The sequence below is a fragment of the Rhodococcus sp. WY5 genome (genome assembly GCF_018588185.1).
Taxonomy (GTDB): domain Bacteria; phylum Actinomycetota; class Actinomycetes; order Mycobacteriales; family Mycobacteriaceae; genus Rhodococcus_F; species Rhodococcus_F qingshengii.
In genome coordinates, this window is the sequence record NZ_JAAMPR010000001.1 from 966,201 (window position 1) to 1,081,543 (window position 115,343).

Sequence of the window (115,343 nt, forward strand, 5' to 3'; positions counted from 1 at the left end):
CCTGGAAGCATGACCGTCGATGACTTCTCCACAGCCCGAGCCAACTCTGACGTTCACCCCGAGACGGGTCACGCAGCTCGCGTTCGTGTTGATCGGATGTCAGCTCGTCATTCGCGTCTGGGTTGCCGCGAGCAATTACTTCTACTGGGACGACCTCATCCTGATGGGCCGCGGAGGACGCTTCCCACTCTTCTCGAGCGAACTCCTGCTCTACGACCACGACGGTCACTTCATGCCCGCGGCCTTCTTCTTCACCGGGTTGATCGCCCGTATCGCGCCGTACAACTGGGCGCTGTCGGCGGCACTGCTCGTCATCGGTCAGGCCGCCGCGTCGTTGGCGCTTCTGCGCACTCTTCGGTTGGTCCTCGGCCGGCGACCGGCACTGTTGATTCCGCTGATCCTGTATCTGTTCGTCCCGCTGACACTTCCGGCGTTCTCGTGGTGGGCAGCCGCGCTCAATGCATTGCCGCTCCAGATCGCGCTGGCCTGGGCATGCGGCGACGCGATCAAGCTGTACCGCACCGGGCAGGTGCGCTACGTGTTCTCGGGCACCGCGGTTTTTGTCATCTCCTTGCTGTTCTTCGAGAAAGCAGTGCTCGTTCCGTTCGTGGCACTCGCTTTTCTGGTGCTGTACTTGCGCACACAAGGTGAAGGAACGCCGATACGAAGTGCGGTCACGAAGTGCCGACGCCTGTGGACGGCCTGCGCCGCCGTGCTCGCGATCTGGATTCCGGTGTATCTGACAACTGTCGAATCTCCGATCACCGGATACGGCCGTTCGATGTCCACCGAACTGCTGCATCACGGAACGTCTTTGGGGATGCTTCCCACTCTTCTCGGCGGCCCCTGGCGCTGGGAGCGGTGGATCCCCAGCCCCGCCTGGGCCGATCCGCCGACGCTTTTGGTGGTCGCAGCCTGGGTCGCGCTGCTGACGACGGCCGTGATGACAGTGCGTGCCCGACGCGGCGCTGCCTGGATCTGGGCTGCCGCGGCGCTGTACTTCCTGGCCTCCGTGGTGGCGATGACCGCTACCCGATCCGACGCCGACACCACTTACGAGTTGGCGCAGACCTTGCGTTACTTCACGGATTCGGCGACGGTGTTCGCCCTCGCCGCCGCTCTTATTCTCGCTGCGCCTCGGCGACGTCCGGCCCGTTTGCCCGTCGCAGTCGCCGCCGGCCTGTCAGTGCTCTTCGTGATCAGTTCGCTCGTCTCGACCGTCACGTTCGTCGACATCTGGCGCGAGAACCCGACCCGCGACTACCTCGCGAACGCGCGAATGTCGTTGTCACAGAATCAGGATGCTCCACTGCTCGAGCAACCCGTCGCGATCGAAGTGCTCCTTCCCGTCGCCTTTCCGAACAATTTGGCAAGCAACGTTCTCGCGCCGCTGCCTGATCGCCCCGAATTCTCTTCCAGCACTCCGATTCTGCGCACCATCGACGACGGCGGTCAGATCGTCGATGCCGAAGTGACCTGGACGAGAAGGATTCCCGAAGGAACGGCGCCGAACTGCGGCACCCGTGCCGAAGGCCCGACCGAGCTCCCCCTCGACGGCCCCCTGGCCGGCTGGGAATGGACGGTTCAGCTCAATTACCTCGCCAGCGCCGACGGAACGATCGATGTTGCGTTGGAGTCCGGCGACGCAGTATCCGTACCCGTCACCCAAGGTTTGCACTCGGTGTTCGTGCGCCTGGTCGGCCACGGAAACAGCGTGAAGATCACGCCGACAACACCGGGACCGACCCTGTGTTTCGGCGCCGGACAAGTCGGTGCCGTCGTCCCGACCAAGTGAAATAGTGGCAGAGTGGAAGTCATGGAGCTGCGTATATTCACCGAACCCCAGCAGGGCGCTACCTACGAACAACTACTGACTGTTGCCCAGACCGCCGAAAAACTCGGCTACGGCGCATTTTTCCGCTCGGACCACTATCTCGCCATGAATTCCGACGGTCTTCCCGGACCCACCGACGCATGGATCACGCTCGCCGGAATCGCCCGCGAAACGTCCACCATCCGCCTCGGCACTCTGGTGACGTCGGCTACGTTCCGTCACGCCGGACCGCTGGCCATCTCGGTCGCACAGGTCGATCAGATGAGTGGTGGCCGCGTAGACCTCGGCATCGGTGCCGGCTGGTACGAGGAAGAGCACCAGGCGTACGGCATCCCGTTCCCGGCGCTCAAGGATCGCTTCGAACTGCTCGAGGAAACTCTCGACGTCGTGACCGGTCTGTGGCGTACGACGGTCGGCGACACGTTCGACTACGACGGTAAGCACGTGCAGATCAAGAACTCTCCCGCGCTTCCCAAACCGCACCAGGTCGACGGTCCGCCGATCCTGATCGGTGGCACGGGCAAGAAGAAGACTCCAGCGCTCGCCGCTCGGTTCGCAAACGAGTTCAACATCCCGTTCAAGTCCCTCGAGGAAACGAAGGACATCTTTGCGCGGGTTCGTCAGGCTTGCGTCGAGCACGAGCGCGATCCGAACGAATTGGTGTACTCCAACGCTCTCGTCCTGTGCTGCGGCCGCGACGAGGCGGAGATCAAGAAGCGCGCCGAGGCTATCGGACGCGACGTCGACGAGCTACGTGAGAACGGTCTGGCCGGAACACCTTCGGAGCTGGTCGACAAGATCGGCACTTTCGCCGACGCCGGTTCACAGCGCGTGTATCTGCAGACTCTCGATCTCGCCGATCTGGATCATCTCGAACTCGTCGCAAGCGAGGTCATGCCCCAACTGCAGTAAAGAATGGGCCGGGATCTACAGCGCGTTCGCGTCGAGGAACGTGCGTAGGTCTCGGTCCCACTGGGCCGAGCGGGAACGGTCGAGAAAGACGCGCACCAGCATGAAAGCGATGACCAGCAGCGACATCACGCTGAACCAGGTGAAAACCCCGGTCACCACGGCTGCGACGTCGGCAGCACTCTGAGTGATCGGAGCTACGGTCTTGTCGCCCTGATCATTGACGTAGATGGGGACCTCGGTGCCGGCGGGCGTCGCCGAGTCGACAGTGACATCACCCGTATGAACCTGGCCGTTCCAGTTCCACTGCGCGCTGGCCATTTCGGTGGTCGGCGCAATGTAATCGGCTGTCGAGGCGGTGGTCTGCGTCGAATCTGCTGTCGTCGTCGCCGAAATACTGTGTAATTCGGCGGATTGTTTGGCGATCAGTGCGTTCTGGCTCGAAGCAGTCGCAGCCCCTGCCCATACCGCGAGAGGCAGCAGAAGAATCGCGAAAATGATCAGACCGAAGGACATGAACCCTTCGATCCGATCACTGCGGCGAACCATCGGATCGTGGCCTACATGAATTGTGCGTCGGAGCAGCGACGCAGTTCCTCGCGTACTACCTGACATTGTGAGCTCAGTTCTCTCGACGACACACTCTTACATCGAGATTCCCTTTGTTTCCATCTAGTTGCAAGTGTTAACGAGCTGAATCACATGTGTCCTCCAACACCTGTCCAGTTATTCGCTCGGCGGAAGGATGTCCGTCTGCGCCGGAACCTGATCCTGACGGAGCAATCCGACCGGGCAACTGACGCCCGTGGCATGCACCGGGCAGTAACCGCCGGGATTCTTCGCCAGATACTGCTGGTGGTAATCCTCCGCGTAGAAGAAGTCGCGCAGCGGACCGATTTCGGTGGTGATCGCTCCATATCCGGCTTCGGCAAGCCGTTCACCGAAAGCGACGGCCGACGCATGAGCGATTTCTTCCTGCTCCGCGGACGTCGTGAAGATCGCCGAACGGTACTGCGAGCCCTGGTCGTTACCCTGACGCATCCCCTGCGTCGGATCGTGGTTCTCCCAGAAGTGCGCCAGGATCTGCTCGTAGGAGATCACTGCGGGATCGAAGACCACCAGCACGACTTCGGTGTGACCCGTACGTCCGGAGCACGTCTCTTCGTACGTCGGGTTGGGCGTGAAGCCGCCCGCATAACCCGCAGCGGTCGTGTACACGCCGGGAAGCTGCCAGAACTCCTTCTCGGCGCCCCAGAAACAACCCATTCCTACGACGACGGTCTGCAGTTCGGCCGGAAACGGCGGCGTCAACGGATGCCCGTTGACGTAGTGCGCGGTCGGAACCGGCATTTTCTGCTCTCGGCCCGGGAGTGCGTCCTCAGGCGCGATCAGCGTGGATTTTGCGGACGCTCGTCCCAGAATGTCGTCGTACCAGCTCATGCTTCGATGCTACGCGCGAGCGACTGTTTCGCCACGCCGTGATCGCCCGGGCGCCGGGCAACTCCACCCACCGGTAGCCGATTTCTGCTACCGCGGCCGTGGCCAGAAGGAAGAGCGCAAACGCCAGCGTCGGTCCGACGTACAAAACAGTGTTCTCGACGACGCGGTACAGGATCAGGGTGTGCACGAGATAGATGACGTAACTACGCGTCGAGAGCCACTTCACGACCGGCCAGCGCGTCGGGACGCCGTCGTAGCGGCCGATGAGAACTACCGCTGCGGCGACTACCGAAATGGTCCACAGATAGTGCTCACCGGCCCAGTAGACGCGGAACTGGGTCGCCACGATGATGACGTGCATCTGGACGAGGACGGCCGCGATCAGCCAGCGGCCGGGAGCGAGCTTCGCCCACGCGAGGTACATGATCTGGCCGAGGAAGACGGCCGGCAGCGTCGCGGCGATCTTGGACAGCATCGGCACGGTGTACGGCAGCGGCGCGTAGACGTTGTAGAGCAGCACCAGCGAGCACAGCGCACCACCGGCGAGCGGCATGACGATCGGTCGCAGCCGCAGTATCGGGCGAGCCGCTACACATGCGAGATAAAAGAGGAATTGAACGGTGAGTGTCCAGGTCACTCCCAGAACTGCTACCTCGGGCTTGAGAAAGAATCCGCCGAGAAAAAAGCTCATCAACGCTTCGGTATCGGAAATACCTTCCTGACCGCTGAACATTCCGTTGATTCCGAGGCGGACCAGAAGAATGGCAATCGCGGTCGCCACCCAGAATGCGGGCAGCAGTCGACTGAATCGGTTGGTCAAGAACTTTCCGGGGCCGTCGCGAATCGCGGATCGCGTCACCAGAGCACCGGTAAGCATCATGAATACTGCGACGCCGACAAAAGAGAGGTGCTGGTTGAGTTCGGCAGGCTCGATCAAAACGCCGTAGACGACGTCGATCACCCACCAACCCGAGCCGAGATCGTCGATGACGTAGAAAGAGATGTGGGAGTAGATCACGGCGGCAACCGCCAGGGCTCGCAGCAGGTCAGCGCCCGGAAGATTCACCCGAGGCGCGGCCGCCTCTGGTGATTCCGGGAGGAAAACTGGTGCGGGCATCGCGCAAGTTTAAGGTTCCGTTCACCTTTACGACGAATTTGCGCATATTAGCTTACCCTTAGATCGGGGCAAGTTCGGTTTCCCAAACTTTATTCTTTGGTGATTACTACCTGAGCCGGACTGTTGCGGACGGTGTACGAATGTTATTGGGTGGAAACCCGAAGAATGATTTGCACATACGCGAGTGACGTCACGCCGTGACCGGTGATCGACGCACTCTAAAGCACCAGGGCTCACCAGCCCGCAAAGAAGGGACCCTCGTGTCTGTTTACACGCTGCCGGAACTCCCCTACGACTACGCAGCCCTCGAGCCGCACATCTCGGGCAAGATCATGGAGCTGCATCACGACAAGCACCACGCGGCTTACGTTGCCGGTGCCAACGCTGCACTCGAGAAGCTGGCCGAGGCTCGTGAGAACGACACCATCGCAGCGCAGGCCAACCTGCTCGAGAAGAACCTGGCGTTCCACCTCGGTGGCCACACCAACCACACCGTTTTCTGGAACAACCTCAGCGCTGACGGTGGCGACAAGCCCGAAGGTGAACTCGCCGCAGCGATCGACGACAACTTCGGTTCGTTCGATCTCTTCCGCGCTCACTTCTCCGCGAACGCCAACGCCATCCAGGGCTCCGGCTGGTCCATCCTCGCGTGGGACTCGATCGGACAGCGTCTGATCATCGTCCAGCTCTACGATCAGCAGGGCAACATCTCCATCGGCCTCACGCCGCTGCTGCTCCTCGACATGTGGGAGCACGCTTTCTACCTCGACTACCAGAACGTCAAGGGCGACTACGTCAAGGCATTCTGGAACATCGTCAACTGGAACGACGTTTCGGCTCGCTTCGACCGTGCACGTACCCAGACCGCAGGTCTGATCGTCTAGTCACGCTCTTCTTGCGAACGGCGGCGCCTCACCAGGGGCGCCGCCGTTCGTGTCAGCAGAACACCACCGAGCAGGACCGTCGTGGCTCCGAAGACCAATGCCAGTGTGCGAGTTCCGGAGTCACCGCTGCTCGCGGTGGTCTGATTCACGGCCACCGGATCCGACAGCACCGAGGTCAGCTGAACCTGCTGCGGGGTGGTCATCGCGGGAATACCGGATTTTGCGCCGTCGAGGCCCGTGACCAGTGACTTGGCGATTCCTTGCAGCGTCGTGAATCCCTGGGTGATCTGATCGGTCACGTCACCGAGCATCTGCGGCGCCTGATCAGCGATGGGAATGAGGCCGTCGTTCAATTGTCCGGCAGCACTGCTCAGTTGATCGCTCGCGCCTTGCAGCTGCCCGACAGCGGTGCGGACTAGATCACCGAGCTCCGTATCGGGCCCGACCGAGCCACCCAACAGCGCCGGAACGGTGCCCAATTGCGCATTCAGCGCACCGAGATCCGAACTCACACCGGCCAGTTGCGCTGTCACGTCAGGCGGGATAGGAAGGCCGTTCAGCGCAGTCTGCAGCGCGTCGATTCGTGTCTTCAGTTCCGCGGTCGAGGACGACGCCTCCCCAAGCGTCAGGCCCAGTGAGTCCGCGCGCGTGGCCAGCTCTTCCGCCGACCCCGACGCCTGATCGACAACACCGGACACCTGATCCGCGACGCTCATCAGCTCCAACGCCCCGGACCGTGCGGTCTCGAGGTACGGCAGCAGAGTGCCTGCGCCTGCTTTCACCTGATCGATGGACTTTCCGGCCTCGTTGGTTCCGGCGACCAGAATCTGTGCGGTGGTGAGGTTTTGATCGATCGAGCGTCTGGCGGCCGACGTCTGAGCCAGCAGGCCCTTGATGCCGTCCGCGCCGACCTGCGCCGACACGGCCCGAGTCAACTCGGCCGACTTCTCCGAATCCGAGCCCTTCACCTCGAGGTCGACGCTCGCCTGCCGTGGATCCATGCCGAACATCGACGCGACGGTTTCGCTGAAGTCCTCCGGCACGGTCAACGTCGCGAAGTAGTTCCCGCCGGGGTTGTCGACCACCTGGAAGTCGAAGTCTTCGTTCTTGCCCAACGTGTCCACCAGCGTGTCGCCGGCCCGAAGTTCCTTGCCGTCGAGCGTGGTTCCCGCGTCGGCGTTCACGATCGCGACGGTGTTCGAGGTGTCGGCACCGCCCGCAAAGATCACGAACCCGATCCCCGCCACCGCAGCCGCGACGATCGCGGCCACACCACCGACTGCCAGCCGTCGCCCGAGTCGTGACGGCCGGCGATGGGAGTTTTCTGTGGTGTTCTCGGCGCTCATGGGCGAGACGATAAAGCAACAACTTGTAGAAACACTGAGAGCCCTAGTCTGCGGGCGTGGCCGGCTTCTCAGACTCCTCGGGTTCCTCCTTCGGCATGTCCCGAGGCCCACTAATCAGGATGTCGGCCCAGCGCGTGGCTGGGTCGATGTCGAGCAGGACGGCCTTCACCAACAACGAGAGCGGGATCGCCAGCAGCGCTCCGAGCGCCCCGAGAACCCACGACCAGAAGACAAGTGAGAGGAACGTCATCGTCACCGACAGTCCGACGGCGTCGCCGACGAACTTGGGTTGGATGATGGACTGGATCACGAAGTTGATGACGGAGTAGACGACGATCACCCACAGCATCAGCCACGGCCCGCCCTGCAACAGTCCCAGGAGCGCCGGTGGAATCACGCCGATGACGAACCCGATGTTGGGGATGTAGTTGGTGATGAAGGACAGCAACGCCCACAGGACGGGCAGCTGAATGCCCATGAGCCACAGCGCGCCACCGTCGAGTACCGCCACGATGAGACCGAAGACCGTCGAGACCACCAGGTATTTGCGAGTTCCGGCGGCAAAGGTGGAGAGCGCGTAGGAGATTTCTGGACGTTGCTCGGACAGCACATGCAACCGCGAGCGGATGCTCATGCCGTCGAAGGCCATGAACAACAACAACGCGAGAATGAACACCAGATCCGACAGGATGCCGAGCAGGCCCTCCAGCCCGCTTTCGAGGACACCCACAACCTTCGTGAGATCGACACTGCTGAGCGTGCTTTGGATCTGTTCGGTGCTCACGCCGAAGTCGGCCAACTTGTCGCGGCCCTCGTTGAGGAGGTTGGTCATCTCCTCGGAGTACTGCGGCAGGATCGTCGCCAACTGAGCCGTCGACACGATCAACGACGCCGCCAACCCGAGCAGGATCAAGTACACGGTGACCAGTGAGCCGAGCATCCCGACCCACTTGGGCCACCCTCGGCGCTGTGACCAATCCTGAATGGGCTGAACGGCAATCGTCAACACCAGGGCCAGGAATACCGGTCCGAGGATGCCGCCGAACACCTTCATTCCGCCGACGGCGACCACGGTGGCGGCAATACCGAGCAGGACGATCAAACCGCGCGGGATCGACCAGTTCTCACTACCGGACAGCGTGGGGATCGGAGTGGGAGCCTCGACGGCCGGCTTTCCCTTCTTAGAGAACACCGGCTTCCTTTGCCCGGCTCCTGATCTGGAATGCTCCCACGATCATGAAGAGGCCGAACAGGATTGCGTACCAACCCAACAACCAGATGAGGCTGATGATGCCTTCGCCGGGCGCGATGAGAAGAATGATGCCGAAGATGACAGCAAGCACCGATGCGGCGAGCAACCATCCCCAACTGGATCCGGGCAGCGCCTTCATCTTGAAGGCGCCGACAATTCCGAAGATTCCGAACATGATGGCGTAGAAGGCAATTATGTACAGCAGCACCAGCGCAGTGATGCCCGGCCAGACCAGCGCGACGATGCCGGCTCCGACCGAGACGACGCCCGTGAACACCCACCAACCCCACGAGCTCAGATGCTCGCGGTCCCGGATGGCGCGAACTATCGTGATCAAACCGTCGGCGATGGAGTAGATACCGAACAGGAAAACCAAGGCCACCACGGTAATTCCCGGCCACACGAGCGCGATTATTCCGAAGATCACGCCGAAGATTCCGCGGATCAGGATCATCCACCAGATCTCTTTGCCGTACTGCACGAACGGATTCTGCGTGACCATCAGTAGCCTCCGAAACAAGCGGGTGTCTCTGACCGATTCAACAGCTCTTCAAACAGGGCAGTACCGACAGATCGTATGACTCTTGTGACCTTTCCGCCCATCGAAACGCGCGGCTGATACCGAGTTGTGCTCTTCGGGTACGAAGCGAGGGGACTTTCAGCCTGCTTCTCGAATACTTGCTTCTCGAATACCGGGCGCAGTCCACGATCCCGACAGCACTGCAGCCTTCGGCCAGTACAGGCGCAGAAAGACGTTGAAGTCGCCGGACGGAGCCGGCAGCCAGTTCCGCTCCTTCTCACCACCAGGGGATTCGTGCTGAAGATAGATGTCGAGGGAACCGTCGTCGGCAAACACCAGATCGCTGCGATCGCCAATCGCGTATCGGTCGATCGGGTTGTCCACGAAGAACTGCCGCTCGTTCATCATCGTGAGCGACCAGAAGCCCTCGACCGGTGGCAGCTCGTCCTTCTCGAAGTGCAGGACGTACTTCTTCGCCCCGGTCAGCGGCTTCCCGTCGACGTCCGTCGTGGCATGCGGGTACACGGCATCAGCGTCGAGATTGGCCCCGAAACCGAGCCAGACGATCAGAGCCCGCTGAGCGTAATGGGTTCCGTAGTGTCCCAAGCCGCGGTGCATCGTCCAGCCGTTCTTCGGACTGCCCTCGGCCTCTTCGGCGATCTCGCTCAGCACGTCCATACCGGTTCGCGCAGCTCTATCGAGGGCATCACGTACCTCCTGCGGACGCGACCTCCAGGGCAAGGAGGAGCCGATTCCTATGTCGGACAGTTGTTTCATCATCTCGGTGTCCTCCGGACGCGGAGGATTGTCGTCGAGAAGTGCGTCGAGTCTGGTGAAGAATGCCTCGCCGTCCATGGCGGCCACCTGGTCCACCGGCGGCGTCCGCGTGTCGACGGCAGGGTTCACCGGCATTTCACCAGGCGTGTAGTCCTGCGGGTCACCCGTCCACTCCGACAGAGGAGTGAGTCGCGTCCGGTCCTGCAGGCTGTGCACTTCTGCCAGGTCTGTTCCCCCCGACGTCGCGTAGCGGGCGACTATCCAGTTCATCGCCGTCGGAGACCGCAGCAGCGTCAAACCCTTGGGCACGTTGCCTTTCCAATTCGGCCCGGCCACCAGGTACGGTCCCCCGGTGCGCCCAACTGTCCGAGATCCCGGAACCGTGAACACGTCGCTCCACGCGTCGAGGATGGGGACCAGCCAGTACCGCGTGCCGAAGTCCGGCAGTGAGAGCACCTGCGGTTCCGTCGAGACGTCCAGCCACCCCGACGAGTAGAGAGTGTCCGCGTTGGGTGAGACGACATCGGTGAAGGTCGCATCCGGCGTCGTACGCGCGTATGCGAACTGGTTGAGCGGGGCTTTCATCGCCACCGGCGAAGGCACCGCCGTCATGACATCCCGCGATACCGCAGCAATCAACAGGGGATATCCGAAGATCCACGCCTGCGTTGCCAGGTCTTCCAGCCGAGAACGGTTCTTCGACAGAGTCATGTCTGCGCATACCACCGCCCTCACCAGCGCAAACCTGGCTGGCACTCTCCCTCTCTTGTGTGCCAGTACCGAATGGGTGCATATTTCGATTACCCAACGAGGTGTGCCGGACCGACGCATGCGCGTCTGCCCGAGATTTGCCCCAGCACCGAGGGAGGAACAGAAATGAACAGAAACGAAGCAATAGGCATTTCTCCGTTCCAAGCCGCTGGGTCTCTGCAGGGGTTCGTCATTTCCGGTCGTTGGCCGGACACCACCCAGGAGTGGGCGCAGCTTCTCGCATTGGCTGTCCGCGTGGCCTCGATGCCAGGTTTGTTGCCGACCACGACGGTCTTCGGGGTCCGTGAAGACGTTCCCGAAGATCCGCAGCCGGGCACCGTCGGCCTGGTGGTTGCCGAAGGTCCGGTACTCGGCGATTTCGCCTTGACACCCGGCCGTTTCTCCGACCATCAGCCACCGGCGCTGATTATGCTGCACCCACCGTCGGAAACCACGCCCAGCCTGCCGGAATGCGAGGGCAGCGCGTCGGGGTGTGTACTGCTGCCAGGCCTTCCCTATCTGGGTTTGGAGCATCGTGCGGCGTGGGTCGAGGCTGAGCCGGACGGCACAGTCGTCTCCATGATCAGTCGTGTCGGCATCGATCCGATCAGCGATCCCGACACCGCTGTTTTGGCCATGCTCCTCGCCTCGTGACGGCCCCGGTAAGCGATAAGTTCGGACTCCCAAACTTGCTGTGCGCTTTGCCAATTCGTTTCAGGCGCGCTAACGTGGGCAGCAACGAAGGGGAGTAGCCCCCAATCGCCCGTGTCGACATACTGGTTCGACGCGCTCCGCCTGGTGCGGATCGCGAAGCACCCGGCCTGGCGAACCGAAGGTCCTGTGGCCTCGGTGGGCGAGACCTTCGGCCGGACAAGCGCACCCACTGCGCCTGCCCAGGCCGGAGGCTCGCATTTTTCCTCCGACCTACACCGACCGGAGGAGTAAATCTTGCTTGCCGCAATACTTTTGAGTTTCGGCGTCATTTTTGTCGCAGAACTCGGTGACAAGTCCCAACTGATGGCAATGACGTTTGCCTTGCGCTATCGCTGGTGGGTCGTCCTCGGCGGAATCACCGTCGCCACCACCCTTGTTCACCTCGTCTCGGTCGCCGTCGGCCACTACCTGGGCGTCGCCCTCCCCACCGCGGCGATTTCCATCGTCGGCGGTATCGCTTTCCTGATCTTCGGCCTCTGGACCTTGCGCGGTGACGATCTCACCGACGACGAGCAGAACAAGGCCGGTCGCGTCACGCGATCCGCCTTCATCGCCGTCGCCTCGGCCTTCTTCCTGGCAGAACTCGGCGACAAGACCATGCTCGCCACCATCACCCTTGCGACTGACAACGACTGGATCGGCGTCTGGATCGGGTCGACGGTAGGCATGGTGGCGGCCGACGCTCTCGCCATCATCGTCGGCTCCGTGCTGGGCAAGCACCTTCCGGACGGATTCATCAAGATCGGCGCCGCGGTGCTGTTCTTCGTCTTCGGTGTCTGGCTGCTGCTCGAGGGCATCTTCCCCGACTCGTCGGCCGGCATCATCGGCGGTGGCGTTGTCCTGGCAGTGTCCGTACTGGGTGCGCTGGCACGGATGATCTGGAAGCGCTCCCGTGCGACCGACTCCGATACACACCTCGTCGACGACAATCGGACGCCGATCGACTGACGCTCAACGAATAACGTCGCCGGCGCCCCAAATTGCGACCGGGACATGACCTTCCGCCACTCCGCTCGGTCCGAGTAGCTGCCCGAACCGCTTCATCGGGTACAGCGAGACACGTCGATCGAGGATCCGCACACTACCGATTCGGCGGAGTCGATCCTCGACGACAAGACTCTGCGCGAGGCTGCTCAGCCACACGCTGATCAACATGTTCGCTGTTCCGGTAGTCGCCACCAACAATCTGATCTCCGGCCAACTCGACACAAGATTGCCGAGTTCGTCGGTGGAACCGTCCACAGCGACATCGAAGATCACTTCGAACGGTGAACCGACAGCCTGTTGCGAGACATCGCAGCGGAAAATCAACTGTCGCGATGCAGTCAGCTGGGCCAAGTGCCGTCGAATCGCAGTCTCGTTCGTTCCACAAATCGCGGCGAGACGCGCATAGCTGGCACGTCCGTCACGGCCGAGCGCCTCCAACAGGGCACCGTCGGACTCGCGGAACTCTGTCGGATCTGCCGGCACCGCAGCGCCCTTTGTCGATGCCGTTGCCAGCTGAGCCCGACCCGCTTGCCCCAGAGCGCCCGGCTCCCAGCTGAACCCGTCCCGGTACACCTTCACCCCGACCCGGCTTCTGATCGACAGAATTCCAGGATCGGCGGCAAGGTGCTCACACACCAAGGCGTCCAAACTCTTGTGGTCGGCGGCCACGACTCCGACGAAGTACTCGTACTCGCCTTCCGTCCTGGCCAACAGATAGGCACAGGAGAGTTGACGTAACAGCTCCCCCACGTCGGCAACGGAATCCTGTGTGGTCCTGATCAGGAGATAGCCGAATATGTGGGTTCGACCGATTGCGACCGCGTTGACCCACGAATGACCGTTCGAGACGAGGCGACGCCACCGGCGGGCGATCGTCGTCGAATCCATGTCGAGCACTGACGACAACTGCGTCCACGACGCGCGGGGGTTGAGCTGAAGTGCATTGATGATCTCCAGATCAGATTCCGCGATGACAAATGCGTCGGATTCCGGCTTCATCGGCCCAATATTGCCGGATTACTGCATTCTGGTCGGTGATCCCTGCCTGTTTGCCAAAGATATGTGAATCACTTCACAGGTTCACCACTTGGAGGCCCAGTGCTTCGCTCCACCAAAGTCACGGTCGCGTTGCTGTTCGTCGCGTACGCGATCGACTACATAGATCGGCTGGCGATCAACCTCGCTCTCCCCTTGCTCGGTGAGGAGTTCGATCTCGACTACTCCCAGCGCGGATTGATCATCTCCACGTTCTTCATTGCATACACGCTGGCCCAACTGCCTGGTGGACTGCTCGCCGATCGATACGGCGCAGTCCGGATGGCTCTGATCGGATTGGTGGCGTGGAGTGTCTTCACCGGCCTGACTGCCCTTGCCTGGTCGTTCGGGACGCTTCTGGTTGTTCGCTTTCTCTTCGGTCTCGCGCAGGGCGTGTTTCCGGCAGCTGCAGTAAAGCTCGTTGCCGAGCGGAGCATCCCGGAGCAACGTGCCACTGCCACAGGATGGATGAACAGTTCCAACGCCGTCGGTACGCTTCTTGCCATCGTTGTTGCGGCAGCACTTCTCCCGTTGATCGGCTGGCGTGGAATGTTTCTGGCCGTCGCGGCGCTCGGCGTACTCTCGCTCGTCAGCATCAAGTTGTGGCTCCCGCCGGCACTTCCGGCGGAGAACGACCACGGTCCGGATTCCTCCTGGGACAACATGCGCACCGTACTTCGCTCCCGCGCGATGTGGCTCTTCGCCTTGATGTTCTTCGGATACGACTTCGTGATCTGGGGGATGTCGTCGTGGGTTCCGTCGTACCTCCATGACGAACGTGGAATCGCCCTCTCGAGCGCAAGCCTCCTTCTGATTCCGGCTACCGTGGTGGCCGCCGTGACCACCGTCATCGGCGGGCGAATCTCCGATCGACTGGCAGGCAACAGTCGTGTCGTCGTGGTGCCGTCCATGCTCGCGTGCATCGTGATGCTCGTTTCGATTCCTTTCGCCTCCAACACGGCCTTGTTCGTCGTTCTCGTCACCCTCGGATCTGCCGCTGCCTCTTTCGCTTTCATGCCGTGTTTTGCACTGCCCCTGCGGGCTCTGCCTTCTTCGGTGGTCGGGGCCGCGTCGTCGATGATCATTTTCGGCGGCATGGTCGCCGGAATAGTCGCACCGCTTGTATTCGGATTCATCGTGGACCATCTCTCCTGGTCAGCGGCGTTCGTATCGCTCGCACTCGGGCCCGTCGTGGCGATCGTCGCGGTCATGGCAGCACCACAAACCCGAGAAAAGATGCTGAACCTGGTGCAACTGAAAACCGCCAACTGAAAGAAGATCAACCATGAATCAACTGCTTTCGAATCTCGAGTTCGGAGACCCGTCGCGGTTGCGAACCGTCGAGCCGCACTGGTTCGAGCTCTACCGGGACCTACACGCACACCCCGAGTTGTCCGGCGACGAAACTCGCACCGCCGCAATTGTTGCCGAGGAACTTCGGCGAATCGGCGGCTGGGACGTCACGGTCGGGGTCGGCGGTACGGGTGTCGTCGGTGTTCTCGAAGGGAGCAGCGGTCCGGTGATCCTGCTACGCGCCGACATGGACGCGTTGCCGGTGGCAGAAGACACCGGGCTGTCCTACGCCTCCAGAACTGATGGAGTCATGCATGCGTGTGGCCACGATGTCCACGTAACCGCGCTACTTGCCACGTGCGCCGCACTTTCCGCGGATCCGACATCGATCACCGGGACTGTTGTCGCGGTCTTCCAGCCTGCCGAGGAGACCGGCTCCGGCGCTCGTGCGATGGTCGACGACGGAATCTTCGACCGCTTCCCGCGACCGGACCTCTGTCTGGGACAGCACGTGGGCCCGACTCCGGCGGGGATGTTGGTCAGCAAACCCGACATCTTGATGGCAGCATCCGACACGATACGAGTGGTCTTTCACGGCCGTGGTGGACACGCGTCCTCACCGTACGCATGCATCGACCCTTTGTTGATGGCAGCGTCTTTCGCGCTGCGCATTCAAAGTCTGGTGGCTCATGAAGCGGCAACCCCGACAGCACCTGTGCTCACGGTGGGAGCCTTGCACGCCGGCACAGCTGCGAACATCATTGCCGACGACGCCGAACTGCTACTCAGCCTGCGAACTTTCAGTGCGTCGTCGCGAGATCACATGCTCGAATCGGTGGGCAGGATCGCTCGCGCAGAAGCTGACGGGGCAGGCGCCGTCGAACAGCCGGACGTTCATGCGTACAACGGCTTTCCGGCCACGGTCAACACTCCGGACGCCACGTCCACGGTGATGTCCGACCTGCGACAGGCCGGCTTGGGAATGCATACTCTGTCACAACCACTTTCGGGTAGCGAGGACTTCGGCATCTTCGGCACCGCCGCCCAATGCCCCTCCGTATTCTGGCATTTCGGCGGAACGGCACTTCAAAGTTTCGACGGAACCGCCCTTGCCGCGCTCACCGAGGGACGGATACCACCCGGCACGCCGTCGAATCATTCACCGCGCTTCGCCCCAGATCCCGCCGCGGCCCTACCCGAAGGTGTTACAGCCATGACCGCGGCCGCGCTGGGAGCCCTTGCGCGGAGCGCGTGATTCCCACACATACTGTCCCAGGGAGATAACGCCATGTCAGACGAACTGCACTACCTCAGCGCCACCGAAGCCATTGCTCACTTTCGCGCGCGGGAATTGTCTCCGGTCGAACTGCTACAGGCAATCATCGACCGAACCCAGAAGCTCGAACCTCACATCAATGCCTTCACCGAAGAGATGTTCGACGAGGCACTCGCAGGCGCCCGGGATGCCGAGAGCCGGTATCGCGGCCAAGGACCCGACCCGCGGCCGCTGGAGGGAATTCCGGTAGCTGCCAAGGAAAAACACTCCATTGCCGGAAAGTCGCTGACCGAAGGCTCTCTGGCGGGGCGCGGCAACATCGCCCGCGAGAACGCACCCGTGATCGACCGAGTTCTGGCAGCAGGCGGCCTGATTCACGCACGCACGACGACACCGGAATTCTGCGTCGCGGCGTTCACACACTCTCCTTTGTGGGGCGTGACCCGCAATCCCTGGAACCTCGATTACAGTCCCGGCGGCTCCTCCGGCGGAGCCGGCGCCGCACTGTCCGCCGGAACTACTACTCTGGCAACAGCATCCGACATCGGCGGGTCGACAAGAGGCCCGGCAGGCTTTACCGGCACCGTCGGCCTCAAGGCCTCGTACGGGCGTATCGCCGGAGTCGCCCCGCTGTCCATGGATTCCTACCGTGGCGACGGTCCGATGGCCCGAACTGTTGACGACGCAATTCTTTTGGCCAACGTTCTGATCGGGCCGGACCCGCGTGACCATTCTTCGCTGAAGCCGGCGATCACGCTGCCACACGAGTACCCGTCGGTCGAGGGAATGCGAATTGCCCTGTGCCTGCGGCTCGGTGACTTCCCCATCGAACCTGACATCGAGGCGAACACACGGGCTCTCGCACAGTCGTTGGTCGATGCCGGCGCGATCGTCGAGGAGATCGAGTTGCCGTGGACTCGTGATTCGATGGCAGCAGCGGTGAAAGTCCATTTCGGAACGATCATGGGTGCATCCGTCGCGGAAGTTGCTCGCGTCCACGGTGATCTTCTTGCCGATTACACGCTCGACAACGTCGCGATCACGTCGAAGGGCGCTGCGGAAATGTCATTTCTGGACGGCCTTCGCAAAGAAACCCAAATGCAACGAGAGCTCGCCGAGGCGATGGCTCCATTCGATGCGCTGATCTGCCCGACTTCGGGCACCATCGCCTTCCCGGCAGGCGAGTCTTTGCTCGACGGCCTCACTGTGGCGGGTCAGCACGTGAACACCACCGCCGAAGCACTTCTCACATTGCCGTTCAACGTCGCCAATCGGTGCCCCGTATTGGCGGTGCCGAGTGGACACGCACACAACGGTGTTCCCACGGGCGTCCAGATCGTCGGCCATACGTACGACGAACCGACCGTGTTCCGGATCGGCAAAGCACTGGAGAAGATCCGCCCGTGGGCATACACCGACCAGCATCAACCGAAGCTGAATGTGGTGACGCCGGCGTCCTCTTGATTGCTGAGGAGATCAGAGCTTGGCTCTGATCTCCTCAGCGATCGGCTGGAACTGCTCGAGGAATGTCAGGGCCCAACCGAAGGACGCGACGCCCTCGTAGTCGAACGAGTACACCTGATCATTCTTGACGGCGCGCAGACGCTGGAAGATGGTGTCGTTCGCCAACTTCTCGTTGATGGGGCCCTTGCCACTGTTGGTGATGATGACGTCGGCCTCGTCGAGTAGCTCCAACTGCTCCCTCGGGAACCACTCGTTGCTGCCGGCGGGAATTGCGAGCGAACGGTCGTTGAACTGGAACCCGGCCTCGCTGATGACCGTCGTCTGATACTTGGTCGGCGAGTACAGCGAGAAACCACTCTCCTCGAAGTACGTGGTGTAGACGACCTTCACCTTGCTCAGCACATCAGCGTTGTCGCTGCGGAACTTGGCGATCCGCGCCTCGTACCGATCTGCCAACTCTTGAACCTTCGCGCTCTGGTTCAGCGCGTCCGCGACTCCGAAGGCGCGCTCCTTCCATGCGTACTGCCCGTCCTCGGCAAAAACCGCGGTCGGTGCGATCGACCGGATCTGCTCGTAAAGATCCGGGTTGTTCTCCGACAGCAGGTTGGTCATCACGATCAGGTCGGGAGACAAAGCCGCTATCGCCTCGGCGTTGGGCTCGTACCAGCGTCCCACCTTCGGGAGAGACCGCAGAGCGGACGCATAGGGTTCCGGGACGCCGTCGGCGTTCTCGTAGTCGACCGGCAATCCGACCGGTGTGAACCCGGCGTCGAACATCGCGGGGCCCGTGTAGTAATCGGCGCTGACCACCCGTTGCGGGTTGGTGGGCACTTCCACCTGCCCCAGAGCCGTGTTGATGGTGCGCATCGAACCCTCGGCCGATTCACCGGAGCTGGTTCCGCAGGCCGTGAGCAATCCGATCCCCGCCAAGGCACCGGCTCCGAGGAAACCGCGTCGGGTAAGTACTGCGGTGATGCGAGCGAATTCGGCATCGGTGTCAGCGCTGGGCAATAGAAGTGATGTCATGAAAGTGCCTCCAAAGCGCCGGTTTCGAGTTCGTTGAGCCAATTGATTGCAGTGCCGTAGTCGGTGACCTGAGTGCTGATTCCGAATACCCGGCCCGAAGCTGCTGCCGGAATGCGGCTCCACAGCGGGCTGGCGAAGACGGATTTCATTCCTGCAGAATCAGTTCCGTTCGGCTGCTTCGGGTAGATGACGACGGTGACGTCCCGCAGCATTTCGAGTTGTTCGAGCGGGAAGGCTTCGAAGCCGGTGGCTGGGCGCAGGTCCGGGATGAATTCGCCGCGGGTCACGTTCAGGTCGGCGAGCATCGCGCCGGTCACTCCGGTTGGATACAAGATGGAGAAGTGCCCTTCCGAACCACCGATAGCAACCTGGGCCCACCGATTCTCGCCAAGCTGCGCGGCGTATTCGGTGCGGATTCGCTCTTGCATCGCCTGATACTTCTCGCGATTCGACGTCAATGCCGAACCCTTGTTGACCGCGTCTGCGACACCCTCGGCGACAGCGCGCCAATCCGATCGGTTCGTGCCCGAATACACCGCTGTCGGAGCAATTTTCGAGAGCTCGCGGAACATGTCCTCGTCGATCTCGTACGCATCGCCGACAATGAGATCAGGCGCGGCAGCCACGACGGCTTCGCGGTTGACCTCGAGGAAAACCCCCACCGTGGACAAGCCGTCGATGAACTTCTGCTGTGTCGGGGTGAACTGGTCGATGTAAGCGCTGTAGTCGAGCGTCGCCACGGGTCGGGCGCCGACGGCTTGCAACTGCCACGGGGTGTTGTATGAGACGGCGACGATGCGCTGCGGATCGACGGGAACATCCACGGATCCGTAGTGCGTCTGCACAGTACGAGTTGCGTCGTCCGCACCGTCCCCGCCCTCCCCACTACTGCATCCGACGAGAGCAAGTCTGGACAGCGCGGCGGCACTTCCGCCGAGAAAGCCGCGTCGAGTCAGGGCAGCGGTGATGCGAGCGAACTCTGCATCGGTATCTGGAGTCGGTAACAGGAGCGATGTCATGGGTTTCCTGACGGTTATCCGAATTAGGGCTACCTAAAATTACTCTCACCTGCGCCGTTACGGTGAAGCCTCTTGGCCAAGACATATCTCTTTCGCGCCAAGCCTCCAATCGTTGAACTGGTATTACCACTTGACCTCTTACCGAGAAGCGGATTACGGTCGGTACATGTTCCAACCCGTTGCACGTACCTCGGCCTCCGGCGCAGTCTTCGATCAGATATCGGTGAAAGTGCTGGCCGGAGAGCTGGCTGCGGGTGAGGCACTACCCAGCGAGCGCAAGCTCGCCGAGGCATTCGGCGTCTCGCGGCCCGCAGTCCGCGAGGCAATTCAGAAGCTCGCCCAGGCCGGACTCGTCGAGGTCCGCCAGGGCGAGTCCACGTCGGTGCGCGATTTTCGACGCCAGGCCGGACCCGAACTTCTCCCCCAGCTGCTGGTGCGCGACGGCGTCCCCGACCTGAGCGTGGTGCGCAGCGTGCTGGAAACTCGCGAGTTGATGGGACCGCAGATCGCTGTGCTGGCCGCCCGTCGCATCTCCGCGGAATCCGCCCGAGAACTCGACACGGCCGTTGATCAACTAGGCGCCACCGAAGATCCAGTGGAGTTGCAAGACCGCGCTCTGGCGTTCTGGGACGTCGTCGTCGACAGCGCAGATTCCATTGCCTTCCGTTTGATCTTCAACAGCCTTCGGGCTGCATACGAGCCGGCTATGACTGCACTTGCATCCGTCATGGTCGCCGAAGTCGGCCAGACCGACCTGTATCGAAAACTGGCCTCCGCCATCACTTCAAACGACGAGCCAACTGCCGAGGCGTCAGCCGCACAGCTCCTTCACACCGGCACGACGGCAATCGGCGACGCTCTCACCTTCCTGGAAGGACTGAAACCATGAGCAAGCCTCTTACTCTCGCCGATGCGGCACGGACGTTCCGCAAGTCACCGACGCCGTGGATGATCGGCACCATGCTGCTGGCCGCCGCGGCGGCGCGCATCGCAGTGGGCAACTGGCAGATCACCGACGCCCTCGTTCCGCTCGTGATGCTTGCCGCATTCCCCTTCGTGGAGTGGATCATTCACGTCTTCGTTCTTCATTGGAAGCCACGAACCATTGCCGGCGTCACACTCGATTCACGGCTGGCGCGCAGCCATCGGGAACACCACTTTGCGCCGCGAACCGTCTCACTCATCTTCATCCCGTGGCAGACGCTCCTGATCGTGATTCCCGTTCTGACAGCCGTCGCCCTCCTGGCATTTCCCCGCGTCGAACTCGGTCTGACGTTCCTGACCTTCATTTCCGTGCTCGGCCTCGGTTACGAGTGGACACATTTCCTCATCCACAGTGACTACAAGCCGAAAACTGCTCTCTACCGGTCGGTTTGGCGCAATCACCGCAACCACCACTTCAAGAACGAACACTACTGGTTCACCGTCACCACCGCGGGAACGGCCGATCGCGTACTGGGCACGTATCCCGACCCCAAATCCGTCGAGACCTCCCCGACAGCCAAGAACCTGCACGGCGCAGCGTCCAAGCTGTGAAGGAAGACCGATTCCTGGCCCCCAGCTGGCAATGAACTTGAACTTGCCTGTGTATCAGCAATTTTCGTTGAAACTCGTCAGAACCGTGCTTAGTGTCGATGGAGTCAGAAGTTCGAAAACGCTGTAACCGAAGGACACAACACATGTTCAACGATGTATTCAACAACGTCATCCACCCGATGGTCACGAACTTCCAGCAGTTGGGCCCCCAGCAGTTCATTCCGCAGCAGTTCATCCCACAGGGAGTGTTCCAGCAGGCGCCGCAGGCAGCAGAGCAGGCAGTGACGATCTTCGGTAGCTGATACCGCAATCCACAGATAGCGCCACTCAGGGGTCGTCCGTCCAATATGCTGGACGGACGACCTGAGTGCCTCCGCCTGACAAGGATCCCCATGACCGCGAACACCCCCATCCACGCTTTCACCGACGACGCCCTGGGCGACCTCGACGCCACCGGCGTCGCCGCCCGGATCGAATCAGGCGAGGTGACCGCACGGGAAGTCATGGAGGCATCGATCGCCCGCGCCGAGGCAGTGCAGGGGCAATTGAACGGTCTGGCCTGCACTGATTTCGATCGTGCCCTCGCCAGGAGCAACCGGCCCGCCAAGGGCGTCTTTGCCGGTGTCCCCACCGCGATCAAGGACAACACCGACAGCGCCGGCCTTCCCACCCAGCAGGGCAGTACCGCCTTCACCGCGATCCCCGCCAAAGCCGACAGCGATTTCGCGAAGCAGTTCCTCTCCACCGGGGCCATTTCGATCGGCAAGACCCGACTGCCCGAGTTCGGATTCAGTGCGTCCACCGAATACATGACGGAAGAACCCGTGCACAACCCGTGGAATCCGGCGTACTCGTCGGGCGCTTCCTCGGGAGGCGCAGCCGCGCTTGTTGCTGCCGGCGTACTCCCGATGGCGCACGCCAACGACGGCGGTGGATCGATTCGCATTCCCGCCGCTGCCTGCGGACTCGTCGGACTCAAACCCACTCGCGGACGCACCATCGCCGATCCGGCCGACAAGTCGATGCCGATCCGGTTGATCGCCCAGGGCGCCGTTACTCGCACTGTTCGCGACACTGCACGATGGATGTCTGCGGCTGAGAACTACTACCGCAATCCGCGACTCGCACCGGTTCGCTTGATCGAAGGACCCAGCTCAACCCGCCTGCGCGTCGGCGTGATCGCCGATTCCGTCACCGTCACCAAGACGGACGACGAGACGCGCAAGTCCGTCGAAGCTACGGCCGAACTCCTTGCAAGCCTTGGCCATCATGTCGAGGACGCAGCACTGCCCGTCGGCCCCGAATTCATCGACGACTTCAGCATTTACTGGGGCTTTCTGTCGTTTGCCATCTCCACCGGTGGCAAACAAATGCTCGGACCCGACTTCGACAAGTCCGGCACCGACAATCTCACCAAGGGCCTCTACACGCTGTACCGGAAGAACCTGGTGAAGACGCCGCGCGTGCTCTACCGTCTGCGACGGCTCCAGCAGCAGTACAGCGCCATGTTCTTGAAGTACGACGTCGTGCTCTCGCCGGCTCTGGGGCACACCACCCCCGAGCTCGGATACCTCTCTCCCGCTCAGCCTTTCGAGGAGCTTTTCGACAAGTTGATCGCGTACACGTCGTTCACACCGCTCAACAACATTTCCGGTGGTCCCGCGATTTCGCTACCGATGCATCAGACCAGCAACGGTTTGCCGTTGGCTTCGCATTTCTCCGCCGATCTCGGCGACGAGCGCACACTCCTCGAATTGGCCTTCGAACTGGAAGAGGCTCAGCCCTGGAGAAGAATCCAGGACTGAGCCTCGCCGGTAAATACCCTCAGTCTCGCGGCAATCCGAGCATGCGCTCACCGATCACGTTGAGCTGCACCTCGGTTGTGCCGCCGTAAATGGTGGTGGCGCGGCCCGAAATGAGTTGCTCCATCGCCTTGTCGCTTGGCTGCCCTGGGATGCTGACCGCTCCGGCAGCACCCAGTTCGGCGACGACGAACTCGGCAATCGACTGGCTGATCTTCATCGCCAACAGCTTGCCGACGCTCGACGTCGTACTCACGTCGATTCCCGAAAGTTGCTTGAGCACAACGCGGGAACCGATGAGATCGATCGCCTGACTCTCCGCAACCAGCTCGCCGACACGGTAGCGTCCGATCGGGCTCAGGTCTGCCGACTTCGCGAACTTCAGCAGATCGGAGTCCGAGGCGTACGCCTCCATCTTCTGGCTGAGCGCGACGCGCTCGCCGGCCAGCGTCGTCCGGGCGACGTTCCACCCGTCGTTGACCTCACCGACCACGTTCTCGTCGGGGATGAACACGTCGTCGAGGAACACCTCGTTGAACAACGCCGAGCCCGTCATCTCACGCAGCGGGCGGACGGTGATGCCCGGTGTCGACATATCGAGCACGAAGTAGGTGATGCCCTGATGCTTCGGCCTGGTGGCGTCCGTGCGGGCGATCAGCATTGCCCAGTCGGAGAACTGCGCAACCGTGGTCCAGATCTTCTGACCGGTGATCTTCCAACCGCCGTCGACCTTTTCGGCCTTCGTGGACAATGACGCAAGGTCGGAACCAGCACCGGGCTCGCTGAAGAGCTGGCACCACACCAGCTCACCCTGCAGGGTAGGCACGGCCAGCTCTTGCTTCTGCTTGTCCGAACCATGTGCCACGACGGCCTGCACTGCCCACGTTCCCATCAGAAGCTGCGGCATCGAGATACCGGCAGCCTTGATTTCCTGGGAGATGACGATCTGCTCGAGCGGAGCGGCGCCGCGCCCGTACGGCTTCGGCAGGTGAGGCTGAACCCAGCCGCCGTCGCCGAGCGCGATCAGCTGGTCGTCCTCGTCGAGCTCGACCAACTTGGCAAGCTCGGCCGCGATGCCGCCGCGGATCTCCTCTGCCTCCGGCGGCAGTTCGAGAACCGAAGCCCGGCTGACACCGTCAAGTGCCTGCTGCGCAACACGGTTGGCACGATCCTCGCGGGTACCGAGAATGCCGCGGATCGAGAGCGCGCGCCGGTAGTACAGGTGGGCGTCGTGCTCCCACGTGAAGCCGATGCCGCCGTGGACCTGCACGCAGTCCTGCGCTACCTGCACTGCGGCGTCCGGCACGATGACTGCGGCGATGTCGGCGGCAAAATCTGCCGTGTCGTCGCCCTTGTCCAATGCGCTTGCCGCATCCCACACAACGGCGCGTGCCTGCTCGAGCGCAATGCCCATCTGCGCACACTTGTGCTTGACGCCCTGGAACTGACCGATGGGTCGCCCGAACTGCACACGCGTCTTGGCATACTCCGATGCAGTGGAGACGCACCAGGACATGACACCGACGTCTTCGGCGCCGAGAACGACTGCGGCAATGGACCGTACCCGCGCCTCGGTGAGACCGTCGAGTATCCGTTCGGCGCTGATCTGAACATTGTCAGCTTCGATCCGCGCACTACCGCGCAGCACGTCGATGCTGTCCTGAACGGTGATCGCGACTGCGCTGCTCTCGAGCACCGCGTAGCGAACGCCCTCGGGCAACTGGATCGGAACCAGCAGTACGTCGGCGTGCTCACCACCGAGCACACCGTCGAGTGCGCCCGTGATCTTGTACCCACCGTCCGACGACTCGGCCGCCAACGGTGCACCCAAGGCGACTGCTGCCGTACGACTTCCGTCGATCAGACCGGGCAGGAACTCGGGTCCCGCCTTGGAATCGGCGACACCGAGAACGGCACTTGCCAATACCGTCGGAACGAACGGGCCGGGAGAGACTGTGCGGCCCAATGCTTCCAGTGCCACCGCCAAGGTCAGCAGGCCGGCGCCGTGACCACCTTGCTCTTCCGGAACCGCGAGCCCGAGAAGGTCCTGCCCGACGAGTGCCGTCCAGAACTGGGGGAACTTGTCCTCGGTCCGCGACTCCACGGCCGCGCGTACCTGCTCGGTGGTGATGGTGCGCTCGGCGAAGGAGCGCACCGAATCTGCAAGCGCGGTGTGCTCCTCACTCAGCCCGAGGCCGAGTTCGTATGCGTTGCGTGCCATGCGCTTACAGTCGTTCTGCGAGGTCAGCGGTGGTCCAGGGACCCTCGCTCTCGATGGTGTTCACACCGTGCCAGCCGGCGAGTTCCGTGATGGCCCCACCCTGAACGGCATACACCTTGCCGGTGAGCTTGCAGTCCGCCGCCGCGAGATAGGCCACGAGCGGCGAGATGTTGGACGGCGCAAACGCGTCGAACTCACCCTCGGGGACCTCGGCCGCGAAGAGCGCACCCATACCGGGTGTCGCCAGCGTCAGTCGAGTACGCGCGATCGGCGCAATTGCGTTGACGCGCACGCCGTATCGATCGAGCTCGTCAGCGGCCACCAACGTCAGGGCTGCGATGCCCGCCTTGGCTGCACCGTAGTTGCCCTGGCCCGCATTGGGCATGAAGGTACCCGAAGCCGAAGCAGTGTTGATGACCGAAGCGTTGACGGTCTCGCCTGCCTTGCTCTGGTCCTTCCAGTATGCGGCAGCGTGGTGCAGTGTCGCTGCGTGCCCTTTGAGGTGCACGGCAATGACTGCGTCCCACTGGCTCTCGTCCATACCCGCGATGAAGGCGTCACGAAGAATGCCAGCGTTGTTGACCAGGACGTCGAGTCGGCCGAACTCACTGACGGCCTGCTTGACGAGGCCCTCGGCACCGTCCCAGGTGGCGATGTTGTCGGTGTTGGCAACGGCCTTGCCGCCTGCGGCAACGATCTCGTCGACTACCTGCTGCGCGGGGCCGGCATCTGCACCGGAACCGTCGTTTGCGCCGCCGAGGTCGTTGACCACGACGCTCGCACCCTCACGAGCGAAGAGCAGCGCATGCTCACGGCCGATGCCGCGTCCTGCTCCGGTGATGATCGCTACGCGACCGTCGAGACTTCCCATCAGTTCAAATTCCCATCAGTTCAGTTGTCGGACATGAAGACTCATTTGTCGGCGATGACCGCGAGGCCGTCCTTGATGACCAGGTCACCGACCGCGCTGGTTTCGTACGAGTACGACGTGGCTCCGTCTGCCGAACCCGACTTGTAGAACACCGTCTCGATGTCCTGGGTCGGGAGTACGGGTTTCGCGAATCGCACTGCGAGACGGCGCAACCGCTCGGTCTCGCCGCCTGCCAGTTCGGTCAGGGCTCCCCACGACGTGAACGCCATCGTGCACAGTCCATGGTTGATGATTCCGGGGAGACCGGACATCCGAGCGATCTCCTCGTCGAGGTGAATCGGCATCGGATCGCCGGAAGCCGGTGAGTACCGGAATGTCTGGTCCTCGTCGATGTGCTGGTTCACCACCGCTGCGGGTCTACCAGCGCGAAGAGCGTCGTCGAATCGGTGTTCGGGAGCCTTCTCGCCAAGTCCGGGGCCCGCGTCGACCTTGCGGAAGAAGGCCGTCATCCACTGCTCGTTGACCAATTCACCCTTGTCGGTTTTGGTTTCGACGTAGATGACGACGGTGGATCCGTTGTCCCGGCCCTCGAATCCGATGGGCTTGGCACGAGCGACAAGGTGGTCACCGGGGTAGATCGGACGGTGGAACAGGAAGTCCTGCTCACCGTGAACGAGCTTCATCAGCAGTTCGACCGGCGCCACCGACAGCGCAGCGGGTGCCATCGACATGAAGACGGGTACCACCGCGAAGACCGGCGGAGCGATCTCGCCTTTCAGGTGTCGCTCGATGGGGTCGTTTGTGGCAGCGGCATATTCGGCGATGCGCTCGGCTGTCACCTCGAAGTGCTCCGGATCGGTCCATACGTCCAGCCCGGACGTATCGAATTCGACCGCGTTGGTCTTCGGTGTCGTCATCGAGCCGTTACCCGACCAGCTCGGCGAACTTGGCCAGCGAGGCCTCGAGATCAGCCTTGGCGTTCTTGGCAACTGCCTTGCCGATCGGCCCGACGATCATGGTGCCCTTGAAGCTGGCGTCGACGGTTGCCTTCGAACCCGCACCGTCGGCCTCGACCGAGAGGATGAATTCGACGGTGACGCCGGCCATTCCGGTACCGGCAATCTTGACCATCTTCGGAACCTCGACCTCTTCGACGGTCCACTCGATCTTGTTGGCCATACCCATCACGGAGACGACCTCGGTGAACTTGGCGCCCAACGCGACCTCGGTGGGGAGTTCACTCTTCCAGCCCTGGTGAATGGTGAGCCACTCTTCCCAGCGAGACAGATCGGATAGCGCATCCCAGGTCTTCTCGGGGGATGCGGGCAGTACGGCGGAGACGGAAACGGAAGCCATGATGAAACTCCTAGTGGGTAGCTGGCGGGTTGAGGGTGTGATTCAGCGTGCGTAGGGCTTGTATGCGGTCACGACAACTGCACCGCCGAGTCCGATGTTGTGCTGGAGGGCGACCTTCGCGCCGTCGACCTGACGCTTGTCCGCGGTTCCGCGGAGCTGCCAGGTGAGTTCGGCGCACTGCGCGAGGCCTGTTGCTCCGAGGGGGTGGCCCTTCGAGATGAGGCCGCCGGACGGGTTGACCACCCAGCGTCCGCCGTAGGTGGTGTCGTCGGCGTCGACGAGCTTGCCGCCGTCACCTTCGGCGCACAGTCCAAGTGCCTCGTAGGTCAGCAACTCGTTGGTGGAGAAGCAGTCGTGGAGTTCGATGACGTCGACGTCGTCGGCGGTGATCCCGGCCTGGGCGTATACCTTCTCGGCGGCCTTGCGGGTCATGTCTGCGCCGACGAGGCTGATGGCGCTCTTGTCCTCGAAAGTGCTGTTCATGTCGGTGACCATGGCCTGTCCGACGATCTCGATCGCCTGAGCAGCGAGCCCGTGCTTTTCGACGAATGCTTCGCTGGCGATGATCGCCGCGCCGGATCCGTCCGAGGTGGGCGAGCACTGGAGCTTGGTGAGCGGCCCGTGAATCTGGCGTGCTTCGAGGATCTGCTCGAGGGTGTACTCGTCCTGGAACTGCGCGTACGGGTTGTTCAGTGAGTGCTTGTGGTTCTTGACGGCGATCTTCGCGAACTGCTCGGCAGTGGTTCCGAAGCGTTCCATGTGCTCGACGCCCGCGGCGCCGAACATGTACGGAGCCGGCGGCATCGCGAACTCCTGCAACTCGGCGAGAGCGAGGAGGTGCCGCATGAGGGGCTGTTCACGGTCGTCGTAGGTGGATCCGAGGGACCCGGACTGCATCTTCTCGAAGCCCAGCGCGAGTGCGCAGTCGGCCTGACCACTCTTGACCGCCTGCGTGGCGAGGTAGAGCGCGGTCGATCCCGTCGAACAGTTGTTGTTCACGTTGACGATGGGGATACCTGTCAGACCGAGCTCGTAGACAGCGCGCTGACCTGCGGTGGACTCGCCGTAGACGTAGCCGACGTATGCCTGCTCGACCTCGGTGTAGTCGATACCCGCATCTTCGAGCGCCTTGGTACCCGACTCGCGTGCCATATCCGGGTAGTCCCACTCGCGGGCTCCCGGCTTCTCGAACTTCGTCATGCCGACGCCGACGACAAAAACCCTGTTACTCATTGCCACTCCTGAAGAGAACGGTATCTGTGTGTGACACGCTGTCCCACCAAAGTATGTGAGACATCTTGTCCAGTCAATGGCGGGGTGAGTATCGTTCGATTTATGACAAAAACAGCCGAGTCGGCGCAGCCCGACGGGCGCAGCACTCGCTGGAACGATCACAAGGAGCAGCGCAAAGCGCGGATCCTCGACGCAGCACTCGATGCAGTCAACGAAGGTGGCGCCGACGTCGGCGTCCAGCAGATCGCCGAGCGCGCCGACGTCCCCCGCTCTGTTGTCTACCGGATCTTCAAGGATCGAGCCGACCTCGACGAGCAGCTGCGAGTCCGCATCCTCGAGATGATGATGACCGACCTGACCCCCACCCTCACGCCACAAGGCACCGTCGGCGAGGCCATCTCACGGGCCGTCGAGACCTACCTCCAGTGGATTGTGAAATATCCACGACTGCACCACTTTTTAGGCAAGGGCTCGCCGAGTACGCGGGCCACCGGTTCGAAAGTGGTGACCGGAACCAAGACGGCCATCGCCGTCCAATTGGGAAATTTGTTGGGCACGATCCTCACCAGCCGTGGCAAACCGTCGAAGATGGCTGAGCCCTTGGCTTTCGGCGTCATCGGATTGGTCGACGTCAGCGTCAACCGTTGGCTCAGCCAGCCGGGTTCCGATGTGACCAGTGCGGAATTGGCCGAATTCCTCGAACGCTCCATCTGGCAAGTCCTCGACGGCAATCTCCGGAGCATCGGTGTCGACATAACGCTGTCGACCCCCATCGCCGACCTGTGACAGTCACCGAACTACCCTGGACACTCGACGGACGGGGACTTCAACTGGTCCAGGTTCCATCACTCGCCCTGCACGCACTGGGTGAAGACAACGCCACTCTTGCAATGGAACTCGCACCCGACCTCCTGACCCCGTATCTCCTCGGCGAAGAATGCCAGGGCTTGTGGCGCTACCGGAGCAAGCAGATAGCAGAGAATCCCCTCGACAGCGCGTGGATCACCCGCATCGCCGTCGATGCCCGCACCTCGACGCCGGTGGGGATGGCCGGATTCCATGGTCGTCCCGATGCGCGCGGGATGGTGGAGGTCGGATATCGCATCGACCCGGCGTTCCGGCGCCAGGGCTACGCACGGTCCGCCCTCGAGATACTTCTCGACGTCGCGAGTCGCGAATCCGAAGTACACACCGTTCGAGCGACCATCAGTCCGGACAACATCGCATCACGAAATCTGATCAGCCAGTACAATTTTTGCGAAGTCGGTGAGCAGTGGGACGAAGAAGACGGTCTGGAAACCATCTTCGAAGTCAGTGCCTCTCGATCGGCTTCGGCCGCCAACGGTTGATCACACCGAATACCGACAAGGCAAGGATGTCGGGAGTCAACCGCACAACGACGTCACGCACCGCCGCTAACGATCGATTGTCCGGCATCACGACGGTCGACATCTGTCGCGAAATCCATTGAACAGTTCGAACTCTATGACGTCGAGCCTTTGTGTAGCCGGCGAGATCGTCCGCATAGGCAGCAAGAGTAACGGCGTCCTCGATCGCCAAAGCCGCACCTAGCCCGAGGTGAGGGCGCATGGCATGAGCGGCGTCGCCAATCAACGCAACTTTGCCGCGTGTCAACAACTTCGGGGTCCGAATCTCGAGCAGTTCGTTCTCGATGATGCGGGCCGGGTCAGCGTTCGCGACGAGCTGCGACACAGGTTCGGGCCAGTCCGCAAAATGCGCAAAACTCTCGCCGCGTTGCGCACCCGCGAAAGCGTAGGTGCGGTTGCCCGCCAACGGGAGAATCCCGAACTCCCCTCGAATCCCCCATACCTGTCCGACAAAATCCGGCGGTGGACCATCGACGATCCAGCGCCAAGCTGACACTCCGGTATGTACCACGGTTCCCTCGCCGGGCCAGATCTGCTGTCGCACAACACTGTGCACACCGTCCGCGGCAACGACTAGGTCGTATCGAGCGGTATCACCGTCGGTGACTATCTCGGCGCGGCCGTGATCTCCGCAGCCCACACCCGTCACCCTGGTTCCGGTGCGTAGACACTCGGCGGAGATTGCGCGAACCAACACGTCGATCAGATCGGCGCGGTGGATTGTCACCAGATCGCGACCGCCGGCGAGGTCACCAATTTTGCGCGTCACCAGATTTTGCCCGCGCAGATTCCTGATCGCGCCCGAGCTGTACGGAAGGGAATTCGCCCTGACCTGTTCGCCTACACCGATTTCGTCCAACGCTGCCAGAGCGTTGGGAAACAACACGACGGCGGCGCCCACCTCCGTGAACTCGGACGAACGCTCGTACACGGTGACATCCCAGCCTGCTTTGCGGAGCGCGATGGCAGCCGTCAGCCCGCCAATTCCCCCGCCGACGATTCCCGCGCACTGTCCTTCCGGCACAGGTCAGATCCTCTCCGGAACCGTGACAGCCGTCAACCCGCTGGTTTTATCGGTCCAGTGAATGGCACGGTCCTCCAGCATCACCGGCGTCCACAACCTGTATGTCTTCACCTGATGGTGATGACGACACAGGCATTGGAGGTTGCTCGCAATGGTCCACCCACCACGTCTCGGATCGGAAGGATCGAACTCGGTGATGTGGTCGAGTTGGCACCTGTTCGCGGGCACCGAACAACCAGGGAACCGGCAGTGACCGTCGACGGCCCGCACCAATGCGGCCAGAGCCGCTCCCGGAGCATAGGTCAGCGCGCCGGGAGGTGGATCGTGCTGGGCGCCGTGCCCATCCGATCTTCGAACGATGTCCGGGGATCGCGCGACCAACCGTTGCATTGCCCGAATCCGATCCCCGCAGCCGTTCGGTTCGCGACTTGGGCGATCACGTCGGGTGACAAGCGGCAGGACAGTGGGAGCATGCTGCCGACGCGGTCGATTCCCCGCGACCTGGGCGCGGAAATCGACGAACAAGGCCTGCCAGGTGGAATCAGCGGAGAGCTCGCGAGCAAAATCAGGATCGATCGGCCCGTATCCGTCGATGCTCGCGGGATCTGACGTCAATCCGAGGAGCGTCGCCAGATCACACACGATGTGCAACAACGGCTTCCGACGTGAGGATGCAGTCGATCGAGCTGCTGGGGATACTGCCTCGCACGTTTCGCTGCCACACTGGCAAGTCAGCCCCTGTTCGCCGTGCAGGAGAGCTACCAGTGCGTCGGCCCTACGGGTCGAGACATTTCGTGGATCGTGGTTGCAGACGCTTCCGGCGGCCTCGTTGATCAGGCCAAGCGCTTCGACGGCCTCGGTCGCACTGAGTGTTGCCTGCAACTGGGCGAGTCCGTGACGGTCTGCACGCGTGCGAACATCGCGGTGTTCCAGCATCTTCCGGCGACGTTCGGCGGCAGCGTCCGGATCGTAGGCAAAGAGCTGGCGCTCGATGTCGCGCTCCAGTTGCCCGGGCGGAAGACGGTGCGCCGAGGCAAGTACCCGGCGCTCGAGTGCTGCGATCGCCTCCGGATCGGCCCCGGTGAGTCCGTCGACAATCTTGCGCACACGCGCATAGTCCAACTCGCCGGCAGCGAAGGCGGCCTTGGTGAGCGGAAGGAACTCCCGTAGGGCATCACCGATCTCGATGTGGACTTCGGCAGTACGACGCGAGCACGTGAGCATGACCGCGATCTCGTTGCATGCGATCCGCCACGCCTTGTCGACATCACCGGACACGTCGAGTTCGGCGTTGAATCGCGACTCCGACAACATGGATGCACCGAGCACCTTTTGCGCGGCTAGCATGTTCTCGCTCTGCGCCGTCGCAAAGAGCATGTCCGGCAACACGAGTGGGTCGACGACAGGACGGCCGTCATCGACGGATGTCCCCACACCGCTCGTCAATCCCTTATCGAACATACATTCGACAATAAACCCACCCACCGACAAGAAAGCTAGAGTGCCGGTTTGTATCCCTTACCCTGCATCCACGCCAGCACGTCCAACACCCTGATGACCGGAACGGATTCGTCGAGACCTGCTCGTGCACGTAGATCGAGGAGTCGACTCTGCAACTCGTCTTCCCGCATGGCTACGCGAACAGGTTCCAGGTGGGCCGACTTCGTTCCCAACTCCCGCCCGATGACGTCGTCGTAGATCGGGAAGAGTCGCGGACGCTTGCGCGCGATCAGTTTGGACGCCATGGTTCGCCCGACGCCGTGAATCTCTCGAAGCGCCGTCTCCAACCGCCACACCGGAGATTCCGGAGTGAAGGGATCGGGTTCGTTCGATAGATCGCGATCCGGGCCCACGTCCGCCAGGAGTCGGTTCAGTTCGGCATTGTTCTCCCCGAGCAGGAAGAAGGCTCCTTGCGCCGGAACCTGAACCGACAGAAGCGTCACCGCAACAAGATCTTCCGCGGTGAAGATGTTCGCATCACGATCGCGATTGCCACTGGGATCCCAGGAATCCCACAACGCACCGGTTCGGAGATAACCGGTCTTTCGGAGCGGCCTCGTGAAATATTCCTGCAGCACGTCGACCGCGCCGTCATCGTCCCCGTCTCGCAGCACACGCGGGAGTCGGATGGGCAACTGATCAAGCATGGTCGAGCGACCTTTCCAGTACATATTTGGCGAACCCGGCGTTGTGATACTGCCGAAATGGGCCCTTGCCCTTGGCAACAAGATGCTCCGCGAGCGGACGAACCGTCGTCATGTCGACGGGCAGTTGAGCAAACTGTTCCAACGCATCCGAGTCCTCGAGACTGCAGTCGATCACGGTCCCGTCGCCGTCGGCGGACGCCAACTCGGTGCGTCTGATGGCGACCAGATCGTGCTTGGCGTCGAGTTCTTCGATGCTGCATCCGGTTCGCGATTCCAGTGCCGAACTGGATACGTACACGGACATGACGTGCTCGATCGCCTTACCGCCGACCAGATGGCACTCGACGCTCAGAATCTCCATCGGACCGATATTGAGCGTGAACAAGCGATGGCGCTCCGCCGATCGGTTGGTCGACGGCAGGCAACTGATCGTCCACTGTTCGATCTCGACGGCGGCCGGAGCGTCGAACGCGTAGGAGAGAACCTCGGCAATCAGTTCGGCAAGATCTTCGAAGAGAGGGTCGCGCTGCAACCGCTCGAAATTCTCGACAGAAGCGGCGGGACGCACAGGCGCCTTGCTCACGCAGGTCCCCTCTCGTCCGGTGCTTTGCTCTCAGACCTCGCGTCCAAGGTACCCAGCCCTACGCGGGTCTCGCGCGTTCGCCCTCACATACACCCTCGCGTTATGGTTCTCGACACGTACCACCGCCTTACCGATCGCTAACTCGAGGAGCACACGAAGTGGAAATCAAGGGAACCGCAGCACTGGTCACCGGAGCGGCATCAGGCCTCGGCGCCGCAACAGCCAAGCGCCTCGCCGACGCCGGCGCTACCGTCTTCGGCCTGGATCTGCCCGCGTCGATCGAGCGCGCAGGCGACAACGTCCCCGCCGGCGTCACCCTCATCCCCACCGACGTGACCAGCGGCGAAGAGGTCGAAGCAGCGATCAACCAGATCGTCGAGTCGGGCTCCCCGCTGCGCATCGTCGTCAACTGTGCCGGTGTCGGCTGGGCCGGACGCATCCTGTCCAAGAAGGGTCCGCACGACCTCGAGCTGTTCCGCACGGTCATCACCGTCAACCTGCTCGGCACCTTCAACGTCATGCGCCTGGCCGCCGACGCCATCGCCAAGACCGAGGCCGTCGACGAGTCGGGCCAGCGCGGCGTTGTCATCAACACCGCTTCCGTTGCTGCCTTCGAAGGCCAGATCGGCCAGATCGCGTACTCCGCCTCCAAGGGCGGCGTGCACGGCATGACGGTTCCGGCTGCCCGTGACCTTGCGCAGTTCGGCATCCGCGTCAACACGATCGCTCCCGGCATCATCGACACCCCGATGCTCGCAGGCGTCACCGACGAGTACCGCAAGGGCCTCGAGGCCGGCGTTCCGTTCCCGTCGCGCCTGGGCCAGCCGTCCGAGTACGCGCAGCTCGCGCAGATGATCGTCGAGCACGACTACCTCAACGGCGAGACCATCCGCATGGACGGCGCACTGCGCATGGCGCCGCGCTAACCTCCCTGCTGTGCGCCTTTATTAACCGCCCGCGGTTAATAAAGGCGCACAGTTGTCAGAACGAATGAAAATACCCACCGTTGGAGTGGGCAGTTGCGCTGAGGTACTCGGCCACTTCCTTCGCCGGCATCGGTCGGCTGACGTAGTAACCCTGAACCAATTCACAACCGGCGGTAAGCAAGAGCCTCAGCTGGTCGGCCGTCTCCACGCCTTCCGCCAATGACTGCATACCGAGCGCCTTCGTCACCTCGACCACCGAAGTGACAACTGCCGAATCACCCTCGTTCAATTCGGTGATGAACGACCGGTCGATCTTGAGGATGTCCAACGGCAGTTTCTTCAAACTCTCGAAAGACGAATAGCCGGTTCCGAAGTCGTCCAGGGCAATCGCAATTCCGGTGGCACGCAGGCGATCCAACTCGGCGACGGCAAGCTCCTCCACTGCTCCCGTCTCTGTGATTTCCAGCTGAAGCCGTTTGCCGGACAGACCGCTTGCCTCCAGCGCATCGTTCACGGCTGATCCGAAGCCGGACGACATCAGTTGCACCGGAGAGACGTTCACCGTCACGTACGTGTCGTCGGGCCACGTCGCGGCTTCGGCGCACGCCATGTGCAGTACCTGGAGTCCCAGAGGGACTATCAAGCCGGTCTCCTCCGCGACATCGATGAAAATGTGCGGTGCAAGCACGCCCCGCACCGGGTGATTCCAGCGAAGCAGTGCCTCGAAACCCTCGACGCGGCCGGTGTCCGCACGAACCTGCGGTTGGTAGTACAGCTCGAACTGCCGAGACTCGATCGCAAGCCCAAGTTCTTGCAGGGCCGATGCTCGCTCCCTGGCCCGCGCCCGCAGCACCGGTGAGTATCTTCCTACCCGGTTCTTGCCGGCGGATTTTGCCGCATACAGCGCCAGGTCGGCGGACATGACAAGCGTGTCCGCGTCTTCGGAATCTGCGGGTGCGCCGGCATAGCCGATCGATGCACGAACCTCGATGCGATTCCCCCGCACGTAAAACGGCTCACGCAATGCATCCAGATAGCGAGCGAACACCTCTCCGCCGTCCCCTGTTCCCCGCAAGACGACGCCGAATTCGTCACCACCGATTCGCGCACACATGGCGCCGTCGACCACCCGATTGAGCCGTGCAGCAACGGAAATCAACAATTTGTCACCGACAGGGTGCCCTAACGTGTCGTTCACCGACTTGAAATTGTCCAGGTCGAGGATTCCGACAAGGACTTCCTCGCCGGTTCGGACGGTGCCGAGCGCGTCGGACAGCTCCGAGCCGAACGTCCGGCGATTCGGGAGCCCGGTCAGTCCGTCGGTTGCAGCAAGCCACAGAATTCGCCGCTCGTAGTTGTACTTCTCGGTGATGTCCGAGCCCACGCCTCGCCAACCCACGAACTCCGTGGCCTCGGATAGCCGGGGATGACCCGACAGAGACCACCATCGGTCGACGCCGTCGACACGAACGGGAATGACGACCTCTCGAAACGGCATGAGGCGGTCGAGGTGATCTCCGATGACCTGGACCGCGGCTCGGCCACTCTTCGTCGAACCCACGTCGAGCCGATCCAACAATCCGCGCAGCGACAGGGTTCGCAAGTCGGAGACGGGAACTCCCGAGATCTGCGACAGCCGAGCGGAGGTGTGCGACAACGTCCCGGTGGTGTCGACTTCCCACAGCCAGTCGCGTGACCCACCCTCGAAATCGTCGAGAAGCAAACTGACCGTCTGGCGCTCGGCAGCAGCCTCGAACTCGGCAAGACAACGACTTCGGAACGACGCCCAGAGGTACACGACGCCGATAATCAGTGTCACCGAGTACACGACCAACTGGAACGAGAGGACAGCGTATTCCGTGGTTCCCTTGGGCAGGATAACGACGAGCAATCCGATGCTGTGCACCAGAATCCACGCTACCGCTATGGACCGAACCGTCGACAATGCTACGGCGCCGGCGCCCATGACTCCGGCGAATGTCGCTAGAAGCACAAGCTTTCGCGAGTTGTCCGTCACGGGAAGCATCGCGGCGGCGAGAACGACAAGCAGAAGCCCGAGCAGGATCACCTCGAGCATGAGCGCCCAGTAGTCGTACTTCGTCGTATGTTTGGGCGTGTACCGGCCCTTCAGGACGACTCGCGGTATCCAGACGCGCACCGAATTGAGGACGACCAAGAAGGCCGCAGAACCCCAGATCACCCGAAACTCGTTGTGACCGGGGGGTACGACATACACAAGCAAAGCGCACACGCTGAGTACATTGACCATGTTGGCCAGTGGCGCGACCGTCGTCACCTGCAGTATCTGGCGTGCGAAGAGGTCGCGCCGCTCGACGTCAGACAGTTCGGCGTCGCTCGCACTCGAAGTCAGCCTGCTCAGCATGCAACACCCTCCATCGTGGAGCCGACCAGATGAAGGTAGCGCGGATGCGGGTTCCGGACACACGATGACGAGAAACTACGAGTTGAAACATACTGTTAAATAGGATGTTTCAGACAATCGCGACAGAACGGATCAGCGCTACAGCTCGGAAGCCAGCGGAATTTCCTTCTCCGCGCGGTCCGTCATCCACTCACGGAGGACCTTGGTGGCAATGACGTCGTCCTCGTTGTACTGCAGGATGCGTGTCCGCTGCGTCTCGTCCGGCTCACCGTCGTAGCCGACCGCCTCGCGGTACCACGCCATCGACGCTTCACCCCCGGCCTCGGCGTCACGCCAGTTGAAGCCGGCGACGGGCGCAATCTTCTTGAGCCCCTTTCCGTTCGGGCAGATGAACTGATCACTCACTGCTTGATAGATGTCGACCCACTGCGGACTGTCGATGAACTCGCGGATCTCGTCCTTACTCGGAATCCCGGGTTCACCGGCAAACCTGCGCGCCGAGTCCAACAACCACTTGTCCTCGGCTGAACGCGAATAACAGTATGCGGCAAAGGTTTTACCCGAAGCAGCGGCCGCGGCACGCTCCGCCATCAGCCAGCCCCAGAACTCTGCGAACGACCGCGCCTCGTCACGCGTCGGCAGCGGATCCCACGTCGCAAATCCTCGATACATCGAGAAGCCGCCGACATTGAGCAACGTCCCCCACAGGTACGCGCCGTGCTCCTGATAGCTCTCCATGTCGACGTCGATCTCGATGTCCGCCCGAGTCACCGAGATCTTCTCGAACCGCCGCACCAACGGAGCATCTGCCAACCACGCCTTGGCGATCACGACTGCGTCGTCGAAATTTCCGTGCGGCCAATCTTCGAGCGGCTCGCCGTCCCAGGCGGCCAACTGATCGATCGTGTTGCAGCCGACGTCGCGCAGAAGCTCGGCCCGCGATCCGACAGCCACCAGGCTGACGTCGCGGTTGCGAACCAATTCCTGCTTGCATTCGGTCCACCACGGGCACGACTTGCACTCGCTCACCTGTGACGGAGACGTCAGCACCTCACCGCGGGCCACAGCGATACGGTCGGCGAAACGCTCGTCGTAATCGTCGAGAATCGCGCTGAGGTCGTGGACGAGGATGCAGTCTCCGTTGTATCCGATCGCGCCTGCCGTCAGCGACGGGCTCGCCAGCCCACGACGCTCGAGCATCCGATAGACCTGCGCGACGCGCATCTGATCGCGGACCTGACTGCGGACCTTGCGTTTGGGATCGGCCGCGGGCTCCCATTCGAAGAGCCCCGAGGTGATCGCGCCCTGGCCGGGATCGGTCACCTTGTGATTGACGACAATGACGGGGATGTACCCGCCACCCTCGTCGTCACGGATGAGCATTTCGCAGCGGCCCTTGCGTCCGGTGTCGCGCTCGACCGGCAAGACCGCGCCCCAGATCCGGTCTGCGCCGGCCTCACAGGCAGTGAGAGTGTCACGAGCCTGAGCCGACGCCGATTGGTCGGGGTTGATCTTCACCCAACGCTCGGGAGCAGCACCGATCACGAGTTCGGCGATCTCCGCGCGCTTCGCGATCGCGGCATCCTGGCGCTGCTTGATGCCGGTGTCGACGGGTTCCGAAGCCGATTTCCCGGGAAACAACCCGTCCAGACGCACCCGATGACGGCATCGGGTCAACGCCCCCGAATCGATGATCGGGAGCTGGGGCGCGGGGTTGTTAACGGAACACACGATGACGAAGATTATGTGCTCCCCTAGGCTGAAGCCGAAGCGCAGGTACCTGGCAACACACAAACACCTGGAAACGGGGTCCTTTTCGATGGGGTTGTTCAAGAAGCGAAAGTCTCGTGCCACCCGCAAGGCGGAGGCAAAGGCTCTCAAGCACAAGGCTGAGGTCGAGGCGAAGCTCAACGCCAAGAGCCAGCGTAAGCGCGACAAGGTCGAGACCAAGTCGCTCAAGAAGCTGGAGAAAGCCGAGATCGAGTCACAGCACAAGATCGAAAAGGCGCAGATCGCGACCCTGAAGGCGCAGGAGAAGGCCGCTGCGAATCAGGGCCTGACCGTCGCCAAGGTGCGTAAGTACCTGGGAGTGGCACGTCTGCTTGCCCCCGTTCTCCTGCCGATCGCTTACCGCGCAGCCACGGCGGTGCGCGCCCAGCTCGACACCACGCGTGCACAGAAGATGGGCATCGCCGTCGACCAGCTCGGTGACTACACCGGTCACGGCGCGAAGTTGAGCGCTCGTATCGCCGGCGCCGAGAGCTCGGTCACCGAGATCCTCAGCCGCAAGCCCGACGACGCGGAGACGCAGCGTTTCGCCGCCGCCATCCGTGAGCGCCTCGGCGACCTCAGCACGGCAGTTCGCGCTGCCGAGCAGATGCCGCAGGCTCGCCGTAAAGCAGCTCACCAGGCGATTTCTTCCGAACTCGACGGCGTCGAAGCAGATCTGCTCGCACGTCTCGGCGTGCGCTAGACCTGAGAACGCCAGTGAGAGCAGCCGAGCAGACCGCGACCCTCCGGGGGACAGCTGTCGGTTCCGCTTCGGCTGCTCTCGCTGTCGCCGCGCACGGGATCGGCGGAGGCGAGCTGCCACAGTCGTCGTCGCTGACCCTGTTGCTCGCCGTCTGCGCAACCGTCGGTGCCGTGACGGCCACCCTTCCCGCCCTCTCACGGGGGCCCGCTGCCCTGATCGTTGCTCTGGGTCTGGGTCAGCTCGCCGCGCACACCACCATGACGCTCTCCGAGCACGCTCATTCGCCCGCTCCGGGATTGGTGATGCTCGGTGCTCACGCCGGTGCCACCGTCGCTTGTGCGGTGGCGGTCCTGGCCGCCGAGCGCCTCTACCGCGTTGTCACCCACGCTCTCCACGTCGTCCTGGCGTCTCTGGCTCCCGCCGCTGTCACTTCCCGCGGCCACACCGTCTCGACCGGAATCCATCACGGACCTGTCGACGCTCTACTTCGCGCCAGCATCTCGCGGCGCGGTCCTCCTGCCCTGGTCTGAAGATTCGTAGAATGCCCCCCTTCACCAGACCAAGAGGACACTTCCCGACATGAAGAACACCCTGATTTCGCGCGCGGTTGTCACGACCGTCGCTACCGGCAGCGCCGTGCTGCTGGCCGCCGGAATTGCTTCAGCACACGTCAGCGTCGTCGCACCAGGAGCTGCGCAGGGCGGATACTCCGTTCTCACGTTCCGCGTGCCCACCGAATCCGACACCGCTTCGACCACCAAACTGACGGTGGCGCTCCCCGACCTCAAGTCGGCACGCACCGAACCGATGCCCGGCTGGACCGCCGTCGTGGAGAAGGACCCCACCTCGTTGGTCGCCAAGTCCGTGACGTGGACCGCCGACCCCGGCGTCGGAATCGCCCCCGGCCAGTTCCAGCAGTTCGTCCTTTCTGCCGGCCCGCTGCCGGAGCAGGACGAGGTCGAGTTCAAGGCCGTGCAGACGTACAGCGACGGCAACGTCGTCAACTGGGATCAGGAAGAGCTTGCCGACGGCAGCGAGCCGGACAAGCCCGCCCCGACGCTGACTCTCGCCGCGTCCACCGGCGATGCCCACGGAGCCCCCTCTGCCGATAACACTGCCGAGACGTCCGCTGCTTCCGAATCTTCTTCGTCAGACAACACCGCGCGCTGGCTCGGCGGCGTCGGCCTGGTGCTCGGCGCGTTGGGCGCTGCACTCGGCCTCGGCGCACTGGTCAGGAGCAAGCGCTGATGAGTACCCGGATCAAGGTCATCGCCGTCGGCATGCTCGCGATGCTGGCCACGATGCTCGGAATGGGCACGGCCAGTGCACACTCCGCGGTGGTCGGCTCCAACCCGGAAAACGGTGCGTCCATTCAGGTTGCGCCTGACACGGTTTCGGTCACGTTCAACGAGGCTCTGCAGGCACAGTTCGCGGCGCTGACCGTCACCGGTCCCGACGGCAACCTCTGGACCAAGAGCGATCCGTCCGTCGAAGGACCCACTGTCAGTGCAGACCTCGGCGATCTCGGGCCGACCGGCATCTACACCATCGCGTACCGCGTCACCTCCGCTGACGGTCACCCCGTCAACGGAACCCTGACGTTCACCCTCACCGAGGCGGGGTCGGGCACTCCCGGCGCTGCCGCCGCGTCGAGTACGGGTGAGTCGGAGTCCGGCAGCATGCCGGTGTGGATCTTCATCGTCGCCGGCGTCGTCGTGTTCGGCGGTGCGCTGTTCTTCGTGCTCCGTAAGCCGAAGTCGAGCTGATCGCGTGACGGGTACGGCAAACAGGTGGTGGTTGCTGTTTGCCGTACCCACAGCTCTGCTGGGAGTCCTGATCGCCTGGGGCCTCGCCAGCCCGTCGGGACCCGAATCGTCGAGCACGGTCCGCGTTCTCGCGATCGGATGTGGTTCGTTGACGCTCGGCATCGCGACTCTCGCCTGGATGGGCCGCAGTGAACGCCGCCCGGCAACAACCCCCGCCGTCATGTGGACTCAGCTCACCGCGGTGGCAGCAGTGTGGCTCGTCGCCGAGATCACGCTCCTCGTGCTCAATGCCGCAGCGGCCGACGGCGCCCCGGTCACCTCGCTGACCATCGGGCACTTCGGCGCATTCGTCTCCGAGGTCAACGTCGGCCGCGTCGGCGTCGCGATCATCGCGTGCGCGTTTGCCGTCGTCTGTTACGGCATCTACGGATTCACCAATCCCGAGACGGTGCCCGTCGCACCGGCATTGGTCGTCTCCGCGTTGGCGCTCGCTGCCCGCCCGATCACCGGGCACATGGCGCAGCAGAGCTTCGGATCGATCCTCGACGCCGTTCACGTCCTCGCTGCGGCCTTGTGGTTCGGCGTGCTCGCCGCACTCGCGCTTGCCGTACCGTCGCGCGGTGCCTGGGCGATCTGGTTGCCCAAGTACTCCGCTCTCGCCTGGCGATGCGTCCTCGCGCTGGTCGTCACCGGTATCGTCAACGCCGTCGTGCGACTCGACTCACTCTCCGCCTTCTACGACACCGCATACGGCCGGGTGATCCTCGCCAAGATCGTGGCGATCGGACTGCTCGTCGCCTTGGGATGGTGGTGGCGCCGGACATGGGTGGTCGCGAGCGCTGCACACCGCATGAGTTCGGACGGATCCTTGCGTCGCGCCATCGGTGAAGTTGTCTTCATGGCCATCGCATTCGGGCTTGCTGCGGCCCTTGCGACAACTGCGTAAGACGTGCCTCAGCGCGACATTTCGTGACCCGCACATTTAACGTTTCACGTCGAGATTTAACCTCTACGTGAGTTTATTTTCCCAGCTTGCGGCGGTTTCCGGCCCCCCTTAGCGTTGCTCGCATGACGGAGGCCCAACGCTCGTTTCTCGTCTGCGCTTCGCAGCGCAGCGGCAGTACTTTGCTGGTCGAATCCCTGCGAGCAACCGGGGTCGCGGGTGAGCCGGAAGAGTTCTTCCAGTACCTCCCCGAGACCTCGCGATCGCCGCAACCGAGGCAGTGGTTCGAAGACGTCACGGACGAGTCCGTCCTGGGTCTGCTCGCCCCGTTCCACCCGGGCACGCCGGACACTCGCACCTCCGAACAGTGGCGCACACAACTTCTCGAACTCGGCCGAACCCCCAACGGAGTCTGGGGTGGCAAGCTGATGTGGAACCAGACGCCGCTCCTACTCGATCGCGCGGCCGGATTGCCCTGGCGCAGTGGGACGGACCTACGTTCCGCACTCCACGACACCCTCGATCACGACCTGCAGTTCATCCACGTCTATCGAGAAGATGTCGTCGCTCAAGCTGTGTCGATGTGGCGCGCCGTGCAGACACAGGTTTGGCGCGACGACGCGACTCCACCGAATCTCTCGGACGGTGCGCAGTACAACGCAGTCGGAATCGCGCACCTGGTGACGATTCTCGGTGAGCAGGAACGCCAATGGAAGCGCTGGTTCGAGGAAGAGGACATCTCTCCCATCGAAGTCGGGTTCCGCGATCTCACCGAAGACCCGCAGTCCGTGGTCGCAAAAACCCTCATCTCCCTCGGCCTCGACGGACAACTGGCCCCGCCACCGCCGCTGCGTCGTCAGAGCGACGGACGATCCCGCGAATGGGTGCAGCGTTATCGCATCGACGCCGAACAGAACGGATATCCCGTCACATGAGCACCGTCACCGATGTCGTCGACGAACTCCGAGTTCTCGAATCCGAAGCGGTTCACATCATTCGAGAAGTGGTGGCAGAACTCGAGAGACCGGTACTGCTCTTCTCGGCCGGCAAGGACTCGATAGTCCTGCTTCGTCTGGCCGAGAAGGCGTTCCGGCCCTCCCCACTCCCTTTCCCGGTCCTGCACGTCGACACCGGTCACAATTTCGAGGAGGTCATCGAATTTCGCGACCGTCGAATCAAGGAGGGCGGGCACACACTTCTGGTTGCTTCCGTTCAGGATTCGATCGACCAGGGCAGAGTGCAGGAGTCGACCGAGACCGGCGGATCGCGAAACCGCCTGCAGACCAGAACCCTGCTCGACGCTCTCGAAGCTGGAAGGTTCGACGCCGCGTTCGGTGGCGCCCGCCGGGACGAGGAACGTGCGCGCGCCAAGGAAAGAGTCCTCAGCTTCCGTGACGAGTTCGGCCAGTGGGACCCGCGAGCGCAACGGGCCGAACCGTGGTCGCTCTACAACGGTCGGATCAGACGCGGCGAGTCCGTTCGTGTCTTCCCGCTGAGCAACTGGACCGAGCTCGACATCTGGCGCTACATAGCCCAGGAGGAACTGGAACTGCCGTCCATCTATTTCGCGCACCAGCGGAGGGTATTCGAGCGCGACGGAATGCTCCTCGCTGCTTCCGAATTCAGCACCGACGCCGAGAACGCCGCGGCAACGACCGAGTGGGTGCGATATCGAACCGTCGGCGATCTGACCATCACCGGCGCCGTTCGATCGCACGCCACCACTATCGACGACGTCGTCACCGAAATCTCGGCCGCGACGGTTTCCGAACGAGGCGAGACTCGCGCAGACGACCGAACGTCGGTCGCCGCGATGGAAGACCGAAAGCGTGAGGGCTACTTCTGATGACGACCACCATCACTCGCCAACTCCTGCGACTGGCCACGGCGGGTAGCGTCGACGACGGCAAGAGCACGCTGATCGGCCGACTGTTGCACGACACCGACAGTCTGCCAACCGATCACCTCGATTCCGTGACCGACGAGCACGGTGTCGCCGACCTGGCTGCACTCTCCGACGGACTACGTGCCGAGCGTGAACAGGGCATCACGATCGACGTCGCGTACCGATTCTTCTCCACTCCGACCAGAAGTTACGTACTCGCCGACACCCCGGGGCACGAACGCTACACGCGCAACATGTTCACCGGAGCATCCAATGCTCACGTAGCGGTCCTGCTGGTCGACGCGAGGACCGGCGTGCTGCGTCAGACCCGTCGGCACGCCAGAATCGCCGCACTGCTCGGTGTTCCGAACCTTGTAGCCGTGGTGAACAAGATCGATCTGGTGGACTTCGACGAAGCGAGATTCGCTCAGGTGCAGGAAGAATTGCGGGCCTTGGCACGGCAAGTCGGACGCGAGGACGTACTCGCCATACCGGTCTCCGCGAAAGCCGGCGACAATGTCGTGACGCGGTCCGAGAACACCGCGTGGTACGAGGGGCCGACGCTCCTCGAGTACCTCGAAGGCGTCGAACTCCATGCGCCCGCGACGCACATCGAGGAGCTTCGGCTTCCCGTGCAATGGGTTTCGCGCCCCGATCCGCAGAATCGTCGCCGGTACACCGGCCGGATTTCGGCAGGCACACTGAGCGTCGGAGACGAGGTAGTGGTCCTGCCGTCCGGATCGAAGAGCACCGTGATCAGTCTGGACACTCTCGACGACAACCGCAGTACTGCCGTTGCACCACTGTCGGTTTCGGTGGAACTGGCCGACGACATCGACGTCGGACGTGGCGACGTTCTGGTCAGCGGCGGTGCGCAGGCTCATTTGCCGGTTCTGGCCCGAGAACTCGAAGCCACCATCTGCTGGTTGTCCAACACACCGTTGCGCGCGGGCGATCGGATAGCGCTCAAACACACGTCCCGGACCGTGCGAGCGACCGTCCAAGAACTGCACACCCGTCTCGATCCTGAAACGCTCGACGAGCAGGACAGCCCAGTCGAATTGGGACTCAACGACATCGGAACGGTCACGCTCCGAACCAGTTCCGTGGTGGTCGCCGACACCTACGACCACAATCGGGACTCTGGCGCCTTCATCCTGATCGACGAGCAGAGCAACGACACCGTCGGCGCCGGCACCATTCTCGAACCACGCGTCGTCGTTCCCGGCGAGCAGACCCGCAACGACATCAAGTGGCATCCGTCCTCACTCGAACGTCAACGGCGATGGGCGTCTACCACCCAGAGGGGCGCGACGATCTGGTTGACCGGCCTACCTGCATCCGGAAAATCTACCGTCGCAGTCGCTGTCGAACGTGCGCTCGTCGACGCGGGACGCACCGCGTATCTGCTGGACGGTGACAACGTCCGCCACGGTATCTCCGACGATCTCGGGTTCTCGCCGGGAGACCGAGCCGAGAACATCCGACGCGTCGGGCATCTCACTCGACTGTTCGCCGACGCCGGCGTGGTGGCGATCGCGTCGATGGTCTCGCCACTGCGTTCGGATCGAGCAATTGCGCGCGCGCTCAACGAAGCTGCCGGGCTCACCTTCCTCGAAATTGCCGTCACCACCCCCGTCGAAGAATGCGAACGCCGTGATCCCAAGGGCCTGTACGCACGTGCGCGGGCGGGTGAACTGAAGGGGCTCACCGGAATCGACGCGCCTTACGAGACGCCGGAGGACCCGGACCTGGCATTCGACACAACCGGCGCTGACATCAACGAGCTGGTCGAGCGGGTCATCGCATTGTTGGAAGAGCGCGAAGCCGCAAGGCCCTAGGGATTTTCGGTGTCCGACTCGAGGTAACCGCGGTCCGCACTGTAGGCGGACCGCACGTTGGGTCGGACACCGATCTTCTCGAGGTACGCCGCCATGCGGTGCACCGCCATCGCGCTTCCCAATGCCTCGTCCGGGAGACGATCGTCGGTTTCGGCGCGCCACGTGTGAAGCTGCGAGGACAATTCCGCCTGTATTGCCGAGACTTCCGGTCGATCGATCAGATTGATCTTCTCGTCCGGGTCGGCACGGAGGTCGTACAGCTCCCGGGGTGCGCGTACCGCAAGATGCTCGGTGCCGAGCGCTTTTCCGGAAAGACTGTCCTCGATGTCGAGCGGTAGATCCAGAGCCGGGCGGACGGCGTAGTTCTCGATGTAGCTGTAGTCCTTGGTGCGCACCGCACGAATGGGATCGAAGCTGTCGTGAAAGGTCTTCTCCGTGAACAGGGAAGTACGAACGGGTTCGGACGGTTCGGTTCCGCGGTCGACGAGGGCATCGGCGTGCGAGCGCCCTTCCACCTCGGTGGGGACGTCGATTCCGAGCAGATCGAGAATGGTCGGAACAAGATCCACACCACTGAACAGTGTCTCGTATTCCTTTCCGCCACTGCGATACCGCGCGGGAGGCCGAGCGATCAAGGCAATACCGGTACCCGGGGCGTAGAGCGTCGACTTGGCACGCGGGAACGCCGCGCCGTGATCAGTGAGGAAGAAGACCCAGGTGTTCTCGTCGAGCCCCTCTTCCTCGAGGGTCGCGAGCAGTTCCCCCACCGCGGCGTCGGCCACCTCTACGCTGCCGTGGAATTCGGCCAGATCCTCGCGCACCTGTGGCACGTCCGGAAGGTATCCGGGGACCTCCAGGGCTGCGGTGTCCGCCGGGGTATAGCGATCGGCGGGGTACGGGCGATGCGTTTCGAAGAATCCCGTGGTGAGCAGGAACGGCTCGGGCGGGAAGCGTCGTAGCCAGTTCTGGGCACGCGGAACCACGTAGTCGCAGAACGAGTTGGTGACGTCGTACTCGTGGTAGCCCAGTCGCTTCGGATACGCAGTCTCGTGCTGCATGCCGAAGAGCGAGGTGTACCAACCGTTGTCGGAGAGGATCTGCGGGAGCGTCTGCACCTCAGCGTGGTACTCCCAGCCGTGGTGCGCCAACCCGATCAGACCGTTGTTGTGCGGATACCTGCCCGAGAAGAGCGATCCGCGCGAAGGCGAGCACAGCGGCGCCGTCGCGTGTGCGTCGGTGAACCGGATGCCTTCTGCCGCCAGCCGGTCGAGATGGGGGCTGTTGACCCCGGCGACACCGTAACTCGCGAGGTGCCGCCCCAGGTCGTGCCAATGAATGATCAGGACGTTATCTCGCGCAGCCGACACGTGGGCAAGGCTAGTTGCCCCGCCCACGTGCGGCAACAGCTCGAATCAGCAGGATCTCAACTGTTTCTGCAGAGTTGTCTGATCCATCCGCGGGTACCGGCCGGATCGATGACGTCGTCCAGTTCGAACGTGGTCGCCGCCATCAGCGCCTTGCCCTGTGCGTAGGCCAGTTCCACGAACTGACCGAACAGCGTTTCCCGAGCCACCGGATCTTCGACGGACTCGAGTTCCTTGCGGAAACCGAGACGCACAGCACCTTCCAGACCCATCGGCCCGATCTCGCCCGTCGGCCACGCGACCGTGAACTCGGGGGCGTGGAAGGAACCACCGGCCATTGCCATTGCGCCCAACCCGTAACCCTTGCGCAGGATGATCGTTCCGAACGGCACGGTGAGGCGAGCACCGGCAACGAAGAACCTGCCGAACCTTCGAACCGTCGCCTCCTCCTCCGAATCCGGGCCCACCATGAATCCCGGTGTGTCGCACAGCGTCACCAGAGGGATGCGGTGCGCTTCGAGCAGTTCCAGGAAATCCGAAGCCTTGTCCGAGGCTTCCGCGTCGATCGCGCCGCCGAGATGCTCGCTGCTGTTCGCCAGCACACCGTACGGAACTCCTTCGACACGAACGAGTGCGGTTACTACACCGCGTCCGTAGTCTCGACGCAGTTCCAGGACGCTGTCGACGTCCGCGATTGCGTCGATCGCTCCACGAACGTCGTACGAGCGCAGGCGATTCTCCGGCACCACATGCCGCGAGAGCCGCGGATCCGGAGCGGTCCACTCTCCGCTCGCACCCTGGAAGTAGCCGAGGTACTGCTTGGCCAGCGCCACCGCATGAGCGTCGTCGTCAGCGACCAGGTGTACGACGCCGTTGCGGCGCTGCACGTCGATGGGGCCGATGTCCTCGGGGCGAAAGTTTCCGAGCCCGCCGCCCTCGACCATGGCAGGACCACCCATCCCGATGTTGGCGTCCGGTGTCGCGATCAGGACGTCGCACGCGCCGGCCAGGGCCGCGTTGCCTGCGAAACAGCGCCCGGACACGACGGCGACCATGGGCACCCGCCCGCTCAGCGCCGCCATGGCGCGGAAGGTTCCCAGCTCGAGGCCCGCCCCGGCGCCGGCGTCGGTGTCACCGGGGCGACCGCCGCCACCTTCCGCGAACAGCACCACCGGAACTCGCTTGCGATCGGCGATCTCGAGCAGGCGGTCGGTCTTGGCGTGATTGCGCATGCCCTGGGTACCGGCGAGCACCGAGTAGTCGTACGAGATCACGACGCTCTCGCCGCCGCTGATGGTCGCCACTCCGCCGATCAACCCGTCGGCAGGAGTGTTGGCGATCAGGTCTTCCTCGCTTCGCCGACTCCGCTGCGCCGCCAGCGCGAGAGCGCCGTACTCGACCAGGCTGTCGTCGTCGACCAGGTCGTAGACGTTCTCGCGAGCAGTCCGGCGTCCCAGCTTGTGACGCTTCGCCACGGCTGCGGGCCGGGCCGGGTCCAGGGTCACCTCGTGGCGAGCGATGATCTCCGCGAGATCGGGACGCACGTCGTCGAGGTCCACCTCGTCGACCTCGGCGAGCTTCGATCCCGCGCTTGCACTACGGACGACGAGCAACGGTTCGCCCGCACCCACCGACCTCCCCGGTGACGACAGGACCCGGACCACTTCGAGATCACCGGGCGCCGAGAGAACATGCTGCATCTTCATCGCCTCGAGGACGGCAACCTGGCCACCCGCATGGACGCCGTCACCGACTGCCGCGAGTTCGACGACGATGCCCGCCATCTGTGCACGGACCACATCCTCGTCCGGTGCCACGTCCACAGACGAGGAGGGCGTTTGTGGGCCAACGTCGGGGACGAGGTCCGCCAATCGAGAACCCAACCAGTCGACGTCGACCAGGCCGTCGCGGAAGTCCTTGTCCGACAGTATTGCCTGCAGGAACTCGATGTTGGTCGCTACGCCGCCGATGGCGAACTCACTCAAAGCGGCAATCGACTTGCGCACCGCGGCAGGGAAATCCGATCGACGCGTGTGGGTGATCACCTTTGCCAAGAGCGAATCGTAACGCGCACTCGGCGAGAGTCCGACCGTACCGAAGGTGTCCACTCGCACGCCGGGCCCGCCCGGAGGAGTGAAGTTGTCGAGCGTGCCCGACGAGGGCAACGCATTGCCGTCCGGCGTCATGGTTTCCATGTTGACGCGGGTCTGGATCGCGATTCCCGAAGCGTTTGCCACGGATCCGACTGTCTCCGAGCCCTTCTCGACAGCGATGATCCCTGTTGGCAAGTCCAAGTTCTCGAACGGAACTCCGTCCGCGATCGCGAGCTGCACGGAGACGAGGTCGACTCCGGTGACCTCCTCGGTCACCGTGTGCTCCACCTGAATTCGGGGATTGACCTCGAGGAAGACGAAGCCGCGTTCCTCGACGAGGAACTCGACCGTCGCGATGCCGCGGTAGCCGACCTCGGCGCACAGCCTCGCCGCCGCAGCGTGAAGACGATCGCGCAGGGCCCCCGACAGCCCCTGCGCGGGCGCAACCTCGATCAACTTCTGATGGCGACGTTGGACGCTGCAATCGCGGTCCCCCAGAGCGAGCGCGTGGGTTCCACCTTGCCCCGGTGCCGCCACGATCTGCACTTCGATGTGCCGAGCGTGCTCACTGAGTACCTCGGCGAACAGTGCCGAACTGCCGAATCCCGACTGGGCTTCGGCCGCACACACACGGTACGCGTCGTCGAGTGCTTTCGGGTCACGCACCGCGCGCATGCCGCGGCCACCGCCGCCGCTGAGCGCCTTGATCATGATCCCGCGGGAATTGCGCTCGAAGAATTCACGCACCTCGTCGAGGTCGGCGTTCGCCGATGTCGACGGCAGGACCGGCACTCCTGAGTCGACAGCCGCGGTGCGGGCACTGGCCTTGTCGCCGAAAGTCCGGAGAACCTGGGCGTCCGGGCCGACGAAGACGATGCCCGCCTCGGTACACGCCTGCGCGAATTCGGCGTTCTCACTGAGGAACCCGTAACCTGGGTGCACGTGCGTGGCGCCTGTTTCGGCCGCGATCTTCAGCAAAGCCCCCTGATCGAGATACGCGGATGCGCCCGACGCTCCGAGCGGCACCGACTCCGTGGCCGCCGCGACGTGCGGACTGGACGCGTCGTCCTCGGCGTACACCGACACCGTCTCGATCCCGAGTTCACGGGCAGTTCGAATGATCCGCAGCGCAATTTCGCCGCGGTTCGCAATCAGCAGTCTCACTTGTCCCCCTGAGTGCGCTCGAACAGATCGCCCTTGCGCACCTTTCCTGTCGCTGTCATCGGAAGCGCCTCGAGCACTTCCACTTCGGGCACCTTGTACGTGGCCATGTTCTCCTTCGCCCACGAGACGATCTCGTCGGCCACAGTGTCGGAACCCTCGACCAGTTGGACAAACGCAAAAGCCACCTGCCCCTTGTCCGGGTCCGGTTTCGGCACCACCGCAGCCTTTTCGATCGCCGGGTGCAGCATGAGCAGCGCTTCCACCTCGGAGGGAAAGACACTCATGCCGTTGGTCTTGATCATTTCCTTGTTCCGCGCCAAATAGTGCAAACCGCCACGCTCACTGAACTTTCCGACGTCACCGGTCTGCAGCCAGCCGTCACGGATGGCGTCGGCGGTGGCCCCCTCGTTGCGGTAGTACGCGGAAAGGATGGATGGGCTGCGCACGATGATCTGCCCGTGCTCGCCGACGGGAACCGGCCTGCCGTCGTGATCGACGATCAGAACGTCGGTGCCGGGCACCGGAATTCCGCAGAACACCGGCTCGCTTTTCAGGTCGTAGTCGCCGTCCTGGAAGCCGAGGGTGATCGTGTCCGCGGTGTGGGTTTCGGTCATGCCGTAGCTCGCTTCGCGCAGAACGCCGCCGGTAGCCTCGCGCCACCGCTGGCGCGTGGCCGGATCGAGTTTGAGAACGAACGAAACTGCCATGACGTTCTGGAGTGTCGAGAGATTTCGCTCCGCGAATCCTGGCGTGTCCATCAGTTCGACGTAATTGTCGACAGTTCCGACCAGCGAGGTCACGCCGTAAGCCTCGACAGCGTCGAGCGTGGTCTCCGCATCCCAACGATTCAGCAGGACCACGGTTCCGCCGTTGACGAGCGGAACCAGGATGCCGAAGTCCTCACCTGCGATCCAGAAGATCGGCAGAAACACCAGGGACACCGGCGGATTGGCACCCACCTGGTCACCGCCCGCAAGCGTCGCGGTGGCCGCGGTGTAAACCATGTGGCGCTGAGTGTGCTCACAGCCCTTGGGCATTCCCGTCGTTCCGCCCGTGTAGTTCAGGGCGGCGAGGGAATCGAGTTCGGTGGCGACAGGAGTCGCCCGCTCACTGGTGATGATCGACTGCCAGTCGCTCAGGCGCGGATCGTCGACCTCGAAGGGCAGTTCGACGGTCGGGATCGCCGTCAGCATGTCCGACACTGCAGTCTTCGCGACGTGTTCGAGTGGAGTCTGTGTGCGAACCTTCTTCACCAACTTCGAGAAGGTGTTCTGCGTCAGTAGGACCTTGACGCCGGCATCGTTGAGTTCGTGAATCAATTCATGTTCACGGAAGAGTGGATTGATCGGCACGTGAACCGCACCGACCTTGAGAATGCCGAGCATCGCGATATGGAACTGAGGGCAATTGACCAGGTGAACGCCGACGCGATCGCCGCGTTCGACTCCGAGTGACAGCAGCCATCCGGCAAAACGATCCGAAAGCTCGTCGTATTCGGAATACGTGATGACCCGGCCGTAGAAGACGATGGCAGGAGTATCCGGCCGCTCGATCGCCCAATGCCGCAAGTAATCGACAAGTCCCCCACCTTCGAGCGGATACTCGACGGCGCGGGGAATGCCGGCGGGCCAATGCGCTTGTTGCAGCGCAGAGATCTCCGCCAGAGCCGCTTCGAGCACGTCTTGTTCTGCCACCGATCACTCCATTCGTAAAAGAAATCTATTTCGACTCTTCGAACCCGATCAACCGCTCGGACATCGTCGTCATATCTGCAATGAACTGGTTCTGCTCTTCGACACTCGCCTTACTCAGTCGTGCTCCACCGGCCATCTGTGCGTCCGAGATCATCTGAACGAGCACCGGGGGCGAAACACAGGGATCTACGTCGTGAACCCGTCGAATCCGTTCGACAAACCGGACGTAGCGGCTCACGAGCTTTTCGCGAACCGCCGACCAACTGCGCTCGACCTCGGAATCCACCCGCGCCCGATGCTCGATCACCGCGAGCAGGTCACCGTAGGTGTACACGGCCGTGATGAACGCCGACGTGGTCGTTCGGAGAACTTCGCGTAGATCCTCGGCCGCCGGGCCCTCCATGTGCTGAGCGTCGAGGAAGCGTCGGCACATCATTTCGGCGACGGCGCGGAAGACCTCGTCCTTCGACGAGAAGTACGCGTAGAAGGTCGCCCGGGACACATCAGCCCTGGTCGTGATCGTCTCGACCGTCACGGCGTCGTATCCGAGTTCGCCGAAGCAGAGGGCAGCGGTGTCGAGCAGTCCGGCACGGCGTGGACCGTCGCCGAGTTTGCGGGCTGTCCGCGCTCGCTCCTGCGTTTCACTGGTGGTCACCGTCACAGTGTGTGTTGACGTTGACGTCAATGTCAAGAATCGCGAGCCCGGCGCCCCACTTCGGCTTTTTGTTCGGGTCACCCTTTCACACCCCGCATATCGGGTGTAAGACTCTGCCTCTAATGTTTTTCGCCTTTCCCAGAAGGAGTCAAATCCGTGCCGGAAGAATCCGCCTCGCCCTCCTATTCCACAATCAAGGAAACAGTTGCAGCTTTGATGCCGGCACTGGAGTCGGAACTCGTCGAACTTGTTCGTATTCCGTCGATAGCAACAGAAGGTTTCCCCAGCGAGCCCCTGTTCGAGGCTCACGACCTGATCGTTTCTCTATTGGAGAAGTCCGGAGTCACGAAGATAGAGAAACTCGAAATAACAGGTAAAACTGCGCCGGTCATCATTGCAACAGTTCCCGGTCCAGAGGGAGCCCCGACCGTATTGATGTATTCGCATTACGACGTCGTTCCCGCCGACGACGTCGAACTCTGGGATTCACCGCCTTTCGAACCGAGCAAGCGTGACGGCGCGATTTACGGCCGCGGTACGGCAGATTCGAAGGCAAACGTCATCGGCATGATCGGCGCGCTTCGCGTCTTCGACGGAAAGCCGCCGGTGACGGTCAAGCTCGTCATCGAAGGCCAGGAAGAATTCGGCAGCCCCTTCGACAACTATCCGCCGGAAGCCCCCGAATTGTTTGCGGCCGACGCAATGGTCATCGCCGACGTCGGGAGCGTTCGACCCGGATCACCGACCCTGACCGTCGCACTGCGCGGATCGGCCCAGGTGATCGTCGAACTCACCACTCTCGGAGCCGACAAGCACAACGGCCTCTACGGCGGCGCCGCACCGGACGCCCGCCTCGCGCTCATCCGCGCACTGGCGTCGCTGCACGACGACAACGGTGACGTGGCGGTCGACGGCCTCATGCGCGAACCGTGGACCGGCAGTTCATACACCGAGGACGAGTTCCGCACCCTCGCCGAGATCCGTGACGGGCTTCCGCTGCTCGGAACCGGCGGCATCGGCGAACGCATCTGGTCGGGCCCGGCCATCACCGTGACGGGAATCGACGCTCCCCCTGTGGACGGTGCGGTCAACGCCGTCGCAAGCACGGCCCGCGCCGTGATCAATCTGCGCGTACACCCGCGCCAACCTGCCACCGAGGCGCAGGCTGCTCTGGTCCGGCACCTGGAAGCCCTGCGCCCCTTCGGTTTGCAACTGACCGTCACCGCGGGAGAAACCGGCGACGGGTTTGCGGCAGCCGAAGGTGGACCGGCCTTCGACGCGGCATTGTCTGCACTATCGCAGTCGTGGGGTGAGCCGGCCGGGCTGATGGCAGGCGGCGGCTCGATCCCCCTCGTGATGGCCTTGGATACAGCAGTGCCCACCGCCGAGAAGCTGTTGTTCGGCGCCACCGACGGTTACGCGAACATCCACGGCCCCAACGAACGCGTCCTGCTCGACGAGCTCGAGAAGGCCGTCGTCGCCAAAGCACTGTTCTTCCAGGAGTACGCCGACACCTTCGAGGGGAAGAAATGAGCACCGAAACCGACACGGGGTCCGCACCTACTCCGGCCAAGAAGAAATTCGAGTTCCCCGGCGCGGTCACGATGCTCGCGATCGTCACCGTCCTGGTATGGATTGCGGCACTGTTCATTCCGGCCGGACGCTTCGGCGTCGACGTGGACGGCTCACCCGTTCCCGGCAGCTTCGAGACCGTCACGTCTCCGCTCTCGTTCTGGGAACGAATCCAGCAACTGATCCTCTCCCCCGTGAACGGCCTCTACGGCGTCCAGGATTCGATCACCGGGTTCGTCGACACCGACAACATCGGACGGCTCTTCGGTTCGGTCGGCGTAGTCCTCTTCATCATGGCGCTCGGTGCGTTCATCTCGGTCAGCTTTGCCACCCGCAGCCTGGAAACCGCTGTCTCCCAACTCGCTACCAAGCTCAGCGACAAGGGCTGGTTGCTCATCACCGTCATCATGGTGCTGTTCTCGCTGCTCGGTTCGACAATGGGCTTCTCGGTCGAGACGTTCGGCTTCTACGCCCTGCTCATACCGCTGATGACGGCACTGGGCTACGACCGCATGGTCGCGGCCACCATGATCATCCTCGGCGCTCTGGTCGGAAACATGGCGTCGACCGTCAATCCGTTCTCGATCGGCGTCGCCTCCGGTGAGGCAGGCGTCTCCATCGGTGACGGCATCGTGCTGCGCGTGATCCTGTGGATCGTATTGACCGCTGTGGCAGTGGTATTCGTTCTCCGCTACGCCGCAAAGGTGAAGAAGGATCCGTCCAAGTCGCTTGTCGGTTTCGACATCGCGGACGACGAAGACGAAGAGCCGGCCGAGCCGGTGGACATCGACGGCAAGCTCACCGGAACTCAGAAGCTGGTACTGCTCATCACCGGACTCACCTTCGGACTGATGATCTTCTCCGTCATCCCGTGGTCGAGCATCTTCGGCGCCACTACCGGTCCGGCCGAGTACGACGCGTACCACGTCACGGCAACCGAGCCCTACTGGTTCGAGTTGAACTGGTGGTTCCCGCAATTGGCGATGCTGTTCATCCTCGCCGCCGTTCTCGTCGGCATAGTCGCGAAGATGGGTGAGAAGAAGATCGTCTCCCTGATCACGCGTGGAGCCGGCGACATGGTCGGACCGGCGATCGTCATCCTGCTCGCTCGCGGCGTCTCGGTGATCATGACCAACACCGAAACCCTCGACACCATCCTCAACGCGATGGAGCAATTGGTCAGCGGCGCTTCGGCGGGGGTCTTCGCGATCCTGGTGATGCTCGTCAACATCCCGCTGGCGTTCCTGATCCCGTCCAGTTCCGGTCACGCCACCCTGGCGATGCCGCTGCTCGCGCCGCTGGGCGACTTTGCCGGAGTCAGCCGAGCACTCGTCATCACCGCCTTCCAGATGGGCCACGGCCTGATGCTGATGGTTGCCCCGACCAACGTCGTCGTTGTCGGCGGGTTGGCCATGGCGAAGGTCGGCTACGACAAGTTCCTGCGCTTCGTCTGGCCACTGCTACTGATCAACTTCGTGATCGTTGTCGTGGTGATCGGCGCGGCAGCGGTATTCGAGTAGTTCAAGCGTGGTGGGCCTCGCGTGCCGCCGTCTCCAGACGGTCGGTGTACTCGGCCCACCACGCCTCATCGCCGGGAGCCAGATTGTTGTCGCCCGCTTTCATCCCCGCGGCGCCGTCGATCAGCTCCCGCACGATGTCCGCGTGGCCGGCGTGCCGATGGATCTCGGTGACAACGTGAACGAGTATCCGGTGCAGTGTGACGTCGCGACGATCCTCCGGCCAGTGCTTCACGAAGCCGGGGGCGTCCAGATCGTGCTCCTCGATCGTGGCGTCGGCGAAAGCCCAGGTGCGGCGATAGGTTTCGACGATGTCGGCAGTGGACTCGTCGGCGCGGGCCCACATGTCGACGTTGAGTTCCTCCGAACGCAACCACGCGGGGAGATCGGGAACCCGACGGCCGAACGTAGGACCGAAATACCCGAGCTCGACGCCGATCATGTGTTTGACCAGTCCCAACAAGTTGGTCCCTGTCCGGGTCATCGGACGCCGAATGTCATACTCCGACAGCCCGTCGAGCTTCCAGACGAGCGCATCACGTGCTGCCTGCAGGTACCGCTGGAGATCTTCCTTTTCCGAGTTGGTGGTCATGAAACCAACCTAAACCGAGTGGAGCAGACATTGACAGCGGTCGAGGATCTGACCGAGGTTGCCTCCCGGGCCGTCGCCGCCGAGCGTGACGCCCGGTCGGTGCGCTGGCACAACCCGGCAGCCGTCCGCAAGGCTGCCGCGTCCGTCCGTGATTCGCTCGACGACGAACGATCAGCGCTGAGCCGACCGTCGTACAGCGGGTTGTCACCGTCGCCGCACATGGCGCGCCAACTCGAACTGATCACGACGTTGCAGCCGCCACTGCCCGCCGACGCCGGCATCGGCACCGCCGCGCAGGCCGAGGCCGACGCCGTCGCCGCGGTGACCACCGCACGGATAGCCTTGCGCGCCGCCCACCTTGCGGTTCTCGAAGCACGCGTCGCCGCGCTCGATGCCGGTGACACCGATACCGTCGCCGCCGCGATCCGTGGTTACGTCCCGCTGAACTCGGGCAACCCCGTCGTCCGGCATGTGCAGGATCTCGGCTCCCGGATCCGTGAGGAAGCACGGCACGTGGTGAGTGGAAAGCCTCGGTCGATCGCTTTTCGGCTGGGGCTGAGCCTCGGAATGGGCTTGGCGTACCTGGCATTCATTCGCCTCTTCCAGTGGGACACCAAGGAAGATCGACTGCCTTACCTTGCGCTGTATGCACTCTCGGGTGTGGTCGGAAGCGTCGTGTGCACCAATGCGCTCAGCTTCGACGCCGGCCGCGTGCGCGCTGCGTTGTCCGGTGGAACGAGGCTCTGGCACGTGCTCGTCGCGAAAAACGCGGTGATGCTGCTCCTCGTCGGCAGCGCCGGGTTCCTGCTCAGCGCCGTCCTCGCGTGGCGCTCCGGAAGCAGTGCTGACCTGGTGAAGGCGTGCGGCCAGGTGCTGACCATGATCCTGCTCTGGTTGGGGGTCGCGAACGTGATGTCGGTGAGCTTGCCGCTGCGGGCGGAACCGATGACGGCGCGGCGCCACGACGGCACGTGGAAGCAGTTCCTGCTGTCCTTCGTCATCTCGTACGGTGTCGGACTGATCGTCAATCTGATGCTCTACTGGCGCGTCTGGGCAAAGACGACGCTGCTCGAGCAGATGGGCGGTCCGTGGATTCCGGTCCTGCTGCTCCTCGCGAGCGCGGCCGCGACGTGGCTGTTGCTGACCGTGCTGGCCGTACTCCTGGCCGAGCAACCGCGCTTCCGTCGCGCCTTGCACCGGGAGATGGTGGTCTACCGCGAAGAAACCAACCACTTGCAGGCGACCATTCAGCACAATTCCGGCTAATGTAGCCGTGCGTGGCTGATCCGGGCACGTCGCGAGTACACGCAGTGTCGAGGAAGGCGTGACCCATCATGTCCGTAAAGCCTGGCGCGGCCGCCACAACGGCCGCCGTGAGCACCGCCTCCTGGCTACCACTCATCGTGGTGGTCCTCACCCAGATTCAGGCGTCGTTCGCCGTCAACGCCCTGACCGTCTCGATGGCCGGCATCACCACCGATCTCGACACGCCCGCAACAAGTGTCGGCACCGCGATCACCGCGGGCACCTTCGCCATGGCTGCCTTCATTCTGTTGGGGGCCAAGATCGGCGCCCGTTACGGAACGCGTCTGGTCTTCCAGATTGCCGTCGCGATTCACGGCCTCGCAATGGCCGCGGTCGCCCTGAGTCAGAGCCCGGCAATGCTGTTCGTGGCCCAAGCTGCATCCGGCGCCGTGATCGCCCTCATCGCTCCTGCGTTGACGGTCTTCATCGCCACGAACTTCAGTGGCGATCAGCAGGCAAAGGCCATCGGTTACCTGGCAGCAGCAATCCCGGCGGCCGGTGTGCTGGCGCTGCTCATCGCCGGTTCCTTCGCGACGACGATCGGGTGGCGATACTCGTTCGCCCTCGTCGTGGCTCTCGCGGTGGTCAACCTGATCCTGAGCTTCCGGGTCAAACCTGTTCCCCCGCAGAAGGACATCACCATCGACTGGGCCGGCGCCGCCATTGCTGCCGTTGCCGTCATCCTGCTCAGCTTCGGTTTCAGCGGCCTGAACTCGTGGGGCGTCATCCTGGCCACCGACGCTGCGCCGTTCTCGGTCATCGGTGTTTCACCCGCGGCCATCCTGATCGTCCTCGGCACCATCTGCGCGCAGGGATTCTTCCAGTGGACGCGAAGCCGCAAGGCGCAGAACAAGCCTCAGCTCTTCAACCTCGACGTCCTCAAGACCGGCGCCGAGCGCGCCACCACGATTTGCATGGCGACGATGATGTTCGTGGGAACCGCGGCCAACTTCCTCATTCCGCTGTACATGCAGATCATCCAGGGCCGCAGCAGCTTGCAGACGTCGTTCTCGATCATCCCGTACACACTTTCGATCTTCATCGCGAGCACCGTCGTCGCGCGTCTGTACAAGACGTACTCCCCGCGTCTGATCGCACGAGCCGGGTTCGTCGTCGTTGCCGCTGGACTCATCTTGTTGGCCTTCACCATTCGTGGCGACTGGCATCAGATCTTTGTCGTCATCGGACTGATCACCCTCGGCCTCGGGCAGGGCGCCATCGTTGCGCTGGTGTTCAACACCCTCCTCACCGCAGCTCCCAAGGAACTGGCCGGCGACGTCGGTGCCTGGCGGGGACTGGTACACAACATGTCCGGCAGCGTCGGCATCGCGGTGGCCAGCGTCTTCGCCGTCGGAATCCTTGGTTCCCTCGTCAGCTCGCAGCTGATCGACAACCCCACCATCCCGGCATCACTCAAGGTCGAGTCCGGGATCAATCTCGACCAGGTCAACTTCGTCCCCAACGATCAACTCGTCGTGACGCTCGAAAACACCTCGGCGACACAAGCACAGATCGACGAAGCCATCCGGATCAACACCGAAGCGCGCTTGCGCGCCCTGCGAACCTCGCTACTCGTCCTCGCCGGACTCTCCCTGCTCGCCATCATTCCGGCCGGCCGCATGCCCGACGAAGTACCTGCTCTGGAAGAACCGCAACCCACGAAGGGCAAGAAGTAACCGATGTCCAACCAAGACCAATTCGGTCCGATCGAATACGTTGCCGTCGAGTTTCCCGGCGGTGCACCGACCTCCGCAGGATTCGAGCAGCTGCTCACTCTCGTCGACTCCGGCGTGATCCGCATCCTCGACCTCGAGTTCGTCACCAAAGCCGCCGATGGATCAGTGGCCGTCGTACCGGCATCGACCTTCGAACTCGCAGATTTCGATCTGGCGCAGTTCGACGGCGCAGCCTCCGGACTGCTCGACGCCGGCGACATCGCCGCCGTTGGTGACGAGTTGGCCACCGGTAGTGTTGCCGCCGTGCTCGTTTACGAGGAACTGGCCATACTGCCGGTGATCGACGCGTGGACACGCAGCGGCGCAAAGATTGTCACCGAAGGTCACCTGAGCTTGGACGAACTTGCCACCGCACTCGACAACACCGCACCAGGCAATACGGAGAAGGACGCATGAGTTTCTTGAGGCGAGCCGGCCGGGTAGCCGTCGCAAGCTCCATTCACGGCAATGTTCAGCGCCGTCAGCGGACCCGTTGGGCCGCCGAAGATCAGGCTCGCGCAGCGCAGGCCCAGCCGGTGCCACCGATTCCCGATCTACCACCCCTGCCACCGCAGGCAGCTCCGGCAGCATCGATGGACTTGAAGCTCGAACAGCTCACCAAGCTGGGCGAACTCAAGAATGCGGGAGTATTGACCGAGGCCGAGTTCGAGACCCAGAAGGCACGTATTCTCGCCTGACCTAGCTGCGCCTCCCGAGTGCAAAAGCCATGACGGGAAGCTGCGTCGTCGCGAGATTCAACAGAGATGCCACTCGCGTATCCGTGAATCCTGCGATGGCGCAGCCCGCAAGTCCCATCGCCTCGGTCACGAGGTACAGATTCTGAACCAGCACACCGGCATCCACGTGCATCGTGCGGTAGTGCCGCATCGCGTACTTCTCGAGCGGCGCTTCAACGTCGGCGACCACAAACAAAAGAACCGGGAACACGTCGACGAACTCGGGTTGGAGAAGGCTCGCTCGAAGGTGCTCTCGCACGTCGCCTGGCCGGACAGCTTCGGCGCGGCCTCGGGCATATCGGTATACCCCGGCTCCGAGCTCGTCTCCGGGTCGGCTGAGAACAAACGACAGCGTCAGTTCGCGCATCCCGCCCGCCGTCGGGCTGCTGACAACACTGTGGTGCAACATGTTTGACAGCTCGCCTGCTCGGAGTGCCGTCTGTGCGGGGTCGTAGCGGCTCCGTCGTGCCTGCAAGACGTCCGCGAACCCGCAGGCCGGCAGTGGCGTCGCGGCCGGCAGTTCCACGGATTCACACGTCACCGGCGGCAGTGCGTGCTCGTCGAACGGTAGCTCCGACGGACTCACCGTCCGGTCCAACACTGCATGCAGCGATACGACGGCCTCGATTCGCTCGAGTGCGGTCACGAACCCGGGTGCAGCAGGCGAGACACCTCGCCGGCCCCGTCGATCGAGACCAACTCGCCGGCGAACCATGCCTCCGGAACGGCAAAGATCGCATTCGATGTCGCGGCGGGGGTTCCGGCAAATGCCGTCCGCGCAGCATCCAGGGTGGATTCCCGAGCCGACTCGGTGGAGTAGACGACGAGGATAGCCTTCGGCGACTTCGCGAGCACCGATTCCGTGGCTACCTGGCCGAAGTACTTTCCGTCGGGAAGGTCGTTCTCGAAAAGATTGCTTCCCCCGGCGGCCTCGAGCACACTGCTGTAGAGGCCCCTGGCCAGAGCATAGGACTGTCCCTCCGAAACCTGAACCATCACAGTGGGAACCGGCTCCTGCCCGGCGACAGATGCCTCGGTTGCTGCGAGGGACTTCTTGCCGTCGGCCAGGAGGGTTGCTGCCGCGTCACTTGTTCCGGTCAAGGCGCCGAGACCGTCGAGGTCGGACCAGACGTCGTCGATCCTGCCTTCGGTGACGGCCTTGTGGCAGTAGCCGCTGTTCACGAAGATCGGGATCCCGAGGTCACGCAACTCGTCCATGGTCTGCAATCGGTCACCGTCGAACCAGTATTCCCCGTCGGAGACGATCAGATCCGGACGGGCGTCGAGCAATGCTTCTTTCGCGGGAACTCCGGTGCTCAGTACCGGCACGGCCGCGAACTGATCAGCGAGTTCGGGGCTGGGAGGAGAGAGGTCGGTATTCGATTGTCCGACAATGCGGTCGGCGGCGCCGAGCTGAATGAGAAGTTCCGTCATCGACGGATACAGCGAGACAATCCGCTCCACCGTCTTGGGCACCGTGACCTCGCGATCACAATTGGTGACGGTGATCTTCTCGGACGACGACGCCGCCGAATCCGCCGTGGAGTTTCCGCATGCGGTCAGTACTGCGGTGGCGGTAACGGCCGAGCACATCAGCGCGGCAGTACGTATCGAGGATTTCAAGACACTGCTTCTTTCGTGTGTAGGAGCGGAGGGGCGAACGAGAGCAGGGGGCGCCCGGTCAACGGATGAGTGCCGAGATGCACCTGAACCCCGAATACTTCGGACAGCAGGTCCTCGGTGAGGACCTCGGCCGTTGGTCCTGTCGCGACAACTACCCCGCCGGAGAGCAGACAGACGTAGTCGCAATACGCTGCGGCCAAGGCGAGTTCATGGATCGCGACAATCGTCGTGGTACCGAGTTCGGCGACCAATTCCATCAATTCGAGTTGAGCACGGATGTCGAGGTGGTTGGTGGGCTCGTCCAGGACCAGCAGCGACGGTTGTTGAGCGATCGCCCGGGCCAACATCACACGCTGTTTTTCTCCGCCGGACAGTTCGGCGAAGAGACGTGATCCAAAGCCCTGCATGCCGGTTCGCACCAGTGCTGCGCTGACGATGTCTCGGTCGATCTCGCCGATTCGAGAGAACGCGCTGTGATGCGGCGTCCGACCCGTTGCAACCACCTCGCGGACACTGAACGAGAAATCGGATGAATGCTCCTGCCCCACAACACCGATGATGCGTGCCGCCGATCGAGGCGAGAGATCGTCCCAAACATTCACCTCGTCCACCTTCACGATTCCGCTTCGAGGCTTCATCGAGCGATACAACGCGCGCAGGAGGGAGGACTTTCCACTGCCGTTCGGTCCGACGAGTCCGACCACGCTTCCCTCGGGCGCTTCGAGGTCTACACCCGAAACCACGAGGCGTCCGCCCCGAACGACGTGAATTCCGCTGGCCGACAATCTCATGACTGCGCACCGCCGTCCCGTCGAAGCAACCAGAGGAAGAACGGTGCACCCAATCCGGCGGTGATGATCCCGAGTGGTAATTCGTTGGGCGCATCCAACATCCGAGCCGCAAGATCGACGATCACCAGGAAGGTGGCACCAACCAACGCGGTCGCGGGGAGCAGCTTGCCGTGATCGGAACCGACCAGAAGTCGTACGGCGTGCGGCACGAGCAGCCCCACGAAACCGATTCCCCCGGCGACGGATACGACAACCGCGGTCAGCAACGACGCGATCACCAGTAGTAGCAACCTGGTACGGCGCACGTCCACGCCGACCGATTGCGCGCTCTCGTCTCCCATGGCCAACGCGTTGAGTTGGCGCGATTGTGTCAACAGAATTGCCGCGCAGACGGTGATCACCGCGGCGGGCACACCGAGATCCGACCAACTGGCCCCGCTCACCGAGCCCAGCAACCAGAAGAGCACTCCCGAAAGCTGACTCGGATCGGCGCGCAACTGCACAAAACTTGTTGCAGCCGAGAGCAGATAGCCGATGGCAACTCCGGCCAGGACCATGCGCAGCGGGACGAGCATTCCCTCTCGCCGACCCAGTACGAGAACCGCGATCAGGGAAACCATGGCCCCCAGGAAGGCTGCCACCGGAACACCGATCGACAGGCCGGTGCCGATGCCGGTCGTCATGATCAGTACTGCACCGAAGGATGCTCCGGAACCCACGCCCAGAATGTACGGATCGGCAATCGGGTTGCGCACCAACGCTTGCAGCACGGCGCCGGCCAACGACAATCCGGCGCCCGCCAATGCCGCAATCAGAATGCGCGGTACCCGCAATCCCCACACGATCCGATCGAGCAACGGGTCGACCGGCGGACCGCCGACGTGTGCGTACAACACCGCGAACACGTCGGCAAAGGACACCGACGCGGCACCCGACCACACCGCGACGGTGGAGACCGCGACAAGCACAACCGCCGTGGCCAACAGAAACGGGACGTACCCGCGCTCGCCGACGGGATGTGGACGCGACGGCACTCGTGGTGCTGCCTCGCTGGTCAGCGTCATCGCACTCCTGAGTCGGTGGGGTTCGCAGTCATGAACAGGTGGATCTAACCATAACGACAGTCGTTTTCATTAATAGTCACATGCTCATTTGTGCGGATAAGGGTCGGTCCGCAGCGCGCTCGCCCACGCGAAGAGCGCCCCGACCAGCGCAAAGATGCACGCAACGAGGTAGGCGGTGCCGATGTCCCAGCGTCCTGCGATTGCCCCGGCAATCAAGGCGCCGACCGGCGAACCACCCCAGGCGACCATCCTCGCCGTGGTGTTCACGCGCCCCTGCAGACGATCCGGAGTCAGGCGCTGACGTGCACCGATGCCATTGAGGATGGTGACGGTCGCACAGCCGGAGTAGACGACGAGCGCCGTGATCGCGGCGCCGGTGTTGCCGGTTGTCGCAACGACGAACAGCACCACCGGGGCGATGGTCAGCGCCCCGACAGTGATCGCCCCGACCGGCCACTGCGCCGGTAGGCGTGGAAGCACGAGCGCCCCGACCACTCCACCCACGGAGACGGCCGTCCACACGGCGCCGATCATCGGACTCGACGTCGAAATCCCAAGCCTCTCGGATGCGTACACCACCAGGAGCGCCGTAACCGCACCCTGCGTCAGGGAATTGACGAAGCCGACGCCGGTCAAGGCTCGCAGAAGCGGCGACCGCCAGAGGAAGCTGAGGCCCTCGCGTATGTCACGCGCAATTCCGGTTCCCGACTTCTTCGGCGCCGCAGGAGTAATCGAAAACGAGGCTCCGATCGAGGCCATGGCCAGCCCGGCCAGTACGTAAGCCAGTGCATCAGCACCCAATGCGTAGGCCGGGCCGATCGAGGCCACAAGCACGCCGGCTATCGCCGGAAAGACAACATCGATCAGCGTGCTGGACGTCCACAGCGCGCTGTTGGCCGCCGGTATCCTCTGCCGACCGACCAGAGCAGGCAGCGCTCCGAAAGCAGCGGCGTCGAACCACACGAAACACGTTCCGATGCACATCGATACGCCGACGGCATGCCACGCCGTCAATACGCCGAGTGCCTGCGCCGCCGGAATACTCGCCAAAGCAAGTGCAGCTACGGCCTGCGCACACAGGATGACCGTCCGCCGGTTGACTCGGTCTGCCACGGCGCCGGCGAACAAGCCGAACACGAGATACGGCAGAACCGTCCCCGCAGCCGCGAGCGAGGTGAGAAACGGAGACCGGCTGATGTCGAACACCAGGATCGGCATGGCCACTCCGGTGACCGCCGCACCGGCTACGGCAATCGTACGAGCCGTGAAGAACAATCGAAACGATCTGTCCCGAAAGACATGTGGTTGCGCTTCGACGGATCCCGTCGTCGGGGTCTCGCTCATGTATGCACTCTCTTGTACCTGTTGCTCTCCGTGGCGATCTTTCGTACGGTGGCATCGTAATGGAAATGGTTTCCATTACGGAAGGGATGACAATGAGCAACATTTCGTTCGACAGCGTCTCCAACTCGGCTCCGGCCAATGCACTCCAGGGCGTCGGCACCAACGCTCTCGTCGACAACCCGTTTACCTTCGAGCCGGTTGCCGAGGCAACGTCCGCACACGCCCTGCAGGGTGTGGGCACCAACGCCCTCGTCGACAACCCGTTCAGCTTCCAGAGCTGAAACCTCCCCTGATCCAGACTGTTTCGACAGTCTGATCTGCCGATGACCCCGCCCGCATCCGACTCGTCGGGTGCGGGCACCGACAAGGAGATCCGTGTACGCCCTCGCCGACGGACACCAGCTGTATCCGACCCCGGACGGTGTTTGGCATTACCTGACACCGGACGAGAACGCGGTCACGATCGGCGCGCCGGCCGAAGACCTCGCGGAACTCGACAACTTTCTCAGGCGCTCTGGTTCGGTGCTCGGCCCGGGAGCTATCGAGATCGCCGACGCCCTCGTCTCTCGCGGCGTGCTGGTTGTTCCGGGTCAAGCGCCGGAGATTCCGGGTCCACAGCGTGTGCTGATGGACGGGATCGGACCCGTTGCCGATGCTTGCATCGCCCTGCTCTCCAAGGCTCTTCCGCATCTCGAGGTCGTATCCACCACTGCGCCAATCGAAGACGACGTTGCGTCGTCGGACCTCGTACTGTCGGTTGCCGGTGCTCCTCCTCACGACGAGTGGTCGGAACTCGATACCTGGTGCCGCCGAAACCAAACACCGTGGCAACGCGTCCACGCGGAGCTGGGTGAGATCTGCATCGGACCCTTCTTCGACGGTATCGGCAGCGCAAGCTACCGGGACGTCTGCGGTCGACGGCTTGCCGCGTCGCGCGTCCCGGATCATCTGCAGGCACTGTGGAATCACCTCGCCGGCAGCGAACCTCGCCCGCTCGAACTTGAACCCACCGCAGCCGCAATGGCCAGTGCGCTTGCATGTTCGGACGTCGTGGCTGGTGTACATGGCGCACCGCCATCACACCTTCACCACCAGATCCGGATGAATCCGCGAACCCTCATGATGACTCGCCATCCCGTGCTACCTCTGCCGGGCGGCGTTCTCGAGCCTTCGCCGACGCTCCGGTGATCTCACTCGGAGTGAAGATCCCGGCGGCAGACGGTTCTTCGTTGGCTACGGATGTGCTTCTCCCACCGGATTCTTCACCGCGGGGACTGATCGTGATCCGCACCCCGTACGGGCGTGGATGGCATCTGGCGGAGGGGCTCGAATGGCGATCACGAGGAATTGCCTTCATCTGTCAGGACGTACGTGGACGGCACGATTCCACCGGATCTTGGGTACCGTACGTCCACGAGCGCGAGGACAGCGCCGCCCTTGCCGAGTGGCTGCAGGATCAGCCGTGGACACCGGAGTGCGTCATCGCAAGCGGGGCTTCGTATGCGGCCGGAACCGCCTGGGCATTTGCTGCCGAGACCAACAGCGCCGATCGGTCATTTCGTGTAGACGGCGTCGTCTCCAAGGTGCCGACCATCGGAAGCGACCGCGTCAAACGTGATCCCTCGGGGATACTTCTCCTCGCCGAGCATCTGGCGTGGTGGGGCGAGCACGGAGATTCGTCTTCCTCTCGTGAGGGTTTCATCCCTGAACTGATGCGTTCGGATTCGTCTTTGCTGGAACATCTCCCGGTGCAGTCGATGATCGAGGAGGTCGGCCTGACCTCCGATTCACCGGGCTGGTTGACGCCGATCCTTCGCGCTCGTAAACGCGAAGACTTCGGTGGCGATGATCTGGTGTCCGCGGACGAACTCTCCGAACTCGACATCGCCGGGCTGCACATCGGCGGTTGGGACGATGCGATGATTCGGGAGACACTGCGGCACTTCACGTCCGTTGGGCGCGGGCCGCAGAGTTTGATCGTGGGCCCCTGGGCGCACGACCTCCGCCCTGGAATGGTCGGCGAGACAAGTTTCGGCCGCCTTCAGGTCGAGTGGATGGAATCGGTATTCGCTGCGCGGCCCCTGACCATCAATCGGGTATTCGACCGGGGTGTCGGCGAATGGTCGACCGAACCGTTTGTCACGGGTGCGAATCGCGTTCATCTCGAACCAGATCGGAAGGATGCGGCCTACAGCTTCCTGTATGACGCCTCACGGGACCGAAACAACTGTGTTGTCTTGACTTTCGATATCAAGCACGACTCCGTACTCTCCGGAACACCATCGGTGGAGCTGAAAGTGCACTCGCCCGAGGGCGAAGCCGATTGGATCGTCGAGCTGAGCGTCGTAGATGCCGCTGGAGTCACCAGGTCGATCGCACGGGGCGCGGGCGTCAGCGTGCAGCCGACGATGGTGACAATCGATCTGGATCCCGTGTTGCACACTGTGCGCGCGGGTGATGTCTTGACGCTGCGGATCGCCGGCTCGGACTTCCCACGACTCGCACGCAATCTCGGAGACGGTGATCGCTATCGAGGAACACGCAGTACCGCACTGCACCAATCATTTTCCGGGTCGTTGACCCTGCCGATACTCGGAGGAACTGCCGGTGGATGACTTGCTGGTCGACGCCCGGAGCGGCGTGCTGACCTCACTGGAACCACACATTCGCTCGGACATGCCGACAGGCTGGGTCGGTTGGGCCGCGAGGGTGGCCGACACCAGAAACTTCGGCGGCAGCGGTTCACTGTTTCGCGCGGACCCTTACGGATTCGGGGCTTCGATACGCGACGATGCAGCAGCTCGCGGGGCGGCGACCGGTGAGGCCGTCGAAAGATATTGCGGCAACGTGGTCCCCGAGGATCTGGTCCGCAGCAGTGCATCAGCGCTGGAACTGGCCGGCTCACGGGTCGTCGATCCCGCTGAATTTGCGTTGTACAGCGAGGATCAGTACCGCCTTCCCGGATTCCCCTTTGTTCCCTTCACCTCTGATCTGAACATTCGCTGGGCATTGGGTCACACCATGGACGAAAAGGTGCCCACCTACGTGCCTGCGGCCCTGACTTATCTCGGGTACTACACAGGCACCCGTCGCTGCGAGCCACCGATCGCGTCGTTGCAGTACGCCGGAATCGCAGCGGGACGCTCACGCGACGAGGCCGAGATGTCAGCTCTGCTGGAACTTCTCGAACGCGATGCCACCGCGCTGTGGTGGTGCGGGGACCGGTCACAGCCGGCGATCGAGCTTTCCGACTGGGAGCGGTTGCCTGCGCACCGCCAACTCGGGGATCTGGAGAGCCAGACCCGGAGCGTTCGAGTGCTGCTGCTTCCCTCCCCCTTCGGCATTCCCGTCGCCGCAGCGTGGATCCGCGATGACCGACGTGGACTGGTCGCGCTGGGCACAGCTTGTCGACCGACGGTGGAGGCGGCAGTCTCGAAGGCGCTTGTCGAGGCGTATGCCGTACTTGCCATCACGATCGACCTCGCCGACCCCGACGGGCCGACCTGGCGCAGCGTGGCGGACGGAACGCTGCCGGCGCACCTGTACAAACCCTTTCGGGCCGACCGTCGTTACCGGGACGAGTTCGATCCGCAATGGAAAGACATCGTCGATCTGCCGACCGTCGCCCAACTTTATCTCGATCCCGTGATGGCCCTGGCCGCAGAGGAACATCTCTTCGACTACACCGAAACACTCTCGGTATCAGAGATTCCCGACGAAGCGCCGTTGGATCTGGCTTCTCTCGTAGCGCTTCTGATGTCACGGGGACACCAGCCGATTTCCGTCGATCTCACCACCGGCGACATCTCGATTGCCGGGTTGCACGTCGTCCGCATCCTGACTCCGGGCCTGTACAACAACGCCCCGGCAGCCTTTCCCCTTCTTGGAGGTAGCAGATTGACCAGCGCATCGACCACCCATCTGCATCTGCCGGTCCCCCTCGCATGACATCTTCGCTCGTCGACCGCCGAACTGGGATCATTCGAGAGCTGGTCGACGCCGTTGTTCCCCAGCACTTTCCGCCCGAGTTCAAGCTGATTCACTCGTATGTCAGTGATTCAGCACGCTTTTCACCCTGGTCCAGTGACTCGGCCGGCGCCGGATATTGCTTCGATCTGGGTGACCGTGCGCGGCCTACCGCAGCTGCGATAGGCGAAGCGGTGGAACGATATTGCGGCAACATCGTCGCCAAACCGATCGTCCGCGGGTCGGCCGATGCCTTGATCGGAGCAAGCATCGACCTGTCACAACTCGCGCGTTTCGACGCCGCCCAGTGCGCGCGGCCACAGTTCCCGTTCGTCGAACCAACCGACGATCTGGAGATGGACTGGACTCGCGGAGCCGACCTGATCACGGGTTCGGATATCTGGGTACCGGCCGAACTCGTCTGGGGTTCGTATCCTCATTTCGTCGCCCGGACGGGTCCGGCGATCTCTCCGGTGGCTCAGGCGGGTCTCGCCGCCGGACCCTCGGTGAAGTTCGCAATCGACAATGCCTTGCGCGAGATAGTCGAACGAGACGCGATGACGTTGTCCTGGAACGGAAGACGCGGCGTTCGGATCGTCACCGGCATTCCCGAGATGCTTCGGCGACTGGGGAATCACGGCACCCTCTCGACCAGGTGGTTGTCATTCGACAGCGATTTCGAGATCCCGGTGCTCGGCGCCCTCGTCCACGACGGACTCACCGGATACTCGACCATCGGTACCGCCTGCCACGAAGACGCGCAGACGGCTGCGTTCAAGTCACTCGGCGAAGCGCTTCAGCTGCAGCTGCTTTCCGCCGACTACGACAACCCGGAGAGCGGCATCGGTCGAGCCGCGGCCTCCCCGACCAGTCCGCTTGCGCCTTGGCGAGCTGACCGAAGCTATGCAGGCGCCTACCGATCGGATTTTGCCGACGTGATGGACTACGGATGCCACCTGCAGCTCCACCTGGACCCGGAGATCCAAGCACGATTCGAGAGTGAGCTGGTCGGTGCCGTCGTCGGCGAGGTGGGACTCGACTCTCTGACATCAGCCGCCGGCACCGAAAGCGCTCTGACGGCAGCCGGTTTCCGGCCGGCATGGGTCGATCTCACCACAACTGATGTTCTCCACGCCGGCCTGCACGTCGTCCGCGTCGTCGTACCCGGTTGTCTCACCAATGCGGCCGCCGGATTGCCGTTTCTCGGCTCGCCCCGACTAGTGGACAGTCTTGCCGGACGATCGGCTCGCACCATCCCATTGCCGCACTGACAGTTCGGGAACCGCCGCTTGCAACGACTCGGTGGTTTCCACCGCGTGGAACCACGTCGGCTTCGAGATCGCGGCATCCCGAATCACCTGCACGGCGCGCGCGGCGATAGCTGCCGTCGCGACCGACTGGCCACGCCCCGAAACCCACAGCGCCGGGCCGGCATCCGCTCGGGCCATCGCTACCCAACGATCCGAGCCCCACAGCTTCTTCGGCACGACCTTCTGTAGCGCGGGTGCCCACGTCATGGCCGCAAGTCCGAGCGTCGCGGTGGACGTGTCCAATCGCAGGTACGTCCTGACCGGAACACCGAGGTCTCGCGTCAACGCATGCTGGTCCGAAAAGTCGGCCCGCACAGCAGGACCGGTGCGGTAGCCGGTCACATCGGCCGGTATTCGAAACGTCTTCATCCCGGTGTAGTTGCGGACCGATCGTCCGTCGGGATCAGGAAACCTCGTGCCCAACATCCCGTACGTCCACGCCGTTGCGGCCGGCCCGTGTAGTTCTCCACCGCCGAGGCCGATCAGGATGTCCACGGGTCCGTCGCCGAGTCGATGCGCCTCGGTTGCAAGGACACTGGTCAATCCCGGCGCCAACCCGACGCCCATGAGAACGGGTCCGTCGACCGCTTCCAATTCTTCGCAGTAGCTCGAGGTCGCCGTGATGTCGACGAATGCCGCCCCACCGCGTACCGCTTCGTCGGCCAGGCGAACATCCTCGAAACCCGACGCATTCACCACGACATCGAAGTCTCGAACCACAGTCGAATACGCGCCTGGTTCTTTAAGATCAACGACGACGTCCGCGCGGGCAGGGTCACGGCCGGCGGAGTACGCGGAGATTTCGGGGACCTTCGCGAGTTGTTTCATCAGGGGAATCCCGACGGCACCGTAGCCACCGAGTACAAGAACCTTCGTCATTACTTCGCCTCCCGAGTCGCTAGAGTTCGACTCTAGAGTTAGACTCTAATCATGACTGAGGTTCTTCGGGAAGACACGTCGGCGCGGCGCAAGATCATCGAGGCAGCGCGTGAGGTTTTTGTCGATCCCGGCTACGCGGCCGCCACGATCAAGCAGCTTGCCGCGGCGGCGGGCGTGTCGGTGCAGAGTGTCTATTTCGTGTTCGGCAACAAGCCGAGCGTGCTGTCAGCACTGCTCGACGTGGCCGTTGCGGGCGACGAGGAAAAGACGGCAACTCTCGACCGTCCGTGGGTGGCGGCAGCACTAGGCGCCCCACATCCACTCGGGCAACTCCGGATTCAGGTTCACCACGGACGGCTCATTCTGGAGCGCACCGCAGACATCCTGTTGGCACTGCGGGCTGCCGCTTCCGCCGACGAGGACGCCGCCCGCCTGTGGCAAATCAACCGCACTCAGCGACGCACGGTGCAGGAACATCTGATGGTCGGCATCGTCGAAAAAGCGCCAACCGTCGACCTCGAAACAGCCGTGAACGTCGCACTCACGCTGCTCAGTCCCGAGACCTATACAGACCTCGTGGTCGGCGCGGGTTGGACCGGCCAACAGTACGAAGAATGGGTGGTCAACACCCTTGCCGCCACCCTCGGCCTGGACCGAACCGTCAAATCCCGGAAGTAGCTGGGATTACTTGGTGGGCTTGTCGTCGATGTGCCGTGGGTTGTTCCACAGGCGCTCCGTCAGATCGTGGAGGACGGCAAGGGTGATCGTGTCGTCGTCCCGTCGGAGCAGAGACTGGCTGACCGTCGCGCGCACCAACGTGGAGTCGGAGTGCACGAACTCCTTGACCGAGCCCGGCTCGGAACTCAGTTCACGATGGGCCTGCTCTGCACTGACGTCGTCGGCATCCTTGTCGTAGAGGATGTCCTGCAAACGCAACGCCGAGACGGCCTTCTTGGGATATCCCAGCATGTCAGCGAAGGACGGATTGGCAAAAACGATGCTGCCGTCGCGGTGAACGGCCATGACCGGCACCGGAAGCCTGTCGAGGAGAATCAGGGCAGGCATCTGCTCCAGATCCGCAATCGGCGATTGTGGCGGCTGCGCAACGTTGCGGCGGCGTTCCATAACACGTCCTCTCAAGTTGCCCGAGTCGACAACAGTCTAACTGCCCAGCAAATCGCGGGTTGACTTCCCGCCCGGATGCAGTGACGAATGCCCGAATCGTGCCCGCCTGAGTCACGCCGCGAGCGCCTCCTGATCCTCCGCCAAGGAACCGTCAACAACACGATAGACAGTATCCATCCGAGACAGGTGACTTCGGTCGTGTGTCACGAGAAGGGTTGCCGCCTCGCGTTCCCGCACCACCCCGAAGATCAGATCCATGACAGCGGCACCGCGCTCCTGATCGAGCGCACTCGTGGGCTCGTCGACCACGAGAAGCTGCGGATCGTTCATCAATGCTCGCGCGAGATTGACGCGCTGTCGCTGTCCGCCCGACAGCTGGGACGGCCGTTTTCCGCTCTGATCCGCGAGCCCGACAGCGTCCAGCAAATCCATCGCTTTTGATTTCACGGCCTTGCGACGGGTCCGTGACGTGAACACGGACTGCCCCAGATGCGCCATCACCTCGAGCTGCTCCAGTGCAGTCAGCGAAGACACGAGGTTCGACTGTTGGAAGACGATGCCGATCGACGAGCGTCGCAGCTCCGACGCCGCCCGCCGACTCAGCGCAGCGATGTCGGTGCTGCCTTCCGGCGTCCGGAGATAGACGTGCCCGGAATCCGGACGGATCAGCGTCGACGCCACCGCCAACAGGCTGGACTTGCCCGAACCCGAGGGCCCGGTGATCGCGGCGATCTCGCCGCGGTGCAGTCGCAGAGACACGTCGTCCAGCGCCGTCACCCGCGATTGCCCATCGGGAAACGTCAGATCGACGTTCTGGATGTCGAGAACTGTGGTGCCGGTTGTCATGGTCATCGTGCGCTCCCCAATGCTGTGAGTGGATCGGTGGTCGAGAGGAATCGAAGTGCAAAGGCCGCGCCGAGCAGACCGAGCCCGATCAATGCCACGGCAGGTACGACGGTGGTGGATGCGTCCAGGACAAACGGCATGGCGTCACCGATCAGCGATCCGGCCACGGCCGTCAGCCCGATTCCGACGGTGACACCGGCAATCAGAACGATGAGCGCCTGACCCAGTGCGTCGCGCACCAGCGAACCGGTAGTCGCACCGAGCGCTTTCAGCGTCGCGATGTCCGGAGTTCGCTGGATCGTCCACACCGTGAAGAACGCACCGATCACCAAGGCTGAGATCGCGAACAACATGAGCGTCATCAACGTCAACGACCCGTTCTCCGACTTGTACGAACCGATCGCGTCGAGCGAACCGCTGACCGTCGTCGACGTCGTCGCAGCCGCCTTGTCCGTTGCGGAAGCGTCGGAGGCTCCGGTGACAGCCAGTACTGTCGCAACTCCGCCGCGTGGATTGGCCGCCTGCCAGTTGTCGAGCGTCATCCAGACGACGGGCGAATGGCTGTACCAGTCGTCACCGCGAACGGCGCTGACGGTGAACTGCTTCGTACCGACACTCACCTGATCGCCGGCGCCCGCCCCCAGATCGCGGGCGGCACCTTCGCTCAACACCACCGTGCCTGACGCCGACGGCGTCACGTCACCGAAACCGCCATCAGCGCCGAACAGGGCCACCGACTTCTGATTTCCGTCGGCCAATCCCGCTTTCCCGCGACCGATTCCGATGGGATCGACGTCCTTCGACGTGGAGGTCCAAGCGTTGACCTGGTCCTGCGTGAGCGCCGACTCGTCGAACGACGCCCCGGCTCCGGTGTCGGCGAACACCACCGTGTCGGCATTCATGGCCTCGATGGCTGACACGTTCTGATGGCGAAGTCCTGCAGTCAACCCGCTGAGAAAACTGACCAGAAGTGCAACCAACAGAACCACGACGGAGATCAGCGCGAAACGACCTCGCGCTGCCCGTAAGTCCCTCATTGCGACAAACACTGTGAATTCCTTTCCTGTGCTTGCCTCTACGCTCTCGCGGATGCAGACTCTTTCCATCGCACCTCGGATCGACATTCCAGCGCTCGAAAGAACCATCCCGGTTTACAACTTTTGATGGATGAACGAGGCCCGAACCTCGCTAAGCTGGGCGAGATGCACCGATCTCCGCTCACGCCTGTCTTCGCCGGCCTACAACTGGGCCTGCATGTCCTTGTCATGGCGCTGGCCGGTGTGGTGTTTCTTCGAGCGCTGATCGACGAATCCGACCTGACCGCAACAATCATCGCGTTGGCCGTGATCTTTGTTGCCGTCTATCTTTTCGGGGTCGCCAAAAGGCTGCGCGGCAACGCTGCCCGCTGGTGGCTGGCCGTGCTGACCCTCGTCTGGATCGCGACGATGGCGGTATCCGCCGACGCCGCCTACCTCGCGTTCGGACTCTTCTTCCTCTATCTCCATATTCTGCGACGCCCCTGGAGTCTTCTCGCCGTCACCGCGGCAACGGCTGTCGCCGTGGTCGGCACCGGCCTGCATCGTGGATGGACGATTGCCGGCGCCGTCGGCCCGATCATCGGCGCTGCCGTAGCGGTTGCAATCGGCCTCGGATATCAAGCGCTGTACCGCGAGGCAGCCGAGCGCGGTCGTCTCATCGACGAGTTGATGAATACTCGTGAAGAATTGGCGTCGACGTCTCGCGATGCCGGAAAATTCGCGGAACGTGAAAGACTCGCCGCCGAGATTCACGACACCGTGGCCCAAGGACTTTCGAGCATCCAGATGCTCCTTCACGCTGCCGAACGCGCCGATCCGGACAGCCCGGCCATCCGTCAGATCAGCCTCGCACGGGAAACTGCCGCGGACAGTCTTGCCGAAACCCGCCAACTCATCGCCGAATTGACACCCGCGGCCTTGGACGGTCAGTCGCTCGCCGACGCGCTTCGTCGAATCTGCGAACGCGCGAGCAGTCCTGAACTGGAAGCGCGGTCCGTGGTCGAAGGCGAGGCAGTCCGGCTACCGATGCCCCTCGAAGCAACATTGGTGCGCATCGCTCAGGGCGCGGTGTCCAATGTTCTCCGCCATGCCGATGCAACCAGAATGGCTGTGACACTGACCTATTCCGACGACACCGTCAGCCTCGACGTGGTCGACAACGGTCGCGGCTTCGACGTGGCAGTTCTCGAACGTGGCCCGGCGGAATCTTTTGGCCTCAATGCAATTCGCCGGCGCGTCGAACTGCAGGGCGGGACTTTCTCCATCGAGTCCGAGCCGGGACACACGGCCGTCGCAGTGACGTTTCCTCTCGAAGTGGGCGAACCGTGATCCGCCTGCTGCTCGCCGACGATCACGCGATCGTGCGCGCCGGGTTACGAGCGCTGCTGGAAAGCGAAGCCGACATCGAGGTAGTCGGCGAAGCGGGCACCGCCGAGGAAGCCATAGCCTTCTGCGCCACCACGCCGGTCGACCTCGTGCTCATGGACCTGCGATTCGGCCCCGGGAAGACGGGCGTCGACGCCACCCGCGCGGTGTGCGCGCTGCCGAATCCGCCGCACGTACTCGTCGTGACCAACTACGACACGGATGCAGACATCTTGAGCGCTGTCGAGGCCGGGGCCAGCGGGTACCTACTCAAGGACACACCACCGGTCGAGTTGCTGTCAGCCGTCCGCGCCGCTGCGAGCGGGGACAGCGTTCTCTCCCCCGCCATCGCGTCGAAGCTCATGACTCGGGTACGCAAACCCGAAACTAGCCTCAGCCCAAGGGAAATCGAAGTTCTGAAGTTGGTGGCGGCGGGTCGCTCCAACCGAGAGATCGGCAAAGAACTGTTCCTGAGTGAGACCACGGTCAAGTCGCACCTGGTTCACATCTTCGGCAAGTTGGGAGTGAAGTCGCGGACGTCGGCGGTAGCTCGTGCGCGGGAGCTGGGTTCGATCTGACATTTGCCCGAATTGTCGAAAGTAGCTGGACAGCAGCAATTTTCGCTCACAATTCTCTTGTTTTCGAAACTTTGTTCGATTAGACTTTGGGCATGGACAGTCGGGAAGCGTGGCAGCTGGATGGCGAGGGCCTCAAGAGTGAGGTTCTCGATCTGGTGCGTGTCCGGCACGAGTTGCAGTCGCGGTTGGTGTTGCTGATCGTGGAGATGTTTTCCCGGGAGGTTCTCGGTGGGAAGGGTTTTCGGGCGATCGCGCAGTGGTTGCATGGTTCGACGAATTTGGAGATCGGTGAGTGCAGTCTGCTCGTCGGGTTGGCGCGGTTGTTGATGCTCGAACCTGTTGTCGGCGATGCGTTTCATCGCGGTGACGTGGATGCGTTGAAAGCCCGTCAGGTGGCGTCGTTTTGTCAGCATCCACCCAAGAACATGACGCCGGCGGATGTGGACAAGGCCCGCGGGATCCTGTTGGGGTTGGCGTCGAAGAACATTGCCGATTGTGATGCGGTGCGGGCGGCGATCCGGCGGATCGAGAAGCAGTACGGCAAACGCGAAGACGGCGTTCCGGTGGGTGAGGATTCCGAACGTAACGAGTTCTACGCCTCGAAAGGGTTGTACGGACGGGTGACCGTGAAGGGCGATCTGGATGCTGTGAACGGGGCCCGTCTGATCACGTTGTTGTCGAGCCTGTCTGCGCCGATACCGGAGAAGGACGGCGTGAAGGACACCCGTACTCCGGCGCTGCGGCGGGCGGACGGGTTCTGCGAACTACTGCGGCGGTACGAGCGGGCGGGGTTGGGTCCGATCGAAGGCGGGGTGAAACCGCACATCACGGTCACCGCGTCCGCGAAAGACATGACGGACCTCAAAGCCTTGAAGGACCTGTTGCCGTCCACGGAGGAGTTGGGGTTCGCGTGGGCGGATTGGGTGGGCCCGATCAGTATCGATACCGCGCGGATGTTGGCGTGCGACTGCACCGTCACCCGGATCCTCCTGGACGAGAATGGTGTTCCGCTCGACTGCGGTAAGGAAGCGAGAACGGCGACGGTTCCGCAGCGGCGGGCGTTGGTGGTTCGTGATGGTGGGTGTGCGTTTCCGGGATGCGGGACACCGTCGGGGTGGTGCGATGCCCATCATATTGTTCACTGGAACGATGGCGGCCCAACAGATCTCGACAATCTGATCTTGTTGTGCGGTCATCACCATCGGACGCTGCATCACACGGAGTGGCGGGTGGAGATCGGTCCCGACCGAAAAACAGTGTTCTACCCACCGATGTCGATCGATCCGTATCAGCAGCCGATCGGCGGGAACAGCCCACCGACAGCGGCGTGAACCGACATAACTGAAAAGGCCAGCGTGTGCACCGGGGAAGAATCATGCCCCGGGGCATACGCTGGCCTTTTCGGCTGCGCTCGATGTCCGTCTTGCGACAGCATCTGTCTCCACTTCGACACGCCGGACCCATAGGGTCGAGGCATGTCTTTCTGCGAACCCGCCCGCGTTGTCACCGTCACGTCCCTGACCCCGCACATGCGGCGAATCAGCATCGAGGCAGAAGGCAACTGGCACTGGCCGACCGGCGGACAAGGCGACGAGCGCATCGACATCGCGTTCCCGAAACCCGGTGAAACAGAAGCAGATTACGACTACTTCAACAATCCCGACTACGGCAAGGCCGATCTCGGAACCGAGCCACCGTGGCGGCACTACACCGTGCGCAAGGTGCACGACGGCGGCCGACGTCTGGACATCGACTTCGTCGTGCACCCTGGCGGTATTGCAGCGGATTGGGCCCTGCGGGCCGAACCAGGTCACCTACTAGGCGTCTTCTGGTCGGACAGTTCGCGGTCCCACTACCAAGCACCGGCGGGTCCTCGCTGGCAGCTGCTGGTCGCAGACGCCACGGGTCTCCCCGGACTGGGCAGGATTGTCGAAGAACTTCGAGAGGGCGATGTCGCACAGGCGATCATCGAGGTCGAAACCGAAGAGGATCGACAGGAATTTGTCACTCGCGGCGACGTCACGTACACGTGGCTCGTGGGGAGTGGCCTCGGAAAGGCGCCGAGCGCACTGTTCGAGGCTGTGGAGAAGGTCGAGTTTCCCGAATCCGAATCGGCCGACGTCTACGCGTGGGTGGCGTGCGAAAGCGCAACCAGCCGTCGTATTCGTAAGCATCTGAGGGAAGTTCGAGGAATAGCTCGCGACAAGCACAATGTTGTCGGGTACTGGCGAGAGGGCGCCGACGGCCACGTTTCCGGCATGAACAGCGAGGAAGTCACCGTCGGCGCCTGAGCGCCGTGATCACTCTGCCGGCAGCGTGTCGGTAGATTCTGTGTGAGCCTGCTGCGCGTCAGCCGACTTTTCCGCCAGCATCTCGAACAGTGCTCGGCGTGCCTCGGCGAGAATTGCCTCGGCCTTGGCTACCTGCTCGGCGGTCCCACCTGCGGCTACCGCGACAGCGGCACCTCGGAGTAGGCCCATCGCGGGACGGAGCGCTGCGCCGGCTTCACCGAAGTGAGGCCGACCGTGTCCGCGCTGGTCAAGTCGACCGCGCCGGCCTTCGGGGCGTCCTTCTGCTCGGTCTTCGAAGCGACCCTCGGGTCGCTCGCCCTCGAATCCTCGACGGAAACCGTGTCCACGATGCGGGCCTCGGCGGCCATGCTCGCGACGTTCTTGCATTTCTGGGTTGTTGTGTGGGGCGTACATGTTGTCCTCCTGGACTGTCTGTGTTTGTTTGACGTATCGACGATATATCGACAATAGATCGAACGCAAGGGTTCGTAGAATAATTCCCGCACCCTCGTCCGGATACGCTGAAGCCGTGAACACGGATCTACAAGCCCAGGCCGCGGACGTCCTACGCCGCCTCGCACTCGACGAATCCCTGAAAGAACGCACCATGGCGGACGCTGCGACGGCAGCACTCGCACGGAAAGTCGCCGCTCGCTACATCGGCGGCGAAACCATCGACGACGCTTTCGACCGACTCCCCTCGATCTTCGCGCGAGGACACAAGGCGAGCATCGAATACACCGGGGAAAGCGTCCGGGATCCCGAACTCGCGAACGCCGAAACCGATGTGTTCGTGGAATTGGCGGAACGGATCGGAACGTCGGGCGTAGACAGCACCGTGTCGTTCGACCTCTCGCACATCGGCTTGGTCATCGATCCGGAGCAGTGCTTTCGCAATGTCGTGCGCCTGGCCGAGACCACGGAACGCGCAGGTGCCGAGCTGATCATCTCCGCCGAAGCGTCCGACCGCACCGACCTGGTCCTCGACATGCACGCGCGACTGGCCGAGCGCTTCACTCACGTGGGGATCACCGTTCAGGCCCGGCTGCACCGCACGGCAAAGGATCTCGCCGCTCTGCTGGACCGACCCGGCCGCATCCGTCTCGTGAAGGGCGCCTTCCTCGAAGCCGAGTCCGTCGCCTACCCACGCGGTAGTGCCGAACTGCGCAGCGCGTATCTCGACTACGCAGCCCGAATCGTCGACTCGGGTCACCAGGTCTCCATCGCGACACATGACCGCGACATCCTCGAAGCACTACGTGCCGAACATGATTCGAAGCTCAGAGGCGAGCACGTCGAGTTCGAGATGCTGCTCGGCCTCGGCACCGAGCAACTGGACGCACTCCGAGGAGCGGGCTTCACCACACGCGAATACGTCATCTTCGGAACACAGTGGTGGCTGTACGTACTCAATCGCATCGCCGAAGAACCGGAGCGTGTCTACACCGCGCTCATCGACGCTGCGCTCATCAGCACTGCAAACTAGATCTCCAACAACAGAAGTGGGACCGCACTCGAATCGAGTGCAGCCCCACTTGTGTCAGTTTCTAGCTCTCCAGAAACGCCTTGATGCGCGCCAGGGTGGTTTCCATTCCGGTCTGCATCAGCTGATCTCGACCCCGACCGAGTAGGCCGCTACCCGACATCATGCGCACGTAAAGCGCAGGCGTCGCATAGATCTCACGAGTCTCGGTAAGCACAGTGCCCGTTCCCGAAGGCTCGAGCACAAAGGTCCACCGCGCTTTCGGCTCGTCCGATTCGAAGGAGAACCTCCGGCAGTCGACCACGTCGACCACCGTGCAGTGCGTGCTCCACCGAATCAGACCATGCTTGTTGGTGCCCTTGAACTTTGCACCCACAGTGCCCGGAGTTCCGGAAGTCCATGTTCCACCGGTGTTTTCAGGACTGAAGCGACCCATACCTTCGATGTCGCTGACAACCTTCCACACCGATACCGGCGTTGCCTCGATGTACGCGCTGGCGGTTTCCACCCGTTACCGGCCCGGAACCCAGGACATGATCTTGATGGCGTGAGGCATGAGCTTTGCCCACACCTTGGCCGGAAGTCCGCGCGGTCCACCGAGATTCATGACGCGAGTGGTGGCAACGGTCTGCGGTTCGGTGTACTTGATCAGCCCCTCGGCGCCGTGACGACGACCGACGCCCGAGACACCCATACCGCCCATCGGTGCTGCGGTGCTGCCCCAGGTGGGTGCGTAACCCTCGTCGACGTTGACGGTGCCGGCGTGGATGCGCGCTGCGATGGCTTCGCCGGCAGCCTTGCTTCCCGCCCACACACTGGCGTTGAGGCCGTACTCGGTGTCGTTGGCCGCAGCGATGGCCTCTTCGACGTCCTTGACGGGGTAAATCGAGACGAGCGGCCCGAAGGTCTCGTCGCGGTAGCACTCGGCGTCTTCGGGAACCCCGGTGAGCAGGGTGGGCTCGTAGAACAGCGGTCCGATGTCCGGCCGAGCCTTGCCACCGGCAATGACGGTGGCGCCCTTGACCACTGCGTCATCGACATGAGCGGAGATTGCCTTGACCTGCGCCTCGGAGACGAGGCTGCCCATCTCGATTCCGAATTCGTATCCGGCGGCGAGGTTCATCTTCTTGACGCGGTCACCGAACATGCGGATGAACTCGGGTGCGATGGACTCTTCGACGTAGATGCGCTCGATGGAGATGCACAGCTGACCGGAGTTGGAGAAGCACGCACGCACAGCGGCGTCGGTGACCTCGCGCAGGTCTGCGCCGGCGGCAACGATCATCGGGTTCTTGCCACCGAGTTCGGCGGAGAAGCCGATCAGTCGACGGCCGGCCTGCTCGGCGAGGAGCTGACCGGTCGCGGTGGAACCGGTGAACATGAGGTAATCGGTGTTCTCGACCAGGGCGGTGCCGACGACGGAGCCCGGCCCGGGAACCACGGCGAAGAGGTCGCGAGGCAGACCCGCCTTGTAGAGCAGTTCGACGCAGGCGAGCGCGCAGTACGGTGTCTGGCTGTCCGGCTTGAGGACAACGGCGTTACCGGCGAGCAGCGCGGCGATGGCGTCGGACACGGCCAGCGTCATCGGGTAGTTCCACGGCGAGATGACGCCGACGACACCCTTGGGCTGGTAGCGGACGACGGTCTTCGTCAGGCCCGGGAGCATGCCGGAGACGCGACGCGGACGCAGCAGCTTCGGAGCCACACGTGCGTAGTGCCGCGACGTCATCGAGATGTCGAGGACTTCTTCCTGAGCTGCGGTACGCGACTTTCCGGTCTCGGCCTGAGCCATGTCCATGAGGGCGTCGCGGTTCTCGAGGATGAGATCGCGGTAGCGGTGGAAGACGGCGGCGCGATCGAGGACGGAGCGCTTGGCCCATTCCTTCTGGGCGACGCGGGCACGGGCGATGGCCGCAAGTGCGTCGTCGGCGGTGCCGACGGGGATGGTCGCCAGCTCCTTGCCGGTGAACACCTCGGTGATGGACTTCGTCGGGCGATCGGCAACATTGTCGATGGCGATCAGATCGGCGAGCCGCGAGAAGGTCGCAGCGGACGGAGCTGGCATTTCAGTACCCCTACTGGTGAGTAGTTCTTGGAGTTACACACAACTTACCCCGTCGGTGGTACCGATCACAGTGCCGAATCAGACAGAGTCAACCAATACTGCCTCTTTCGGACGTTTTGCGATCAACAACGACATGACTGCAGCGATCGCGCAGAGCGCGCCGGCCACCAAGAATGCAGCGTCGTACGAGCCGATCTGATCACGAACGAGGCCGGCCAAGAATGCCACCAGACCCGCGCCGATCTGATGAGATGCCAGCACCCAACCGAACACGATGGGAGCGTCGGCGCCGAAGTGTTGACGGCACAGCGCGACGGTCGGCGGAACCGTCGCCACCCAATCGAGCCCGTAGAAGATGACAAACGCGATCATCGGCGGATTCACGGTGTTGGCGAGCAGCAGCGGCAGGAAGAGCAGCGAGATTCCGCGGAACAGGTAGTAGATGCCGAGAAGTTTTCGCGAGTCCATGCGGTCGGTGAACCAACCCGAAGCGATGGTGCCGACCATGTCGAGGATTCCGATCAACGCCAACAGTGACGCGGCCGTGGTGATCGGCATTCCGTGATCGTGCGACGCCGGGACGAAGTGCGTGCCGATCAGGCCGTTGGTGCTCGCGCCACAGATCGCGAAGGTACCGGCGAGAAGCCAGAACACCTTGGTCTTCGACGCCATCACCAGCACCGAGATCGCCCGGCCTCCGGCGCCGCCGCGCTGGTAGACAGGCTTGGCGGGTGGGGCGTAATCGGCGGGCGCTCCGTAAGGCGTCGTACCCACGTCTGACGGATAGTTACGCAGGAACAGCAGAACGAACGGCACAACGGCCAGTGCGGCAAACGAAACTGTGAAGGCGACGCTCTTCCAGTCGTACGTTTCGGCGATCTTCGCCAGGACCGGAAGGAACACCAGCTGACCGGCAGCACCACCGGCCGTCAGGATGCCGGTCACGAGACCACGCTTCTCGACGAACCAGCGATCGACGACCGTGGCGACAAACGCCAGCGCCATCGAACCGGTACCGAGACCGACGAAGACACCCCACAGCAGAATGAGCTGCCAACTCGAGGTCATGAAGATGGTGAGACCACTGCCGAGCGAGATGAGCGCCAACGCCGAGGTGACGACCGCCCGGATACCGAACCTCTCCATCAAGGCAGCAGCGAACGGCGAGGTCAACCCGTACAGAATCAGGTTGACCGAGACGGCCGCCGAGATGCTGGCGCGCGACCACCCGAAATCCTCGTGCAGCGGATCGATCAGCACCGATGGGGCAGCGCGGAAGCTCGCCGCACCGACCAACGCCAGGAACGCCACGATCGCGACGGACCAGGCGCGGTGAAAGCGCGGCGGGCTCACCTGCTGTTGGCCTGATTCGGGGAGAGCGGTCTCAGAAGTCACAGAGAGAATTCTGCAGTTCGGATTCGATCGAGAACAGTGGCCAGATTGCCAATATATGAAAGAATCAAGCCATGTCTGGTCCGCATCGCGTCGTCGTACTGGCTCTGAATGGAGTCATCCCCTTCGAACTCGGCATCCCGGCGCGCATCTTCGGACGTGCCCTCGACGTCGAGGATCGGCCGCTGTACGAGATCCTGACGTGCACCGTCGACGGCAATCCCGTGCAGACCGACGCAGACTTCAGCATCTCGGTCGACCACGGGAGCGAGTTGCTCGCCACCGCCGACACCGTCGTCATACCCGCGTCGTACGAGTTGGGTCCGGCCTACGAAGACGGCTACCTCTCCCCCGAGTTGGCCGCAGCTTTCCAACACATCCGGCCGGGCACTCGGCTGGTCTCGATCTGCACCGGGTCGTACATCCTCGCCGCGGCGGGTTTGCTCGACGGACTCCGCGCCACGACGCACTGGCGTAACACCGACCATTTCCAGCGTGTCTATCCCAAGGTGAACGTGGATCCGGACGTGCTGTTCGTCGACGAAGGCCACATCCTGACCTCGGCCGGGGTGGCGTCGGGAGTCGACCTCTGCCTGCATATCGTCAGGCGTGACCACGGCATGGAAGTGGCGAACACCGTCGCGAGGCGTTGCGTCGTACCGCCGTGGCGCGACGGTGGCCAAGCTCAGTACATCCGACGCCCCCTGGCCGACAAGCCTTCGGAATCGACTGCCGACGCTCGGCACTGGGCCCTCGAACATCTCGACGACCCGATCACCCTGGCGGACCTGGCGACGCGCGCCAACATGAGCGTCCGCACGTTCAGCCGTCGATTCCGCGACGAAGTCGGAACCACACCGAACCGCTGGTTGACCAGCAGACGTGTCGATCGGGCGCGGGAACTACTGGAGGAATCCGATCTGTCGATCGATGCGATTGCTACTCGAACCGGCTTCGGGACTGCGACATCCATGCGTCAACACATGAACGAGGCGCTCGGCGTTTCACCGAGCGCCTACCGACGCACGTTCAAGGCACCGGTGTAAGCGGCAGTACCAGGCACTATCCTGGATGCCATGGCCGAACAGACTCGCCCGAACTTTCCTCAGTACTGCGGATACCTCCTGGGGAAGACGCTCCCCGACCGGTACCAGGACTGGGTGCGGAACGATCTGGTCGGACCGGGTGCCCAGGCCCGCTACATCATCCGCTTCACCGTGCCGGCGACGCTGATCCTTCTGCTGTTCCTCTTGATTCCGGGACCGATCTGGATTCCCTTGGCCATGATGGCCTTGTTGCTCATCCCGCTCGCGTACTTCGTCGTGGCGCTCGGGACCATCTACCGCCGTCACCGCCTGCTGAGCCACGGACTCGATCCCGAACTGCTCGACGAGAAGGCCCAGCGCCGTGCCGATCGCACTCGCGAGGACTACGAGAAGCGGCACGGTCGCTGAGCACCCCTCAGCGGAACATCGTCACTGCGGCCTTGGCGAGGACCTTCGGATCCTTCTCGTAGTGATGCATCTTGGTGAGCTTGTCTTCCGGAATCCCCAGGAACTTGTAGACGGCTACCTGAGCGCAGCGCACCGAGTACTGCTCGGTGAACACCATGTCGAACGGCAGCTCCGCGAACTGACTGATGAACGCCAGGTTCTTGGAGTGCTTCGGCACCACCAGCGGCCGGTCGCCGACGGCGCGCCGATTGAACAGCGCACTGGCGTAAGGCATATGGCTGGGTATCGAATTCACGACGCTGTCCATAATCTCTTGTCGACGCGCGGCGAGCGCACCGCTCTCGTCGAGCGCCTCGAGGTGTCCGAGCGTCTCTTCCAGCATTTCCCGCCCGGTCATCTCGATGAACGGCTTCTTCACGTAGTCGCCGTCCTTGCGCGGGAACAGACAGTAACCCCAGAAGACTCCTTCGTTCTCCTTCTGCGCGTGGTAGTGCGGCTGATGGTGGACCACGATCGAGAGAAGCACGTTCGAGTCCACGAATGTGTTGAGCGCATTTCCGGGGAGCTGCTTGGTGATTCGGGAAATCTCGTTGATGAGCTCGTGTGACGAAGTGGTGACGGTGAAGCTGGTCCACTCACTCTGCGCCCGGTCCCCGAAGAACTTGTCGGGATTCCCGAGATCGTAGAAATGCTCGGTGGCCTGCTTCCACAGCAGCGCACTCGGTGCGTATCTCATGTCTTCGACGATCGGCGTGTCGAGATCGCCGATCGAAGAACTGTCGGTGATGCTGCCGTTGGTGTCGAAGACGAGATCGCCCTCCGCCACGTCGATTCTGCCCTTCTCACCGGTGCGGACGTTTTCGTAATCGAGTCCCGTCACGATGATTTCGTCTCGCAGCGGGGTGTCCTTGAACACGAACTCCGTGATCTTCAGTTCGTTGACGAACTTCACGCCCTTGCCTTCGAGGAAGGCCCGCATCGGCAAGATGATGCTCTCGTACTGGTTGTACGGGGATCTGGTGACACCGGCAAGAGTTTGAATGCGACTGAACTCGAGAATCATTCGGTTCATGTACCGGCGCAGCTCCATCGCCGAACTCACCCGCTTGAAAGCAAATGTGGTCTCCCACATGTACCAGAAGTTGGTGGTGAAGAAGTGCGGAGTGTCCTCGAACCACTGCTCGATACTGATGTCGTCGAGTTTTGCCTCGTCCGACTCCGGCATCGTCATCAGCTTCGTCAACAAGTACCGATCCTTGTTGTCGAATTGCATGTGCTTGTAGTCGTTTTCACCCTTGTTGCGAATACCGTCGCGATCGATCAATCGTGCGACGTCGTGCGTCGGATGTGCGTGGTCGAAATCGAGAATGTCATCCGTCACCGATTTTCCCGGGTTGTCCAGCGACGGAACCACACTCAGCACGTCCCAGAGGTTCTCATAGGTCTCCTCGTTGAGCATGCGACCGCCACGATTGATGAAACCCGCGTCGTTACCGAGTTCGCGATGGCCGTACTGGTGCTGAAACGTAGCGGCAGATTCGCCGTCGTTCGCTCCGTGCATGTCCAGGCCCATGATGGTGATGTCCTCACCGTTCCACTCACCGTCTCGAATCAGATAGACGGCAGCCGAGAGGTTTCCGATGCCGGCACCGATCATGTAGGCCTTGTGAGACAGATTGGAAGACATTGGGTTTCGTTCCTTACTCGAGTCGCGGTACGGATACCTTCCAAGCATGGACCCCTTTGCCCGCAGGCGCATCACCCGAACCGGATGACGTCCGTCACGGTCGCTGAAGGCGCACCAGATCCAGTGCAAAACGCGCGTAGTCGCGTGCAATTTCCTCGGGCGTTTGTGGTCCGCTCGGCCGATACCATTGCGCGACAGAGACACACATCACGACGATTGCACGCGCGGCCTGTCTCGGCCGATCCGTCCCGAACACACCGGCGGCGATTCCGTCGTCGACCTGCTTCGTCATCAACCATTGCTGGTAGTTGCGTGATTCCGTGATGCGCAACCTGTTCTCGGCTGTGAGACTGCGCATTTCGCTGGCGCCGAGGAATCCTTGATCACGCCGATAGATATGGAACAAGGTCACACATTCGACGAGGAAAGCCAGCCTTTCGGAGGGACTTTCGCCCTCGTCGATTGCCGCCAACGATCGCGTGTTGAGTTCATCCATGGTGAGGTCGAGAATTTCGGCCAACATCTGCTGCTTGCTGGAATAGTGGTGGTACAGACCTGGAACACTCATCTGCGCACGTTTGGCGATCTCACGCATCGCAGCACCGTGATATCCGGTCTTCACCATCTCCGCGAGCGCGGCCGCCAACACCGGATCGAACGAACTCGGGCCGAACCTTCGCCACTCGTTCGGGCGAAAATGTGCGTTCGGGTCGGCGTCGTCGCCTCCCCATCGTGGCTGTTCTGGCGGACGCACTATCGCAGCCGGGAGCAGAGCGTCGAAACGCACTCCGAGAATCCCGCCGATTGCCGCCAACCTGTCGACGCTGACTCTGGTCTTTCCGGTCTCGACGGCGCTGAGGGTAGCTGCGCTGACGCCGAGACGCCTGGCCAATTCGCGCAGCGAGAGCCCACGGTGACGCCGGGCTTGCCGGATCGACGCTCCGATCAGGACGGCATTCTCGAATTCGGTCACAGTGTTCAGTATTCCCGAACATTGGATTTCCAACAATGCGATGACCACGGCAATCGGTGAACCTGTTGACTACTGATTATCGGCCTGAACATGATGTGGATCACAAAGACCCAGGTCCGCCCGAGCGATCGTTCGGTGTCGGTAGCGAGAGGATCGAATCACCATGACCGAGGCGCCATATCTTGGAGAACTCCTGCGCGACGCACCCAGCAACTGGGGCAAGTGGGGAGAGTCCGACGAGGTCGGTTCACTGAACTACCTCGACGCCGGACAGGTGCTTCGTGGCGTCGGAACCATCAAGCAGGGTTCCGTGTTCACGCTTCAACGGCTCATCGGCGACCCCAAGGGTGATCCGGTGTGGCCGGGACGCAGCCCTGCCGAGCGCACACAGATCTTCGACGAGAGCAGCTGGGACGGCGACGACGCCCCCAACTTCCCCGGCGGCCTGCATTACGCGGACGACAAGATCGACGCGTTCCTGCAGGGTTCGACGCAGTACGACGCGCTCGGCCACGTCTGGTACGACGGCGCGCTGTGGAACGGATACTCCGCTGACACCACTGTCGGCGGCCTGGAGAAGGCCAGCGTCGAACCGATTGCCGACCGTGGCGTCGTCGGACGCGCAGTACTTCTCGACATGGCAAAGTTCCGCGGCAAGGAAAACCTCGACAAGGCCGAAACCTTCACGCACCATGATCTTTTGGCCTGTGCCGAAGCGCAGGGGGTCACCATCGAGAAGCGTGACATCCTCGTCATCCGCACCAACTTCCTCAAGCTGTTCTTCGACCAGGGCGAAGCCTTCTACGAGGGCTTCTGCGAGCCCGGCCTGATCTACAGCCCCGAACTCGTCCAGTGGTTCCAGGACATGGAGATCCCCAACCTTGTCACTGACACCATTGCCAACGAGGTCACCACCGACCCCGAAAACGGTGTGGCACTGGTTCTCCACAACGCATTGATGCGCAACCTCGGAGTGGTGTTCACCGAGATCTGCGATCTGGAGAAGCTGGCCGCGGACTGCGCGTCCGACGGCCAGTACACGTTCCTGTACGTCGCCGCACCGCTCAAGGTTGCCAAGGCCAGCGGCTCTCCCGTGAATCCGGTTGCCATCAAATGACATACGAAGATCGCCCTTGGTTGGCGTTGTACCGCAACGACGTTCCCCCCGACATCGACGTCGAACAGCCCACAACGCTCGAAATGTTGGCAGCGGCGGTCCGCTCTGATCCGGACGCCACGGCTGTGAAGTACTTCGACGGTCAACTCAGTTTCGCCGAACTGGATCAGCAGAGTGACGCCCTGGCCCGCGCACTACGAGCAGGTGGTCTGACGAAGGGAGACCGTGTCGCACTCTTCCTGCAGAACGTTCCGCAATTCGTGCTCGCCCTCGCCGGAATCTGGAAAGCCGGCGGCGTCGCAGTCTCGATCAATCCCATGAGCCGTGAACGAGAACTGGGATACCAACTCGAAGATTCCGGAGCAGCGGTTCTGATCGCTCTCGAGGGGCTCTACGAGTCCGTCGGCCGCAATGTCGTCTCCGACTCGCCGGTCAGGCGAGTCATCACCACCTCGGAACTCGAGTACCAAAGCCGCAACGATCCGAGGATTTTCGACGGAATCGTCAAGAAGGATCTCGGTACCGACGATCTCGCGACGCTGATCGACCAGCATCGTCTCGGCGATCCGATCACTACCGACGCTGCACCGGAAGACATTGCGGTACTGACCTATACGTCGGGAACCACAGGTCCGCCGAAGGGAGCGATGACCTCTCACGCGAACATGACCTTCAACGCCCAGGTCTACCGTGACTGGCTGGGGCTCACCCCGAAAGACACGGTTCTCGGGGTCGCACCGCTCTTCCACATCACGGGGTTGATCGGTCACATCGGGGTGTCCGTCCTGGCGAGAATGCCGCTGGTGCTGGCCTATCGCTTCCAGCCCGAGGTGATGCTCGACGCGATTCGTGAGCACCGCCCGACATTCACAGTCGGCGCCATCACTGCGTTCACCGCGCTGCTCAACACTCCGGGTTGCGCGCCGGAAGACTTCACCTCCATGCGGTTGCTGTATTCCGGCGGCGCACCCATCTCGCCGACAGCCGCCGAGGCAGTCCGCGCCATGACCGGTGCTGCGCTGCACAACATCTACGGGCTGACCGAGACCACGTCGCCCACTCACGCCGTTCCCGTCGGGGCAGATACCCCCGTCGACCCCACGTCCGGGGCACTGTCCGTCGGCGTTCCAGTACCCAACACCGTGGTCCGCATCGAAGACGAGGGCGGTGCGGTCCTGCCGATCGGAGAGATCGGCGAACTGGTCGTCCGAGGTCCACAGGTGGTGCGCGGTTACTGGAACAAGCCGGAGGAGAGTGCGTCGGCCATTCGCGACGGGTGGTTCCACACCGGCGACGTGGGGTTCATGGACGAAGCCGGCTGGTTCTACGTCGTCGACCGTAAGAAGGACATGATCATCGCGTCCGGCTACAAGGTGTGGCCACGCGAAGTCGAGGACGTTCTTGCCGAACATCCCGCGGTCCGCGAGGCGGCTGTCGTCGGGATCGCCGACGAATACCGCGGTGAGACGGTGAAGGCGTTCGTCAGCCTCGTCGCGGGGGCGTCGGTGACGCCGGAAGATCTGATCGATCACTGCAAGCAGCGGATGGCGGCGTACAAGTACCCACGCTCCGTGGTGCTGGTGGAGGAACTGCCCAAGACCGTCACCGGCAAGATACTGCGACGGGAACTGCGCACGACCTCCTGATCACAGGGCAGCGGGCGGACTTCGCGGTCCGCCTGCTGTCTGATCGCGCACAGTTTCCGGTCGGCCGCGCCATTGGGGTAATGGAACAGTAATATGTGCTGAGTACCCACGGACAAACGGGAGACATCAGTGAGCAAGTTCGGACGTAAGAAGCAGCCCACGCCCAAGAGCTACCAGTGGCTGGCCATGACCCTCATCGCTTTGTCGCTCTCCGTGTCGATCGGGATTGCCGCCAAACCCTCCTGAGCTCTGCGAATCCGAAACTTGTAACCCCGCGTCCATCTCCACATGGGCAAATAGGTGCAATTCGGACGCTTAGCTGTTCTAACTTTCCTTCCGTAGTGTCACCTCGGCACCGACGGAGAGGATCAACTCACCATGCTAAGCTCACGCTTCGGCGTGCTGGCCGCTGCCGGCGCTGTCGGACTAGTGCTTGTCACCAGCAGCGTCCAGTCCATCGCCACGGCGTCACCGTTCGGTTCGCTCGACGCCGGTTCGAGCTCCGGTTCGACAGAGATACCGACCGTCAGCGACGGCGGCTTCACGTCCAAGACGCCCTACACTCCCGGCCAGCGCATCGCCGACTATCAGGCGCCGCCGACGGGATACTCCCCCGTGTACACGGAAAGTGTTGCGCGCCATGGTTCCAGAGCACTGTCGAGCCTGAAGTACGACGACCTGAGCCTGCAGCTGTGGGAAATCGCCGAAGCCGAGAACGCATTGACTCCCGTCGGCAAGGAATTCGGCCCGGCCCTCCGTGATCTCATGGCCGCCAACAAGAAGCTGGGGTACGGCAACCTCAGCGGACGCGGGATCACCGAACACAGACAGCTCGGCGCGCGGGTCACTGAACGCCTCCCCCAACTGTTCGACGCCATCGCAGCGCAACAGGGCACCATCACCTTGACCTCGTCGGGTGTGGACCGTGCCGTGGACAGCGCCGAGAACTTCGCGCAAGGGCTGACCGGTGCGTTTCCAGCCGTCGCCGGCGATGTTGCACCGGTGACCACGGATGCCGACCTTCTCTACTTCCACGACTCGGATGCAAACGCCGACTACAAGGACTACGAAGAGTCCGATCCTCGACTGAAAGCCGTCGACGACCAGATCGCCGATCTTCCCCGCACCCGCGAGGTCTCGCGGCACATGATGCTCAGGCTCTACTCGGAGGACTTCGTGAACCGGCTGAGTGCGGGCGAGTTCTCACTCGTCGACCGTGGCAAGGGTTCCAGCACGATCGACAACGAAGTCGACGCCGCGTACATGCTGTACAACACGTACATCATCACTCCGGGCATGGCCGAAGAAGGCAAGTGGAATTTCGAGCGGTTCATCGAACCTGCTGACGCGCAGTGGCTCGCATACACGAACGATGCCGAGGACTTCTACGCCAAGGGCCCGGGCTTCACCGGTGAAGACGTCACCTACCGGATGGCAACTGTCCTGCGCGACGAGTTCCTGCGCGGCCTGCAGAAACATACCGGCGACGACGCCGTCCCGGGAGCGGATTTCCGGTTTGCACACGCAGAAACGATCATCCCCTTCGCAGCACTCTTGAAACTGCCGGGAAGCACCGCCTCGCAGGCGGAGGGCGACCTCTACACCTATGCGAACAACCCCTGGCGCGGATCACAGGTCAGCCCGATGGCTGCGAACGTGCAGTGGGACGTCTACGCCGGACCGGAGGGTAAGCGTCTGGTCCGAATGCTCTACAACGAGCGCGAGACAGCATTTGCTGCCCCGTGCGCTCCGGTGAGCGCCGGGAGTTTCTTCTACACGCCGGACGAACTGGCCCGCTGCCTGCCGGAGATTTCACCGGCAGCCTGAGATCCGGCAACTCGGGATCCAGCCAGCGGTCGACGAGGGCGCGCCCATACCTGGTGCAATGCCAGCATGCGCGCCTTCTCGTCGTCTTCCATCAACAAGGCGTCGCAGATCCTCACGATGACCGGAGCCGAAACACCAACGGACGTACCCTGTTCCAGCCGCTGATAGTGATTGAAACTGATGTCGGCAATCTGCGCGACATCGCGCCGACTGAGGCCGTGCATTCGGCGAGCACCCTCGCAGCGCATGCCGACCATTTCGGGCGCAAGACTGTTTCGTTTTTCGACGAGCATCTGGCTCATCAACTGACGCGCGCTCGACCCGTTCACGTCGCCACCTTTTCCATCCCTGAAATATGCTTTCGCCTAACATGTTTCAGAATATGGGATGGGACGGACCCGGCGGTATCTCCGAGATGACAGATAATCACGCGATACCGCCAACCCTGTGCCCGTCCAGGCTGTGACGATCAGGCTCAAGATCAGGCTATGAACCTGCCGATCGTCGGATTCGACTGGCAGATGGGACTACTGCCCCAGTTGATCGAACCGAACGCCGTCGCAACGACATTGCCGACGCCGGTGTTCACCGTCGCGGACAGGTACGGATAGGTACCGACCAGGTCGACGATTCCGGACTTGCCCGTGTCGGTGTTGACCCACGCAACAGTCACCTGACCCGCCGCCGGGATGGGTGCAGCGGCCGGGAACGAATCGAAGCGAATGTCACCCTTGGCGATGGGCGGATTGGATTCTGGCCCGGACTGGCCGGTGAGCCCGGTCAACGAGGCCAGCGACCCCTGATTCGGACACCCGATAGTGACGGCGGCGCCGCCGAAAGGGTGGGGCGGATCAGCCGAGGCGACTCCGGCGAACATGACGCTCGCGGCAATCGGTAGTCCGATGGCCGCAAAAACCCCGGCCGTGCGTGTGACGCTCATAGCTGCTCCTCGGGTCGACAACACTTTCCGGATACCCCTGGTACAACGCCCGAAACGAAGGAAAGACGACTATTCACACCCCCTAGACAACGCGTGTTGTCAGAACTACAGTCGGTGGTGCAGCTCACACCTATCTCTGCCGCGCGCAGACCAGTCCCAGGGAGTGTTCAGATGAAGCGCTACGACCTCCGCAGTCGCACGGATCAACTCGATCCCGAAACCGATTACGAAGAGATGTCGCGCATTCTCGCGGCGCAAGAGTTTCCCTGGGACATCAATCAGGCGCTCAGCTTCGCACTGTTCCGCACATACGCTGTCCCCTCGATCGGCAAGCTCCTCTTCTCCACAGGCGAGTTCACCGACAAGGTTCAGAAGCGCTACGACGACACCAGCCTGATCCTCGACGCCATCCTCGAGCACGGCCTCAGCAGCACCGAAGGCCGCAAGAGCGTGCGTCGAATGAATCAGATGCACGGCTCGTACGACATCTCCAACGACGACATGCTCTATGTCCTGGCCACCTTCGTCGTCACGCCGGTCAGATGGCTCGACGAGTACGGCTGGCGGAAGATGACCGACAACGAGATCGTCGGGTCGACGAATTATTACCGCCACCTGGGTCGGTACATGAACATCAAAGACACGCCGGACACCTACGAGGGCTTCGTCAAACTTCTCGACGACTATGAGCGCGAACACTTTTCATTCGATCCCGGCGCCCGAGCCGTCGCTGATTCCACCCTCGACCTGATGTGCACCTTCCCGCCCAACAACCTGGCACCGAAGGCTCTGGTCAAGGGATTCGCCTTCGCTCTCATGGACGATCACCTACTCGACGCCTTCCACTACAGGCACCCGAGCACTGCGATGCGCGTCGTCTCACGCGGTGCGCTGAAGGTCCGCGCGCGCCTGCTGCGGTTCTTCCCCGTGCGTACGAAGCGGAAATTCGCCCGCGAGCTGCCCAACATCCGCAGCTACCCGAACGGTTACAAGGTCGAAGACCTCGGCACCTTCCCCACGGGATGCCCGGTCAAGCACCTGCAGGCAGACCAGCAGGCCCAAGCGTAAGCACCTGGGATACTTGCACGGTGGCGCAACCCTGGATGCTCGAGGATCTCGAACCGTGGCGCGACACCCCCCCATGCCTGGCGATACTTGCGAACCGACGACCTATTGGGCCAGTCCCGAAATGTTGGACCTTCCCGCCGAGGTGTGCTGCGAAATCGATGCACGCATCGCGACCGTGACAATCGACGGCCGCACTGAGCACATAGCCCATCTCGGAAACGGATTTACGACACTGATCGGCGACGATGTCGGAGCCGTCGGCAAGACGCGGTTGAGAGGCTGCCTGGTGTGGGATCGCTACCTCTGGACTCGATACCGCACTCAGCCCACCGGGCGCGTGCGGGTGAAAGAGCGGCCCGGCCACCTCGTTCAACACGAAACACTCTTGACGACAATTCATCCCGGTCTCTTCAACGTCGTCTTCGACGGGCCGACGGTGTACTGCGAGACGAGTTGGGTACCTACCGATTTCGGCGTCCGCTGGAACACGCTGGTAGTCGAACTCGAGACTTGGAAGTGATCGGGCGTCAGTGCCAATACGGCGGATCGATATCCGGGTCGTCGAGCACGGCGTCGATCCGCGAATCAGCCACAATTCGAATGATGGCCTCCTCGGGGGCCGCAATGGTCGCGAAATTGTGGATCGACATCATTGGTTACGCACCAGGAATGATCAGCCGGCCAGATGAAGGCCGGATCAGGGGAAGAACCCCACGGCCAACGAGCTGAGTTTTCCACGCTCCAATCGGCGTAGTCGGCAAGCGTTCCACGAAAGAGCCAGTAGTCACGATTGGGGATCTCGAACCGCGGAACGTCATCACCGACTGCCGACCCCCACCCGGTCCACATGCAGAAATAGCACTCGTCGGGTGTGGTTGTGTAACTGGACAACACATCCAGGGCGAAGCCGATCAGCACTTTCTCTTCCGGCCCGGTTTGATCGAAGTCGACATCATTGGATTTCTGACCGGGAAAGCTCGGATCGGGGATGAACCGTAAGCGCGCATACTTCGGAAATCCGATCGGGCCGCGCCCCGCCAACTGATACCAAGGAAGATCCTGATCGACCAGCCAATCGGTAGCCGCCAGATCTGTGCACAATGTCAGGCCCGTGCTGGGCTGATCCGTAATTCTCATGCCTGGGAAAGGGAAGAGCCTCGACCCGCGCGACGCAGGGTGATCAATTCATGGTTCGTCTCGGCGTCGTGTCGACGCCCCTCTTCTTCGAACTCCATCAGCGCATAGAACCTGCGGGCGCGATCGTTGAGGGTGTAGACCTCGAGTGTCACCTCGCCGTGCATGGTTGTGGCGTGTTCGACCAACGCCCGCCCGACGCCCAACCCTTGTGACGCCGGCGCGACGAACAGTCCCCCGATTTCGGAGCCGATCATTCCCAACAGTCCAACGACAGCGGAGTTGTGCTCAGCGACCCAATTGTCGGCCTGAATCAGATAAACCTCTCGCATCTTCTGTTCCCGTTCGCCCGTCCCCTCACCCGCAAGGAACGGGTGGGCTTCACGGGCAGCGCGCGACCACAGGTCGACGACCACATCCTCATCCGAGGGTAGGTAGCGGCGAATGATCAGATCCTGGTTCACAATCCGACCATACCCTCAGGCGTCAGCGCACTGACCGGGCCGAAGTGTTCAATTTTCGGATCCACGCAGGACGACCCCGACGTAAATCAGTGGAACAATTCCATTCGTTGCCACCCCACAATTACTGCCTTGTGCAAGGGTTGTCCGATGACTGACGGTGATCCGATAACTAAGCGCGGAGGTCCGGCATCCTGGTGGAAGGTGACAGAGATTGTCACCGCAGTGCTTGTCACTCTCACATGCGGCGTCATCGTGTGGTCCTTCATGCCGCCGGTTGTGTACTTTCCGTTCTTTGCGCTCGCAGCCTCAGTACTGCTCGGTTTGGGCGGAGTGTGGTTGATACTCAGCCTGATTGGCTGGATGAAGTACAAAACTCTGCGTTTGAGCACGATCGCGCCGGTGATCGTGCTCGTCACCGGTGCGCTCGTGACCTTGTCCGTCCCTTCGCATGTTGCGTTTGCATTGTCGAAAGATTCGCTCGAAGCAGTGGCCGCGGATTGCCAGAAGTCGTTGGAAAACCGAACAATTGGCGTCTACCGGGTCCTGCAGGTCTGGCCCGTCGGCAACGGTTGCCGCTTCCATATCGAGGGTGGTCTGATCGATTCGATCGGGTTGGCGTACTTACCGGACGGCGCACCATATCTCGGCAAGCCCCGCCACGACGGCGAGATCGGTTACCAGGAGTTCGACGGCGACTGGTACTCGTTCGTTCAAGCGTTTTAGCAGCGAGAAACTAGCCGACCAGCTTGGCCTTCAGAAGCGCGATCGTGTCCGGAGTGAGTCCGAGACCTTCGGTGAGATAACCGTCGACGGTTCCGTAATCGCTGGCTATCTGCGCGAGTCCAGCTTCCAGGTATGACGCATCGACACCGAGGGCCGGCTCGAGATTGGTCGCCACCTGCGGGCTCAGGGCCTGAGAGATCTGCGCAAGGATCTTCTCGTTGGTCGCCTGAAGGTAGGTGTTGCTCAACAGATAGTCGTCCATGATCGTCTGGGCGGGGACACCGGCGATGGACTGCAGCAACATCGCGGTCCAACCCGTGCGGTCCTTGCCTGAGGTGCAATGGAACAACTGCACCCCGTCACTCGCAGCGATGTCCGAGAGGACCTGCTTGAAGCCGGCACGGCGAACGGGATCGGTGACAAAACTGCGGTTGGTGTCGACCAAGAACTGCTTGGCCTCCTCCGGCGACTTGATCGTCGTCGCGAGCTGGGTGAGATCCTTGAACTCGATGGGGATGTTCGTGTACGTCACACCGTCCGGGAGTTTGTCCGCGCCACCGATGAACGGGTTGGAGATCTCGGTTGCGCCGCGCAGGTCATAGGCGTCGGCAAGTCCGAGGCCGGTGAGTGTCGTCTTGTCTGCGTCGGTGGTAGCGGTCAGCGCATTGGACCGGTAGATGACGCCGCGCTTGAGGTGTGAGCCGTCGACGGTGGCGTATCCCCTACCGTCGTTGCCGGCAACGTCGCGAAAGTTGGCCACGGAGGCCAAATTCGGTGTCGGCGCGAGGACAGGATCGAGCGAGCCGAGATCGACCGCTCCAAGCGAGCCTGTGTTGAGAGAGCCCAGGTCGAGCGGGATTGCCGTGGCGGGAGCAGCAAACATCAGACCACCTGTAACAACTAATGCGGCGGCCTTTGCAGTGCGAGCGAACAACATTCGTGTGCGTGTGGACATGTGGCAGTGCCTCTCTCTGCAGTTTGGGATTTGTGGTGTGGTGATCTGGAGTTACGGAGCGACATCACCGATGCCGGTAAATCCGTATCGCTGGTGAGGTCCGATGACTGCTACCTCGAACAGGCCTGTCCCGGTGCGGGTTACGCCGTCCTCGACGAGGGTGAACCGAGCCAGGTTGTCGACCGGGCACAGCATCTTCTTCCACGATTCGATGTCCGAAACCTTTTCCCGCAGGCCTTGAACCACCAGTTCGCCCTGCCACATCCCGTGGCGCCAATCCTGCTCGAGTCCGTAGCCCGTGCCGACACCGATGTAGTTGGGCAGTATCGGTTCGCAGGTGATCTCCAGGATGTGGTCGGATTCGCCTGGTGCACCGGGGCGCCGGAAGTACAGAGTTCCGCTCTTCACCTCGCGAGTACCGGAAATGAAGGTGAGCTGGTGGTCCGGTCGACCCAACCACTCCGGCTCGCGCGAGCGGTCCGCCCAGACGCGAGTCGCATCTTCGAGGATTCGGCGTCCCTGCTGATCTTCTTGGACGATCGTGACGATGGTGAAGTCGCCGAATTGCATGATCGAGTAAATCCAGAAGAAGTTCTGACTGCCGGCTATCGCCGGATCTGCCTTGCGTCCAGGCGGTTCCGCTTCGCCGACCGGTCGCACACCCCAGGACCGATCGCGATTACCCCGCCACGTCTCCGGGGTGACCGGGATGACGTCGCCGTCGACGGTCAAGGATCCGGACCATGTTCCGGTCTGCACGAATCGTTGCGTGTCGAAGGTGACTCGTTCGAGCTGGCGATGGAAATGTCTGGCCTCGAGATTGGCGGGGCCGTCGGACTCGAAGGTGAGGTCGAAGCTCAGGTCCGGCGCTTCGGGACTCGGGTCCAACACCACACGTAGGCGGTGCAGCCCCTCGATGATTTCGATTCGCAGCGGGCCTACTGACAGGTCCATACGATCGTCACCCAAGGCTCGGGATGCCCGGAAGACAATATGGTCTTCGCCGCGCCGAAGAACCGCAAAGCCGTCGCATACACCAAGATTGGGGTACTGACCGAGACCGATGATGAGAAACAGTGGCTCGGTGTCGCCGTCGACGCCTGCATGGCAGTTGAAGTAGTAGCGGTCGTAGAAGTTTCGATCCGAGGTGCCCACGTGGCGGATGGTCTCGGCGATCTGATGTACCGGGTAGTCGTCGAGCGGGGACAGTGTCATCGTGCATCTCCTGTTGTGAGCGGGGATGTTGCGAGCGACTCCCAGTAGGTGCCGTCGAGCATGGCTTCGAGTGTCTTGTGGTGCAAGATCATCTCGTCCGGGTTGTCGGGGAATTCGGCCTGACCGAAAGCCACTGCGCGGCTTTGGACTCGGAACATGATCACCGCATGCCGCAGCGCGGCGTACACGATGTAGAAATCTAGATCCGCAACCTGGTGGCCGGAAAGCGAGCCGTAGGCCTCTGCCACGTCCTCGCGACGAAGGAAGTCCGGCATTCCGGGGAGTCCTGCCATGGCAGCGAGATCCTCGAAGAACCTGTGCTGGAAGATCATCCAGCCGAGGTCCAGCTCACGCGGCCCCAGTGTGGCCATCTCCCAGTCGAGGACCGCCGCCGGCTCGAATTCGCGGTAGATGACGTTTCCGATCCGCGAGTCTCCCCAGCAGAGCACTGCGCAACCGGCATCGACGGGAAAATTCGCTTCGATCCAGTCGAAACCGCGCTCGATCAAAGGAGATCCTGGTCCGTCGGCTGTTGCCCACTCGTAATAGCGTCGCTGGTCCTCGAGGTGCGCGCGAAGTGCTTCTGCCCCAGTCGGTTCGGCACCCTCGCGGCACAACTCGGGGAGTGCGAGGTGCGGATCGGCCATGGCGTGTAGCTCGGCGAGCACCCGGACCGATGACTGCTGGAGTCGAGAGCAGTCGTCGGCCGAAGCTTCCGAGAGCCACGAGCCGAACGTGTACGGCATGACGTCTGGCGGGATTTCGCCCTCGCGCCGTTCCATCACGAAGAACTCGCCGCCGAGCGCGTCCGGGTTGCTCTCGGACCAGTACACCCGCGGGATCGGCACCGACGTGTGAGCGGCGACGGCACTCATGACCCGAAACTGCTGGTCCAGGTTGTAAGACGGAAAGATCGGTACCGCACTGTCCCGCGGGGCGATACGGGCGACCAGGCGATGCTCGCCTCGAATCCCGTCCTCGATCCACGTCGCATCGAACAGCACAGTCTCGTTGGACATGCCGTTCGCGGCCGGCACCTCGACCGAAGTCACCGAAGGTTTCGAGCCTCGCCACAGCACGGTTGCGAGCCAGCCTTCGAGGCTGCGCCGCATCTCTGCCGGGTCGTTGCGGGATTCGCCGGGCCTGGCAAATTCGGCGTAGTCGGGATCTTCGCCGGAGTTTTCTGTTTCGGTTCGAAGGTTCATCACCACTCCTCGTGGTTCGGTGGCGCCGATGCGCACGTGCCGATTGTCGATACAATATGTATCGACTAAAGCCGTGACAGAATGTAACGGCCATCACAGCGATACCGCAAGGGATTTGCCCAAAATGTCCAAAGATTCCGAAACTCAGCACCGCCTGGGCCCGCAACGAAACCCTGCAATCGACGACGCAGTACTGGACGCGACCAGGCAACTGTTGGAAGAAAAGGGGTATGCGGGCACGTCCATCGACGCCATAGCCACGCGTGCCGGAGTGGGGCGTCCTGCCATCTACCGTCGGTGGCCGTCGAAGGCACACATCGTCAACGACGCGATCTATCCCGTACTCGACGTCGAACAGGGCGCGGACATCGACACCGAACTCGGCACCGAGGGCACGATCGCGGATCAGATCCGCGCGCTGGTGCACGGCGCGGTTGCTCTGTTCGCAGCTCCCGCCACACGAGCCGCTGCTCCCGGATTGATGAGCGAAGTGCGAACAAACGCGGAATTACGCGACGTTCTCGTGGTGCGGCAACTGGCCGGAGTCCGCGTCGAGCTGAACCGTCGACTCGAGGCGGCGAGAGAGCGCGGCGACATCCGAAGCGGCGTCGACGCCGACGCTCTTCTCGACATCATGGCGGGCGCGGCCATCTTCGCGCTGTCGGTTCGTGACGTCTCGGACCCGGGACCGTTTGCCGATTCTCTTGCCGACATAGTGCTGAACGGCATACTCCCCGAGGCTCACTGAACCGCTGGTTTGCGCTGCCATACGCGGCACGATGGGCATAGGCATGCTCTGAACCAACCGGCAGCTCGCTCAGTGTTCATCCATCGAGTGGGACAGTCTGTCGCTGCCTCACTTCTGCGATGTATTCACGGATGGCGTCGCGGTTTTTCACAAGAAAGCTGATCTTCTCGTCAAGTCCCGACGCCTCCGCCTCGAGCATCGACAGCATCTCCGGTGTCACATCGCTCATGTGAATGACGCGTTCTTGGTCCAGGCAAGGAAGGATCTGCCGGATCACCCGCGTCGGGAAACCCATGTCCAACAACCCACGTATCTGAAATACCCTGTCAACCATTCGTTCGTCGTAGTCTCGGTAACTGTTTTCGGATCGTCTCGGAGCAATCAAGCTCTGTTCCTCGTAGTACCGCAAGAGGCGGCGGGACACCCGTGTCGCTTCTGACAGCTCGCCGATCTTCATTTGGCCGCCGATGTTTCGAGCGACGCTGCCTGGAGTCGCTCTCTCAACGTGCTCACCCGGGTGCTCGCCCCGAAGACAGCGGCAAGCTGTTCGAGGACAAGTGGGATGTCCCGGCCGTTGACCGCCGGCCGCAGTCGCACACCGTGTGCGCCAGCGGATACGAGTTCGTCGATCCGGTGGATCAGCTCATCTACCGAACCGACAAAGATGTCGGTGTCAGACGAGTACGGTGCGCCTGACAGCTCGTCGAGGGCACGCTTCTGCTGTACAGCCTCGAAGTGGGTCTTGCCGAGGAAAACCACGAGATCCACCAGGATCGCGAGCGGCTCATCGATCAAATTTCTTCGCACTGCATCACATTCAGCGTTGACGGCGTCGAGTACATCGCCGATGGTGACGCCATTAGCACTCGGAGTGGTGTCACCAGGATGGCATCAGCCGACGCAACCGCCAACCGATAAGGAACTTGGGCGTGATGTGCGAGCGCGAGAACGACAGGCTTCAAGCCTTCGACGACAGGGGTGGCGAGTGGTCCGGCGACCTCGAAAGTCTTTGTCACAATCAACTTGTCAGAGATCTTGTCGATATCGACAAATCGGCCATCGGCGCCTTCTTGGAGTGCGCCTTCCGACCAGGTCGACCACAATCCTCGGAGTATTTCGATCGACTCGGTTGCGCTCGAGAAGACCGGTTCGAGTCTGGTTCCAATCCGTTCAGGGAAGTAGATGTCGGACTCTCTCAGCTCCGGCACCGGTTGCGGGCGAACGAAATGACGTCTGTCGATGCTTCGCGAAGTGACCTGGGCACGGAGGCCGACTCGGCCCCCGCTCAAGAGATTGAGCGATGCGATTTCGGTGGCGATACTGTATGGCTCACTGTGAGTCAGATTTCTCGTGGCGATCACGCCGAGTCTCTGCGTCTCGAAAACAGCCAGTGCCGTCAGCGCTACCGGCGACAACCGACCACGAACCTGGTCTTCCTTGTCATCGATTCTCCTGAAGTCCGACGACTGCAACCCAATCGATTCTTCGAAAGTGACAAAATCGACAACAGATGAGTCAATGTCGCGCAACAACTCCGACCAGTAACGAGCACTGAAGAGTTCGGCGGGGGCAATTCCCTGCAATCGCCAGGCCGCTGGATGCCAGCCGGCTGGTTCCAGCGCGATGCCGATGATCGGTGACCGATGGATCGACGGCGTTGTGTTCATGCGTGTGCCTGACCTTCCTGATGGATTTGGGCCGGAGATCGAAACCCGTCTCCGCGGGCGGTCCACATGATCACCACGGATAGCAGCGCGAGTGCTACCGTCCACCACGGGAGAGATCGAGCAACGTTGAGAGACAAGAGAACTCCACCCATCACTGCACCTGCTGCCATGGCAGCGTTCCACAGCGTCGTGAGAACCGCCTGAGCCTCGTCTGCGTGTGAGCCCGCAGCAACCGCTGCTGAGGTTTGCAACAGAGTCGGAATTCCGCCCCACCCCAATCCCCATACGGCAGCTGCTATGTAGACGAGCAGCGCATCCTCAGTGGTGACTGCCAGTGCGGTTGCGGCGACTGAAATCAGGACGGCGCCGACAAGAGCAAAAGTCCGTAGTCGTGCGTAGATTTGTTTGCCCACAACAACAATGCTGATTAGACATGCCACTCCGAAGGTCAACAGAACGAGGTCGTTGTCGTCTCCCATTCCTATCGATTCGAGAAACGGAGCGATGTACGCATACAGGATGGTGTGACCCAACACGACGATGAACGTCACGATCAGAACTGCGTCGACACCAGGAATGCGTGCCGCCTCGAGCATGCTTCGCCGTTTACGGCCGCGGGGCCGACCTGGACGATCGGGAACCGACACCGCGATTGCAACGAGAAGCGCAACAGCCAGTATCGACATGAGGTAGAACGGTGCCCGCCACCCGGTAGCGTTGCCCAAGTATGTCCCGAACGGAACGCCGAGCGCGAGAGCGAGCGGAATTCCGGCCATCGCGAACGCGATGGCGCGACCCTCGAGATGTTTCGGGGCAAGACTTCTGGCGTATCCGGCGAGCAATGCCCAGGCGATACCTGCAGCAACTCCCGCAATGAACCGGGCGGTCATCGTCAGAAGGTAGTCGGAAGAAAATGCAGTGACCGTGTTGGCGAATGCAAACCCGAGAATCGAGTTCAGCAGTAACACCTTTCGCGACCACGACGCTGTCACTGCGACGAGGGGTATTGTCGTCAGGGCCGTCCCCAGCGCGTAGATCATGATCGTCTGCCCGGCGGCTGATTCACTGACATCGAGGCCTTCACTCATTGCCGGCAACACTCCCGCTGGGAGGGTCTCCGTCAGGCTGGTGATAAAGACGGACGCGAACAACGCCAGGAGGGGAACGAGTGGGAGTGCGTCCCTGCGATCCTGTTCCGCAAGAAACTGTTTCGCTCCTGATGTGTGGTGTTCTGAATCGATGTCGTCTGCCATGAAACGATTGTCAACCTTCACATCAATGTGAAGGTCAAGCCCTCTGCGAAGATCGGACCCCGAATCAATCAATCTGATGCCGTGCAGGTTTGGTCTATCCAGTCGAGGAACTGCCCATGTCCACCGGCCAGCCCGTGAGGTGTGCCGTCAAGAGAAACAACAAACTTCCCACGGCGCACCTCTGGTGATGCCGTCAACTTGGCATCGACTTCGGGCAAAACCCCGAGACCTTCGTTCGCTATCCAGCGACATGGCAAAGCGTGAACAGCTTCTGCGAATTCATCTCTGGCAGTCGGGATCAGATAGTTGAGTACCGCACTGTGAAAGACCACGATCGTTGTTTCCCGTGGCGCACGTTCGACGAGATCGGCAACAGCCGACGTGAGATCTCCGCGAACCAGATGAGGCGGATCCACACGAGCGAGTGCCGCTGCGTCGCGCAATCGCCGCCGGCGGTGGTCCTGTTCCGGCCACACAAGACTCTCCAACCATCTCATGTCGTCGGTGTCGCCTACATCGAGTGGGTTCAGGTCGATGCCCGCCCGGTACACCACGTCTGGGACTCTCTCCGGAATCGGCGGACTGCCAGTCGTCGCACACTCCAGCAGAACGGTGGACGGACCATCGACTGGATGCAGATACTTTGTGCCGTCGTAGAGAAAGCTGTAGCGGTCAGGGTAAAGGCACAGGCCCGCCGAAGCACCGACTTCGATGAGGGAGAGCGGGCCCTTCAACAACCCGAGGACGGGAAGCAACACGGCAGAGCGGCCAGCTTCATTCGTCTGTGTAGTCCTGGTCTGCGCGAGTTGTTCCACCTCGGACCAGTTGTCGCTCAGCCACCGGCGAAACAACGCATACGGCGCGACCGGGGCACCGAGGTGACGGCACGCCCCGAATATCAGGTTGGGTTGCCTGCGGGGTTCTGGAAGCCGATCTATCAGAGCGAGGACTGCTGGATCCTCCGATACGCCGGTGCCCCATTCCTCGTAGATCGCGGAGTTCCCTCGAGCCTCCACTTCTGCGAATGATCGGTACCAACGCGAAGTGTCCACCGTCGATGTTTACCGGATGGCGCGTGGTGCTGAAAGGTTTTCGATCAGGCCGTCGCGTAACTCGCAGACGTCCCCCACGTCAGGCGTACTCGCCTGAGAACCCTCCCCGAGGCCCACTAGGCCCGAGCCCCGCCGACTATCCTGTGGGGCATGACCGAGCCTGTAGCGACCGCTGACCTTGCCGACGAGATCGGACCCGACATCCGTAGCTGCGACACGCAGTTCACCCAATTCGGTGGACGTGAAGTCTTTGCCGGCCCCATCACCACCATCAAGTGCTTCCAGGACAACCTGCTCGTGAAGCAGACCCTCAGCGAACCCGGCAACGGCGGAGTCCTCGTCGTCGACGGTGACGCGAGCATCCACACCGCTCTGGTCGGCGACATCATTGCCGGCCGCGGCGTCGACAACGGCTGGGCCGGCGTCATCGTCAACGGAGCCGTCCGCGACTCCGCGATCCTGCGCACCCTCGACATCGGCGTCAAGGCTTTGGGCACCAACCCGCGCAAGAGCACGCAAACCGGTTCGGGCGAGAAGAACGTGCCGATCGAAATCGGCGGAGTCACCTTCAACCCCGGCGAGATCGTCTACAGCGACCAGGACGGCGTCGTCGTTCGCGAGAGCTAGTCAGAAGTCGCGGGGTCAGGCGGGGGCTTCCACTTTGGCGGCCATCCCGCCGATCTCGACGACATCGCCGTCACGAAGCTGGCGGCCCCGACGATCTTCGACCTCACCGTTGACCGAAACCATGCCGTCGGCGATCACTTCCTTGGCCTCCGCGCCCGATTCGATGAGGTTCGCGAGCTTGAGAAACTGACCGAGCCGAATCATTTCGTCGCGGATGGGTACTGCTGGAATGTTGTCGGTCATGTCAATCATCTTCCTCCTCCCGCAAAACTGGACACGACAGACCACACTTAGCGTGAGGATCTGATCGACCGGTAGGAGAGGAAGCTCGATGGCACCATTGACCGAGGTATCGGACACCACTGCAGAGTTGGTGGAATCGCCACCCGAAAATCCGCGCCAGGCGCGTCGATTCCGCAAAGGGCGGTTCAGCCAGGTTCCCCATATCTCGGGACTGATCCTCGGAGTCTTCTCCGTACTGGTGTTCCTGTGGAGCATCTCGCCGGTACTGCGGCACATCCTCCGCGTCCCACGCGAATACATCGACAGCTACTACTTCGACGCACCGGATACGAGCCTGTCGTGGGCGCTCGTCGTCGCCCTGCTCGCCGCCGCCCTCGCGAGCCGCAAGCGCATCGCCTGGTGGCTGTTGACGATCTACCTGTCACTGATCACCCTCACCAACATCGCCTCCGCGATCGTCGACAAGAACCCGAACAACGCCGTGGCAGTTGTCGTTTTGCTTGTCGTGATCGGAATCCTCATCGCGGCGAGGCCCGAGTTCTACACACGCGTACGCCGCGGCGCCGGCTGGAAAGCACTCGGCGTGCTGATCGGCGGCATGGCTGTCGCGACCGTGATCGGTTGGGGCCTTGTCGAACTCTTCCCGGGCGACCTACCGCAGAACCAGCGATTCCTCTGGGCCTTGAACCGCGTCACCGCGGCGGCTTCGGTCGACAACGAGGTGTTCGACGGCCACCCGCGTGTCTTCGTCAACACGGTCCTCGGTCTCCTCGGTGCCATCGCGCTACTCGCCGCCGTCATGACGCTCTTCCGCGCGCAACGCTCCAACAACGCCCTCACCGGAAATGACGAGTCCGCGATCCGCGGGTTGATCCAGAACTTCGGTGCCGACGACTCTCTCGCTTACTTCGCCACCCGCCGCGACAAGGCGGTCATCTTCGCGCCGAGCGGCAAGGCCGCGATCACGTACCGCGTCGAGATCGGCGTCTGCCTCGCCAGTGGTGATCCCATCGGTGATCCTGAAGCGTGGCCGCACGCCATCGAAGCGTGGCAGGGGCTCGCGTCGCAGTACGGCTGGGCGACGGCCGTCATGGGCGCCAGCGAAACCGGGGCGACGGCATACAAGAAGGCGGGCCTGAGCGTCCTGCAGCTCGGCGACGAAGCGATCCTGCGCACCCGCGAGTTCAATCTCAACGGACGCGACATGCGCCCGGTGCGCCAGGCGGTCACCCGCGTGAGGCGTCACGGCGTCACCGTGCGGATGCGACGCCATCGCGACATCCCGCCCGAGGACATGGCAGCCGTCATCATCCGCGCCGACGACTGGCGCGACACCGACACCGAGCGCGGCTTCTCCATGGCGCTCGGCCGACTGGGCGATCACCTCGACGGCGATTGCCTCCTCGTCGAAGCCGTCATGGGTGAAGGCACCGAGGACGAAAGCGTCGTCGGCATGCTCTCGCTCGTGCCGTGGGGACCGAACGGTGTTTCGCTCGACCTGATGCGCCGTAAGCCGACGGCGCCCAACGGTGTCGTCGAATTGATGGTCTCGGAGTTGGCCACACGTTCGGACGAGATCGGCGTCGTGCGAGTTTCGCTCAACTTCGCCGTGTTCCGCTCGGTGTTCGAGGAAGGTTCGCGCATCGGCGCGGGCCCGATCCTCCGCATCTGGCGCTCGGTGCTCGTCTTCTTCTCCCGCTGGTGGCAGCTCGAAGCGCTGTACCGCTCGAACGTGAAATACCAGCCGGATTGGGCGCCGCGCTTCCTCTGCTTCGAGGACAACCGCGAACTGCCGCGCGTCGGATTCGCGTCGGCCATCGCCGAAGGCTTTGTGGTTCTGCCCAGTTTCGGGCGCAAGTCCAGCCAGGTCGTCAAGCACACGGGCACGCATGCGGCGGTGCCGGCAGCTCTGGTGACTTCCGAAGGACTGCATGCCGACGGCAGCCCGCCGGACTCGGCGCCGACGTTCACGACCAACGGTCCGCGTCGACCCGAGCAGGTCCGCGTGCGCATGAACAAGCTCGCGCAACTGGCCGACGAAGGGATCGCCGCGTACCCCGTCGCCTATCCGCCGACCCACACGATTGCCGCCGCAGCGAAGTCACCGGAGGGCACCCGCGTGCGAATCGCGGGACGCCTCCTGCGGGTCCGCGACTACGGCGGAGTGGTGTTCACGGACGTGCGCGACTGGTCCGGCGACATCCAGGTTCTGGTCGACCAGGACAACGTCGGCCGCGAGAAGTTGGCGGAGTTCGCTGCCGAGTTCGATCTCGGTGACCTGATCGAAGTCAGCGGAACCATCGGGCGCAGCCGCAAGGGCGAGCTGTCGCTCATCGCCGTCGAGTGGCGCATGAACGGCAAGTGCCTGCACCCGCTGCCGGACAAGTGGAAGGGCCTCTCGGATCCCGAGACCCGCGTCCGCCAGCGGTACCTCGACATCGCCCTCAACCCGAAGGCCCGCGAACTGCTCGAGGCCCGAAGCGCCGTCGTGAAGTCGCTGCGCGATTCACTCGGTGGTCGCGGATACCTCGAAGTCGAGACCCCGATTCTGCAGCAGGTGCACGGCGGCGCGAATGCCGCTCCGTTCCTGACACACATCAACGCGTACAACCTCGACCTCTATCTCCGCATCGCACCCGAGCTGTACCTGAAGCGGTTGTGCGTCGCCGGTATGGAGAAGGTGTTCGAGATCGGCCGCGTGTTCCGCAACGAGGGCGTCGACTTCAAACACAATCCCGAGTTCACGATCCTCGAGGCATACGAAGCCCACAGCGACTACGAGGGCATGATGCAGATGTGCCGCGAGCTGATCCAGGCGGCGGCCGTCGCAGCATTCGGTCGCGAGATCATCATGCGTCCCGGCCCGGACGGCGAACTGGTCGAGGTCGACATCTCCGGTGAGTGGCCGGTGAAGACGATGCACGGCGCCGTCGCCGAAAAACTTGGTGTCGACGTCTCCCCCGAGACAAGTCTCGAAGACCTGCAGAAGTTGTGCGACGCCAACGAGATCCCGTACCAGTCCAGCTGGGATACCGGCGCCATCGCGCAGGAAATGTACGAGCACCTGGTCGAGGACTACACGGAGTTCCCGACGTTCTACACCAACTTCCCCACCTCGATGTCGCCGCTCACCCGGCCGCACCGCAGCATCCCCGACGTCGCCGAGAAGTGGGACCTGGTGGCGTGGGGCGTCGAACTCGGAACCGCATACAGCGAGCTGACCGACCCTGTGGATCAGCGCAACCGGCTCACCGAGCAGTCGATGCTCGCGGCCGGCGGCGACCCGGAAGCGATGGAATTGGACGAAGACTTCCTCCAAGCCCTCGAACACGCGATGCCGCCGACGGGTGGTCTCGGGATGGGCGTCGACCGAATCGTCATGCTGATCACGGGTGGCAGCATCCGCGAGACGCTGGCCTTCCCCCTCGCGAAACCGCGTCAGTAGTCCGGATTCTCGCGTGCCGGAATTGTTCCACGTGAAACCACCGGGCGAGATATTGCAGGTCGGCGAGAGCCGACTGCATGTTCTTGCCGAGGGCGACGGCCCCGTCGTCGTCCTGTGCGGCGGGCTGGCGGGCAACTGGTTCGACTGGGATGACTGCGCGCGTCATCTTCAGTCGGACCACACCGTCGTCCGCTTCGATCGCCCGGGCTTCGGGCTCAGCGAGCCGTCTTCCGAAGTTCCGACCGTCCGCGGCGAAGCTGAGCGGATCCGCGACGTGCTCGACACTCTGGGACTGAGTGGTCCGGCCGTGGTGGTCGGCCACTCCATCGCCGGCTTCTACGTCGAAGGCTTCGCGCGCCTGTTCCCCGACCGGGCGGCGGGGATGCTCCTCCTCGATTCCAGTGCCGAGAAGGAGCCGAAACGTCTTTTCCCCCGCGACCTGCTGCTGATCGCCTCCCGAGCCGCCGCGGCTTCGTTCAGCACCACCGGGCTCCAACGACTCCTCGGTACGACGACGCGCAAGATCCTCAACCGGTCCGTGCCGCCGAGCGGGTCGTCCGAAGCCACTCTCGAATGGGTGCGGAAGATCTACCGCGAGCCTCATTATCTGGAAGCGGCGATGATCGAATACGTCGCGTACACCGATATGGCGCTGGAGCTCACCGCTTTACGACGCTCGAGCAAGCATCCACTGCCCGACATCGACCTCAGCGTCGTTGCTGCACACACTGGCCACACCACTCCCTGGTCCATCGCCTGGATGGCAAAGCAGCAGAAACTCGCCACCTACCTCGGCGGGAGTTTTCACGTCCTGCGCCCGGCGCATCACCACGCGATGATCGATCAGCCCGAGGAGTTGGCGAACTTGATTCGGCGCCTCACGCAGCCGAACCGTCGGGGATGACACTTAAAGTTACAACTCGGACAGTAGCCGGATCATTGCTAGTCTCGGACAGCTTCTGCTTTCTACGACAGGCTGACCATGGACCGTTCGACACGTCGGGTGCGCTCGTGCCTGATTTTCGTGGCGATCCTCGTTGTCGCCCTGGCGGGCATCGCCGCCCGTCCGCCCGGTTTTCTGTCGACCTTCTGGCCCGCCAACGCGATCCTTCTGGGCATTCTCCTCCGTAACCCGCGCTCGTTTGCGCCGATCGGACTCGCTGTCGGCGGCGCAGCGCTGCTGACGGCGGATCTTGCGACCGGAAGCCCCGTGCAGAGGGCCTTCGAACTGAATGCGATCAATCTGGTCGGCGTCACGACGGGATTGATCGCCGCGAACTTGCTCGGCTGCTTTCCGCGGCGAATTTCCGAGACGAAGTACACGGCCAGAATCTTCCTCATCTCGGTTCTGGCGTCGTTCACGGCTGGGTCCGCCAGCGCACTACGCACTCAACTCCACGAAGGAAGCGGTGCGGCAACGGAATTGGTGGGGTGGTTCTTCGCCGACCTGTGTACGTATCTGATCGTGCTGCCGATCGTCCTGTCGGCACCGACGCTCGCACACATTCGAAGAACCTGCGGGCCGTCCGTGCGGCAGAGTCTGCGCTTGAGGCGGCTCGCACAGATCCTGGCACCTCTGGCCGCTCTCCTGGCCTGTCTGCCACTCGCCCTGGAGGTCCAGGGAGCCCTTGCGCTGCTGCTGCCGATGCCGGCGCTCCTGTGGTGCGCAATGCGTGTCTCACTGTTCAGCACTTCGCTCCTGGCAGCCGGATGGAGCGCGTGGGCACTGGTCATGGCGGGTAAGGGACGTCTGGCACTGGCAGATCCGGTGCACCTACTCAGTGAGGGGGTGACCACCCGGATCTCCGTCATCTTGATGGCACTCTCCCCCATCGCCGTAGCCGTCGCCACTGGCGCACAGCGGCGCGCTGAGCGAGAACTCCAACGCATCGCCGAATGCGACGCCCTCACCGGAACGCTGAGTCGCCACGCGTTCTGGACCCAATCGCAGGAACTCCTCGACGCCCAGCACGCGGCGCAACGACCAATCGCCGTCATGATGCTCGATCTCGACCACTTCAAATCGATCAACGACAACCTCGGCCACCTCACCGGCGATTCGGTCCTCGAACAGTTCGGAAACACCCTCCTCGCCGCTACCGAAGGGCTGGGACTCTCCGGCCGACTGGGTGGTGAAGAATTTGCCGTCGCCGCCGCCGACTGCACCTTCGAGGAAGCCATCCAGCTCGCGGAGCGCATCAGAGAGGCGCAAGAGGCCCACGCGCGATCCATTCGCGGTTTCGCGGGAACGGTCAGTATCGGCGTCGCCTGGGCCGATCGCGCGATGCCGGGCATGGAGACTCTGCTCGATATCGCCGACAACGCGATGTACCAGGCAAAACGCGACGGCCGAAACCTCGTGGTGGCGTTCGATCTGTACATGGCAAGGTGACGTAGGTGCAACTACTCCTGATCCGACACGCTCTCCCCGAACTGGCCGAGGTCACCGAAGGCCGCGCAGATCCCTCGCTGACCGACGAGGGTCGTGCCCAGGCACTACGGCTGCCCGCAGCACTGGCGCCGTACCGGATCACCGGACTCTTCAGCAGCCCGCAAAAGCGCGCACTCGAGACCGCAGCCCCGGTAGCGCAGATATTGGGCCTTCCGGTCACCCAGCGCGAGGGTCTGGCGGAATACGACTACGAGCAGCCGCACTACATCCCGATGCACGAGGTCCTGGAGCGGGCGCCGGAAACCTATGCGCGCATCAAAGCCGGCTGGCTCCCCGAGTCGGTGGACGGCGACGCCTTTCGTGCGCGAGTCCTCGGTGCGATCGACGAGATAGTCGCGGCAACGGACAACGACGCCACCGTGGCGATCTTCTGCCACGGCGGCGTCGTCAACATCGTTCTGCAGGAACTGCTCGGACTGGAGCGCCCGTTGACCTTCCCGATCGAGTACGTGTCCGTCACGCGCATTCTCGTGTCGCGAAACGGAAGCCGCAGGGTCGGGTCGATCAACGAAACCGGTCACGTACGCAACATGCTTCGCGTGTAGTCACACGTGGTGGCACGCCACCTGATGGCCGCCCTCGACGAGACGCAGCTCGGGAACTTCCTCGGCGCAGAGATCAGTAGCCAGCGGGCACCGCGTGCGGAAGCGGCAGCCACTGGGCGGATTGAGCGGCGAGGGCAGTTCGATGACCTTCTGCTCGACGTTCTGCGCCGCGGTGACGGTGGCGTCGGGATCGGGAATCGACGCCAGCAGTAGCTGCGTGTACGGGTGCAGCGCGCGGTTCTGCATGTCTTCTGCGGGAACGATTTCGCAGACGCGGCCCAAGTACATGATCATCACGCGGTCACTGATGTTCTTCACTACGGCCATGTTGTGCGCGATGAACAGCAAAGACAGCCCGTGACGCTTCTTCGCATCCTCGAGCAGGTTCAGAATCTGCGCCTGCACGGACACGTCGAGGCTCGAGACCGGCTCGTCACAGATCAGGACCTTGGGGTCGAGCATCAATGCGCGGGCGATGCACACGCGCTGGCACTGACCACCCGAGAGTTCGCGTGGGGTTCGATCCCACACCATGTCCGGGTCCAGCCCGACCTCGGCAAGAACCTCGCGCGCCCGAGCTTCGATGGCGGCCTTGTCTTTTCCACCCCAGATCGACGGACCCTCGGTGATGAGAGCCTTGACCTTGCGACGGGGATTCAGGGAGGAGATGGGATCCTGAAAGATCATCTGCAACTGAGTGCGGCTGCGACGCAATTCTTCCGCGCCCAGTGCCGTCATTTCCGTCTCTCCGAGGCGGATCGAGCCCGACGTCGGTGAGGGCAACTGCATGATCGCCCGGCCCGCCGTGGACTTGCCACAGCCGGATTCACCGACCACGCCCAAGGTTTCGCCCGGCGCGACGGTGAAGCTGATTCCGGACACGGCGTGAACGGTCTGGCCCTTGCCGACGTTGAATTCGACGACCAAGTCCTCGACCGTCAGGGCCGCGTCCACCGTCTCGGGCTTCCTGGTATCGGTTGCTGCAGTCATCAGACCATCTCCTTCACCGCGAGCGTCAGGCCCGCTGCGGTAGTGCCGGCCTTCTCGTTGGCGACCAATGCCGTTGTGCCTTCGGGGGTGTCGACCGGGTAGTGGCACGCGAACGTGTGGCTTTCGGTTGTGTTGTCCCCCGGTCCGCCGGGAGCCAGGGCCGGGTCGCCGGTCAGGCAGTCGTCCTGGGCGTAACGGCAGCGGGCGGCGAAGCGGCAGCCGGTGATCGGCTTCGTCATGTCCGGGAGACCGCCCGGAATTGTCTGCAGCACTGTGTGCGGCGGTGACTCGAGTCGCGGAATCGCGGCCATCAGCGCTTCGGTGTACGGGTGGCGAGGACGAGTGAACAACTCTTCGGTCGCCGACGTTTCCACGACGGAACCGGCGTACATGACCGCAACACGGTCCGATCGACCCGAGACCACACCGAGGTCGTGGCTGATCAGAATGACGGCCATGTTGAGCTTGTCGTTGAGTGAGGCGAGCAGATCGAGAATCTGCTTCTGCACCGTCACGTCGAGAGCGGTGGTCGGCTCGTCGGCGATCAGCAGTTTCGGCTCGCAAGCCAGCGCCATCGCGATGACCACGCGCTGTCGCATACCTCCCGAAAGTTCGTGGGGGTACTGGTCGAGCCGACGCTTGGGCTCGGGGATACCCACCATCGACAGGAGTTCCGCTGCGCGATCGCGGGCCGCGTCCTTCTTCAGACCCAGGTGGAACTTCAAGGATTCGGTGATGTGGGTACCGATGCGCTTGAACGGATTGAGCGAGGTCATCGGATCCTGGAAGACCATGGCGATCTCGGGTCCCCAGAAGTGCTTCATCTCCGACTTCTTCATCGTCGACATGTCGCGGCCGGCAAACGTCACCGTCCCGCTGATGTCGAGAGCCGGGCCCTTCTGGAGCAGTCCCATGATAGTGCGCCCGAGAACCGACTTGCCGGAACCGGATTCACCCACGATGCCGAGAGTTTCGCCGGCGGAGACGTGGATCGAGACACCGTCGACTGCTCGCAACTGGCCACGGGGAGTGGCGAATACGGTTCTGATGTTGTCCGCCTGCAGCAGCGGAACGCCGTTCTGAGCTGAAGTGGTCACAGCTTACTCCGATACTTCTCGCCGATGAGGTTGAAGGAGAACACCGTAAGGAAGAGGAAGACGCCTGGTACCAGGACGATGAACGGATGCTTCTCCACGATCCCGCCCTGACCTTCCGCAATCATGTTGCCCCAGGTCGGATCAGGTTGTGCGATACCGAGTCCGAGGAAGCTCAGTGATGCTTCCGCGACGATCAGGCCGGAAACGGCCACCAGGCCGAGCGCGGCGACGGGAACGAGGACGTTGGGAACCAGCTCGCGCCAGATGACGCGCCATTTGGTGGCGCCCATGGCTCTCGCGGCAAGCACGAACTCGCGTTGGGCTACGACGATGGTGTTTGCCCTGGCGATTCGAACCATGCTGGGAATGCAGAGAATCGACAGTGCGAGGGTGATGTTGCGCAGGTTCGACGTGAGCACCGCGGCCAGTGCGATGAGCAGCACCAGAGAAGGAATGGCCAGCAGCGAGTTGGTCAGGATTCCGACCACGGCGTCGACCTTGCCACGGAAATAGCCGGCCATGACGCCGATGGTGCCACCGATGATCATGCCGATCAGCACGGCGCAGATGGCGACAGTCAAGGAGGCGCGAGCACCGAACAGGGCGCGGGCAAGCAGGTCGAGACCGAAGTTGTTGGTACCCAACGGATGATCGGAGAGCAGGCTCGGCGATGCGAAGCCCGGCTCGGCCAAGGTCTTGACCGTGTCCTTGTACTCACCGAGCGGCAGCAGCGGCGCGAAGATCGCGGCCAGGATCAGCGCGACCAGCCAGATGCACGCCAACCAGTACGAGAGATCGAACTGACTGCCCCACTTGGACGTACCGAGTTTGCCGAGCCCCTTGAAGAGGAAAACCAGGGCAACGAGCGCGAGCACGATGCGGACGGTCATCATGATCGCTGAACCGAAGAGTGCGGTGCCGAGCAGCGCAACGCCGACCACTGTGAGAATCGATCCGATCAGGACCAGATTCTTGGGCTGTTCCAGCGTCTCGACGGGACCGGGAGCCAGCAGGACTGTCTGCTGCCGGTATGTCATCACCTCGGACGGGGCCGGCGACGGGGCCGCTCCGTCTGGCGTCACTTCAGACATGGACACGACGACTCCTCGGGTCAAGATAGGTGTACAGAACATCGATCGCACTGTTGACGAGGACGTAGATGACCGCGATCACGACCACCGCGCCCAGCAGCATCGGCGAATCACCCTGCTGCGCTGCGCGGACGATG

Annotated in this window: 112 protein-coding genes (1 of these 112 only partly in view); 54 read left to right on the plus strand and 58 right to left on the minus strand. The window is 62.6% G+C overall.

Annotated features, from left to right (window positions below):
* Positions 1-19: 19 nt before the first annotated feature.
* Both G4D79_RS04395 and G4D79_RS04400 read left to right on the plus strand, forming a co-directional pair.
* Positions 20-1,795, plus strand: coding sequence for a hypothetical protein (locus G4D79_RS04395; RefSeq protein WP_099696831.1), 1,776 nt, complete (start codon positions 20-22; stop codon positions 1,793-1,795).
* A gap of 21 nt (positions 1,796-1,816) precedes the next feature.
* Positions 1,817-2,746 (plus strand): LLM class F420-dependent oxidoreductase, encoded by a 930-nt coding sequence (locus tag G4D79_RS04400; protein WP_003944174.1) that lies wholly within the window; start codon positions 1,817-1,819, stop codon positions 2,744-2,746.
* Between the two features lie 15 nt (positions 2,747-2,761).
* Here G4D79_RS04400 and G4D79_RS04405 read toward each other — a convergent pair whose 3' ends face one another.
* From G4D79_RS04405 to G4D79_RS04415, 3 genes are all read right to left on the minus strand, one after another.
* On the minus strand, positions 2,762-3,292 hold the full coding sequence (locus G4D79_RS04405) for a hypothetical protein (RefSeq protein WP_099696832.1): 531 nt from the start codon (positions 3,290-3,292) through the stop codon (positions 2,762-2,764).
* A 177-nt stretch (positions 3,293-3,469) separates the two neighbouring features.
* The gene (msrA, locus tag G4D79_RS04410; protein WP_020905733.1) at positions 3,470-4,183 is read right to left on the minus strand and encodes a peptide-methionine (S)-S-oxide reductase MsrA; all 714 of its coding nucleotides are present in this window, start codon (positions 4,181-4,183) and stop codon (positions 3,470-3,472) included.
* Complete coding sequence (locus G4D79_RS04415; RefSeq protein ID WP_047272742.1) at positions 4,122-5,300, minus strand: acyltransferase; 1,179 nt, start codon at positions 5,298-5,300, stop codon at positions 4,122-4,124. The genes msrA and G4D79_RS04415 overlap by 62 nt, the downstream gene beginning before the upstream one ends.
* A 260-nt stretch (positions 5,301-5,560) precedes the next feature.
* On the opposite strand from G4D79_RS04415, the gene G4D79_RS04420 reads away from it, so the two are divergent.
* Entirely contained in the window at positions 5,561-6,184 is a 624-nt protein-coding gene (locus G4D79_RS04420) for a superoxide dismutase (RefSeq protein ID WP_003944189.1), read from the plus strand.
* On the opposite strand, the gene G4D79_RS04425 is transcribed toward G4D79_RS04420, so the two are convergent.
* The 4 genes from G4D79_RS04425 to G4D79_RS04440 form a co-directional block, all read right to left on the minus strand.
* Positions 6,181-7,530, minus strand: a complete 1,350-nt coding sequence (locus G4D79_RS04425) for a hypothetical protein (RefSeq protein ID WP_058227349.1) — start codon at positions 7,528-7,530, stop codon at positions 6,181-6,183. The two genes, G4D79_RS04420 and G4D79_RS04425, sit on opposite strands and share 4 nt — an antisense overlap.
* Before the next feature lie 43 nt (positions 7,531-7,573).
* Positions 7,574-8,722 (minus strand): AI-2E family transporter, encoded by a 1,149-nt coding sequence (locus tag G4D79_RS04430; RefSeq protein WP_042920602.1) that lies wholly within the window; start codon positions 8,720-8,722, stop codon positions 7,574-7,576.
* Positions 8,712-9,284: an HdeD family acid-resistance protein gene (locus G4D79_RS04435; RefSeq protein WP_003944155.1), complete on the minus strand. Its 573-nt coding sequence runs from the start codon at positions 9,282-9,284 to the stop codon at positions 8,712-8,714. Before G4D79_RS04435 ends, G4D79_RS04430 begins: the two co-directional genes overlap by 11 nt.
* 156 nt (positions 9,285-9,440) lie before the next feature.
* Entirely contained in the window at positions 9,441-10,790 is a 1,350-nt protein-coding gene (locus tag G4D79_RS04440) for a DUF1254 domain-containing protein (protein ID WP_003944160.1), read from the minus strand.
* Positions 10,791-10,955: 165 nt separating this feature from the next.
* Between G4D79_RS04440 and G4D79_RS04445 the strand changes: the two genes are divergently transcribed.
* Positions 10,956-11,483, plus strand: a complete 528-nt coding sequence (locus tag G4D79_RS04445) for a hypothetical protein (protein WP_003944138.1) — start codon at positions 10,956-10,958, stop codon at positions 11,481-11,483.
* Positions 11,484-11,777: 294 nt separating this feature from the next.
* The gene (locus G4D79_RS04450) at positions 11,778-12,491 is read left to right on the plus strand and encodes a TMEM165/GDT1 family protein (protein ID WP_019746358.1); all 714 of its coding nucleotides are present in this window, start codon (positions 11,778-11,780) and stop codon (positions 12,489-12,491) included.
* Positions 12,492-12,494: 3 nt separating this feature from the next.
* On the opposite strand, the gene G4D79_RS04455 is transcribed toward G4D79_RS04450, so the two are convergent.
* Entirely contained in the window at positions 12,495-13,529 is a 1,035-nt protein-coding gene (locus G4D79_RS04455; RefSeq protein WP_099696833.1) for an Lrp/AsnC family transcriptional regulator, read from the minus strand.
* A gap of 99 nt (positions 13,530-13,628) precedes the next feature.
* Between G4D79_RS04455 and G4D79_RS04460 the strand changes: the two genes are divergently transcribed.
* Genes G4D79_RS04460 through G4D79_RS04470 form a run of 3 tightly spaced genes read left to right on the plus strand, consistent with a single transcriptional unit; the run spans position 13,629 to position 17,598 of the window.
* Positions 13,629-14,837, plus strand: coding sequence for an MFS transporter (locus tag G4D79_RS04460; RefSeq protein ID WP_099696834.1), 1,209 nt, complete (start codon positions 13,629-13,631; stop codon positions 14,835-14,837).
* Between the two features lie 13 nt (positions 14,838-14,850).
* The gene (locus G4D79_RS04465) at positions 14,851-16,113 is read left to right on the plus strand and encodes an amidohydrolase (protein WP_099696835.1); all 1,263 of its coding nucleotides are present in this window, start codon (positions 14,851-14,853) and stop codon (positions 16,111-16,113) included.
* A 33-nt stretch (positions 16,114-16,146) separates the two neighbouring features.
* Entirely contained in the window at positions 16,147-17,598 is a 1,452-nt protein-coding gene (locus G4D79_RS04470) for an amidase (RefSeq protein WP_099696836.1), read from the plus strand.
* 12 nt (positions 17,599-17,610) lie between these two features.
* Here G4D79_RS04470 and G4D79_RS04475 read toward each other — a convergent pair whose 3' ends face one another.
* Together G4D79_RS04475 and G4D79_RS04480 are read right to left on the minus strand one after the other, a co-directional pair.
* Positions 17,611-18,624, minus strand: a complete 1,014-nt coding sequence (locus tag G4D79_RS04475) for an ABC transporter substrate-binding protein (RefSeq protein WP_099696837.1) — start codon at positions 18,622-18,624, stop codon at positions 17,611-17,613.
* Complete coding sequence (locus G4D79_RS04480; RefSeq protein WP_099696838.1) at positions 18,621-19,643, minus strand: ABC transporter substrate-binding protein; 1,023 nt, start codon at positions 19,641-19,643, stop codon at positions 18,621-18,623. Before G4D79_RS04480 ends, G4D79_RS04475 begins: the two co-directional genes overlap by 4 nt.
* Before the next feature lie 166 nt (positions 19,644-19,809).
* On the opposite strand from G4D79_RS04480, the gene G4D79_RS04485 reads away from it, so the two are divergent.
* The 4 genes from G4D79_RS04485 (at position 19,810) to G4D79_RS04500 (ending at position 22,984) form a co-directional block, all read left to right on the plus strand.
* Entirely contained in the window at positions 19,810-20,532 is a 723-nt protein-coding gene (locus G4D79_RS04485) for a FadR/GntR family transcriptional regulator (RefSeq protein WP_058038072.1), read from the plus strand.
* Positions 20,529-21,179 (plus strand): sterol desaturase family protein, encoded by a 651-nt coding sequence (locus G4D79_RS04490; RefSeq protein WP_003944185.1) that lies wholly within the window; start codon positions 20,529-20,531, stop codon positions 21,177-21,179. Before G4D79_RS04485 ends, G4D79_RS04490 begins: the two co-directional genes overlap by 4 nt.
* A 143-nt stretch (positions 21,180-21,322) precedes the next feature.
* Positions 21,323-21,481: a hypothetical protein gene (locus tag G4D79_RS04495; protein WP_003944172.1), complete on the plus strand. Its 159-nt coding sequence runs from the start codon at positions 21,323-21,325 to the stop codon at positions 21,479-21,481.
* Between the two features lie 90 nt (positions 21,482-21,571).
* Positions 21,572-22,984 carry an amidase gene (locus G4D79_RS04500; RefSeq protein WP_099696839.1) on the plus strand — a complete coding sequence of 471 codons (1,413 nt, stop codon included), beginning with the start codon at positions 21,572-21,574 and terminating at the stop codon, positions 22,982-22,984.
* Between the two features lie 19 nt (positions 22,985-23,003).
* Here the strand turns inward: G4D79_RS04500 and G4D79_RS04505 are convergent, their stop codons facing one another.
* The 5 genes from G4D79_RS04505 to G4D79_RS04525 are packed head-to-tail and all read right to left on the minus strand — an operon-like array spanning position 23,004 to position 28,662.
* Positions 23,004-25,202: an acyl-CoA dehydrogenase gene (locus G4D79_RS04505; RefSeq protein WP_099696840.1), complete on the minus strand. Its 2,199-nt coding sequence runs from the start codon at positions 25,200-25,202 to the stop codon at positions 23,004-23,006.
* 4 nt (positions 25,203-25,206) lie between these two features.
* Positions 25,207-26,073, minus strand: coding sequence for an SDR family oxidoreductase (locus tag G4D79_RS04510; RefSeq protein ID WP_007735961.1), 867 nt, complete (start codon positions 26,071-26,073; stop codon positions 25,207-25,209).
* A 41-nt stretch (positions 26,074-26,114) separates the two neighbouring features.
* Positions 26,115-26,990 carry a MaoC/PaaZ C-terminal domain-containing protein gene (locus G4D79_RS04515; protein WP_030535857.1) on the minus strand — a complete coding sequence of 292 codons (876 nt, stop codon included), beginning with the start codon at positions 26,988-26,990 and terminating at the stop codon, positions 26,115-26,117.
* 7 nt (positions 26,991-26,997) lie between these two features.
* Entirely contained in the window at positions 26,998-27,429 is a 432-nt protein-coding gene (locus G4D79_RS04520) for an SRPBCC family protein (protein ID WP_030535858.1), read from the minus strand.
* A gap of 42 nt (positions 27,430-27,471) precedes the next feature.
* Positions 27,472-28,662, minus strand: coding sequence for a lipid-transfer protein (locus G4D79_RS04525; protein ID WP_007735955.1), 1,191 nt, complete (start codon positions 28,660-28,662; stop codon positions 27,472-27,474).
* A gap of 102 nt (positions 28,663-28,764) precedes the next feature.
* Between G4D79_RS04525 and G4D79_RS04530 the strand changes: the two genes are divergently transcribed.
* Both G4D79_RS04530 and G4D79_RS04535 read left to right on the plus strand, forming a co-directional pair.
* The gene (locus G4D79_RS04530) at positions 28,765-29,448 is read left to right on the plus strand and encodes a TetR/AcrR family transcriptional regulator (RefSeq protein WP_007735953.1); all 684 of its coding nucleotides are present in this window, start codon (positions 28,765-28,767) and stop codon (positions 29,446-29,448) included.
* Positions 29,445-30,011, plus strand: a complete 567-nt coding sequence (locus G4D79_RS04535) for a GNAT family N-acetyltransferase (RefSeq protein WP_058038078.1) — start codon at positions 29,445-29,447, stop codon at positions 30,009-30,011. The genes G4D79_RS04530 and G4D79_RS04535 overlap by 4 nt, the downstream gene beginning before the upstream one ends.
* On the opposite strand, the gene G4D79_RS04540 is transcribed toward G4D79_RS04535, so the two are convergent.
* The 4 genes from G4D79_RS04540 to G4D79_RS04555 are packed head-to-tail and all read right to left on the minus strand — an operon-like array spanning position 29,974 to position 33,804.
* Complete coding sequence (locus G4D79_RS04540) at positions 29,974-31,074, minus strand: FAD-dependent monooxygenase (RefSeq protein ID WP_050655959.1); 1,101 nt, start codon at positions 31,072-31,074, stop codon at positions 29,974-29,976. The two genes, G4D79_RS04535 and G4D79_RS04540, sit on opposite strands and share 38 nt — an antisense overlap.
* Positions 31,075-31,077: 3 nt before the next feature.
* A complete protein-coding gene (locus G4D79_RS04545; protein ID WP_064442942.1) occupies positions 31,078-32,535 on the minus strand; it encodes an HNH endonuclease signature motif containing protein in 1,458 nt (485 codons plus the stop codon).
* Positions 32,536-32,570: 35 nt separating this feature from the next.
* A complete protein-coding gene (locus G4D79_RS04550; RefSeq protein WP_003944144.1) occupies positions 32,571-33,221 on the minus strand; it encodes a DUF6308 family protein in 651 nt (216 codons plus the stop codon).
* Complete coding sequence (locus tag G4D79_RS04555) at positions 33,214-33,804, minus strand: hypothetical protein (RefSeq protein WP_050655957.1); 591 nt, start codon at positions 33,802-33,804, stop codon at positions 33,214-33,216. The genes G4D79_RS04550 and G4D79_RS04555 overlap by 8 nt, the downstream gene beginning before the upstream one ends.
* Before the next feature lie 158 nt (positions 33,805-33,962).
* Between G4D79_RS04555 and G4D79_RS04560 the strand changes: the two genes are divergently transcribed.
* On the plus strand, positions 33,963-34,730 hold the full coding sequence (locus G4D79_RS04560) for an SDR family NAD(P)-dependent oxidoreductase (protein WP_003944195.1): 768 nt from the start codon (positions 33,963-33,965) through the stop codon (positions 34,728-34,730).
* A gap of 55 nt (positions 34,731-34,785) precedes the next feature.
* On the opposite strand, the gene G4D79_RS04565 is transcribed toward G4D79_RS04560, so the two are convergent.
* On the minus strand, positions 34,786-37,113 hold the full coding sequence (locus G4D79_RS04565) for a bifunctional diguanylate cyclase/phosphodiesterase (protein ID WP_099696841.1): 2,328 nt from the start codon (positions 37,111-37,113) through the stop codon (positions 34,786-34,788).
* Between the two features lie 138 nt (positions 37,114-37,251).
* On the minus strand, positions 37,252-38,808 hold the full coding sequence (locus G4D79_RS04570) for a TM0106 family RecB-like putative nuclease (protein WP_099696942.1): 1,557 nt from the start codon (positions 38,806-38,808) through the stop codon (positions 37,252-37,254).
* A 124-nt stretch (positions 38,809-38,932) separates the two neighbouring features.
* Here G4D79_RS04570 and G4D79_RS04575 point away from each other — a divergent pair, with 124 nt between their 5' ends.
* The 8 genes from G4D79_RS04575 to cysC all read left to right on the plus strand — a co-directional run bounded on the left by G4D79_RS04575 (position 38,933) and on the right by cysC (position 46,021).
* Complete coding sequence (locus tag G4D79_RS04575) at positions 38,933-39,586, plus strand: DUF6474 family protein (RefSeq protein WP_003944178.1); 654 nt, start codon at positions 38,933-38,935, stop codon at positions 39,584-39,586.
* Between the two features lie 14 nt (positions 39,587-39,600).
* Entirely contained in the window at positions 39,601-40,116 is a 516-nt protein-coding gene (locus G4D79_RS04580) for a hypothetical protein (RefSeq protein WP_003944165.1), read from the plus strand.
* 49 nt (positions 40,117-40,165) lie between these two features.
* Complete coding sequence (locus tag G4D79_RS04585) at positions 40,166-40,834, plus strand: YcnI family protein (protein WP_099696842.1); 669 nt, start codon at positions 40,166-40,168, stop codon at positions 40,832-40,834.
* Positions 40,834-41,352 (plus strand): copper resistance CopC family protein, encoded by a 519-nt coding sequence (locus G4D79_RS04590; protein WP_083058035.1) that lies wholly within the window; start codon positions 40,834-40,836, stop codon positions 41,350-41,352. The genes G4D79_RS04585 and G4D79_RS04590 overlap by 1 nt, the downstream gene beginning before the upstream one ends.
* Positions 41,353-41,356: 4 nt before the next feature.
* Positions 41,357-42,298 carry a copper resistance D family protein gene (locus tag G4D79_RS04595; RefSeq protein ID WP_003944164.1) on the plus strand — a complete coding sequence of 314 codons (942 nt, stop codon included), beginning with the start codon at positions 41,357-41,359 and terminating at the stop codon, positions 42,296-42,298.
* A 122-nt stretch (positions 42,299-42,420) separates the two neighbouring features.
* Positions 42,421-43,230: a Stf0 family sulfotransferase gene (locus G4D79_RS04600; RefSeq protein ID WP_007735934.1), complete on the plus strand. Its 810-nt coding sequence runs from the start codon at positions 42,421-42,423 to the stop codon at positions 43,228-43,230.
* Positions 43,227-44,141, plus strand: a complete 915-nt coding sequence (gene cysD / locus G4D79_RS04605) for a sulfate adenylyltransferase subunit CysD (protein WP_042920624.1) — start codon at positions 43,227-43,229, stop codon at positions 44,139-44,141. The genes G4D79_RS04600 and cysD overlap by 4 nt, the downstream gene beginning before the upstream one ends.
* The gene (gene cysC / locus G4D79_RS04610; RefSeq protein ID WP_058227363.1) at positions 44,141-46,021 is read left to right on the plus strand and encodes an adenylyl-sulfate kinase; all 1,881 of its coding nucleotides are present in this window, start codon (positions 44,141-44,143) and stop codon (positions 46,019-46,021) included. Before cysD ends, cysC begins: the two co-directional genes overlap by 1 nt.
* On the opposite strand, the gene G4D79_RS04615 is transcribed toward cysC, so the two are convergent.
* The 4 genes from G4D79_RS04615 to G4D79_RS04630 are packed head-to-tail and all read right to left on the minus strand — an operon-like array spanning position 46,018 to position 52,997.
* On the minus strand, positions 46,018-47,388 hold the full coding sequence (locus G4D79_RS04615) for a sulfatase (protein ID WP_003944134.1): 1,371 nt from the start codon (positions 47,386-47,388) through the stop codon (positions 46,018-46,020). The two genes, cysC and G4D79_RS04615, sit on opposite strands and share 4 nt — an antisense overlap.
* Before the next feature lie 56 nt (positions 47,389-47,444).
* The gene (locus tag G4D79_RS04620; RefSeq protein WP_099696843.1) at positions 47,445-50,642 is read right to left on the minus strand and encodes a carboxyl transferase domain-containing protein; all 3,198 of its coding nucleotides are present in this window, start codon (positions 50,640-50,642) and stop codon (positions 47,445-47,447) included.
* Positions 50,639-52,336, minus strand: coding sequence for an AMP-binding protein (locus G4D79_RS04625; RefSeq protein WP_099696844.1), 1,698 nt, complete (start codon positions 52,334-52,336; stop codon positions 50,639-50,641). Before G4D79_RS04625 ends, G4D79_RS04620 begins: the two co-directional genes overlap by 4 nt.
* 25 nt (positions 52,337-52,361) lie before the next feature.
* A complete protein-coding gene (locus tag G4D79_RS04630; RefSeq protein ID WP_054828442.1) occupies positions 52,362-52,997 on the minus strand; it encodes a TetR/AcrR family transcriptional regulator in 636 nt (211 codons plus the stop codon).
* Positions 52,998-53,147: 150 nt separating this feature from the next.
* Here G4D79_RS04630 and G4D79_RS04635 point away from each other — a divergent pair, with 150 nt between their 5' ends.
* Together G4D79_RS04635 and G4D79_RS04640 are read left to right on the plus strand one after the other, a co-directional pair.
* Positions 53,148-54,524, plus strand: coding sequence for a M20/M25/M40 family metallo-hydrolase (locus G4D79_RS04635; protein WP_080726737.1), 1,377 nt, complete (start codon positions 53,148-53,150; stop codon positions 54,522-54,524).
* Positions 54,521-56,083, plus strand: a complete 1,563-nt coding sequence (locus tag G4D79_RS04640) for a YfcC family protein (RefSeq protein WP_050657054.1) — start codon at positions 54,521-54,523, stop codon at positions 56,081-56,083. The genes G4D79_RS04635 and G4D79_RS04640 overlap by 4 nt, the downstream gene beginning before the upstream one ends.
* A gap of 1 nt (position 56,084) precedes the next feature.
* Here G4D79_RS04640 and G4D79_RS04645 read toward each other — a convergent pair whose 3' ends face one another.
* Positions 56,085-56,672 (minus strand): DinB family protein, encoded by a 588-nt coding sequence (locus tag G4D79_RS04645; RefSeq protein ID WP_003944177.1) that lies wholly within the window; start codon positions 56,670-56,672, stop codon positions 56,085-56,087.
* Positions 56,673-56,690: 18 nt separating this feature from the next.
* Here G4D79_RS04645 and G4D79_RS04650 point away from each other — a divergent pair, with 18 nt between their 5' ends.
* From G4D79_RS04650 to G4D79_RS04665, 4 genes are all read left to right on the plus strand, one after another.
* A complete protein-coding gene (locus G4D79_RS04650; protein WP_058227365.1) occupies positions 56,691-57,938 on the plus strand; it encodes a hypothetical protein in 1,248 nt (415 codons plus the stop codon).
* Between the two features lie 68 nt (positions 57,939-58,006).
* Entirely contained in the window at positions 58,007-59,653 is a 1,647-nt protein-coding gene (locus tag G4D79_RS04655; protein ID WP_050657053.1) for an MFS transporter, read from the plus strand.
* Positions 59,654-59,656: 3 nt separating this feature from the next.
* Positions 59,657-60,109 (plus strand): DUF6325 family protein, encoded by a 453-nt coding sequence (locus G4D79_RS04660; RefSeq protein WP_007735911.1) that lies wholly within the window; start codon positions 59,657-59,659, stop codon positions 60,107-60,109.
* Positions 60,106-60,390, plus strand: coding sequence for an SHOCT domain-containing protein (locus G4D79_RS04665; RefSeq protein ID WP_007735909.1), 285 nt, complete (start codon positions 60,106-60,108; stop codon positions 60,388-60,390). Before G4D79_RS04660 ends, G4D79_RS04665 begins: the two co-directional genes overlap by 4 nt.
* A gap of 1 nt (position 60,391) precedes the next feature.
* Here the strand turns inward: G4D79_RS04665 and G4D79_RS04670 are convergent, their stop codons facing one another.
* The 5 genes from G4D79_RS04670 to G4D79_RS04690 form a co-directional block, all read right to left on the minus strand.
* The gene (locus G4D79_RS04670) at positions 60,392-61,075 is read right to left on the minus strand and encodes a SagB family peptide dehydrogenase (protein WP_099696845.1); all 684 of its coding nucleotides are present in this window, start codon (positions 61,073-61,075) and stop codon (positions 60,392-60,394) included.
* The gene (locus G4D79_RS04675; protein ID WP_099696846.1) at positions 61,072-62,052 is read right to left on the minus strand and encodes an ABC transporter substrate-binding protein; all 981 of its coding nucleotides are present in this window, start codon (positions 62,050-62,052) and stop codon (positions 61,072-61,074) included. The genes G4D79_RS04670 and G4D79_RS04675 overlap by 4 nt, the downstream gene beginning before the upstream one ends.
* The gene (locus G4D79_RS04680; RefSeq protein WP_099696847.1) at positions 62,049-62,843 is read right to left on the minus strand and encodes an ABC transporter ATP-binding protein; all 795 of its coding nucleotides are present in this window, start codon (positions 62,841-62,843) and stop codon (positions 62,049-62,051) included. Before G4D79_RS04680 ends, G4D79_RS04675 begins: the two co-directional genes overlap by 4 nt.
* Positions 62,840-63,907 carry an iron ABC transporter permease gene (locus G4D79_RS04685; protein WP_042920630.1) on the minus strand — a complete coding sequence of 356 codons (1,068 nt, stop codon included), beginning with the start codon at positions 63,905-63,907 and terminating at the stop codon, positions 62,840-62,842. Before G4D79_RS04685 ends, G4D79_RS04680 begins: the two co-directional genes overlap by 4 nt.
* An 84-nt stretch (positions 63,908-63,991) precedes the next feature.
* Entirely contained in the window at positions 63,992-65,251 is a 1,260-nt protein-coding gene (locus G4D79_RS04690; RefSeq protein ID WP_042920631.1) for an MFS transporter, read from the minus strand.
* A 92-nt stretch (positions 65,252-65,343) separates the two neighbouring features.
* Between G4D79_RS04690 and G4D79_RS04695 the strand changes: the two genes are divergently transcribed.
* The 5 genes from G4D79_RS04695 (at position 65,344) to G4D79_RS04715 (ending at position 70,488) form a co-directional block, all read left to right on the plus strand.
* The gene (locus tag G4D79_RS04695) at positions 65,344-65,532 is read left to right on the plus strand and encodes a streptamidine-related RiPP repeat protein (protein ID WP_003943543.1); all 189 of its coding nucleotides are present in this window, start codon (positions 65,344-65,346) and stop codon (positions 65,530-65,532) included.
* Between the two features lie 94 nt (positions 65,533-65,626).
* Positions 65,627-66,439, plus strand: a complete 813-nt coding sequence (locus G4D79_RS04700) for a hypothetical protein (RefSeq protein ID WP_099696848.1) — start codon at positions 65,627-65,629, stop codon at positions 66,437-66,439.
* Positions 66,436-67,866 (plus strand): CocE/NonD family hydrolase, encoded by a 1,431-nt coding sequence (locus G4D79_RS04705; protein ID WP_099696849.1) that lies wholly within the window; start codon positions 66,436-66,438, stop codon positions 67,864-67,866. The genes G4D79_RS04700 and G4D79_RS04705 overlap by 4 nt, the downstream gene beginning before the upstream one ends.
* A complete protein-coding gene (locus G4D79_RS04710) occupies positions 67,859-69,199 on the plus strand; it encodes a YcaO-like family protein (RefSeq protein WP_042453284.1) in 1,341 nt (446 codons plus the stop codon). The genes G4D79_RS04705 and G4D79_RS04710 overlap by 8 nt, the downstream gene beginning before the upstream one ends.
* On the plus strand, positions 69,196-70,488 hold the full coding sequence (locus tag G4D79_RS04715; RefSeq protein ID WP_099696850.1) for a YcaO-like family protein: 1,293 nt from the start codon (positions 69,196-69,198) through the stop codon (positions 70,486-70,488). The genes G4D79_RS04710 and G4D79_RS04715 overlap by 4 nt, the downstream gene beginning before the upstream one ends.
* Here the strand turns inward: G4D79_RS04715 and G4D79_RS04720 are convergent.
* A complete protein-coding gene (locus G4D79_RS04720; RefSeq protein ID WP_180279544.1) occupies positions 70,435-71,406 on the minus strand; it encodes a hypothetical protein in 972 nt (323 codons plus the stop codon). The two genes, G4D79_RS04715 and G4D79_RS04720, sit on opposite strands and share 54 nt — an antisense overlap.
* A gap of 51 nt (positions 71,407-71,457) precedes the next feature.
* On the opposite strand from G4D79_RS04720, the gene G4D79_RS04725 reads away from it, so the two are divergent.
* A complete protein-coding gene (locus tag G4D79_RS04725) occupies positions 71,458-72,084 on the plus strand; it encodes a TetR/AcrR family transcriptional regulator (protein WP_003943606.1) in 627 nt (208 codons plus the stop codon).
* Between the two features lie 6 nt (positions 72,085-72,090).
* Here the strand turns inward: G4D79_RS04725 and G4D79_RS04730 are convergent, their stop codons facing one another.
* From G4D79_RS04730 to G4D79_RS04740, 3 genes are all read right to left on the minus strand, one after another.
* Complete coding sequence (locus G4D79_RS04730) at positions 72,091-72,531, minus strand: PAS domain S-box protein (protein ID WP_003943598.1); 441 nt, start codon at positions 72,529-72,531, stop codon at positions 72,091-72,093.
* 111 nt (positions 72,532-72,642) lie between these two features.
* Positions 72,643-73,383 (minus strand): ABC transporter ATP-binding protein, encoded by a 741-nt coding sequence (locus tag G4D79_RS04735; protein WP_099696851.1) that lies wholly within the window; start codon positions 73,381-73,383, stop codon positions 72,643-72,645.
* On the minus strand, positions 73,380-74,426 hold the full coding sequence (locus tag G4D79_RS04740) for an ABC transporter permease (RefSeq protein WP_180279545.1): 1,047 nt from the start codon (positions 74,424-74,426) through the stop codon (positions 73,380-73,382). Before G4D79_RS04740 ends, G4D79_RS04735 begins: the two co-directional genes overlap by 4 nt.
* 114 nt (positions 74,427-74,540) lie before the next feature.
* On the opposite strand from G4D79_RS04740, the gene G4D79_RS04745 reads away from it, so the two are divergent.
* The 4 genes from G4D79_RS04745 (at position 74,541) to G4D79_RS04760 (ending at position 78,648) form a co-directional block, all read left to right on the plus strand.
* Positions 74,541-75,743: a sensor histidine kinase gene (locus G4D79_RS04745; protein WP_007735882.1), complete on the plus strand. Its 1,203-nt coding sequence runs from the start codon at positions 74,541-74,543 to the stop codon at positions 75,741-75,743.
* Positions 75,740-76,357 carry a response regulator transcription factor gene (locus tag G4D79_RS04750; protein ID WP_003943536.1) on the plus strand — a complete coding sequence of 206 codons (618 nt, stop codon included), beginning with the start codon at positions 75,740-75,742 and terminating at the stop codon, positions 76,355-76,357. Before G4D79_RS04745 ends, G4D79_RS04750 begins: the two co-directional genes overlap by 4 nt.
* 92 nt (positions 76,358-76,449) lie before the next feature.
* A complete protein-coding gene (locus tag G4D79_RS04755) occupies positions 76,450-77,688 on the plus strand; it encodes an HNH endonuclease signature motif containing protein (RefSeq protein WP_099696853.1) in 1,239 nt (412 codons plus the stop codon).
* 144 nt (positions 77,689-77,832) lie between these two features.
* Positions 77,833-78,648 (plus strand): siderophore-interacting protein, encoded by an 816-nt coding sequence (locus G4D79_RS04760; RefSeq protein WP_099696854.1) that lies wholly within the window; start codon positions 77,833-77,835, stop codon positions 78,646-78,648.
* Positions 78,649-78,657: 9 nt separating this feature from the next.
* Here G4D79_RS04760 and G4D79_RS34450 read toward each other — a convergent pair whose 3' ends face one another.
* Positions 78,658-79,062 (minus strand): hypothetical protein, encoded by a 405-nt coding sequence (locus G4D79_RS34450; RefSeq protein ID WP_231915904.1) that lies wholly within the window; start codon positions 79,060-79,062, stop codon positions 78,658-78,660.
* Positions 79,063-79,177: 115 nt separating this feature from the next.
* On the opposite strand from G4D79_RS34450, the gene G4D79_RS04770 reads away from it, so the two are divergent.
* Positions 79,178-80,134, plus strand: a complete 957-nt coding sequence (locus tag G4D79_RS04770; RefSeq protein ID WP_054827482.1) for a proline dehydrogenase family protein — start codon at positions 79,178-79,180, stop codon at positions 80,132-80,134.
* A 61-nt stretch (positions 80,135-80,195) separates the two neighbouring features.
* On the opposite strand, the gene G4D79_RS04775 is transcribed toward G4D79_RS04770, so the two are convergent.
* The 3 genes from G4D79_RS04775 to G4D79_RS04785 form a co-directional block, all read right to left on the minus strand.
* Positions 80,196-80,639 (minus strand): SRPBCC family protein, encoded by a 444-nt coding sequence (locus G4D79_RS04775; RefSeq protein WP_003943564.1) that lies wholly within the window; start codon positions 80,637-80,639, stop codon positions 80,196-80,198.
* A 3-nt stretch (positions 80,640-80,642) separates the two neighbouring features.
* Complete coding sequence (locus G4D79_RS04780; protein WP_003943578.1) at positions 80,643-82,196, minus strand: succinic semialdehyde dehydrogenase; 1,554 nt, start codon at positions 82,194-82,196, stop codon at positions 80,643-80,645.
* Positions 82,197-82,274: 78 nt separating this feature from the next.
* Entirely contained in the window at positions 82,275-83,591 is a 1,317-nt protein-coding gene (locus G4D79_RS04785; protein WP_030536659.1) for an MFS transporter, read from the minus strand.
* A gap of 71 nt (positions 83,592-83,662) precedes the next feature.
* Between G4D79_RS04785 and G4D79_RS04790 the strand changes: the two genes are divergently transcribed.
* Both G4D79_RS04790 and G4D79_RS04795 read left to right on the plus strand, forming a co-directional pair.
* Positions 83,663-84,634: a GlxA family transcriptional regulator gene (locus G4D79_RS04790; RefSeq protein WP_073512951.1), complete on the plus strand. Its 972-nt coding sequence runs from the start codon at positions 83,663-83,665 to the stop codon at positions 84,632-84,634.
* 30 nt (positions 84,635-84,664) lie between these two features.
* Positions 84,665-85,042 (plus strand): DUF5313 family protein, encoded by a 378-nt coding sequence (locus tag G4D79_RS04795; protein WP_003943558.1) that lies wholly within the window; start codon positions 84,665-84,667, stop codon positions 85,040-85,042.
* 7 nt (positions 85,043-85,049) lie between these two features.
* On the opposite strand, the gene G4D79_RS04800 is transcribed toward G4D79_RS04795, so the two are convergent.
* Together G4D79_RS04800 and G4D79_RS04805 are read right to left on the minus strand one after the other, a co-directional pair.
* Complete coding sequence (locus tag G4D79_RS04800; RefSeq protein WP_308252586.1) at positions 85,050-86,801, minus strand: oleate hydratase; 1,752 nt, start codon at positions 86,799-86,801, stop codon at positions 85,050-85,052.
* Positions 86,802-86,823: 22 nt separating this feature from the next.
* Positions 86,824-87,702: a TetR family transcriptional regulator gene (locus G4D79_RS04805; protein WP_372482283.1), complete on the minus strand. Its 879-nt coding sequence runs from the start codon at positions 87,700-87,702 to the stop codon at positions 86,824-86,826.
* A 163-nt stretch (positions 87,703-87,865) separates the two neighbouring features.
* On the opposite strand from G4D79_RS04805, the gene G4D79_RS04810 reads away from it, so the two are divergent.
* The 3 genes from G4D79_RS04810 (at position 87,866) to G4D79_RS04820 (ending at position 92,292) form a co-directional block, all read left to right on the plus strand.
* Positions 87,866-88,819, plus strand: a complete 954-nt coding sequence (locus tag G4D79_RS04810; RefSeq protein ID WP_003943547.1) for a cyclase family protein — start codon at positions 87,866-87,868, stop codon at positions 88,817-88,819.
* The gene (locus G4D79_RS04815) at positions 88,816-90,465 is read left to right on the plus strand and encodes a class I adenylate-forming enzyme family protein (RefSeq protein WP_099696857.1); all 1,650 of its coding nucleotides are present in this window, start codon (positions 88,816-88,818) and stop codon (positions 90,463-90,465) included. Before G4D79_RS04810 ends, G4D79_RS04815 begins: the two co-directional genes overlap by 4 nt.
* Positions 90,466-90,843: 378 nt before the next feature.
* Positions 90,844-92,292: a histidine-type phosphatase gene (locus tag G4D79_RS04820; protein WP_099696858.1), complete on the plus strand. Its 1,449-nt coding sequence runs from the start codon at positions 90,844-90,846 to the stop codon at positions 92,290-92,292.
* On the opposite strand, the gene G4D79_RS04825 is transcribed toward G4D79_RS04820, so the two are convergent.
* Both G4D79_RS04825 and G4D79_RS04830 read right to left on the minus strand, forming a co-directional pair.
* The gene (locus G4D79_RS04825; RefSeq protein ID WP_143542652.1) at positions 92,238-92,621 is read right to left on the minus strand and encodes a helix-turn-helix domain-containing protein; all 384 of its coding nucleotides are present in this window, start codon (positions 92,619-92,621) and stop codon (positions 92,238-92,240) included. The two genes, G4D79_RS04820 and G4D79_RS04825, sit on opposite strands and share 55 nt — an antisense overlap.
* Before the next feature lie 152 nt (positions 92,622-92,773).
* On the minus strand, positions 92,774-93,232 hold the full coding sequence (locus G4D79_RS04830) for a hypothetical protein (RefSeq protein ID WP_003943607.1): 459 nt from the start codon (positions 93,230-93,232) through the stop codon (positions 92,774-92,776).
* A 171-nt stretch (positions 93,233-93,403) separates the two neighbouring features.
* Between G4D79_RS04830 and G4D79_RS04835 the strand changes: the two genes are divergently transcribed.
* Complete coding sequence (locus G4D79_RS04835; protein ID WP_003943533.1) at positions 93,404-94,300, plus strand: oxygenase MpaB family protein; 897 nt, start codon at positions 93,404-93,406, stop codon at positions 94,298-94,300.
* A 121-nt stretch (positions 94,301-94,421) separates the two neighbouring features.
* The gene (locus G4D79_RS04840; protein ID WP_235867723.1) at positions 94,422-94,820 is read left to right on the plus strand and encodes a hypothetical protein; all 399 of its coding nucleotides are present in this window, start codon (positions 94,422-94,424) and stop codon (positions 94,818-94,820) included.
* Positions 94,821-94,885: 65 nt separating this feature from the next.
* Here G4D79_RS04840 and G4D79_RS04845 read toward each other — a convergent pair whose 3' ends face one another.
* Positions 94,886-95,437 (minus strand): hypothetical protein, encoded by a 552-nt coding sequence (locus G4D79_RS04845; RefSeq protein ID WP_235867724.1) that lies wholly within the window; start codon positions 95,435-95,437, stop codon positions 94,886-94,888.
* The gene (locus G4D79_RS04850) at positions 95,434-95,898 is read right to left on the minus strand and encodes a GNAT family N-acetyltransferase (protein ID WP_099696860.1); all 465 of its coding nucleotides are present in this window, start codon (positions 95,896-95,898) and stop codon (positions 95,434-95,436) included. Before G4D79_RS04850 ends, G4D79_RS04845 begins: the two co-directional genes overlap by 4 nt.
* A 201-nt stretch (positions 95,899-96,099) precedes the next feature.
* On the opposite strand from G4D79_RS04850, the gene G4D79_RS04855 reads away from it, so the two are divergent.
* Positions 96,100-96,621 carry a hypothetical protein gene (locus G4D79_RS04855; RefSeq protein WP_099696861.1) on the plus strand — a complete coding sequence of 174 codons (522 nt, stop codon included), beginning with the start codon at positions 96,100-96,102 and terminating at the stop codon, positions 96,619-96,621.
* A 10-nt stretch (positions 96,622-96,631) separates the two neighbouring features.
* Here G4D79_RS04855 and G4D79_RS04860 read toward each other — a convergent pair whose 3' ends face one another.
* Genes G4D79_RS04860 through G4D79_RS04870 form a run of 3 tightly spaced genes read right to left on the minus strand, consistent with a single transcriptional unit; the run spans position 96,632 to position 99,996 of the window.
* Entirely contained in the window at positions 96,632-97,576 is a 945-nt protein-coding gene (locus tag G4D79_RS04860) for a tyrosine-protein phosphatase (RefSeq protein ID WP_099696862.1), read from the minus strand.
* Positions 97,577-97,627: 51 nt separating this feature from the next.
* The gene (locus G4D79_RS04865) at positions 97,628-98,791 is read right to left on the minus strand and encodes a hypothetical protein (RefSeq protein WP_003943541.1); all 1,164 of its coding nucleotides are present in this window, start codon (positions 98,789-98,791) and stop codon (positions 97,628-97,630) included.
* Positions 98,788-99,996, minus strand: a complete 1,209-nt coding sequence (locus G4D79_RS04870) for a phosphotransferase family protein (RefSeq protein WP_099696944.1) — start codon at positions 99,994-99,996, stop codon at positions 98,788-98,790. The genes G4D79_RS04865 and G4D79_RS04870 overlap by 4 nt, the downstream gene beginning before the upstream one ends.
* 124 nt (positions 99,997-100,120) lie before the next feature.
* On the opposite strand from G4D79_RS04870, the gene G4D79_RS04875 reads away from it, so the two are divergent.
* Positions 100,121-100,744 carry a TetR/AcrR family transcriptional regulator gene (locus G4D79_RS04875; protein ID WP_099696863.1) on the plus strand — a complete coding sequence of 208 codons (624 nt, stop codon included), beginning with the start codon at positions 100,121-100,123 and terminating at the stop codon, positions 100,742-100,744.
* 76 nt (positions 100,745-100,820) lie between these two features.
* Here the strand turns inward: G4D79_RS04875 and G4D79_RS04880 are convergent, their stop codons facing one another.
* From G4D79_RS04880 to G4D79_RS04900, 5 genes are all read right to left on the minus strand, one after another.
* Positions 100,821-101,201, minus strand: a complete 381-nt coding sequence (locus G4D79_RS04880) for a MerR family transcriptional regulator (protein ID WP_007735825.1) — start codon at positions 101,199-101,201, stop codon at positions 100,821-100,823.
* Positions 101,198-101,551, minus strand: a complete 354-nt coding sequence (locus G4D79_RS04885) for a hypothetical protein (protein ID WP_099696864.1) — start codon at positions 101,549-101,551, stop codon at positions 101,198-101,200. The genes G4D79_RS04880 and G4D79_RS04885 overlap by 4 nt, the downstream gene beginning before the upstream one ends.
* Positions 101,536-102,411, minus strand: a complete 876-nt coding sequence (locus tag G4D79_RS04890) for an LLM class flavin-dependent oxidoreductase (protein WP_099696865.1) — start codon at positions 102,409-102,411, stop codon at positions 101,536-101,538. The genes G4D79_RS04885 and G4D79_RS04890 overlap by 16 nt, the downstream gene beginning before the upstream one ends.
* Positions 102,408-103,664 carry an MFS transporter gene (locus tag G4D79_RS04895; RefSeq protein WP_235867725.1) on the minus strand — a complete coding sequence of 419 codons (1,257 nt, stop codon included), beginning with the start codon at positions 103,662-103,664 and terminating at the stop codon, positions 102,408-102,410. Before G4D79_RS04895 ends, G4D79_RS04890 begins: the two co-directional genes overlap by 4 nt.
* A gap of 68 nt (positions 103,665-103,732) precedes the next feature.
* A complete protein-coding gene (locus tag G4D79_RS04900; protein WP_007735820.1) occupies positions 103,733-104,716 on the minus strand; it encodes a DUF2332 domain-containing protein in 984 nt (327 codons plus the stop codon).
* A gap of 150 nt (positions 104,717-104,866) precedes the next feature.
* Between G4D79_RS04900 and rraA the strand changes: the two genes are divergently transcribed.
* Positions 104,867-105,343 (plus strand): ribonuclease E activity regulator RraA, encoded by a 477-nt coding sequence (gene rraA, locus G4D79_RS04905; RefSeq protein WP_003943552.1) that lies wholly within the window; start codon positions 104,867-104,869, stop codon positions 105,341-105,343.
* Positions 105,344-105,358: 15 nt separating this feature from the next.
* Here rraA and G4D79_RS04910 read toward each other — a convergent pair whose 3' ends face one another.
* A complete protein-coding gene (locus G4D79_RS04910; protein ID WP_003943569.1) occupies positions 105,359-105,586 on the minus strand; it encodes an RNA-binding S4 domain-containing protein in 228 nt (75 codons plus the stop codon).
* 88 nt (positions 105,587-105,674) lie between these two features.
* Between G4D79_RS04910 and lysX the strand changes: the two genes are divergently transcribed.
* The 4 genes from lysX to G4D79_RS04930 all read left to right on the plus strand — a co-directional run bounded on the left by lysX (position 105,675) and on the right by G4D79_RS04930 (position 112,028).
* Positions 105,675-109,031 (plus strand): bifunctional lysylphosphatidylglycerol synthetase/lysine--tRNA ligase LysX, encoded by a 3,357-nt coding sequence (gene lysX, locus G4D79_RS04915; RefSeq protein WP_099696867.1) that lies wholly within the window; start codon positions 105,675-105,677, stop codon positions 109,029-109,031.
* A 13-nt stretch (positions 109,032-109,044) separates the two neighbouring features.
* Positions 109,045-109,935, plus strand: a complete 891-nt coding sequence (locus G4D79_RS04920) for an alpha/beta fold hydrolase (RefSeq protein ID WP_099696868.1) — start codon at positions 109,045-109,047, stop codon at positions 109,933-109,935.
* 78 nt (positions 109,936-110,013) lie between these two features.
* Positions 110,014-111,423, plus strand: coding sequence for a diguanylate cyclase (locus G4D79_RS04925; protein ID WP_099696869.1), 1,410 nt, complete (start codon positions 110,014-110,016; stop codon positions 111,421-111,423).
* A gap of 5 nt (positions 111,424-111,428) precedes the next feature.
* The gene (locus G4D79_RS04930; protein ID WP_003943544.1) at positions 111,429-112,028 is read left to right on the plus strand and encodes a histidine phosphatase family protein; all 600 of its coding nucleotides are present in this window, start codon (positions 111,429-111,431) and stop codon (positions 112,026-112,028) included.
* Here the strand turns inward: G4D79_RS04930 and G4D79_RS04935 are convergent, their stop codons facing one another.
* The 4 genes in view from G4D79_RS04935 to G4D79_RS04950 are tightly spaced (each overlapping or abutting the next) and all read right to left on the minus strand, a layout consistent with a single transcriptional unit that may run on beyond the window.
* A complete protein-coding gene (locus G4D79_RS04935) occupies positions 112,029-113,018 on the minus strand; it encodes an ABC transporter ATP-binding protein (RefSeq protein ID WP_064442916.1) in 990 nt (329 codons plus the stop codon).
* On the minus strand, positions 113,018-114,115 hold the full coding sequence (locus tag G4D79_RS04940) for an ABC transporter ATP-binding protein (RefSeq protein ID WP_099696870.1): 1,098 nt from the start codon (positions 114,113-114,115) through the stop codon (positions 113,018-113,020). Before G4D79_RS04940 ends, G4D79_RS04935 begins: the two co-directional genes overlap by 1 nt.
* Positions 114,112-115,206, minus strand: a complete 1,095-nt coding sequence (locus G4D79_RS04945) for an ABC transporter permease (protein ID WP_007735813.1) — start codon at positions 115,204-115,206, stop codon at positions 114,112-114,114. Before G4D79_RS04945 ends, G4D79_RS04940 begins: the two co-directional genes overlap by 4 nt.
* Positions 115,199-115,343, minus strand: the final stretch of a protein-coding gene (locus G4D79_RS04950) for an ABC transporter permease (protein ID WP_003943571.1). It continues 812 nt past the right edge of the window; the window shows 145 of its 957 coding nt (coding positions 813-957); the start codon falls outside the window, past its right edge; it ends in the stop codon at positions 115,199-115,201. The genes G4D79_RS04945 and G4D79_RS04950 overlap by 8 nt, the downstream gene beginning before the upstream one ends.

Bases quoted from the DNA above. Each gene is read 5' to 3' on its own strand.
- G4D79_RS04395 (WP_099696831.1), top strand. From the start codon at position 20: ATGACTTCTCCACAGCCCGAGCCAACTCTGACGTTCACCCCGAGACGG.
- G4D79_RS04400 (WP_003944174.1), top strand. From the start codon at position 1,817: ATGGAGCTGCGTATATTCACCGAACCCCAGCAGGGCGCTACCTACGAA.
- G4D79_RS04405 (WP_099696832.1), bottom strand. From the start codon at position 3,292: ATGGTTCGCCGCAGTGATCGGATCGAAGGGTTCATGTCCTTCGGTCTG.
- msrA (WP_020905733.1), bottom strand. From the start codon at position 4,183: ATGAGCTGGTACGACGACATTCTGGGACGAGCGTCCGCAAAATCCACG.
- G4D79_RS04415 (WP_047272742.1), bottom strand. From the start codon at position 5,300: ATGCCCGCACCAGTTTTCCTCCCGGAATCACCAGAGGCGGCCGCGCCT.
- G4D79_RS04425 (WP_058227349.1), bottom strand. From the start codon at position 7,530: ATGAGCGCCGAGAACACCACAGAAAACTCCCATCGCCGGCCGTCACGA.
- G4D79_RS04435 (WP_003944155.1), bottom strand. From the start codon at position 9,284: ATGGTCACGCAGAATCCGTTCGTGCAGTACGGCAAAGAGATCTGGTGG.
- G4D79_RS04440 (WP_003944160.1), bottom strand. From the start codon at position 10,790: ATGACTCTGTCGAAGAACCGTTCTCGGCTGGAAGACCTGGCAACGCAG.
- G4D79_RS04445 (WP_003944138.1), top strand. From the start codon at position 10,956: ATGAACAGAAACGAAGCAATAGGCATTTCTCCGTTCCAAGCCGCTGGG.
- G4D79_RS04455 (WP_099696833.1), bottom strand. From the start codon at position 13,529: ATGAAGCCGGAATCCGACGCATTTGTCATCGCGGAATCTGATCTGGAG.
- G4D79_RS04465 (WP_099696835.1), top strand. From the start codon at position 14,851: ATGAATCAACTGCTTTCGAATCTCGAGTTCGGAGACCCGTCGCGGTTG.
- G4D79_RS04470 (WP_099696836.1), top strand. From the start codon at position 16,147: ATGTCAGACGAACTGCACTACCTCAGCGCCACCGAAGCCATTGCTCAC.
- G4D79_RS04475 (WP_099696837.1), bottom strand. From the start codon at position 18,624: ATGACATCACTTCTATTGCCCAGCGCTGACACCGATGCCGAATTCGCT.
- G4D79_RS04480 (WP_099696838.1), bottom strand. From the start codon at position 19,643: ATGACATCGCTCCTGTTACCGACTCCAGATACCGATGCAGAGTTCGCT.
- G4D79_RS04485 (WP_058038072.1), top strand. From the start codon at position 19,810: ATGTTCCAACCCGTTGCACGTACCTCGGCCTCCGGCGCAGTCTTCGAT.
- G4D79_RS04490 (WP_003944185.1), top strand. From the start codon at position 20,529: ATGAGCAAGCCTCTTACTCTCGCCGATGCGGCACGGACGTTCCGCAAG.
- G4D79_RS04495 (WP_003944172.1), top strand. From the start codon at position 21,323: ATGTTCAACGATGTATTCAACAACGTCATCCACCCGATGGTCACGAAC.
- G4D79_RS04500 (WP_099696839.1), top strand. From the start codon at position 21,572: ATGACCGCGAACACCCCCATCCACGCTTTCACCGACGACGCCCTGGGC.
- G4D79_RS04505 (WP_099696840.1), bottom strand. From the start codon at position 25,202: ATGGCACGCAACGCATACGAACTCGGCCTCGGGCTGAGTGAGGAGCAC.
- G4D79_RS04510 (WP_007735961.1), bottom strand. From the start codon at position 26,073: ATGGGAAGTCTCGACGGTCGCGTAGCGATCATCACCGGAGCAGGACGC.
- G4D79_RS04515 (WP_030535857.1), bottom strand. From the start codon at position 26,990: ATGACGACACCGAAGACCAACGCGGTCGAATTCGATACGTCCGGGCTG.
- G4D79_RS04520 (WP_030535858.1), bottom strand. From the start codon at position 27,429: ATGGCTTCCGTTTCCGTCTCCGCCGTACTGCCCGCATCCCCCGAGAAG.
- G4D79_RS04525 (WP_007735955.1), bottom strand. From the start codon at position 28,662: ATGAGTAACAGGGTTTTTGTCGTCGGCGTCGGCATGACGAAGTTCGAG.
- G4D79_RS04530 (WP_007735953.1), top strand. From the start codon at position 28,765: ATGACAAAAACAGCCGAGTCGGCGCAGCCCGACGGGCGCAGCACTCGC.
- G4D79_RS04545 (WP_064442942.1), bottom strand. From the start codon at position 32,535: ATGTTCGATAAGGGATTGACGAGCGGTGTGGGGACATCCGTCGATGAC.
- G4D79_RS04550 (WP_003944144.1), bottom strand. From the start codon at position 33,221: ATGCTTGATCAGTTGCCCATCCGACTCCCGCGTGTGCTGCGAGACGGG.
- G4D79_RS04565 (WP_099696841.1), bottom strand. From the start codon at position 37,113: ATGCTGAGCAGGCTGACTTCGAGTGCGAGCGACGCCGAACTGTCTGAC.
- G4D79_RS04575 (WP_003944178.1), top strand. From the start codon at position 38,933: ATGGGGTTGTTCAAGAAGCGAAAGTCTCGTGCCACCCGCAAGGCGGAG.
- G4D79_RS04585 (WP_099696842.1), top strand. From the start codon at position 40,166: ATGAAGAACACCCTGATTTCGCGCGCGGTTGTCACGACCGTCGCTACC.
- G4D79_RS04590 (WP_083058035.1), top strand. From the start codon at position 40,834: ATGAGTACCCGGATCAAGGTCATCGCCGTCGGCATGCTCGCGATGCTG.
- G4D79_RS04600 (WP_007735934.1), top strand. From the start codon at position 42,421: ATGACGGAGGCCCAACGCTCGTTTCTCGTCTGCGCTTCGCAGCGCAGC.
- cysD (WP_042920624.1), top strand. From the start codon at position 43,227: ATGAGCACCGTCACCGATGTCGTCGACGAACTCCGAGTTCTCGAATCC.
- cysC (WP_058227363.1), top strand. From the start codon at position 44,141: ATGACGACCACCATCACTCGCCAACTCCTGCGACTGGCCACGGCGGGT.
- G4D79_RS04640 (WP_050657054.1), top strand. From the start codon at position 54,521: ATGAGCACCGAAACCGACACGGGGTCCGCACCTACTCCGGCCAAGAAG.
- G4D79_RS04645 (WP_003944177.1), bottom strand. From the start codon at position 56,672: ATGACCACCAACTCGGAAAAGGAAGATCTCCAGCGGTACCTGCAGGCA.
- G4D79_RS04655 (WP_050657053.1), top strand. From the start codon at position 58,007: ATGTCCGTAAAGCCTGGCGCGGCCGCCACAACGGCCGCCGTGAGCACC.
- G4D79_RS04660 (WP_007735911.1), top strand. From the start codon at position 59,657: ATGTCCAACCAAGACCAATTCGGTCCGATCGAATACGTTGCCGTCGAG.
- G4D79_RS04665 (WP_007735909.1), top strand. From the start codon at position 60,106: ATGAGTTTCTTGAGGCGAGCCGGCCGGGTAGCCGTCGCAAGCTCCATT.
- G4D79_RS04680 (WP_099696847.1), bottom strand. From the start codon at position 62,843: ATGAGATTGTCGGCCAGCGGAATTCACGTCGTTCGGGGCGGACGCCTC.
- G4D79_RS04685 (WP_042920630.1), bottom strand. From the start codon at position 63,907: ATGACGCTGACCAGCGAGGCAGCACCACGAGTGCCGTCGCGTCCACAT.
- G4D79_RS04690 (WP_042920631.1), bottom strand. From the start codon at position 65,251: ATGAGCGAGACCCCGACGACGGGATCCGTCGAAGCGCAACCACATGTC.
- G4D79_RS04695 (WP_003943543.1), top strand. From the start codon at position 65,344: ATGAGCAACATTTCGTTCGACAGCGTCTCCAACTCGGCTCCGGCCAAT.
- G4D79_RS04715 (WP_099696850.1), top strand. From the start codon at position 69,196: ATGACATCTTCGCTCGTCGACCGCCGAACTGGGATCATTCGAGAGCTG.
- G4D79_RS04720 (WP_180279544.1), bottom strand. From the start codon at position 71,406: ATGACGAAGGTTCTTGTACTCGGTGGCTACGGTGCCGTCGGGATTCCC.
- G4D79_RS04725 (WP_003943606.1), top strand. From the start codon at position 71,458: ATGACTGAGGTTCTTCGGGAAGACACGTCGGCGCGGCGCAAGATCATC.
- G4D79_RS04730 (WP_003943598.1), bottom strand. From the start codon at position 72,531: ATGGAACGCCGCCGCAACGTTGCGCAGCCGCCACAATCGCCGATTGCG.
- G4D79_RS04735 (WP_099696851.1), bottom strand. From the start codon at position 73,383: ATGACCATGACAACCGGCACCACAGTTCTCGACATCCAGAACGTCGAT.
- G4D79_RS04745 (WP_007735882.1), top strand. From the start codon at position 74,541: ATGGATGAACGAGGCCCGAACCTCGCTAAGCTGGGCGAGATGCACCGA.
- G4D79_RS04755 (WP_099696853.1), top strand. From the start codon at position 76,450: ATGGACAGTCGGGAAGCGTGGCAGCTGGATGGCGAGGGCCTCAAGAGT.
- G4D79_RS04760 (WP_099696854.1), top strand. From the start codon at position 77,833: ATGTCTTTCTGCGAACCCGCCCGCGTTGTCACCGTCACGTCCCTGACC.
- G4D79_RS34450 (WP_231915904.1), bottom strand. From the start codon at position 79,062: ATGTACGCCCCACACAACAACCCAGAAATGCAAGAACGTCGCGAGCAT.
- G4D79_RS04780 (WP_003943578.1), bottom strand. From the start codon at position 82,196: ATGCCAGCTCCGTCCGCTGCGACCTTCTCGCGGCTCGCCGATCTGATC.
- G4D79_RS04790 (WP_073512951.1), top strand. From the start codon at position 83,663: ATGTCTGGTCCGCATCGCGTCGTCGTACTGGCTCTGAATGGAGTCATC.
- G4D79_RS04795 (WP_003943558.1), top strand. From the start codon at position 84,665: ATGGCCGAACAGACTCGCCCGAACTTTCCTCAGTACTGCGGATACCTC.
- G4D79_RS04800 (WP_308252586.1), bottom strand. From the start codon at position 86,801: ATGCGCCTGCGGGCAAAGGGGTCCATGCTTGGAAGGTATCCGTACCGC.
- G4D79_RS04810 (WP_003943547.1), top strand. From the start codon at position 87,866: ATGACCGAGGCGCCATATCTTGGAGAACTCCTGCGCGACGCACCCAGC.
- G4D79_RS04815 (WP_099696857.1), top strand. From the start codon at position 88,816: ATGACATACGAAGATCGCCCTTGGTTGGCGTTGTACCGCAACGACGTT.
- G4D79_RS04820 (WP_099696858.1), top strand. From the start codon at position 90,844: ATGCTAAGCTCACGCTTCGGCGTGCTGGCCGCTGCCGGCGCTGTCGGA.
- G4D79_RS04830 (WP_003943607.1), bottom strand. From the start codon at position 93,232: ATGAGCGTCACACGCACGGCCGGGGTTTTTGCGGCCATCGGACTACCG.
- G4D79_RS04835 (WP_003943533.1), top strand. From the start codon at position 93,404: ATGAAGCGCTACGACCTCCGCAGTCGCACGGATCAACTCGATCCCGAA.
- G4D79_RS04840 (WP_235867723.1), top strand. From the start codon at position 94,422: ATGTTGGACCTTCCCGCCGAGGTGTGCTGCGAAATCGATGCACGCATC.
- G4D79_RS04845 (WP_235867724.1), bottom strand. From the start codon at position 95,437: ATGAGAATTACGGATCAGCCCAGCACGGGCCTGACATTGTGCACAGAT.
- G4D79_RS04860 (WP_099696862.1), bottom strand. From the start codon at position 97,576: ATGTCCACACGCACACGAATGTTGTTCGCTCGCACTGCAAAGGCCGCC.
- G4D79_RS04865 (WP_003943541.1), bottom strand. From the start codon at position 98,791: ATGACACTGTCCCCGCTCGACGACTACCCGGTACATCAGATCGCCGAG.
- G4D79_RS04870 (WP_099696944.1), bottom strand. From the start codon at position 99,996: ATGAACCTTCGAACCGAAACAGAAAACTCCGGCGAAGATCCCGACTAC.
- G4D79_RS04875 (WP_099696863.1), top strand. From the start codon at position 100,121: ATGTCCAAAGATTCCGAAACTCAGCACCGCCTGGGCCCGCAACGAAAC.
- G4D79_RS04880 (WP_007735825.1), bottom strand. From the start codon at position 101,201: ATGAAGATCGGCGAGCTGTCAGAAGCGACACGGGTGTCCCGCCGCCTC.
- G4D79_RS04890 (WP_099696865.1), bottom strand. From the start codon at position 102,411: ATGAACACAACGCCGTCGATCCATCGGTCACCGATCATCGGCATCGCG.
- G4D79_RS04895 (WP_235867725.1), bottom strand. From the start codon at position 103,664: ATGGCAGACGACATCGATTCAGAACACCACACATCAGGAGCGAAACAG.
- rraA (WP_003943552.1), top strand. From the start codon at position 104,867: ATGACCGAGCCTGTAGCGACCGCTGACCTTGCCGACGAGATCGGACCC.
- G4D79_RS04910 (WP_003943569.1), bottom strand. From the start codon at position 105,586: ATGACCGACAACATTCCAGCAGTACCCATCCGCGACGAAATGATTCGG.
- lysX (WP_099696867.1), top strand. From the start codon at position 105,675: ATGGCACCATTGACCGAGGTATCGGACACCACTGCAGAGTTGGTGGAA.
- G4D79_RS04925 (WP_099696869.1), top strand. From the start codon at position 110,014: ATGGACCGTTCGACACGTCGGGTGCGCTCGTGCCTGATTTTCGTGGCG.
- G4D79_RS04935 (WP_064442916.1), bottom strand. From the start codon at position 113,018: ATGACTGCAGCAACCGATACCAGGAAGCCCGAGACGGTGGACGCGGCC.
- G4D79_RS04945 (WP_007735813.1), bottom strand. From the start codon at position 115,206: ATGTCTGAAGTGACGCCAGACGGAGCGGCCCCGTCGCCGGCCCCGTCC.